The sequence below is a fragment of the Bacillus sp. TH25 genome, assembly GCF_016650935.1.
In the GTDB taxonomy this organism is placed as follows: domain Bacteria; phylum Bacillota; class Bacilli; order Bacillales; family Bacillaceae_G; genus Bacillus_A; species Bacillus_A mycoides.
Genome location: NZ_JAEKEU010000039.1, coordinates 979,420 through 1,094,762, shown reverse-complemented (window position 1 = coordinate 1,094,762; position 115,343 = coordinate 979,420). Strand labels below are relative to the sequence as shown.

Genomic DNA, 115,343 nt, shown 5'->3' with positions numbered 1-115,343 from the left:
AAATATGGCTCTCTACCAACGATTTGGATGGACAATTGGTACTTGGAGTGTCATATGTGGATTATGTCTCGTTCTTATCTCTTTACTAGTAGATCGAAAATATATAAACGTGGGCACATTTTTAAATGCACTACTTATCGGTCCTATTATGGACTTTTTCTTACAATCAAAAATCCTTCCAAACGCTAGTGATTATTTATGGATAAACTTACTCATTTTATTTTCTGGTATTGCAATTACAGGAATTGGGGGCGGCATGTACGTTGCGGCTGGCATTGGTGCTGGACCCCGCGATGGATTCATGCTTACCATTTCTGACAAAACTGGGTTATCTATTAGCCGTGCTCGAATCATTGTAGAATGCTTTGTACTAGTCATTGGATACATGCTAGGAGGTCCTGTTTTTATCGTAACTTTTCTATACACTTTTATTCAAAGTCCAATATTCCAGCATTCATTTAAGGTATTTCAAGCACTCTTACATATTTTACATAACAAAAACAAAGAGCAAATTAATGAAAATATATAAAACATAACTTAATACCAATTACTCTTTTCATTAACTTTCTTACAAATAATTCACCCTATTTACGATTCCCACCGCAAATAGGGTGTTTCTTTTTCATCCAATAATATATATTTAATTAAACATCAAAAGCATATACTACTCATTCACAATAAAAGTATATACATCATTATAAATACAACCATTTACTCTAATAACATACTTACCTGGTTTATTGAACTGAACTGTATAATTACTTAATTGTACCGCTTCTTTATCTCCTGAAAGAATATCAATACTTCTACCACTCAATAAATAAGATTCACTTTGATTCATCGCTACATTAATAGCATTGAACTTCTCCTCTTTCGCTTGTGGTGTTTCTGCAGTACTTACACTTGGTTCTAAAAATAGTAGTCCACTTAATCCAATTGAACCCGCTAGAGCTACTCCTGCAAATTTTTTCATTTTTTTCATCACAATGACCCCCTTATAAATTTAGTGTAAAGGCGATTTCTCCCCCCTTACACCACAAAGCCTATATGTAACGAAATGAAAAGTAAACACGTACAACAAGACAAAATTCTACATCTTTTTCTCCTATTGAATATAAATCCAGCGTTTGGAGTTTTGTCACATTTAAAGTTGTTTCCCTAAACCAATTTCTCAATAAACTATTCAAAAACTGAATAATTACTTATTGATTTAACATTCTAAAAATAGTTGATAAAGATGCTTTCTCTTCAAAAAAAAGAGTGTGTTTCACAAAGTAACTTTTAAAACACACTCCATATACTCCATTTCATTCTTCTCTCCATAATCTCTCTACATTTATTAATTGCTCGTCTTTAAATTCTAGCTTATATACGTCTGGTTTTGATGTATTCATTAAAAATTCAAGCCCATATTGGTTATCAAAATAGTTCATCATCAATGTCATTACAAGCCCATGTGTACCAACTACAATTTTATGTCCTTGAAAATCCATTAATATTTCTTTTAATATTTTCACTACTCTTCTCTGACAATCCACATACGATTCTCCTCCAGTTAGTGTGAAATCTGGATTAGAGAACATCTTCTTTACGAGTGGATACACTTCCTTATCTGATATAATCTTATCCTCACTTAAAAACCTACACTCTTTGAGATTTTCATATACTACTATTTCTTTTTCATGGTAATTAGCTGACTTTTCTATCGTTAACATAGCCCTCTTATACGGACTTGAAATGAAAGTATCAATTCCCTCTGTTTCTAATATCTCAGTTACTCTATGAGCATCTAAAATTCCCTTCTCAGTTAATCCACGTGTTCTTTCATTTCCTTCTAATTTTGGCGATTCACCATGCCTAACCATATAGATATATGTATTCATAATTCCTCCTTGAAAATATTTATAAGTTAATTACTTAATTTAATCTTTTCCGTATCAAAACTTGGACACAATCAAAATATTAATTTATTCTTCTTTTATGAACTTTGCTGAGCGGTTCGTCTAACCCACTCCGAAACTAAACTCTCAAATAATTCAGGTTGTTCAATTTGCAAATTATGTCCCGCCATATCTAATACCGCTAATGTTGCTCTTGGATAATCTTCAATGATTCCTACAATATCTTGATAACCTACCGATATATCTTGTCTTCCAGCTAAAAAAAGAACGGGTTTCTCATATTTTTTATGCTGGAAGTCCAAAGTAAGAGAGTAACTCTTTTGTAATCTTTCAATAAACCCATCATTAGCAATATCTAGCCCAGGCTTAATTTCTTCTTTGAAACGCTTATATGTATACTCATTCGCAACCACTGCTAATTCACAAAATTCTTCCCTTTCGGTTGAAGTAAGCGCGTTTAAAAATTCTTCATCTCTTACAATTACCTGTTTATCTGGAAGAAGCCTTTTTTCTCGTTGCGCTACAACAACAGGACATACTAACAATAATCCATTAACTCTATCAAACATCTTTGAAAGTATCCCGCTAGCTAAATATCCACCGTAAGACTCTCCTACTAGTAAAAAATCTTTAGTTGGGATGATTTTCTCAATAAATGCAGTTAACAGTTCTAATATACAATCTGAACTATTTATCCAATCTGGGGCATTCGATTTTCCCATTCCAGGTAAATCAATATAAATTCGTTGATATCCTTTAGACTTCTGAAACAATGTTTCCATACATTTCTTCATTAATCTATGGTCAGGAGAACACCCATGTATGATAAGTACTGGCTTTCCTTCTCCAATGATTTCATAGTATACTTCTGCATCCCTAATCCTGCATATCATAAAAAAACCTCCCTATTTTTATATTCACCTTTAAAAACAACCCTCTCAAACTCAAAAGAATACACGTTCTCATTTTATATCTTTTCAGAAGTTAATTTCAAATCTCAATTTTCAGATTACAAATATAAAAAAGCTTCCCTATGAGTGTATCTCCTCCAAGGAAACTTTTTTATATTTTCTTTTACTCTATCAAAATTCGAAACTTCTCTAGCCTCATTCTTCTATTTGCATCAATACAATTCTCCAACCATCTGGGTCCTCTATAGTAATTCCCTTTTCTTTCCAATATGGATTTTCTGGATCTACTTCATCGTATCCCATTGCGTGCAGCCTTTTACTCACTTTTTCTATTTCATTACATTCTTTAATATAAAATACAAGTAAATTATCTTTTGTTGGAGCAGGACACGGGCTTCCATCTATATGTCTTGTAAATTCTAAATGAAATTCTTCATCTGGTAGACCAAACATGACTCCATCATAGCCGTCATGGTCATTAAACTCTCCTATACGTTTTAAACCTAATCCTTCTTCATAGAATGCTATAACCGCTTCAAACTTGTCTGTTGGACGTGCTATTCTAAACTTCACCCATTTCATCGTGATTTTCCCTCCATATTAAAAATCAATTACTGTATTACATATTATTGTATATAATCAACACGTTTCTTTAATCCCTCATTAGTATGAGAATAGGTACATACAAAGGTCTTACTTAATACACTTTAATAACGAAAAATTCCCCTCATCTAGAGAGAAGTTCCCATCACTTTATATGCAATTTTGCATCTTCACTTGCAAATTACTAAAAAATCTTTTAAATTTACAGGATGACTAAATATACAAATTTTATCCACATTCCTTATAACCTAAAAATTATTAACTACAACATTTTTTCAATTTTAAGAAGTATTATACTCTTCATTTTTTTCTTATAAGCATGCTTTTTATAAGGAAATCTGATACAATCCTTAAGTAATATTATTATGTATAGATATTACGAATATAGTGCATACTTAAAGAAGGTGATTTTATTGAAATTAAATAAAAATTTACAACTATGTATATTAATCACAACATTAATATGCTATTCAATCTATTTTATGTTTTTCTTTCTGTTCCCTACTAATTTTTCAAATTTCAATGTACGCTTCGCTTCACTCATCGTTGAAGTCATTACATTTATATCGCTAATTTACTCTATATACTCTAAAAAAGTTAGTTCAAATCCTTTTTGGATATGTATTACAATTGCAATTGGTAGTTTTTTATTAGGAAAAGTAGTATATACGTATCAAGATACCTTTTTCGAACTTCCAATACATCATTTTACTATTTCTGATGTATTTTACATGTTTTTTCTATTCTTCTGCCTTATCGCTTTTTGCTATAAGATCTTAAAAGAATGCAATAAATGGGAAAAAGCTTTCTTTATTTGTGATATATGTATAGTACTTACTTCCATATTCACATTAGAATGGTATTTATTTAATCAGCCAAATTTAAATATATTCTCACTTTCACTCGGAGATATTTTCCTTTCATTTCTATATCCAATTGCAGATCTATTATTTCTTCTACTAGGTGTTAGTCTCTTTTTCCGCCCGACAATTTTTAAGTCCAAGCGGAAAATTTATATCTTTATTTTTGTATTAATTAGTTCTGCAACTTTTAACTATATTTATTTTTACTTAAATACCCATTTATCAACTGACACTATAACATTTTTACGTCTTTTATATAGAATACCTATATTGCTTATCGCAATAGCTGGGTCTATTTCAGAAGATGATAATAGCCATAAAAATTATTTCATTGTAAACCCTATACTAGGAAAGAAAGTTTTAGTCGTATTTCCCTATCTTGCTGTTGCAATACTAATCGGGTTTACGTTAAAAGAACAAACATCATCTTCAACTCTCATTACAGGGAATTGTATCGCTTTTGTTTTCGTACTTATTCGCCATTCTATTGTGCGTATGCAAAACGACAGCCTAACAAAACGTTTACAAGTATTTAATGCTCAACTAGAAGAAAAAGTTACTTTAAGAACTTCTGATTTAGTCCATAAATCAGAGGCCCTATCTCAGAAACAACAAAAATTCAAATCATTATATGAATATCATCCTGATCCCATTTTTACGATTGATTTAAATGGAATATTCTTAAATGTAAATAAAGCAGGAAGTATACTACTTGGAGCACCAACGAACGAGTTACTTGGTGAGACATGTTTTTCTATCATTTTAGATGCAGATAAACATAAACTGATATCTGCATTAGAAAAAGTTAAACAACAAGAATCAGCATCCTTACAACTTAGTTCTCAATATAAAGATGGCTTTACTTATTTTTTATACGTTACCATCGTTCCTATTATGATAGATGGACAAATTTCAGGAAGCTATATTATGGTAAAGGATATTACCGCACTAAAAAAACAACAAGAAGAAATAAAATATTTAGCATTCCACGATACTGTAACGAAAATTGGGAACCGATCCTTTTTCCATAGGAAGTTAAGAAAATTTATAAAAAATGCTCAAACAACACAAAGTGAGTTTGCATTATTATATTTAGATTTAGATCGCTTTAAAGTAATTAACGATACACTTGGACATTCGTCAGGTGATTACATATTAGAAGAAGTAGCAAAGCGATTCCAATCATGTCTTCCATCACATACTCATCTGTCAAGAATCGGTGGTGATGAGTTTACAATCTTAATTGAAAACTATACTGACGAAGATTCCTTATTCGAGTTATGTAACCAATTATTTGAAAGCATGGAAAAGCCGTTTGTCATACATGAGCATAAATTAACTTTATCACTTAGTATCGGGATCGCTATATATCCATCTGGTGGAATCGATACCGCTACACTCTTAAAAAACGCTAATGTTGCAATGTATGATGCAAAGGCAAAAGAGCTTAACTCTGTCTCTATTTATGACGATGTAATCGCTAAAAAAATCGAAAGACGATTACGATTAGAAAAAGATTTACCAAACGCAATACAAAATGAAGAATTGTTCCTTTTGTATCAACCTCAAGTTGATAGTGAATCTAATAAAATTATCGGTGCAGAAGCTTTAATCAGGTGGAATCATCCTGAATTAGGTGTTATTTCTCCATACGAGTTTATTCCGATTGCAGAAGAAACACTACAAATTATTCCAATAGGAAAATGGACATTACAGCAGGCTTGTGAGCAAATGAAACGTTGGCACGCACTCGGATATTCGCATTTAAAAATAGGGGTAAATTTATCTGCTAAAGAATTTGAACAAGAAGGCTTTGTAAAATCTATTTCTTCTACTTTAGCAACTACAGGCTTACCAGCAAGTTCCCTTGATCTAGAATTAACAGAACGAATTGCAATGATGGATGAGAGAGAAACATTGATAAAACTGCGTACACTAAAAAGTTTAGGGATTCACATTTCAATCGACGACTTTGGTACAGGCTATTCTTCCCTAGCCTACTTACCTTTATATCCCATCGATACGTTAAAAATCCCGAGAGAATTTCTTACAATGTCTGAAACGTGTGAAGATGGAATGGAAATCATTAAAACGATCATCACATTAGCACATACATTAGGAATGTCTGTCATTGCTGAAGGTGTAGAAACGAAAGAACACGTAAATTTCCTTCAAAAAAATAAATGTCAGTTTATTCAAGGTTACTATTACAGTAAACCTATTTATACTAATGCATTTACTAAGCTGTTAGAAAACGGTATTCGTCCATAGTATATAGCCCTATACAGAATATAATCGGCATAAGTAACAATGAATTTGAACAACTATAGTAAAAAGGAAAGAAGATATCTTCTTTCCTTTTATTTTTCCATTCAAATTTCTATTATTTGACGACTTCATTTATTAAATCTATTAATTGTTGAATCCCCTCATCATTTGTTTTCTTAAATCCATTCATATTTTGAATATACCTCTCCTTATTGGCATACAACTTATTTACTGCATGTGTAAATGTACTAGTGCTTACTCTATCTTGAAGTAAAACTTCCGCATATCCTTGCCTAGAAAAATGGTCAGCATTTAAAACTTGATCCCCTCTACTGGAACCATTAGTTAACGGAATAAGCAACATCGGTTTCTTCAAAAATAACAATTCAGAAATAGCAGTAGAACCCGCTCTGGAAACTACAACACTTGCCATATTCAGTATATGCGGTAACTCTTCCCCTATATATTCAAATTGCATATAACCTTCCATTCCAATAGCTGGGTCCACCTTCCCTTTACCACACATATGAACAATATTAAAATTTAATAATAATGTATCTAAACTTTTCCTTACCATATCATTTATCCACTTAGCACCTTGACTCCCACCCATTACTAACAATACCGGTTTATCTTGCTGAAATTTACAATAGCTTCTTCCTCGTAATACGTTACCTCTCTCAATTTCTCCCCTTACAATTGGTCCTACATAAACCTTCTTCTCAGTACTTACATTACCCCCTGTTTGAGGAAATGTTGTGCATAGTTTTTTAGAAAAAGGTAATGCTATTTTATTTGCCAACCCTAACGTACTATCTGGTTCACGTATTATTATAGGTACACCATTTAACCATGCCCCTATAACTACAGGAACTGAAACAAATCCTCCTGCAGAAAAGATAACGTCAGGCTTCATTTTCTTAATTATTTTATAACTTTGTAAACAACCGTGTATAATTTTGAAAGGATCTTTAAAGTTCTCCCAATCCCAATATCTCCTAAGCTTCCCGGTTGAAATACTATTATACTTAACATTTTGGACTAATAATTTTTCAATTCCATTTTGAGATCCAATATACTCAACTCTCCATCCCTTTTCTATAAATTTAGGAATCAATACAATGTTAATCATAACGTGTCCAGCTGTACCGCCCCCAGTAAAAAGAATCGTTTTGCTCATAACTTATATCCACCTTTATCATTAAAAATCTAGCTTTATATTAATCTTTCAAATGTAAATATACTTACTATTATTTATATAAATTTTTAACTCAAGTCCTATATCTTGTAAAAGATCTTTGATGAGTTCATAAAAATCATTTCCATACTCACTACATTCATACTGAGTAAAGACTTGGATTACAGGCCTAGTTCCTGTATCTATTGTTTTGGGTTTTCGATTAACCTTTTCCACATATGCTCGACATGTATTTATCGCCTCATAGATGCGCAAAACATGTTCTTCTTCATCTTTCCAATCCAGCGTATCAACAATCGAAAGCGATAGCATATTTTGATTATTTATAGTCTCATAACAATTCATATATTTCTTACATCCTTTTATATTTTTCATTAAATGCAGATGTCACTGCGCTTCGCATACTCAAGTACATCTTTTAATGATTGATGAAATTGGATTTTCGGGACCCAACCTAACTTTTTTATATCCTCTAACACTAAACTTTTATTTGAGTCACTCTCAAAATTTTCTGTTTCTTTTACAGTAAAGTTCAGCTGTGTTAATCCTTTATATTGTTCTAATACATCTAATAAAGATCGTTTTACTCCTGATCCAATATTATATTCTTTTCCATTTATACCATCACGCAATAATACATGATACGCTTTAACTGCATCACGTACATCTAGAAAGTCCCTACTATCTTTCAAACTGTTTACTTCAATAATTGGTTCACTTTTACCCGACTCTATATCTATCATTTTTTTTGCAAGAATAGAACAAATGCCATTCGATACTCCTGGACCAATTAAGTTCGAGGGCTTTGCGATGATAATATTTGAATCCATTAATCCACCCCAAGCTTCTGCGACAATTACTTGCATAGTTTTACTTAAACTATATGGATTTGAAACTTTTATGTTGTTCATACTATCTGCTTGCAATGCAGACCCTATAACTAATGTTCTACAATGCGAGGCTTCTTGCTTAATTGCTTCTAATAAATATAACGTCCCTATTACATTAATCTCCATGTATTCAAGAGCAGCTGTCCAAGACTCTATGACCGAATTCCTTCCTGCTAAATGCAATACATAGTCTGGCTTTATTTGTTTAATTACCTTCATTACTTCGCTCTTATTAGTTAAATTACAAGTAATGCCATTCCTAAATTTTTCTCTATGTGAACGATTTTGAAACATAGGAATTACATGAAAGCCCTTGTCTAAAAAATATTGGCAAGCATGGCGTCCTGTGAATCCATTTGCACCAGTTATTAAAAGGGTCGCATTTTTTTTCATAGTAAAAACCCTCCTTTTTCTAACATTTGTTTCACCTCATATTTTGCAAGTAAGTCTTGTTGAGAGCTAAAGTTCTTCACATTCACAAGCGGATAACTAGCATAATATTCTTGAAGCCCTTCTATAGGTATAGTCGGTAGTACCACAAAATAATTTTGATCAAAACTTATACTTGTTTTACTCTCCACCTCAGACAAAAGCATTTCACTTAATTTTTCACCTGGTCTTATCCCTACCTCTTTTATCTTCACATTTTCTTTTTTCGAATCTTCAATCAGCACTTCTGCTAAATCCGTTATTTTACATGCTGGCATTTTCATAACAAAAATTTCTCCTCCTCTCCCTTCAGATGCTGCTTTAAATAACAATCCAACAGCATCTTCAATGGTTAAGAAAAATCTAGTCATATTTTCATCAGTAATCCCTACCTGTGAAGACTTTTTAATTTGCTTTTTAAAAAGCGGTACCACACTTCCGCTCGTCCCTAAAACATTTCCACCACGAACACAAATGAATTTTGTTTTCTTCGTTTGTATATTCGCATGAACCATTAACTTTTCACCAATTGCTTTTGTCATCCCATACGTATTTGATGGGTCGGCCGCTTTATCAGTTGAAACATATATAACTTTCTCAACTTGCTTCTGAATTGATGCTTCAATTACATTTTGCGTACCATGTATATTTGTTTTTATAGCTTCATAAGGATAATACTCACATACTGGAACATGTTTTAAAGCTGCGAGATGGAATACATAATGTACACCTTGGCAAGCATAGACTAGTTGGTCTTTATCACGAATATCTCCAATAATAAATTTTAATCTATCGTCATTTATAAACTGTTGCTGCATTTCAAATTGAACCGTTTCATTCCTTGAAAAAATCCTAATTTCTTTCGGCGATTTTTCTAATAGTTGTTTTATAAGTTCATGTCCCCACGAACCTGTGCCACCAGTAATTAAAATTATTTTATTAAGCATTCTTTTTCCTCCTACCATACATTTCAATAAAAATTGTACTTACCAAAGCTATTGAATTATTTTCAATTGATTCAAATCATAATCGTCGTTTGTTACATTAAATTGACAAAATAAAAAAACAGAAACTATTAAACATAGTTTCTGTTTTTCATTCCACCTCTTAACAGTAAGATTTTTTCATACTGTTTGCACGATAACTATATTACTTGTAAAAAAACACCGCTCATTTATTTCATATACTCGTAATAAAATAAATAGAATGATTCATAACCAATATCATGTTTAAATTCATGAAAAGGGAGGTAATGGAATGTACCAAAGTAACTCAAATAATACATATAATGAAGCTTCCAAAGCACTTCCTCTCTCCCTATTTGATGTAAAAAATGAGTTAAAACAAAAATGCAAACTCATTCATTCTGGAACCATGTATAAATTAACGAAAGAAGAGCAACTCATCATCGACAACATAAAAGCACAAACAAAACAACTAAATAAAAATAATGTAACAAGAACACGTGCATACTACCAATTTTACATTCAATATCCAGAAATACATTGGGCGCTACTTGGGCATATGGTATCACGTAACGGTGGTTGGAATATGACCGATTTAAAGGGAGATTTATATACGAGAATTTTATCAGAGAAAGATCAAATTACATTTTTTTCTTTTTTAGAAAGGGGAAATTGGCTTATTTTCCAAGATATATATCCTCAATTTTTGCTATATGAACAAAGTGTAAAAAGATCGCAAAGGCTATTTCACCTCCTCCCTCACCTAAATGTTTCTACATTTATGGAAACGATGTGGAACGATTTTTGGAAAACAGGTAACAAAAAAACGTTAGCAATTGCAACTATTATTAATGAACAAAGCTACTTAGAAAAAAGAGTTATTCAAAATGTACACTTTAAAAAGACTGTATTAAATAGTATTGGATTTAAACTCTTTGATTTTTTTCAGTTTAATCATATCCTTTTCCCATTTTACGAAAATGATAAAAAGCAAAAAGTATTACTATTTGGTGATACAATGAAACATTTCACCTCTTTGCATGAACGAATTTCACTTGGAAAACGGTTGTATTCATTGTTATTTCGGGATACACATATTTTATCTCAAATAATAAACTGGGTCGATCACCATCCACATACAGGCTCAAGAAAAGATTACTGGCCTCATTTATTTTCTAGTGTAAATGAATCTTTTTCGCGTGAGTTTTATAAACGCCGAATAAAGAAATGCCAGTTACGTAGTGACTCGTATCGTATATACAGCCCTGCACTCATCTATGCATGGCGGGATATGAAACATGAAGAAGTTGAAAATGAAGATTGGTTTAACGATTGGCAAGTTGTAAATTATTTAGTTGATAAGGAGGAAAATATAAATGGACAAATTTCAGAAGACTACTGCAAAACACTCGAAAAAATTGAACTTGCAATTCTCGCGAAGAAAAATGTCCTCCTTCGAGAAGAAGAATAATTGTCTAGCATTATTAGTTACAGTCTTACTTTCTTCTATTATTGGAACTTGCTTAGATGCTTTCTTTGTGCATACACAAATATATTCCTTTCCAGTTAGACCTTTCTCATCTATATTTTCAGTTAACATAGGCTTTACGTTGTTCGTGCTACCGATTTTAACAATCATTTTCATACAAATTTCAAAAACATTATCTGCAGTTTCTAGAACTCTATTTATTATTTTAATAGGGATTTGTGCTAGTATTTTTGAACAAGTTGCTGAGAGGTTAGGTTTATTTGTACATAACGGGAATTGGCATCATGCTTATTCTTTATTTGGATATATTATTTTCTTTTCTCTTATTTGGAAATTATATACTTGGATGCAAAAATAAAGAGACCGTTATAATAACGGTCTCTCCTTAAGCATAATCTTCAGTTACTGCTACTGAACGACTTTGAAGGCTTTTTGATCGCAAACGATATGCAACTACTTTCTTCTTATATTGCTTTACTACATCAACGTGTTCCTCGTAGCTATATATAGAAAATCTAATCTCTCTTTTTCCTTTCTTCGTCTCAATGACTATCGGTGTACCATTCCCTTGCGGCGGAAAATAATGTTTATCTAAAAATAAAGCCTCGTTAAATTCATGAATAACTTGAAGTTTCATTTCTCCTTCTATACTTTCCCCATCTACCGTTATAGTAGTACTTTCCTCATCAAGTTTTTGGTGTAACTCAAATCTACTAATAATTGATTCTACAACAGAAGTTGGCATACTAGAAACTAGTACTTTAAGAGCACCAAAAATACATAATGTAACTATAAACCATGTTGTCATTTTCATCATCTCCATTACGCTCTAAAATGAGTAGTGTTATACTCCTTATTACGATTCATTAATTTTCAAAATAAAAATTTCATTCCATAAGGTACTAATATACTAATAAGTATCCCTGTTACAATCATCGTTACCGAACCGATAGTTGCCTCTTTCTCTCCTTCTTTCACTAGACGGCTCACACCAATAATATGTGATGCGCAGCCCATCCCCACTCCTTTTCCAATCGTACTTGTTATACGGAAAAACTTAAGTACTGTCGGTCCTATAATAGCACCTGTTATTCCTGCAACAACTACAAAACTAGAAGTCATAGATGGAATGCCACCAATTTGATCCGCTAATGAAATGGCAATAGGCATTGTCGCTAATTGTGGTAAAGTTGTTAATATAAGTGCCTTATCTATATTTAAAATTCCACCAATCACTACATTCATACTCGTTAAAGCCACTATACCTATCACTACGCCGATTAGTATCGCTAAAAAGTTTTTCATAAGTATCTTTCGCTCTTTAAATAGAGGTATGGCTAACGCTACAATTGCAGGACTCAAAAAACCTGAAAGAATGTCTCCCCCATTTTCCTTATACTCATGATGAGAAATACCAAATATCAAAAATAAGCAAATCATAATTGCCGTAACTGTTAATACCGGTAACGTAAATGGAAACGTAAATTTTTTATATAACTTTGTCGCCAATAAATAAATTACTACAGTAATAATAATTAAGACCATTTGAATCGTGCACCTTGTCTATTTTATTTTTTTGATGTTACTAATAATTGACTTACATACCCTGAAACAATCAATGTTACTACCGTACTTGCAACTACTAAAAGGAATATAACACTCCCCTTACTTAAAAGAAAAGATCCATATTCCATTAATCCTGTTGTCGAAGGAATTAGAAATAACGGTAAAAATACTATTAACTTTTCTGCCCCTACCTCAAACCACTTTAATGGCAAAATACGAGTAGAAAGGAGTAGAAACAATATTAACATCCCTATTAAACTTCCTGGCATCGATAGATGGAATACTCCTTGAATCCACGTACCAGCTAAGCTAAACACATATAGCACGCCTACTTGAAGTAAAAGCGTCACGTACTTCATTTCTTTCCCTCATTTCCATATTACGCTTCACTATTATGAAATCTCATTTAATGTTTCCGCAAACCTTGTAACTCCAAGCTGAATTTGTTCTACATTCGCTCTGCCAAAAGTAAATCGGATATATTCACTTTTTGAACCTAGGACGCTTCCTGGGACAAATGCTACACCATTTTGTATAGATTCACCTAGTAAATGATATTCATCAAACGTTCCTTGCACTTTGCACCATAAATGTATTCCGCCCTCAGGAACAAAAAATTCAATCTGGTCCCCTAATATTTCTTCAAGCTTTCTAATTAACTCATCTCTTCTTTGTTTCAGTTGTCCACGAAGCATCGTAATATGCGTATGAAAATCCTCAGATTCTAAAAATTGGTTCGCTACCCACTGTGTAAATACACTATGACCGAAATCAACTTGCTGCTTCGCATCTGCCAATCGCTCAATTACACGCGTCGGACCAATTACCCAACCAATACGTAATCCTGATGCAACAATTTTTGATAATGAGCTCACATAAAGAACATTCCCATTTTGATCCATCGATTTCAATGTTGGATTCACTTCTCCATTAAAAGAAGTCAAACTATACGGATCATCTTCTACAATCGGTATACCAAATTCAGAAGATAGTTCTAAAACCTTTTTACGTCTTGCCAATGAAAGTACCGTTCCAGTTGGATTTTGATAATCCGGATTTAAAAACACCATACGAATGCGATGCTTTTTGTGCAAATCGATTAAGTCATCTGGATTCATACCATGCTGATCAACTGGTAAACGGAATATTTTTAAGCCTGCTGATTTAAACATCGGAAGTGAATAACAATAGGAGGGATCCTCAATTGCAATCGCATCTCCAGGCTTTAACAAACATTGAACTATGAGATTAAGTGCTTGCTGAGCTCCAGATGTAATAAGAATAGAGCTTGAATCTGCTTCTATTTGTTTATATTGCTCGACATGTGCCGCAATGGTTTTTCGCAACATTTCATTTCCAAGCGGATGGTCATAACCGAGATTTCCCATAAATGTTTTCTCCGACAAAATTGTTCGAAATCTATCACTCGGAATTAAATCTGATGACAATTCACCACTCGCTAAATTGATTAAATCATCTTTTTGTGTTTCCGTTCGAATTTGTTGAACAAGTGGTACATTAGGCAAGAACGATCCATCCTCAACGTACCTACCCCAGTTCGGTATTCGTTTATGTGAAACACCCCATATGTCTGTATTCACGCGGGTGCCGCTTCCTTTTTGCCGGTCTACTACCCCAAGTGATTTTAATTCCTCATAAGCAGCTACTACTGTACTCCGGTTCACTTGTAACTTCTGTGCTAGCATACGCTCGGAAGGTAATTTTCTATCAGAAGGGAATTCACCGGTAGAAATGCCTCTTTCAATGTAATCAGCAATTTGTTTATAAACTGGTATCTTATCTTCACGATTCGGTTGCCATTCCATTTAGTTCCCTCCTCTCCAAGCTGGTGTCCTGAACTCATTAATAACAGTATTCACTGCAAAAATGGTATTAATCAAGCGCATGATTTAAAAATGCCTCTACCGTCACATTAAAGCTAGTAGGCTGTTCTAAATAAGGCAAGTGCCCACTATTTTTCAACTCAACGAAAGTCACGTTTCTCAAGTGTTTTTCAAATTCTCTCACATACTTTTCCGGAACAAAATAATCATTCTCTCCTCGTATTATTAATGCAGGACATGCAATGTTAGAGAGGTATGGTCTTTGATCGTAATCAACTAATTCAGCGAATAGCCTTTGAATATGCGTCGGATGAATCGTTTGTAGGGATTGATGAAATCCTCGGACAATTGCATCATTATCTTCTACTCCCATTGCTCTCAATAACGTATCAGCCCAAGTTTTCCCTTTATCCTGCAACCTAAGTAAATCATATACTTCAAGTCGTTCTTTACGATCTGCTGGTTCTAAATAGGGAAATGCATTTACAACAATTAAGCTAGAAACAAAACGTGGATATTGAATAGCAAAATCGATACCCACTCTAGCTCCTTTTGAAAGACCACAAATTGTTACTGATTTTAGCTTTAAATGATTACATAACTCATATAAAACATTTGAATATTCTTTAAAACTAATTTCCATCCCTTCGGATTTCCCATGCCCAGGTAAATCGAGTGAGATTACGGTCCATTTCTTATTGAAGTACTTTCTTTGATATAACCAATTATTCGAATTTCCTCCAAGACCGTGTAAAAACAATATGACAGGCCCCGATCCTTCTATATTGTAGAAAACCTTTCGATTCTTATATTCAAAATACATATTCATCACCTTCAGATGTAGCATCACATGTTCTTATCTTTAAATGGATATATCCAAAACGGCTCTCTCTCTAACCACTCAACTGTTTCTGGAACACCATCTTCATACTCTCTTTTCAGTTCCGTTACCTTAGTCGCAAATTGTGATGCATGTGCTTGCAATGCCTCGAGCTTTTTTGGAACATATTCTTTTACTTCATTTTTAAAACTTGGAGGTCCTATTTCTGCTTCATGATTATTTGAAAAAGCTACAGCATAAAAGGCCGGTCGTTTACTTTCCGAAATATTAGCTAATGCCTCTACTACCGCTTCCCCTGTTGCATCGTGATCTGGATGAACTGCATACCCAGGATAGAAAGAAATAACTATAGAAGGATTCAATTCTTCAATACAGTTTTGAATCAGACTTCTTAATTTTCCAGGCTCTTCAAATTCAAGAGTTTTATCACGATATCCCATCATACGTAAATCTTCAATCCCTAAAATATTTGTAGCTCGCTTTAGTTCTTTCTCTCTAATAGCATATAAAGACTCACGTGTTGCAAAAGGTGGATTCCCCATTGCTCTCCCCATTTCACCAAGTGTTAAGCAAACATAAGTAAGAGGGACTTTCTGCTCAGTATAAGCCAAAATTGTGCCAGCCACGCAATACGACTCATCATCTGGATGTGGGAAAACAACTAAAACGTGGCGCTCATTTTCCATCAATATATTAACTCCTTTATCATATACACATTCTATAAAATAACGACCGCATACCAAGTAACTCCTACGAGAAGCACTAAAAGAAGAATGATATAAATAGCAGATAAGTTTTTTACATTCCTCTTTGTAGACTTACCGTAATTCTCCTCCACATTTCGTGCAACTAGCACGGTCCCAAGCAGTGATACAACTACAATAATAACAACTAGTGAAATCGCAAAACTCATTGTCTTTTCACCTCTCTAAGGCCAGTCTATTTAAACAAAGAAGATACATATAAAATGTCCTTCTTAAGGTATCAATAAAATACTACCTTTCTTCTCTTATCATAATAGAAGTTTGCGAAAAACGGACCAACCACTTTTAGGTTTTTTTGCTCATCCACTTTAAAATAAAAAACAACTGATTTCCTAGAATCAGTTGCTTTTTTACGAGGCTAATTATATTCATTTTCACTTAAAATTAATCCGATTTAAAAGTTTGGTCTTTTCATAATGAAACATCGATTGAGATAACTCAAAAATGGTTCCATTTACAAGATGAACTGTATTTTCAATAAGAAGTGCCGGATCACCTTCATTTAGTTCTAAAAGCTGTGCATTTTCTTTATTTACTTTTTCACAACTAATAACTTTATCGGCAAAGCCAATATTTAATCGTAAATCTTCAATGAAATAACTGTATACAGAGCTTAATGCTATGTCTTCATTCAAATAAAGAATGATATCCTTTTTGAAATAACTTACTTCAATAGAGAATGGTTTCCCATCTACAATTCTTAAGCGCTTCAAAAAATATAACCTAGTTCCAACTTCACATTGCATCTGCTTTGCTATCTCTTCATCCGCATCTATTACTTCAAGCTCTAACACTTTCGTTTCAATATTTTGTGAAACGAGGTTTTTCGTTAATCCACGCAAACTGCCTAGATTAATGTAATCTGTTACAGAAGTTTCGCGTAAAAACATTCCACTACCTTGCACTTGAAAAATATAGCCTCTATTCACAAGCTGACTAATTACTTTACGTATCGTATTACGGCTTACTTCAAATCGGTTCATCAACGCTTCTTCTGTAGGTAGTTTTTTCGTTTCATTAAAAAGCCCATCTCGAATGTCTTGCTCTAAAACATCAGCAATTTGTTTATACTTTGCACTCATACACTTTCTCCTAAAATACTCTTTTATCTGTTATAACTCTTCTCCTCTCGTTTCGATCACATGCTTATACCAATGAAACGAAAGTTTCTTCTTACGTTTTAAGTTATCATTATGATCGACAAAAATAAAGCCATATTGCTTTTTATATCCATTTAGCCAACTTAATAAATCGATAACAGACCATGCATAATAACCTTTTAAATTAATTCCCTCTTGAATTGCACGCTTCACTACTTTTAAATGATCTTCAATAAATTTAATTCTCGGAACATCTACAATTTCTCCGTCAATGATTGGATCTTCATCACCAAGTCCATTTTCCGTTACATACATTTTTATGTCACCGTAGCGTGCTTTCAACATATGCAATCCATCTAAGAAACTTTCGGGAGATATTTCCCATCCCCATTTTGTATATGTTTTATCATCCATTTTAACTGTTCGATAAAAACCATCAAAAGAAGGACTACCTGGAGCAAGTGTTGAGTTTTCTCGAGAATGTTCCTCATTCTTTATATCCATATCGTATCTTTCCACTCGTATCGGTTGATAATAATTCAAACCAATAAAATCATTTTTTTCGGCATTTTGTTTAATAATTTCTAATTCTTCAACCGTCCAATTAGGAGTCCATCCTTTTTCCTTTAATTGTTGTACAACATAAGATGGATACTCACCTTTTAAAACTGGATCATAGTACCAATACGTTTCATATTCATTCGCATGATTTGCTGCTAGTATATTTTCTTTTTGATCATCCACACTATAAGCAGGTAAGAAAACATGCGTGATACCAATCTCTCCATATTGTTTCAACTGCTTGTACACTGCAACTGTTTTTGCATGTGCATAAAATACATAATGAGTCGCTTGAAAATACTTTGGAACATCATTTTGTATTCCTGGTGGATGTGCACCTTTTAAATAGCCTAATCCACAAAACATTACTGTTTCATTAAAAGTAATCCAATGTTTCACTCTATCACCAAATGCCTTAAAGCAAATTTCTGCATACTTTACAAAAGCCTCTGCTGTTCGTTTATTCGTCCACCCACCATCTTTTTCTAACGGTAATGGTAGATCCCAATGATATAAAGTGGCAAACGGTACAATCCCGTACTTTAAACATTCATCAATTAAGTTGTTATAAAATGCTATTCCTTTTTCATTTACCTCTCCATCTCCAGTCGGCAATATTCTCGCCCACGAAATAGAAAAACGATACGATTCTAATCCCATCTCAGCCATTAAACGAACATCTTCCTTATATCGATGATAATGATCAACAGCTACATCACCATTTGTCCCATTGTATGTTTTGCCAGGAATTTTTGAAAACTCATCCCAATTCGTAACACCTTTTCCATCTTCATTCCATGCACCTTCTACTTGATAAGAAGCTGAAGCAGCCCCGAATAAAAAATCATGTGGAAACTTCATAGTATATACCTCCGTTTCATTAGAATAAATAAAATTCATCATTACATATAAAATTTATAGGTACAAATTTTATATGTGTAATTATAGCTTAAGTTTCAATTTTTTTCTATCATGAACGTATGATATATAAAACTATATTTAATGTTAATTATTAGAAAACAAAAAAGAAGCGACGTATTTCATCGCTTCTTACTCTCATCAGCTTTACTCTTTTACAAGTGACTTATTCGCTCTTATAACTTCTTGATAAAGTAATGGTGACCATTTTTCATTTAAATAATCTTGCATTATCCAGCCCACTCTCGTAGGATTCTTTTGCTTCATATAATTTGCAATTTCAGGATTTATGTAGGACGCATAATAATATGGACTATTCCATGCTGTACCACCAGAAGACAAGCTTGTAAAATTAATATATAGATGATTAACATCTTCACTATTGTTAATCGTTTCATTTATTGTATCTTTAATAGCGTTTACTTTCTCATCATAACTCACTTTATATTGATCTTGTACTGTTACATTTACATTTTGATTTATAGTTGAGGTAAACGTCTCATTGTCTGGCCAATAGAAATTATTATATCCCCCAGATTCATTACTACCACTATATCTTTTTAGTAATACAATTTTCCCACGAGCATCTCCAAGCTTTATATTCCCTTCTGTTTTTAAAAAGATTGGATCACGAAAATAATTTTTCTCAAATGTACTACTAAATGAGTTTTCCGCCCCTTTCATATCCTCATACTCTTTTTTTAAAGACATAATAATCGTTTCACTTGGATTATCTTTTAAAAATTGTTTCGCTTCGTTTATAAATTCATGCAGTGTTACATAAAGATATAATGGCCCATGATGAAGAACTATCGTATTATCATCTGTTAAACGCCCTCTTATATCAAAAATTCTAGCTCCGTGATCCATTTGATAACGAAAATCATATTCTTGTGTCATTCCCCATACTTGCTTTATCGGATTTTGCAACTTGAACGTTCCACTGTCATGTGTTCCTGGAATTGAAATTCGTGCTAACGGTATGTCATCACGTATAGGCTGCATCCACCTAGACCAATTTTCAAGCTCATTAATAGAACTAGCTGCAACGGTTTTCTTATCATTGAAAGCAAATACAAAGGTGCTAAGTACCATACTACATATGAATAACTTCAAAATAAACTTCTTATTGTTCATTATTATTCCTCCTTTTTCTGTTTTACATCTAACTTATTGAATATAATGTAAGCTACTTAATAAATAATGTTTCATAAATATGGAATATTGCATAGAAGTAAAATTTAAAAACATCCACATATTCTCAATGCATTAGAAAAATTTAATATCCCTTTTCACTAGATAAATTATAGTAATCAACAATACGAACTTCAATGGGCTTTCATATGCAATATTTCATATTTGGGTCCTACATGATATAAATAAAAAAACTTATGATGATTATTTATTCCATACGTGCTAATATACTTATATTAAAATGTAAATACATACCTTATATACTCTGAACTACATTACTCAACAGGTAAAACTTAATTTTTTATTGGGAGGATTTACAATGAAATTATTAAAAATAAAGCATATAATTCCTTTATCTGCAGCAGCAATTACATTCGTATGTAATCAAGGTGCAGCTGAAGCTTCCACCATACATACAGTAAAAAAGAATGATACACTTTGGGGCATCAGTAAGCAATATGGAGTTTCCATACAAGCCATTAAACAAGCGAATAATAAAGGAAACGATCAAGCTTTTATTGGAGAACAGTTACATATTCCAGGATCTATGAAATCAAATGAGGTTACAGTTCATCAAAACGAAAAAACTTCGAACACTTCTGGACAAATTATTTACCAAGTACAGCCGGGAGATTCATTAGAAACGATAGCAAAGCGTTACAATGTTACCGTTCAATCTATAAAACAAATTAACAATACAGTTGGAAACAAGCTTTATACAGGACAACATGTGAAAATTAATTCAAGTATTTCAGAAAAAGAAAAAGACTTAATGGCACGCTTAGTTACTGCTGAAGCGGGTGGCGAATCATATAAAGGAAAAGTGGCAGTGGCGAAAGTTATTTTAAATCGTGTAAATGCAAAAGGTTTTCCTAATACAATAACAGGCGTTATTTATGAACCTATTAAACACGGATATGCATTTACTCCTGTTACAGATGGAAGAATTAATCAGCCTGCAAGTGCAGAAGCAAAAATGGCAGTAGAAGAGGCTATCTCCACAAATGGAATACATTCTGATTGGCTTTATTTCTACAACCCAAAAACATCAACAGACAAATGGATTACGACACGTCAAACAGTAGCAGTAATCGGTAACCATGCCTTCGCTAAATAAAACTATAATTCCCTTCTAATTTATGTACTTAACAACTTTTTCAAATGATGAACAGACCTTTTTACTGAAAAGGTCTGTTCTTTTTATATGCTTTTATGAATCATATGACAAAGTGATTATTTAAAACTATATCTCCTTTCAAATAAAAACATTTGTATTTCATCCACCACTCAGAGAAATTGAAAAAGTATAAAGTTCAAAAACTTTCTCTTTATTCATGAAAGCTATTTCTTAACTTCATAAAAGTGTTATACACTAGGAAAATGGCAAACAAACTATTCGTTAGCAGGTGAAAGAATATGTATGATGTTACAATTATCGGTGCTGGAGTGAGTAGCATTTTTATGGCTTATACATTAGCCAAAAGCAACAAAAAGGTTTTAATTCTTGATAAAGGCAAATCGTTAGAACATCGAAATTGCTCTTTAGAACAAGGGGAAATATGTAACTGTACTGTATGTGATAAATATTTCGGGTTTGGTGGTTTAGGAAAGTCTGAAGGGAAATTTAATTATACAAACGGCTTTGGAGGCGAACTTGAGCAAAAAGTAGGTAAAGAAGGTTTTATGCACCTGATGGCTGAAGTAGATGAAATTCTATGCCAGTTTGGCGGAAGTTCAGTTTCAAAATATTCTACAGAAAATCTAAATCTTACTAAGAGAGCTGAAGCGTGTGGTTTACAAATGTTAACAACGGAAGTAAGGCATCTGGGTACTAAACTTTCCAACAGCATTTTTCAGCAGCTCTATGAATTTTTACTTACGAAAATAAATATTCAATTTCATATAGATGTACAACATATTATGAAACAGAAAGATCATTTCAAAATAGAAACAAACCAAGGAATAGTTCATTCTAAACAACTAGTATTTGCAACTGGGCGCTCTGGGGCTGATTGGTTAAAAGAAATGTGTACTTCTCTAAATATTTCTCAGGAGCAAACACGTGTAGATTTAGGTATTAGAGTAGAAATGAAAGAACATCAATTACGTTCTATATTAAAAGATACTTTCGAAACGAAACTTTCTTATCAAAGCGAAAATTTCACAGCAACTACTTACTGTATGAATCCAAAAGGACGCATTATTCGGAAGTACGAAGAAGGTTTAGTTATGCCTGACGGTCAAAATTTTCGAGAACGAGGAACTGGCACTCCTAACTTAAATTTCACTTTGTTTATCCCGCGCTATTTTCCAACTCTCAAAGAAGCAAATGTATACGCAAGTTCAATTATTAAAAACATTAACCAAGGACGAGATCGGATTGTTATACAGCGCTTAGAGGACTTAATAAAGAAACAACCTACTATGGAAAAAGATATGAAACATAATCGTATACACCCTACACTACACGGAGATTATGGAGATTTGCATAAAGAAATCCCTCCATTATATATTGAAGGGCTCAAAGCATTTTTATTACGTTTAGAACAATTTACCCGAGAACCTATCGATCAAGATACTTTATTATATGGAATTGATGGAAAGTTCTATGCTCCTACGATAAAAATCAATAACCATTTTGAAACAAGTATGAATGGGCTATTTTTAATTGGAGATTGTTCAGGCGTCACTCATTCATTATCTCAAGCAGCCGCAAGCGGTCTGTATGTTGGAAAATATTTATCAGATATTTAAACTCTTTAATTAAGATGCCAGTCAAATGTTTTAAGTCTCACCACCACTTTACTTATCTAGTAATAACGTTAATGAAATCCTTATCCCTCCCCCGCTAATGATTAACCCACAAAGAATCAGGATTTTACGGGATATATGAAAAACTACATTCTATGTAGAATGTAGTTTTCTACTAATTAATATAACCGTTTACTTTAAAATAACTTTTTTAAATTCTAACTAATTTAATGTCAATAATTTAAAAAGGGTCTATTCATTTTCACTTTCATTTGTTCGATATTTTGTAACATCATCATAGTGTTTATTATGTTAGGATGTCTATAAGTCACTTTCGCTACAAATATGACTTTTTCTGCTCCGTTTCTAAAAAAATTAGATTTATGTTACTTCGCTTTAAAATTCCCTATCATATGTATATGAATACTTCAAATTATTACCTTTAGAAAAACATAATCTAAATGGTTCATTACACTCTAATAGTTATAAAAATATAATATATAACATTGGTTAAATAATCCATATAAAGAAGGTGTAAAAATGAAGAATAAAATAAATTTACAAATGCAAAATATAAGCTTTGTTATACTAATTGCTTTAGCAGTATGGTTAAAAACATACCTTATTACACGATTCAGTTTTGATTTAAAAATTGAGTCTTCTACACAAGAGCTTATTTTATTAATTAGCCCCCTAGCTGCATCATTAGCATTTGTTGGATTAGCATTATTTGCAACTGGTGAAAAGCGAAATTATATAGCGCTATGTATTAATTTCTTATTAACTATAGTTCTCGTTGGAAATGTAATGTTCTATGATTTTTATAGTGATTTCGTTACGTTACCAGTACTTGGACAAACATCAAACTTTACACAATTAGGCGGCAGTATTAAAGAAATATTAAACTACAAAATTATACTCGCATTCGTAGACATTATTTTCTTCTTTATTTTGTTAAAGAAGAAATCAATAGTCTTTAAAACAGGACGTGTAACTCATTCTGCACGCTTGTTATATTTTCTCTTAACGATTGCTGTATTTTTTGCGAATCTACATCTTGCAGAAAAAGAGCGACCTGAATTATTAACGAGATCCTTCGACCGAGTAATGCTTGTTAAAAATTTAGGACTATATACTCATCAAATATATGATTTAACACTGCAAGTAAAAGCAGGATCACAAAAAGCACTTGCTGATAGTAGTAAACTACAAGAAACAGAAAACTACGTAAAGGCAAACCAAAGTGAACCGAATCCTAATATGTTTGGTGCAGCGAAAGGAAAAAACGTAATTGTCGTTACTCTTGAATCCTTGCAAACCTTTTTAATAGGTGCATCCGTCAATGGTCAAGAAGTTACACCGTTCTTGAATGAATTCATAAATGAAAGCTATTACTTTGATAACTTTTTCCACCAAACTGGTCAAGGAAAAACATCCGATTCTGAATTTCTAATAGATACATCGTTGTATCCATTAAATCGAGGAGCTGTATTCTTCACGCACGGTAACAACGATTATACTGCGACTCCAGAAATTTTACGTCAGCAAGGCTATTTCACTACTGTATTCCATGCGAATAACGCAACATTTTGGAATCGTAATATCATGTACTCTGCTCTTGGTTATGATCGTTACTACAATGAACTTGATTACAAGGTTACGCCAGAAACAAATTTAAATTGGGGATTAAAAGATATCGAATACTTTGATCAATCAGTAGATATATTAAAAACTGTTAATCAACCATTTTACGCTCGTTTCCTTACTTTAACAAACCATTATCCATTTACGTATGATGAAGATACAAAATTCATTGAACCATACAACTCTGGTAATGGCGTATTTGATCGTTACATCGTAACAGCACGTTACTTAGACGAGTCAATTAAAAAATTTATTGAGCGTTTAAAAGCCGAGGGAATGTATGATGATTCTATTATTGTGTTATATGGTGATCATTATGGCATTTCTGAAAAACATAATCGCGCAATGGCACAGTTTTTAGAAAAAGATCAAATAACAGAATTTGATACTTTAAATTTACAACGTACACCTTTATATATTCATGTCCCTGGACAAAAAGAAGGTCAAACCATTTCAAAGCCCACAGGACAAATCGATATGAAACCTACGATTCTAAATTTATTAGGGGTTGATACTACTAACGATATCCGTTTTGGCCATGATATGTTTTCAGATGAATATACCGGATTTGTTGTTTTCCGTGATGGTAGCTTCGTTACAGACAAGTACGCCTATACAAATCATACTTTTTATAATCGAGAAACAGGTGAGGTTGTAGATCTACCAAAAAAAGAAGCTCAAGAAATGATTAACCGTGCACAAAATGAATTACGAATGTCTGACAAAATTATTGAAGGCGATTTATTACGTTTCTCAGAAAGTAATAAAATTAAAACTGGAGAAGTAAAAACTAAAATTAAAGAAACTGAAAAATAATCTATATATGCGAAGGGAGCAACTAACTACAGTTGCTCCCTTTTTACTCTCTTATAACACATGATGCAATTTAATATAAAAAAAGTCCTGACATATTATATGGACGTAAGCAAAAAACAACTCCAAAATCTACTTTCAGTGTATATTTTGGAGTTGTTTTACGTTTATTCTATGATTGTTTCTAAAGTTAAATCTGTATAGGCATTATACTCACCTATATTTAAGATTACTTCACATTGACGTAATCTCAATTCAAAGAGCGTTATAGAATCATGATAAACTTCAGGATTTGATTTCATTTTATGTAATATCTCTTGTTTTTCTTGTATTTCTAAATGAGTATTTTCTACAGCTTGTTTCAAGGAGTTAAATGGATTCCTAAAGAACATATTAATATCCCGCTCTTGTGTGTTTTCAAACAGCTCAAATTGCAAGAAAAATTTCTTCATAATAGAAGCCGTTACCTCGGTATAATCTTCATTTTCTAAATACTGTTTGTATTTGTTATATAGCATCGCTCTATTCTTTGGAAGAACCCCAAATAATTTGCCGGCACTTTTCAGTAAAAATTTTGCTGGCGTAAATCGGCGTAAAATATTTACTTCTTCCATTTGTATTCTAGTCGTCATTCTATCAGTATCTCTGCGCCAGTCATCAAGTACTTTAAAGTCACATTCTAACTGTATTCGATTTTCTCCAAATAAAGAATTAAGTCCTTCACTGAGTTCTTCTAAGTACGATTGACTTTGAAGGAACTCATTATTAGAAGTTGCAATCCAATTTTGCATAGAACGAGCAAGATTAGGTAATACAGTTTGTTCTAAATATTTGTGTACTCTTCCGTTCATCGCTGTATTTAGTGCAATATCAATGTGCCCGAAATCGCTGTCTTCACTAATTAAATCAGAACAACTCTGTAATAGCTTCGGAATACGCTCAGTAAGATCATTAGTAATCTCAGTTTTCATTGCACGATATGATTCTGTAATTAAATGAATTTTTTCCTTTTCAAAAGCAGTAAGGTTATTAATACAACCATTTAGTTTAACTAACATATCTTCATTCCAATTAATAACATCTAATAGATTGTTTTCCTTCTCAACGCGTTTATCCAGAAGATATGTAATTGTTTTTCGAATGAAAAACAATAGCTTTTCAGTACGTTCTGCATCGATATTTTTATGGTTAAAGTTAAAACGAATAAACTCGGTTAAATCATTTAGTTGTTGACTACTTGTATATAACGAAGAGTAAGGGAAAAGTCTCGCATGCGGGAAATATGCGTTTATTCTCGCTTGCGTATCATGTAAAACTCTTTTTACTTCTGCTTCACTATAAATGTTATCGATTTTATTTAATAAGAAATGTATTTGTAGATTTGGTGTATGTTCTTGAATGCTTAATAGAATGTCACGTTCTTTGTCAGTAAAAGGTGAATCCGCATTCAATACGAACAATAATTCGTCTACAGAATTTAAATATTCGAATATTTCATCTCTAGTGTCGTTATTCCTATTAAAGCCAGGTGTAACTACAAATGTAAGTTTATTTTTACTTAAAAATCTGCATGGTAATTTAAATTCAACACATGCTCTCTCTCTATATGTTTGATGATGCACTGCCATCATATTATGGTAATCAGAGAAATTCTCAGTTGTTGTAATTGCTGAATCTGTTATAGCATTAATTTCTGTATGAGCATCATTTTTTAAAACCACTACATTTGAGATTGAGCTTTCTAATATATTTTCTCCTAATATAGAGTTAATAAATGCAGTTTTTCCGTTTCCTGAAGTTCCCGTTACTAAAATACGATTTGTTCTTAAATCTGCAAGCTCGCCAACTAACCATCTAAATCTGTGACCCATTTCTATATCATGCTTTTGTGCCCACTGTGTAATAGATTCAAAAAGATGTAAACTATACTCTAAGCCATTCACATGATTAATAGAATATGACAGTAGGTTTTCCGCATGTTTTATGTTTGCTGAATCTATTTTGGAAGGAAAAATCTCATCCCATGCCAATACAGCTGCAGATGGAAATACAGCGTGAGATGGATTGACTACCTTTAGCCAGTTTGTTAACAGATTTGGAATGATATCGTGTAATTGTCTAAGCATATATTGACCTTGAATTAATTCAAAGTACGTTTCCTCGTAAAGAGAAGAAATTTTATCCCATATATCGGACGAATGTATTTCGATATGTAAGAAAAATTCATTTATTGTGTTAAGCCATAATAAGTAATTTTGTTCATTTTTATAACTGTTCCAAAGTGATGAAACAATTTGCGTAAATTGCACTTGATCTACATTATTTAATGTAACTAATATTTCATAAAAATAATCTGGTGAAATATTTTTAGTAAATCCTTTATCGATATATCCTTTTAGAACCTCAAACCACGGATAAGATTCTGTTCGAATTAACTCATTCACAGCAAGCTCTACTGCACTATCAAAATCTTGCTGTTCCTCATAAAAGGAACGGGCAATTATTGTGACGTTTGGATAATCGGGATTTAAATTAACTGCTTCTTTAATAACATTGAAAGCTGAATCAAAATTATTTTGCTCGATGTAAAGAGAAAGTAATTGCAGTCCAATTTCGGTCATCAATATTTTGTTATCAGTAGTAATGGAAGTATAAACATCTTCAGCAACTGATAATCGGTTAAGTTCGAAGTAAGCATCAGCAATGTTTTTTTGTGCCCATGGTGCTAGTTCATTACTAACTTTCTCCCATTTAAAAATAGCTGCTTCAAAATCTTGATGGTGGTAATAAAATTCTCCCTGTGCAAAACGAATATAAGACCCATCGGAAATCTCATCTTTTTCTTCGTTTAAATAAGATTCTCCAAGTACTTGAAGAGGTGGTTGTGTTTCATTCTCTATTAGGAATGTTTCATAATACATCTTTTTTATTAATTGTTTTTCTAATCTCATCTTTTCCCCCACTATATCTTGAAAATACATTTTTCTCCAAATGTCAATATTTTTTTGTATGTATGCTTTTTATCTTAACAAAGAATTTCTTTTGGAAAATTTCATTTTCCTTTCATTTTTCAAGTAAGATTGAATTTTTATGAGAAAAGTTTCAGTTCTTTTTCAATTCCCTTTCAGTTGTGAGACAACATTAAATGTTCCTAATAACCTAATAACACTATAATATTCCACATTATTTTATTAGGAAAATTCAATGTGGATTGAATTATAAAAACAATTTATAACGAATATATATGCAACATTTGATTCGCTGACAAACAAAAAAACCTCATATAATAGTTGTTAGATGAACCTATATGGCACGTCTCTTCAGAATTTCAGATACATCACAATAACTTAAAAAACAACAATATTAGTCAACGGCTTTTCATACAATATCTTTCTCGAATTGTTTTCCTATAAAATATTTCAATAGTTATGTAATTAAATTCCATTAACCTATATAAATAACTAGTCCAAAAAAATATATATGCATATCATGTTATAGTAAAGAATTTAGGAAATCCTAAAAAGGAGGCATTTTCATGTTTGAAGATAAATCTAAAATAAATTACCCATATGAATTTACAGAAACTACAACAGTTCCTCTAAAGAACCCCATTGATAAAAAATTCAAGAACGGCACAGGTACACATAACTTCCCAATTAAAAGGCATTATAAGGAGCAAGTTTTATATACTGAAAAAATTAATAATAATAAAAATAAATAATCGTATCGATCCTTGTAACAATGTGCCAAATAAGAATCTATATTAGACCTTGCATAGTTATGTTTTTAGTAATGTATAAATCTCTCTTATACAACTCATGTACTTTTAAAAAGTGCTGATATACAGCGCTTTTTTTATACATAGATAATGGAAGAACTTGAATTATAAATATAAGGTATGGATTTTTTCCATACCTTTTTTGTTCTTTGCTATTTATAAATGGAGTACGCTCATGTTTACTTTGCATAATAGCACTTTAATGGCCCTTCTAGAAGAAATAAAAACTAGTTTAATTAAAAAATAAGTTCTTTAGCGTTTTCAGAGATAATCAGGATAATAATATTCGAATACATTAGGCGATAGAGTTCACCATCACTTCTCCTTAGCAAATGCTCCTACTAGCAGAATTTTACTGGTAGGAGTCATTGGAGAAAGGAGTAGATTTATGATGAATCACAAAGTTAAAGAAGTACCCAAGAATTATATAGGCAATTTATTTACACTGGGAGGTTCAACATTTTTTATCGATGCAGGAGTGGACTATAAACAATTAAGTAACAAAGAGCATATGGAATGAGGTACATTGATACCCTTCCTTTTTTATCATTTCTAGAAGTCGTTGTATTGAATTTATATAATACCTTGAATATTTTGCATCTATTTTTTCTTAAGGGATATTTATTCGGGTTACTTATTAGATTATCAATTATATTCCTTCCGATTCCTACTTTTTATAGGTCATTATTGCTCTATTATATATATTTTAAAATTTACTAAGCGTTGTTTCAAAGCTACTTAGTTTTCATAAAATATTTTTTGTTTTCGTTGGAACGAATAGGCTTTAATCTCATCTGTATCTAAATTTTCATGAAATAAATGAATGGCTATAATTTGTCTACAATCGTAGGTATGGTAATAATATGTTCCGGACTCCATACACATTACGCTTGTATATATGGTATTATCTAATGTACCTTCTTCTGTTATTACTCCACCTTTAGGAACCTCGCAATTTGATAAGATATGAAAAAGGGCCGATACTCCCTCTTCTTCGCTATCTATATCTTGAATATTTTGTTTGCCATATGCTGCCCGCACAAACCTTGATGGCGGGGTGAAATCCCCTGGAAGTCCCATTGAGCCTGAGCCCTGACCAAAAGCACTTAATGGTACATTACTCCACTCTGTTGGCGCGAATGGCTGCGATTTAAGGCCAATATATTGTCTTAAATTTTGTAAATGCCAACTAAACTCTGGACTATTAGTCATCACTCCTAGTGGGTTGTCATACATCTTTAATCCTTCATTTGTCGGCTCCAGTACAATGCAATCTCCCCATTTATCCGCTAAAATCCAATGGAGTGGCGGCGTAAGTCCTAAATCCGGTAATGGTATATCCAAAAAGGTTATGCTATCTACCGATTTCTTTAACTCTTTGACAGAATTGAATTGTGTGAGACTCCAAGTCACAAAATCAAATGGAGCCAGATTCGTTTTGTTATCATCTATACTTTTACTATAAGTAGCGAATCCTGGAAAATAGAGTGTTGCACATGTCATACCAGCTTCATTTACTCCGTCCGCCATAATGACCCTTCCTTGATGATTAATCCCCATTCCGACCGTAGCATGTTTCGTATTAATGATTTCACCAGTTATATTATTCCACTGGTAATGTCGAGGAATGACTATTACTTCTTGATTCAAATCTAATGTGAAGTCCATCGTTCTTGCAAAAAGATGCTGACCGTTTTTTGTCTGTAATGTCAAACTAGTACACATAAAGAACACCCCATTTTATGGTTTTATATACACTTTACATAATTCTGATAAATCTGTAAATTAAAAACCCTTTCCTTACAAAAAATGGGAAAGCACATATAAATTACAAATAGGTTATTTCTAGTTTATAAATGAATTTTAAAAAAGGAGCGACTTGTTACTATCGCTCCTTTTTATTTCTCTCTATATTTTATTAAAATAACCAGGAACCATTTTTTCTCTATGGACAGTATCCCTACATAACCCTCTTAAACATCTTCTCCAACTCATAAGTAGAATGATGCACCAGAATCGGTCTTCCATGCGGACATGTATATGGGTTTGTTGTTGTACGAAGTTCTTCGAGTAAAGCAAATATTTGATCGTTCGTTAAATATTGATTTGCTTTAATTGAAGCTTTACAGCTCATCATAATCGCTGCTTCTTCGCGTAGTTTTTTTATGTCTACTTTTTTCAGTTTGACAACTTGCTCCATCATTTCATCAATAATTTCTGTTTCTTGCCCTTTTGGGAACCACGTTGGGTGCGAACGAACGATAAAGGATTGATGGCCGAATTGCTCTAAAAATAGACCGACTTTCTTTAGTTCTTCTAACTGCTCTTCGACACGTAAAAATTCAGTAAGAGATAAATCAATGCGGTACGGTACAAGTAGTTCTTGTACTTCTTGCGTAACTCGTCCCACTTTATCACGGAAATATTCATAATTGATACGTTCCTGCGCTGCGTGCTGATCAATCATATATAACCCGTTATCATTTTGAGCGAAAATATATGTTCCATGCATTTGCCCAATTGGATAAAGCGGTGGTAAATCATTACCGTTCATTTCAATCTCTTTTATTTCCCCGACTTCTTCTTCTAATTCCTCTAATTCAAAGTCTTCTTCGTTACTGTTCCATGATTTCTCTTCCCGAATTGGTTCTTCGATTATCGTTTTAGTAGATGGCTGCCAATTTTGTTCTTCTCTTACTAGCGACTGTGGTGGTTGCCATTCTTGCTTCGGCGGTTGCCACAGTTGTGCTGGCTGTTTTACAGTCGCTGTTTCTTCTTGTTTTTCATCCATGCCAGTCGGTAAAATGATGTTTGGCACCTGTGATGCTTTCGGCTTTGTATGCTCAAACTGGAACTGTCCTTGCACACTTTCATCTTTTTCTTTTTTCTTCGTTGTTACACCTGCATCTGGAATGAGCTGTATTTTTTTGAATGCAGCTTGCAATGTTTCTTCGATAAGTTTTAGCAATTCTTGTTCTTTACTAAAACGAACTTCTAATTTCGCTGGATGTACGTTTACATCAACAAGCATTGGATCCATTTCAATTGATAAGAAGCCGATTGGGTATCGTCCGATTGGCAGTAACGTATGATATCCTTGCTGAATTGCTTTCATTAATACGAAATTTCGAACGTAACGGCCATTTACAATCGTTGACATATAGTTACGAGACGCTCTCGTTACTTCTGGCAATGTTACATAACCCTTAATGGTAAAGTCTAGAGACTCAGCTTCAATCGGAATCAGCTTCTTCGCAACTTGAATGCTGTAAATCGATGCAAGTACTTGTCTTACATCACCGTTTCCTGATGTATGAAGCAATTTCTTTTCATTATGAAACAGTTTTAACGATACTTCAGGATGTGACATTGCAATACGATACACGATATCTGTAATGTTCCCAAGCTCTGTATGAATAGTTTTCATATATTTAAGGCGCGCTGGTGTATTAAAGAATAAGTTTTGTACTGTAATATCTGTTCCTTTTCGGCTCGCCGTTTTCTCTTGTCTTATAATGTCTCCACCTTTAATAATAAGGTGTGTACCAGGCGCATCACCGGTGCTTGTGATTAATTCTAATTCACTTACAGAAGCAATACTCGGCAGGGCCTCTCCGCGGAAACCGAGCGTTCTTATACGAAATAAATCATTTTCATCTTTAATTTTGCTCGTTGCGTGGCGTTCAAATGCAACGATACAATCTTCTTCTGCAATGCCATCTCCATTATCAATGATGCGAATTTTCGATAACCCAGCTTCTTCTAAGTGGATTTCAATAGATGTACTATTCGCATCGATGGAATTTTCCACGAGTTCTTTTACAACTGAGGCAGGGCGCTCTACTACTTCCCCTGCCGCAATTAAATTAGAGAGTTGATCATCGAGTTTGCGAATTTTCCCCATCTACTTACTCATCCTTTCTTTAACTTTTTCTGTAAACGATACAGTTCGTTCATCGCTTCTAAAGGCGTCATATCGAGTAAATCAATCTTTTTAATTTGTGCAAGTACTGCCGTTTCTTTTGGATTTAGCACAGGCTTGTCTTGATTTTTCGAAGACTGTTCTCCTCCAAAGAAAGATAGTTGTGAATCTTCTTCAGTCTCTTCTTTCTTTTCTTGTATTTCTGCCGGTTCTTCTTTTACAACAACTGGTTCTGGAGCGACTTCTGGCACTTTCACTTCTACTCGTTTCGGAATAACAATTTCTTCCTGTCCTTCTAGTTGTGCTAACACTTCTTTCGCGCGAGCGATTAAGCTCTCTGGAAGCTCGGCAAGTTGAGCAACGTGAATTCCGTAGCTTTTATCAGCCGCTCCATCTTGAATTTTATGAAGGAAAACTACTTTTCCATTCTCTTCAATTGCTGAAACATGTACATTCTTTAGTTGGTCTAAACTTTCTTCTAACACTGTTAATTCATGATAATGTGTAGAGAATAATGTTTTCGCACCAATTTGGTCATGAATATGTTCAATGATTGCTTGTGCAAGTGCCATACCATCATACGTGGATGTACCGCGTCCAATTTCATCGAATAAAATTAAACTTCTCTCTGATGCATTTGCAATTGCATTTTTCGCTTCTAACATTTCAACCATAAATGTACTTTGACCTGAGATTAAATCATCCGCTGCACCAATTCTCGTAAAGATTTGATCGAAGACAGGTAATACTGCTTCTGTCGCTGGTACAAAACAACCAATTTGTGACATAACAGTAACAAGTGCTAATTGCCTCATATACGTACTTTTACCAGACATGTTCGGTCCTGTAATTAAAAAGACATCCATCTTCTCCGGCATAATACAATCATTCGGTACATACAATTTCCCGTTCAATACTTTTTCAACGACAGGATGACGACCATCTTTAATAAAGATTTCGCGCTTATTTGTTAAAACAGGTTTTACAAACTGCTCTTCTTCACTAACTGTCGCAAAGCTTTGCAGTACGTCTAGTTCACTAATTACTTTCGCTAAATGCTGTAATTTCGGAATGAATACTTTTACTTCTTCGCGAAGTGCTGTAAATAAATCGTATTCTAATTGTACAATTTTCTCTTCTGCTTCTAAGATTAATGTTTCTTTTTCTTTTAGCTCATCTGTTATGAAACGCTCTGCATTTGCAAGTGTTTGTTTACGCTCATAGCGCCCTTCTGGAAGTGCTGCAAGATTAGCCTTCGTCACTTCAATATAGTAGCCGAAAATACGGTTGTACCCAATTTTTAATGATTTAACCCCTGTAATATCACGCTCTCGTTTTTCAAGCTCAGCAATCCACGTTTTTCCGTTTTTACTAACGTAACGATATTGATCAAGCTTATCATTATAGCCATCTTTAATAATATCTCCATCTTTAATAGAAAGCGGTGGGTTTTCTTGAATACTTCTTCCTAGTAATTCAGTTAAGCTCTCACATGGATCTGCACCTTGAATTAACCTTGCTGCATAAGCATTATCTAAAAGACTAATCGCTTCTAAAATAGCTGGTACTTGCAGTAAAGAACGTCTTAATTGTAATAAGTCCCGTGCATTTACATTACCAAATGCAACTTTCCCTGCTAAACGCTCTAAATCATATACTTCTTTTAACTTTTCTTTTAAATCTTCACGTAAGAAGTAATCATTTACAAACGTTTCAACCATTTCTAAACGCTCTTCAACTTTTTCTTTCTGGATAAGCGGACGTTCCATCCACTGTTTTAACATACGCCCACCCATAGCCGTTTTTGTTTTGTCTAATAGCCATAATAATGAGCCTGTCTTTTCCTTCGTACGAAGAGTCTCTGTTAACTCTAAATTACGTTTTGAATGCACATCAATTTTCATAAATTGATTCGTGTAATAAATTTCTACTGGTTGCAAGTGATCTAACGAACGTTTTTGTGTTCTTATCACATAGTTAAATAAGCGTCCAATTGCTTTAATTAATTTTGCTTGGGAAACACTTTTCACAAGATGTTCTAATCCTTCTGGAATAGTTGTTGCATCTTCATACGAAATCGTCATTTTTAATGTTTCAGTTAACTTATTTAATTCATCTTTTGAAAATGTAGAATCTACAACAATTTCTTTTGAACCAGTCGCATACACTTCTAATAAAATATCTTCTACTGAACCAGTTAATAACGTCACTGTATTTTGTCCAGTCGTTAAGTCATTACAAGCTAGCGCATAAGATCCATCTTCGAAATGTGTTAATGCTGCTAAGAAGTTATTCTCCTTCTCGTCTATTGTACGCCCTTCCATCATCGTTCCTGGCGTAATTAGTTGTACTACTTCACGACGTACTACACCTTTAGCTGTTTTTGGGTCTTCCACTTGCTCACAAACAGCTACTTTATATCCTTTTTCAACAAGTTGTTCAATATAATTTTTAGCTGCATGATGCGGTACACCACACATCGGTATACGTTCACTACTACCACCATCTCGGCTCGTTAATGTAATTTCAAGTTCATGAGCTGCTTTAACCGCATCTTCAAAGAACATTTCATAAAAATCACCTAATCGGAAAAATAAAAAGGCATCTTGATAGTCTGCCTTAACCTTTAAGTATTGCTGTATCATAGGCGTATATTGCGTCATGTCTTTCCTCCATAATTCTTACATAATAATCTATATTCATATATGTCACACTTCACGGACATCCATATCTCCTATTCCAGGAGTCTTTCCTCATTATAGCACATTTCATAAGGAATCATGTTCATGCAGAACCACTTATGTACTGTAAAAAGCTAGGAAGAACTTCTCCCTAGCTTTCTCTTACTCTTCTTCTGCATCGACGATAAAGTTCGGATCTAATTCTTCAAACTCATCATCATCGACTTGGAAATCCTCGTCTGATTCTACGCAACCTTCAGGATTTACACTTACACAAATTTTCGTTTCCCCAACTACTTCTGTTACAAATTCACGTTCTACCGTCACAACAATTTTATTACCATTTGGCGATACAAGAGCTTCTAAACAATTTGGCGGCTGAATTACACGAGCGATAATTTCTAAATCGTCACCAGAGAAGTTTTTATCACGATACCCAATACTTACTTCATCATTGTAGTTAACACGTTCTGTTACAACTTCAGTCTTTGTGTTTCCATCAAATGAATACCAAGTGTTTACATCATAGAAACCTTCAATTTCCACATGTTTTCCATTCTTTCTCGCTTCGTACGAATGGTTAATTACCCAGCACCCTAAAATACTTGTTGGCTCATTATTCGATTCACATGTATGCGTTGACTTTGTATACTTACGTCCTTTTCCAACCACTGCTTTTGTAATAATCTCTCTAAATTCGGACATTCGTAACCCTCCTCAATCACTATTCACTTAATCATATGCGTGACAATAGCGGAATGTGTCATTCTTTTTTTTGAGAAGAATTTCCGATATAACCCACTAAAAAAAAGAGATGTCAATAAGACATCTCTTTAACAACCACAATTTCCTTTTTTACTTTCTACTGCTGCACCAGTTTCACCCTTCAACACATCGCCGCCAGTTGAAACTAATATTTCATCTGTTACATTGTTAGAAATGGTACTAGCAACTAGCTGTAGTAAGTCATTTACATACGTTTGTGAAGATTTAAACTCCTGTACAACTGGGATATTATCTAACTTATCTTGAAGTGCATCAATTTCAGCTTCTACTTTTTTCAAAGCTTCCCATTTCCCATAATGTTGCAAGTTTACTGCTTGTTTTTGCAAAGCTTTTATTTCATCAATTGCTCGCTTTACATTTTCATTTTTATGAATTTGTGCTTCTGCTCGCTTAAAGAAATCGACTTCTTCTGTTTCAGAGATCATTTTCGCTAATTCTTTCGCTTGCTCAACAATTTCATCTTTCGTATATACTTTCATCTATTATTTCACCTCAATCGGCTCCTTAACCAATTCCCCGTTAAGAGACCAAGTTTTTGCTTCCGTTATTTTTACTTTCACAAGCTGACCAATTAAAGATTTTGAAGCAACAAAGTTTACAAGTTTATTCGTACGTGTATATCCCGCAAGTACTTCAGGATTATTCTTACTTTCTCCCTCAACTAATACTTCTACAATTTGACCTATATAACGCTTATTCTTATTAACTGCATATTCATTCACTAGTGTATTTAAGCGTTGTAATCGCTCTTTCTTCACTTCCATCGGAACATTATCTTGCATTTTTGCAGCTGGTGTACCTTCACGCGGAGAATAAATAAATGTAAATGCCGTATCAAATCCTACTTCACGATATAACGACATCGTCTCTTCAAACTGCTCATCCGTTTCATTTGGGAAACCAACGATAATATCAGTCGTTAGCACTGCATTCGGAATTGTTTCTTTAATTTTTCGTACAAGCTCTAAATAGTGTTCTCGCGAATATTTACGCGCCATAATTTTAAGCATATCTGTACTACCAGATTGAACCGGTAAGTGGATATGTTCTACTAGGTTACCACCTTTTCCAAGAACATCAATTAAATGATTGTCAAAATCACGTGGATGGCTTGTTGTAAAACGAATACGCGCGATATCGATTTTACGAAGTTCATCCATTAAATCGCCAAGACCATATTGTATATCTTCAAAGTCTTTACCGTATGCGTTTACGTTTTGTCCAAGTAACGTAATTTCTTTATAACCGTTCGCAGCTAAATGGCGAATTTCTTTAATAATATCTTCTGGACGTCTGCTGCGCTCTTTTCCGCGTGTATACGGTACAATACAATATGTACAAAACTTATCACAGCCATACATAATATTTACCCAAGCTTTAATATCACCACGACGTACTTTCGGAAGGTTTTCAATTACATCCCCTTCTTTTGACCAAACTTCAACTACCGTCTCTTTTGAGAACATTGCGTCCTTTAGGATATACGGTAATCTATGAATATTGTGTGTACCAAACACCATATCTACATGCTGATTTTTTTGCATAATTTTATTTACAACAGATTCCTCTTGAGACATACAACCACATACACCAATTATAAGATCCGGATTTCTTCGCTTTAATGATTTTAAATGACCAAGTTCACCGAACACTTTATTTTCAGCATTTTCACGAATTGCACAAGTATTTAATAAAATCACATCTGCCTCTTCAGTTGAAAAGGTTGGCTCATATCCAAGTGTTGTAAAAATCCCAGCCATTACTTCTGTATCATGCTCATTCATTTGACAGCCATATGTACGAATGTAAAACTTTCTTCCTGCGCCAAAATTGCGAAACTCTTCAGGTAGGCCAAAATCTCTTTCAATTTTAACTTCTTCTTTCCCACGCTTTTTCGCCAATTTCAAGGAAGGTGGTTGGTATACACTTTCAAAGTATTTACTATAATCTTTCTCTTCTTTTTTCGTAGAGGAATTTGCTTGTCGACTTGCTAATCGTTGTTGCTCGTTCATCGGTAATCTCCTTTCACCCTTAACTATACACACACTCTGTAGTCCATTTTAATGCGCTTAGACCCATCTCAATGATGTTAGATAGCATGAGAGATAACTTGCCCTTTGAAACTTGAGTAATCGATCTAATCATCCGTAAGAATGAAGTCTTCCCCACACAAATAGACATTCCCTTTTTATTATTTCATCTTGTCCTACCCAAAAGCATATTGCTTTATCCCTATACACATTATCATAGTATAGAGCCTTTAGCCAACTTTAACGAAGAAGGCTGCTTATCCTATATTTCATTTCACAGTTAATGAACATGCTATTTTTATACAACGATTTATATATTATTTTATCATTCTGAATTTTCTAAGTAAACAAATCTATTAATTATTTTTATTCACTCAAAAAGAAGGTTACCAAGTGGCAACCTTCTCTCCGATCATTACATAAATTCAGCAACAAGCTCATCAAACATTTTCTGATCCATATTCAAATCAGCTTGCACTAAAGGTTTTTCACTATAGTCTTTTACAAGCTCTTGGTAAGAGGGCTGCTTTGTATTTTGATAAATTAAACCTGTTACTAACCCGTTCTTTTCCATTAATGTTTGCATAGCCATCATGCGGTTAGATGGATCATATCCTTCTACTGTACTTAGTTTCGTTAAATTCTCTTTAAACCAATCATAAGTATTTACTTTATTGTAAGTAACACATGGACTAAATACATTAATTAATGAAAAGCCTTTATGGTTAATACCAGCTTCAATAATTTGCGTTAATTCTTTTAAATCACTTGAAAAGCTTTGCGCCACAAATGTCGCACCAGCTGTTAAAGCCATTTCCATAACATTTAGTGATGGTTCAATTGAACCTTGTGGTGTACTTTTCGTTTTAAATCCAGCTTCACTACGTGGTGAAGTTTGACCTTTTGTTAATCCGTAAATTTGGTTATCCATTACGATGTACGTAATATCAATGTTACGACGAATAGAATGGATTGTATGTCCCATACCAATCGCAAAACCATCACCGTCACCACCGGATGCAATAACTGTTAAATCACGGTTTGCCATTTTCACACCTTGTGCAATTGGAAGAGCACGTCCGTGAATACTATGCAAACCATATGAATTAATATACCCTGAAATACGACCGGAACAGCCGATACCAGAAATAACAGCTAGCTCATCTGGATTTAAACCAACGTTAGCTGCCGCACGCTGAATTGCAGCCTGCACCGAGAAGTCTCCGCAACCTGGGCACCAGTTTGGTTTTACACTGTTACGAAAGTCCTTAAATGTTGCCATTTAATACAACCCCTTTTTTACATTCGTTGTAAATCTCTTTCGGCAAGAATGGATTTCCATCGTATTTTAAAAGACTAGAAATTTTCTCACCATTGCCAAGATTCATTTTCATAATGTTAGCAAGCTGACCAGTTGCATTGTTTTCTACTACTACAACACGCTTCGCTTTTTTCACAAGTGGATCGATTTCAGCTGTTGGGAACGGATGAATTAAACGTACATGGGCATGGTTTACTTTCATTCCTTCTTGTTCTAAACGCTGCATTGCCTCTTCGATCGCACCACGAGTTGAGTTAAAGCCTACTAACAATACGTCTGCGTCATCATGCTTAGCATTTTTGTAAATAGGGGTATTAAACTGTAAATTCGCCATTTTACGGAAACGTTTGTCCATTTGATCTTTACGATTTAATGCTGATTCAGATGGTTTACCCGTTTCATCATGTTCTACACCTGTAACATGGTGAATACCATTTTTCATACCAGGTAAAACACGTGGTGAAATTCCATCTTCTGTTACTTCATAACGCTTGAAGTATGCTTTATTTTCACGTTCTGGTAATTCTACTTCTAAATCAAGCTTACCACGACGAATTTCCACTTTATCTAACTTAAGTGGTTCTACTGTTTGCTTTCCTAAAGAAAGCTGTAAATCTGTTAAGAAAATAACAGGCACTTGATATTCTTCTGCTAAGTTAAACGCTTCTACAATATCATAGAAAGCTTCTTCAACTGTACTTGGCGCCATTACGATTTTTGGAATTTCACCATGTGTTCCGTAAATCATAGCCATTAAGTCAGACTGCTCTTGTTTTGTTGGTAAGCCCGTACTTGGACCACCGCGTTGTGTATCAATGATAACTAGCGGTGTTTCAGTAATACCTGCTAAACCAATTGCTTCCATCATTAAAGAAAGACCAGGACCAGCAGATGCTGTTAATGTACGAACACCAGCGTAGTTTGCACCGATCGCCATTGTACAAGCTGCGATTTCATCCTCAGTTTGGATTACTGTTCCGCCGACTTTCGGTAACTTTTTAATTAAATATTCCATAATTTCAGATGCAGGTGTGATTGGATATGCAGACATAAAGCGAGCGCCACCAGTTACCGCACCAAATGCGATTGCGTCGTTTCCAATCATAAACATGCGTTTCTTACCGTCAGCTTTTTCAAGCTGCATCATGTTTACTTTCTCACCAAGCAATTCTTTCATGTATTGAGAGCCGCGTTTAATTGCTTCCATATTCTTTTGAACGACTTGCTCTCCTTTACGACCAAAGATTTCTTCAACAACCTCTAAATAAGCTGTTTCGTCTAATCCTAATACCGCACTAGATGCCCCAACAGCAACCATATTTTTCATTAAAGATGTGCCTAATTCTGAAGCGATATCTGTAAACGGTATCACATATAGATTTACATCTGTATTATCAGGTATTGTCGGATTAAATTTCGCATCCGCAACTACAATTCCGCCCGGACGTAGTTCGTGGAAGTTAAAATCAATTGTTTCTTGATCAAAAGCAATTAAAATATCTAAATCATCTGAGATCGCGCGTACTTCTGTTGTACTTACACGAATTTTATTATTTGTATGGCCGCCTTTAATACGTGATGAGAAGTGGCGGTAACCGTATAGGTAATATCCTAATCGGTTTAATGCAATACAGAAGATTTCCCCTGTACTTTCAATTCCTTCACCTTGTTGGCCTCCAACTTTCCATGAAAGTTGACTAATCATCTCCTACACCCCTTTTGGCTGCATTCATTGTAGTGTATTTTTTTACAGTATTAGTTTAGCATTTTTTATGCAAATAAACTACAATGGACGCAAATTATGCCTCTTCTGTTTTCCCTGAATCTTTAGTATAATGCTATTTCGTTTACCATTCTAGTATTAGGTCTTAAAAAAATCAATAAATTCAAATGAATTTATTTTAATTATTCCGAATTATTAAAATATAATTTTCAGAACGTTATACAGTCAACAAAATTTTTATACAAAAATCGCTCTACAGTTGATTCATTATACTTTTTACACAGTTGATTAATTATATTTTCATAATCCATATATACTTCTACACCTACAACAGTTTCTAAAATCCCATCAAAATCAGAACCGAATCCTATATTTTTTTCTCCACCTAATGAACAAATATATTCCACATGCCTTAATATATCTGCTATATTCGCTTGTCTTTCATTCGTTAAAAACTGCGGTACGAAAGTAATACCAATAATGCTATTTTTCTTTATAAGGGCTCTTATTTGTTCATCGGTTAAATTGCGTGGATGCCCACAAAGTTGATAACAGTTTGAATGAGATGCAATTGGGTTTTTAGCAATTTCAATAACATCCCAAAAGCTTCTTTCATTTAAGTGAGACACATCGGTCCATAAATGTAACGTATTAAGTTCTTGTACAACTTGTCTACCAAATGTAGTTAAACCTGCTCCACGTGCCTCTAGCGCTCCATCAGCTAACAGATTGGCATAGTTCCATGTCAATCCAAAGGAACGTACACCTAAGCGATAAAACAAACGTAATTTCATCGCTTCTTTTCCAATTGCTTCGCATCCTTCTAATGTTAATAATGCTCCAATCTCGTCCTGTTTTAACATGTTAATATCGTTTTTTGTCTGAATAAACTTCATTCCTGGTAGCGATAGAATTTCATTATGAAAAATATCTATCATTTGCAGCGCAACTTCAAAACGCTTTTCATACGCTACTGTTTCTGGTATATATATAGCAAAGCATTGTATACTTCCTTTTCTTTTCATTAATTGTTCAAATGTAATATGTAATTGTGAATCGTTTTGAAAGTCTTTTTTTCCCTTTGCACTCCATAACTGAAAGAGTACATCGCAATGTGCATCAAAAATTTTCATTTTCATTCCTCCATTACAAAAACAACCTGTTTGCATACATGCAAACAGGTTGTTTCAACTTAACGAGGTTCTACAATTAATTTTATCGCTGTACGCTCTTCACCATCAATCATAATATCTGTAAACGCTGGGATACAAATCAAGTCCAAACCGCTAGGCGCTACAAATCCTCTTGCAATTGCTACTGCCTTTACCGCTTGGTTTAATGCACCTGCACCAATAGCTTGAATTTCTGCTGTTCCGCGTTCGCGAATAACACCTGCAAGTGCACCAGCTACAGAATTAGGGACCGACGTTGCTTTAACTTTTAATATTTCCATTCCGCGTTTCCTCCTCGTTTCTATAAAAAGTAATAGCAATTATTTCACTTTAACTTATATTCACGAGAAATGGCACGTATTCCTGCTAAATTTCTGTAATTTTTCTAAAAAATTAAAATATAACGAATTCTCTAACTTTTCGTTAAAAATCAGTCAAAAAATGGCTGGTCATCATTAATTAAAATGCGCTCAATTTTCTTTGCTTTCCCTGTATTAGGATCCACATCAATTAACACTGCACTTAATTGTGTTCTACCATTCGTCACTTCAAAACGCACTGGTAAGTTCGTTAAAAATTTCTTCAATACCGCTTCGCGATCCATACCTAAAATCCCATCATATGGGCCTGTCATACCAACATCTGTAATATAAGCTGTTCCGCTTGGTAAAATACGATTATCAGCTGTAGGAACGTGTGTATGTGTACCTACTACCGCTGTAGCACGACCGTCTACATACCAACCTAACGCCTGCTTCTCACTTGTTGTTTCAGCATGAAAATCAACAAAGATAATGTTTGTACGTTTTTTTGCAATACTGATTAACTCATCCACTTTACGGAATGGACAATCAATTGGAGGAAGGAAAGTACGTCCTTGTAAGTTAATAACTGCAACTTCTGTTCCATTACAATTTACAAAGATAAGCCCTTTTCCCGGCGTTCCTTCTGGGAAGTTAGCTGGTCTTGCAAGATATTTTGCATCATCGATAAATTCAAATACTTCACGGTTATCCCAAGCGTGGTTTCCAAGCGTAACCGCTTGTGCCCCGCACTCTAAAAAGTTTCGATATATTTTTTCCGTAATTCCACGTCCACCCGCAGCATTTTCTCCATTAATAATTGTTACTGTCGGTGTATATTTCTTCTTTAATGCCGGTACGTACTGTTGAATCATGTCTCTACCAGGAGATCCTACTACATCCCCAACAAATAATATTCTCATATGTCTTACCCTTTCTATGTACTACATTTTTTATTACCATACTATAACCTTAAAGCTATTTCCTTACAACAGTTACAATTTATCTATTATAAGTTTCTTTCACTTGCATACTGCTCATAAATAATTTTCTTTATTTTACCCAATTCCAACACAAAAAAATAAAGTGGTGTTTCACCACTTTATTTTGCGTATTCCACTGCACGTGTTTCACGAATAACAGTTACTTTAATATGTCCTGGATAATCCAGTTCATTTTCAATACGTTTTCGAATATCACGAGCTAAACGATGAGCTTCTAAATCATCAATTGTATCTGGTTTTACCAGAATACGAACTTCACGTCCTGCTTGAATTGCGAAAGATTTTTCTACGCCTTCATAAGACTCTGAAATTTCTTCTAACTTTTCAAGACGACGAATGTAATTCTCAAGCGTTTCACTACGAGCTCCCGGCCTTGCAGCTGATAATGCATCTGCTGCAGCAACTAGAACTGCAATGATAGAAGTTGGTTCTGTGTCACCATGGTGAGATGCGATACTGTTTATTACAACAGGATGCTCTTTATATTTCGTTGCGAGTTCAACACCAATTTCAACGTGGCTACCTTCTACTTCATGATCGATTGCTTTTCCGATATCATGTAATAGACCAGCACGTCTTGCTAGTTTTTCATCCTCACCAAGCTCCGCTGCCATAAGTCCAGTTAAGTATGCAACTTCCATAGAGTGTTTTAAGACGTTTTGTCCGTAACTTGTACGGTATTTTAAACGACCTAAAATTTTAATTAAATCTGGATGTAAGCCATGAACACCCACTTCAAACGTTGTTTGCTCTCCGACTTCACGAATATACTCGTCCACTTCACGTCTTGATTTTTCGACCATCTCTTCAATACGCGCTGGGTGAATACGTCCGTCCTGTACTAGTTTATCAAGAGCGATACGAGCTGTTTCACGACGAATCGGGTCAAATCCAGATAGAATTACAGCTTCTGGTGTATCATCGATAATAAGGTCAATACCTGTTAACGTTTCTAACGTACGAATGTTACGACCTTCACGTCCGATAATACGTCCCTTCATTTCGTCATTTGGAAGATTTACAACCGAAACGGTTGTTTCAGCAACATGATCAGCTGCACATCTTTGCATTGCAAGAGATAAAATCTCTTTTGCCTTCTTATCCGCTTCTTCTTTCGCGCGAACTTCACTTTCTTTTACCATAACGGCAATTTCATGAGAAACTTCACTTTCCACTTTACCAAGAATAATTGCTTTCGCTTGTTCGCGGGTCAGATTGGAAATGCGCTCTAATTCTGTTTGTTGCTTTTGAACTAACTCTCCCACTTTGCTTTCCAACTCTTCAATCTGTTGTTGTTTCGCTACAAGAGATTCCTCTTTCTTTTCTAACTGTCGCTCGCGGTTATCGAGCGTTTCGTCTTTACGATCAAGGTTCTCTTCTTTTTGCATTAAACGATTTTCTTGTTTTTGTAATTCGCTTCTACGGTCACGAATTTCTAATTCAGCTTCTGTACGAAGTGTATGAATTTCATCCTTTGCTTCTAAAAGCGCTTCTTTCTTAAGTGCTTCAGCATCACGATTCGCTTCGTCTAGAATACGTTTTGCTTCATTAGCTGCACCATTAATCTTCGCTTCAGCAATAGACTTTCGAACAAAAAAGCCAACAACTGCACCGACTGTTGCAAGCAAAATGGAGATGAGTATCCAAACTGTACTACTACTCATGATTTCACCTCCCCTTGCTATGAATGAAAAAAGACTGTCGGCATGTACATTGAATTACAACGTACAGCAAAGACCGTCGTCCCGCTTTTTTAAGGGACTTTCTTCATTTCACAATTAAAATGTCATATTATTATTTCGGCAAGATTTAAGTCTTACTCCGAATATTACTTCTCTTCTTGAGAAGAGTATATCGTATATAAGAAAAAATATACATTCTCATTGTATCTATCGCAATTTTCATTGTCAAGCGTTGTCTACTTTTACTTTCTTTACCTTCAGCCCTGAATCTTATATGGATTAAAAAAACAGACGGCATATTATCCTGGAAAACCTTAGAAAATCCCAATTCATTCACTTAAAATATATGAATATTCCCCTTTACACATAGCCTTTTGGATAGAATAAATATTTTATCTCCAGCTATATACAACGCTTTCATAGTGGATTAAAAAATAAAAGACACGGGACCGTGTCTTTTATTTTTTAATCTTGACGAGTTGAATCTTCCGTGTCTTCAACACCAGAGTTTTCACCAATTCCGTGATGTTCACGAACAAAGAAGGCAATTTCCTCTCTTAAATCCGTATTCTCTTTTAAGAATTGCTTCGAATTTTCACGACCTTGTCCTAAGCGTTCTTCATTATAAGAGTACCAAGCACCGCTCTTTTGAACGATATCAAGTTCAGAAGCCATATCTAAGATTTCACCTTCTCTTGAAATACCTTCTCCGTACATAATATCAACTTCAGCAACACGGAATGGCGGTGCTACTTTATTTTTAACTACTTTTATTTTCGTTTTATTACCAACAATATCGTTACCTTGCTTTAACTGCTCAGCACGACGTACTTCAAGACGGACAGTTGAATAGAATTTCAACGCACGACCACCTGGAGTTGTTTCTGGGTTCCCGAACATAACCCCAACTTTTTCACGAATTTGGTTGATAAAGATTGCGATTGTTTTTGATTTGTTGATTGCACCTGAAAGTTTACGAAGTGCTTGTGACATTAAACGTGCTTGTAAACCAACGTGAGAGTCACCCATGTCCCCTTCAATCTCAGCTTTCGGTACAAGAGCTGCTACAGAGTCAATTACGATAATATCAACCGCGCCACTTCGTACAAGTGCTTCTGCGATTTCTAGTCCTTGCTCCCCTGTATCAGGCTGTGATAATAGTAATTCATCGATGTTAACACCTAATTTTTGTGCATATACAGGATCCATCGCATGCTCCGCATCGATGAACGCCGCTTGTCCACCTTGACGCTGCACTTCCGCGATTGCGTGTAATGAAACTGTTGTTTTACCTGAACTTTCAGGTCCATAAATTTCAATAACACGGCCACGTGGGTATCCGCCTACCCCTAGTGCCACATCAAGTGCTAAAGAACCACTTGAAATTGTAGAAATTCTACGCTCCGCTTGTTCTCCTAATTTCATAATTGAACCTTTACCGAATTGCTTCTCTATTTGTTTTAACGCCATATCTAATGCCGCTTGACGATCGCTCATTCAAAATTCCTCCTTAACTAAATTGCTAATCTCATTATACCTATTTTCAATTCAATTTGCCAACAAAAATCGAACATTTATTCGATTTTTTTATTTTATATCGAATAAAACTAGATTTCCCCACAAAAAAAGCTAGAAGAAATTTATATCTCTTCTAGCTTTTTAAATAAATGATAAAATCCATATTTTGTAGAGCGTTCTCTAATTTGTTGACGACTTCCACTTAAATTAAGCGAGAAGACTACAGCTGGTTCATCTTTAATCGCCAATCCAACAAATACTGTTCCTGGCTCTTTATGCTCTGAAGCATCCGGTCCTGCCACCCCAGTGAAACTAATCCCGATATCTGCTTTTAACAGTTTCTTTACATTTTCAGCAAGATAACGAGCACACTGTTTACTAACCGCGCCGTCAGTGCGTAACACTTCTTCAGGTACATGTAAAATTTGTTGCTTCACATCATTTTGATAACAAATGACACCGCCTTTAAATACAGACGAAACACCAGCATTTTCTGTTACTTGATTTCCAAAAAGACCACCTGTTAAACTTTCTGCACATGCTAAAGTTAACCCTTTTTCCTTCAATAGCCTTATTGCCTTGTAATGAAGGAAATCTTGGTCATATCCGTAGAAAAATTCTCCTACTCTTTCTAAAATCAAATCTTCCACATGCTGAATCAGTTTCTCCGCCTCATCAGCATCATGATGTTTGGCAGTTAAACGTAATGTCACTTCTCCATCATTTGCGAGTGGTGCAATGGTTGGATTCGTTTGATCATCAATTAAATCTTGAACTTTCACCTCTAATTGAGATTCCCCAATACCAAAAAAACGAAGAACACGAGAATAAATATTTTCCCCCGTTGTAAACTTACATAAAAAAGGCTCTACGTAACTTATATACATCGGCTTCATTTCTTTTGGTGGTCCTGGTAATAAAATATAAACTTTTCCGTTCTTATTTAACCCCATACCAGGCGCCATACCGTGATCATTCGCAAATACAGTCGATCCATTTAAAACGAGCGCCTGCTTTTTATTATTCTCTGTAAATTCACGGCCTGTACGCTTAAAATAATCGCTTATCGATGTTAATGCCTTTTCATCATACACAAGCTCTTCATCTAAACTAGACGCTATTGTTTCTTTCGTTAAATCATCTTTTGTCGGTCCTAATCCACCTGTAAAAATGAGCATATCAGCTCGTTCTTCAGCCAATTCAATTGCCTTCTGTAATCGCTTGTTATTATCCCCAACAACAGTATGGTAGTACACGTTAATTCCGATTGAAGCTAACTTTTCAGATAAAAACTGGGCATTTGTATTTGCAATTTGTCCAAGTAATAATTCCGTTCCAACCGCAATAATTTCAGCATTCATCCCAATTCCCCCATAAACTTCTATTTTGAGTTTACAAAAGCATCTTTATTTTTCCAGAAATAATCCCATCCTGAAATAACGGTAAAGAATAATGCAATCCATATGAAAATATCTGCAACTGGAATATGAAGTAGATTTAACGGTACATCATGTAATAAGTATGCTGCAATCGCAATAATTTGTGTCCATGTCTTAATTTTCCCTAGCTGATTTGCTGCAACTACTTCCCCTGTCCCAGCAAGTACAAGGCGTAAACCTGTTACTGCAAACTCACGGCTTATAATTACAATAACGATCCAAGCAGGTACATATTGCATTTCTACCAATGTGATAAGTGCTGCCGAAACAAGTAATTTATCTGCTAACGGGTCAAGGAATTTCCCTAAATTCGTTACAAGATTATACTTTCTTGCATAATGCCCATCAATCCAATCTGTAGCCGAAGCAATAATAAAGATAAGTGCCCCTACTAAATGTTGAATTGGTAACTCTACATCACCAATTATAAATGAGCCCCACTCAAAGGGCGCTAACATAATTACCATAAAAATTGGAATTAAGAAGATTCTAGATATTGTAATTTTATTTGGTAAATTCACAGCTATTCCTCCATCATGTCAAAAACATTTGTTCATTGAAAAAAGTCATCGAAGCGATGACTGTTATTGCGCAGCTTGCCCTATCCCTTGGTTTTTTATCACCAATCTTTGGTGAAGTTCTTTTGCTGGATCCAATGGGAAAGCAACCACTTGACCATTCAGTTTAACTTCAACATTCGTTGCATTCCCAATATTAAGTCGCACTTCTTTTACTGTTGATAAATCACGTTTTTCTATTTGGCCACCTTGTACTGTAGTGTTTAGAATTTCGTTCCCAGCATCATCTTTAACATCTACATAACTCGCACCTTTACCCGATATTTCCAGTTCTAATGTTTTATTATTATGAATTTCCAAAGTAGATACCTTACCAGTTGTTCCAACTACTTTTATCTCTTGCTGTCCAGTTGGTTGTGCTGGTTGTTCCTCTTTCTTTGGCTCTTCTTTTTTTGGTTCTTCCGCTTTCGCTTCATCTTTCTTCGTATCTAGCGGAGAATCTTTTGCTTTTTGAACTTCAATTTTCTCACCTTGAGCATTCGGAACTTGCCTATCATCTTTTCCAGTTAACGCTTGAATAACAAACCAGACTACCACTCCAAATGCGATTACTAACAACGCAATCAAAATTTTGGGCATATGATCCGCAATTGGCCATGATGAAGATTTTTGCATTGTTTCTTGTGTTTTTTGTCCAGTTGATACTTGTGGAACTTCACGTTTTTCAGACTGTGGTATCGTACTCTGATATTCTACAAGCAGTTCCTCTCCATTTAATCCAACAGCATCTGCATATTGTTTAATGAATGCACGCGCATAAAAAGCTCCTGGCAACACATCATAATTGCCTTCTTCAATCGCTACTAAATGGCGTTTTTGAATTTTTGTAATCTCATGCAGCTGATCAATAGATAAGCCTTTCGCTTCTCTTGCTTCTGTCAGCTTTTGTCCTAATTCCGTCACTACTAACACCTCAATATTTCTTTAAAAGTCGAACATAGAGAAATTGTTTTTCGTACCTTGCTCAATTTCATCTACTAAATTATATTGAATTTCTTCATCATAATCGTTACGCAATTCGATAATATAATCAAAATCATCCAATGTGTATTCTGACTGACTCACAAACACATCCGGATGTTCCACAACTTTCGTTGCAGGCAATCTCATGATTTCACGAACGAGCTGCCAGTGTCTTTCATTTGCACGCTTTGTCGACACAATTCCATCTAGTATGAAAATATTATCGTCGCTATACTCATCTTCAATCAATTGGCTACGAACAGTTTGCTTAATGAGAGTAGATGATACGAATAACCATCTCTTATTTGCACAAACACTTGCGGCAACAATAGATTCTGTTTTTCCGACACGAGGCATTCCTCGTATCCCAATTAATTTATGACCTTCTTTTTTCATTATCTCCGCCATAAAGTCTACAAGTAATCCTAGTTCATCACGCACAAATCGAAATGTTTTCTTATCATCTGCATCTCGTTGTATGTACCTACCATGTCTAACTGCTAGCTTATCTCTAAGCTTTGGCGGACGATATTTCGTTACCGTTATATTATCCATCGTATTTAAAATTGATTCAAGTCTAGAGATTTGTTCTTGATTATCACACATAAGCAAAAGTCCACGTCGTGCATTATCTACACCATTAATTGTGACAATATTGATGCCAAGCATACCGATTAACGAAGAAACGTCACCAAGTAAGCCAGGTCGGTTTTTATGTATTTCATATTCAAAATACCATTCAATCATCCAAGATCACTCCCCTACGCTTACTTTACACCTACGTACTATATTATATGATTTCACCTTAATAGGGAAGCTAAATGTATAATCTATTCCTCCTAATTACTATACAAAAAAAGTAGAGAGGAGCTTCTCCTCTCTACTTTTACTTATGTTGTACAAACTTCACCATTAAATTTGCAATTGTATGTTGCTCTTGTTCATCAGCAACTTTCCAAAGCTCAGACAATAATTTTTCTTGATCGTTGCGCGCTTCTACTTCATTTGCTAAATAATCACCAACACGAAATGCCATATCTGATACGGCACCACCATCAAGCCCTTTTCCCCCCGCTTGTTCTAAACGTTCTCCTAAAAAGCTCTTCCACTGATCAAAATTATCTAACACTGACATGTTTAAGCACCTCACTATTTTAGTAATAGAATCATGCTTAATTTGTACAATTTCTTGTTTTTTATGTAAGAATTTTTTAGCAATGCCAACCGCCATTCACTCCGATAATTTGCCCCGTAATATAAGAAGCTCCTGGCGAAACGAGGAAGGAGACTGTTTTTGCTACTTCTTCGGGTAGTCCTATTCTACCTAATGGAATATCTTCAGCAATTTCATTTTTATCATCTTCTGAAAATACATTTAACATTTCTGTTTCGATCGCACCTGGCGCTACCGCATTAACGCGCAATCCACTTAGAGAAACTTCTTTCGCTAAAGCCTTCACATATGAATTTTGTGCACCTTTCACCATTGAGTACAGCACCTCACAAGACGCTCCTATTTGCCCCCAAATGGATGAAATAACAACAACATTACCACTTCTCCGCCCGATCATCGGTGGAAGCGCCATCGATAAAAGTCTATATACACTCTTCACTTGAAGCTCCACCATATAATCTAATTCTTCATTCGTAACATCTGTTACTAATCCAAATATACTCTTTCCAGCTGCGTATACAATAACATCAATAGGATGTTCGATTTGTCCCCACAATTTCTCTGCTCCATCAATAGAAGCTAAATTTGCTTGCACAGGAATCACTGCATCAAACTCCTTTTGTAACCCCCTTATCTTCTCTTCGCTTTTATTGTAATGAATATAGACTGTATAACCATCCTCGATTAACTGCTTCGAAATAGCAGAGCCAATCCCTCCGCTTCCTCCAGTTACTAATGCATACTTTTTCATAAATTCCCTCTCTTATCTTTTTATGTATAAATAAATAATACCCTCATCTTACCATTTGGCAATAACCAAACGTTAGATGAGGGATATAGATACTGCGTTTTTTATTCAAATATTACTTCATTTTTTTGGTAACACTTGGCAGACACTCATTTTCTCTTCAATTAATAATGTTTTTGCTGCTTGTTGTAGGTCTTGAACAGTTAATCCTTCTAACACTGTAAGAGCATCAAATAAACTAGATTCATTAAACGCATATCGTGTAAACTGATTTGCAATATATTCAGGTGAATTCAACGATCGTAAAAATCCACCAATTTTCTTTTTCTTCACCCGTTCCAGCGCAGTCTCATCTAACTGATCATAATTCGTTTGTAGTAAAATACCTTTTAATCGCTCTGCCAATTCATCAGGGTGCTTCGTATCTCCACCAACCATTGCAAAACCGAAGTTATTTTCTTCTGTATAGTCATACGAGAACGAATCATCAATAAGACCTTCATTATATAAAGATTCGTAATGAACTGACCCTTTTCCAAATAAATAATCTAAAAGTAATGTAAGCGCAATTTCTTGTTTTAACAGAGCTTGCCCTTTTTCTTTTAAATTCGTCGCCTTAATACCAACTAAGCATTTTGGAGTTTGAACAGGCATTGAAATAATCTTTTTCTTTTCATTTACTTCTTCTGGTTCCTCTTCAAAAGAGCGAACGATTTCTGGTTGATTTTCGTAATCTTTTTTCGCTTGATTTTCACGAACTAAATCCATTGTTTTTTCAGGATCAATCGCTCCAACAACAAATAATAACATGTTGCTCGGATGGTAAAAAGTCTCATAACATTCATACAGTAGGTCTTTTGTAATTTTACTAATAGACTCAATCGTCCCTGCAATATCAATTTTAATTGGATGTTTCACAAACAAACTATCGATTAACCCAAAGTATAAACGCCAGTCTGGGTTATCTTGGTACATTTGAATTTCTTGACCGATAATACCTTTTTCTTTTTCAACCGTTTTTTCAGAGAAATACGGTTCTTGTACAAAGTCTAACAACGTATTTAAATTTCTCTCTACATTTGATGTACAGGAAAAGAGATAAGCGGTTCTTGTAAAAGATGTAAAAGCGTTCGCTGAAGCACCTTGTTTACTAAACAATTGAAACGCGTCATGGTCCTCTTTTTCAAACAATTTATGCTCAAGGAAATGAGCAATTCCATCTGGTACACGAGTCATGTCTTCTTTTCCAAGCGGTACAAATGTATTATCAACAGAACCGTACTTCGTCGTAAATGTTGCAAATGTTTTGTTGAAGCCTTGTTTTGGTAAGATATATACGTCTAATCCATTCGGAAGTTTTTCATAATATAGCGTCTCTTTTAATTGCTCATACACAATTTTCTCCATTTATTCTCCCTCCGTTCCATGTAAAAAGTAAATTGTATCTAGTTCAATATTATTAGCAACTTTCACAATCTCTTCTTTCGTCACGCTTTCTATGCCCGTTAGCCATTCTTCAACTGGACGCGTACGCTCTGAAATCACCCCGTGATAAAGCATTTCAACAAAACCACGTGGTGTATCAATTGCCTCTAAGATTTGATTTTGAATTACACTTTTCGTTTGCTTAATCTCTTCCTCTGAAAAATCACCGTTTTGCATTGCTTTCATTTGTTCTTTAATAATTTCAACAGCTTTTTCAAAGTTCTTCGCTTCAATTCCAGACATAACGAAGAGCAAACCTTTATGACTTTCAAATCTCGATGCTGCATAGTACGCTAAACTATTTTTTTCACGGACATTTACAAATAACTTCGAATGAGAAAACCCTCCAAATAATCCGTTAAACAATTGTAATGCAAAATAATCTTCATCTTTATACGTAATGAATGTGCGATAGCCGATATTTAATTTACTTTGCTTTAGTTCTTGTTTTTCAACAATTTCTTTTTCTTCATTATTTCGTTTATGAAGAAGTACATTTCTCTCTTTCATAGCGCGAGGTGAAATCGAAAAATACTTATTTACAAGCTCCACAGCATCTTCTGAAATGTCACCAATGATATATAAATCCATTTCATCTTCAGCTAACACTTTTTGATAATATTGATACAAACTTTCATTTGTAATAGAAGCAACACTTTCTTTTTTTCCATTTGCACTTAAGCGATATGGTTCTACTTTGCACATTTCTGCAATTAAACGCTCGTTTGCATAACGCATTTTATCATCATAAGTAGCTTCAATTCGTTGCAAGAGTGCTCGTTTCTCACTTTCTACAATAGAAGATAGAAAACCGTCCCCTTCTGTTGCTGGATGTAAAACAATATCAGATAACATAGAAAGCGCTTTTTCAAATAACGGTGGTGCATCGCGTAAATATGTTTCATTTGCAATGTCTACATAAATAGAGATGATATGGTCTTCCCCTTTTTTACTTACATCTACCGCTAAAGAAGATCCATATAATTCTTCTAAATATTGACGAAGACGAATTACAGAAGGCAGTTTTTCTGTCGCACTTTGCAATACGTACGGCAATAGGGCACGCTCTGTCACCGTCTCCTCATTTAAAGGTGCTTTAAAACGAAATACAAAGGTATTTGTTTTAAATTTATCAGTCGGAATAATATGTACTCGCAAGCCACCTAATTCATGCAGTTGCTGTTCCATTAGTTTCATTAATAGCCCTCCTTTACGTATGTAGGAATATTCCTCTTCAATATACAGTTTTTAGAAATAAAAAATCAACTTTTCTTCCTTATTATGCTTACATTTGAGTCTTTCTAAAAACTTTAATATGTAAGGAACATAGTAAAATTCCGTATTAAATATATTCTATGTAAAAAAGCCCGCACTAATGTGCGAGCTTTTTTTATACTTTCTAAATACTCATCGTTTTCCTTTTTCATAAGGCGTTCCTAATGCTTTCGGAGCTTCAGATCGGCCTACAAAACCAACGAGTGCTAATATTGTAAATACATACGGTAATATCGTTAAGAATACACTTGGAATTTCTTTTAATATAGGAATTGTACCACCTGTTATCCCAAGTGATTGAGCAAATCCGAAGAACAGCGCTGCTCCAAGAGCACCAAGTGGATTCCATTTACCAAAGATCATAGCTGCTAATGCTAAGAAACCTTGTCCAGTAATTGTAGCACCTGAGAAGTTACCAGAAATCGACATTGCGAAGACCGCACCACCCACTCCTGCAAACATTCCAGATATACAAACTGCAATATAACGCATTTTATATACATTAATCCCCATCGTATCTGCTGCCATTGGATGTTCACCAACAGCACGAAGACGAAGACCGAACGGTGTTTTATAAATAATGTACCAAACAACAAATGCTAAAATAATGGCAATATACGATGTTAACGGTACATTTGAGAAAAAGATTTTCCCGATTACCGGAATATCCGAAAGTCCTGGAACATCGATTTTTTCAATTCGGTATTGAATAAAATCAGTCTGTCCTTTACCAAAGATTTTCTTAATCGCAAATACTGTTAAACCGAGAGCCAAAAAGTTAATCGCTACCCCGCTTACTACTTGATCCGCGCGGAATGTAATGGACGCTACTGCGTGAAGAAGTGCAAATAACCCACTACCAATAGCTGCAAATAATAGTGCAATCCAAGGAGTCATTGCTCCCCACGTATCACCCATTAATAACGTTGTAACGATACCAGTAAATGCACCAAATAACATTAAACCTTCTAATGCTATATTTACAACCCCAGAACGTTCACTGAACACTCCACCTAACGCCGTAAAAATAAGTGGCGCTGCCGTATATAACGTACCAGTCACAAGAATGGCTAAAATATCTATAAAGCTCATTTATTTCCCCTCCTTGCTCATGCGTGTAAGTGCCCAGCGTAAAACATAACTGCAAGCAACAAAGAAAATAATACATGCGATAATAACATTAATTAACTCAGAAGGTACATCTGCTTCAAAATTCATTTGCGGGGCTGCACTTTTCAAACCACCGAACAGTAAAGCCGATAATAATATACCAAACGGATTATTTCCTCCAAGAAGAGCTACCGCAATCCCATCGAATCCAATACCAGTAAACGATGTCATTGCCGTCATACTTTGGAATGTTCCTAGACCTTCCATTGCCCCACCAATTCCAGCAAAAGCGCCAGCAATTGTCATTGATAATACAACATTACGAGAGACTTTCATCCCTGCATATTGCGATGCATTTTGGTTAAAACCAACCGATTTTAACTCATATCCTAACGTAGTTCTATCTAATACGAACCACATTACAATAGCAATTAAAATAGCTACAACAATTCCCCAGTGCAAACGAGATCCATCTGTCAATGAAGATAGCCAATCAGAAGCTAATGAAGCACTCACTTGTACATCATAAGATTTCTCATTACCTTCATGTATAAAACGTTTAATAAGATCATACGTAACATAAAGTGCAATGTAGTTCATCATAATTGTGACAATTACTTCATTTACTTTAAGCTTTCCTTTTAAATATCCAGGTATAAATCCCCATAAACCACCGGCAATCGCGGCTACTAAAATAGATAACGGAATATGCAAAAATGCTGGTAACGATACTGCATATCCAAACCAGACAGCGGCAAGCCATCCAACTAATAATTGTCCTTCTACCCCAATGTTAAAGAGACCTGTACGAAACGCAAATGCAACAGACAGACCAGCTAACACGAGTGGAATCATCGTACGTAGCGTCTCACCGATAGCCTGCGGATTTCCAACCATTCCTTCCCAAAGCGCTGCATACCCAACAATTGGATCATATCCACTAACTAACATTACAATGGCACCAACAAGTAAACCAAAAATAACGGATAATACAGGAACTAAAATGTTAATTGTTCGCTCCGTTAAAAATTTTTTAGCCATTTGTATTCACCTTCTCTTTCTCCGTTCCGCCAGCCATCAACAAACCAAGCTGTTGTTCATTTGTTTCTTTCGCATCGACAATTGCTACAATTTTCCCTTCATATATAACAGCAACTCGATCACTTACATTTAAAATTTCATCCAGTTCTAACGATAGAAGTAATACCGCTTTCCCGTTATCTCTCTGCTCGATTAACTTCTTATGAATAAATTCAATCGCACCTACATCTAAACCACGTGTTGGCTGTGCTGCAATTAATAAATCTGGATTACGATCTACTTCACGTGCAATGATAGCTTTCTGCTGATTTCCACCTGATAGAGCACGCGCTAATGTTTGTTCACTAGGTGTACGTACATCAAACTGTTCAATAAGCGCCTTTGCTTTCTCTGTGATTTTGCTAAAGTTTAAAATCCCCTTCTTTGAAAATGGATTTTTATAGTATGTTTGCAAAACTATATTGTCTTTAACAGAAAAATCAAGAACTAGCCCGTGTTTATGACGGTCTTCTGGAATATGACCAATTCCTTCCTCTGTAATTCTTCGAACAGGCCAATTCGTTATTTCTTTTCCTTTAATTGCAATAGAACCTGACTCAACTTTTCGTAAACCAGTAATCGCCTCTATTAATTCACTTTGACCATTTCCATCAATCCCTGCAATACCAACGATTTCTCCTGCACGAACAGTTAAGTCAAGGCCTTTTACAGCAGGTAATTGGCGTGCATCATGAACGACAAGATTCGCAACAGACAGAACCTCATCTTTCGGTTTGGCCCCTATTTTTTCTGTTTTAAAATTCACTTGACGTCCGACCATTAATTCTGCAAGTTTATGTTCATCCATTTCCGCAACGTCAACTGTACCAATTCCTTTACCTTTACGAATAATTGTGCAACGATCGCAAACTTCCATAATTTCTTTTAATTTATGTGTAATAAGAATGATAGATTTCCCTTCTTGCACAAGCTTTTTCATAATTTGAATCAACTCATGAATTTCTTGAGGAGTTAACACTGCAGTCGGTTCATCGAATATTAAAATCTCCGCACCACGATAAAGCGTCTTTAATATTTCAACCCTTTGCTGCATCCCAACCGAAATATCTTCAATCTTTGCATTTGGATCAACAGCTAAACCGTACTGTTCAGATAATTGTTTAATTTCTTTTGCAGCCTCTTCAACAGCTATTTTCCCTTTTCTCTTCGGCTCATTTCCAAGAATGATATTCTCTGTAACTGTAAAATTATGAACAAGCATAAAGTGCTGATGGACCATCCCAATTCCAAGGTCATTTGCTATATTCGGATTTGTAATTTTCACAGGGTTTCCTTTAATTTTAATTTCGCCCTGTTCTGGTTGATACAAACCGAACAGTACATTCATCAGCGTTGATTTCCCTGCACCATTTTCTCCAAGTAAAGCATGTATTTCTCCCTGTTTTACTTGCAGCGTAATATCATCATTCGCCACAATGCCTGGGAATACTTTTGTAATATTGTTCATCTCAATTACGTATTCCATTTTGTTCCTCCTTCTAGCAGGGAACACTCCCCAATTACACTCTATTAAAAGTATTTTTATATATACAAAGGTTAGTTCCAAGAACTAACCTTTGCTATTGCTCTATCATTATTTCTTTAGAGCAGCTTCGTATGCTTTATATTCATCATCAGTCGCAGGTACTTTAATTTCACCAGCAGTGATTTTCTTCTCAAACTCTTCTACTTTTGTTAAAATTTCTGGGTTTACTTTTTTCACATTGTCAGTTGTTTTCGCAATGCCGACACCTTCATCCTTTAAGCCAAACTCTTCTACTTTACCGCCTTTTAACTTACCATCTTTCGCTTCTTGTGCCACTTTTGCAACTGCAATATCAACACGTTTTACCATTGAAGTTAAAGTTACGTTTTCAGGCATACCTTCTTGGTTTTGATCACGGTCAACACCGATTACCCAAACGTTTTCACCTTTTTTCTTGCGGTTTTTCGCTTCTGTGAATACACCGTTACCAGTTGCACCTGAAGCGTGATAAATTACGTCAACACCTTGACCGTACATTGCCGAAGCTAATACAGATCCTTTTTCTGGCTTATCAAACGCATCAGCATATTGTGATACAATTTCGATATTTGGATTTACTGCTTTTGCACCAGCTTTAAAACCTGATTCGAATTTTGTAATTAATGGACTCTTCACACCACCAACGAAACCAACTTTATTTGATTTTGTTGTCATTGCTGCTACAGCCCCAACTAGGAATGAACCTTCATGGTCTTTAAATGTAATACTTGTTACATTCGGCTTCTTTACAACTGTATCTACAATCGCAAATTGTTCTTTCGGGTACTGTTCAGAGACCTTTTCGATTGATTTTTCCATTAAGTATCCAATACCAAATGTTGTGTTATAATTATCTTTCGCAAATTTCGTTAAATTTGGAATGTAATCAGCATCTTTACTTGATTGAAGGTAACGATATCCTTCATTTTTCTTTAAATCGTTGTCTTTACCAAATTTCGTTAAACCTTCCCAAGCTGATTGGTTAAATGATTTGTCATCAACGCCCCCAACATCAGTAACCATACCAACTTTGAACTCTTTTTTGTCGCTACTCTCTTTATCCGAGTTACCACATGCACCTAACACCGCACTTGCTGCTAACGTTAACGATAATAAAAGACCTGTTTTTTTCTTCATACTAGAAACCCCTCCTGAAATGATTTGTCTATTGATTCATACGCTGCTGTCCCTACTTCTTGCTGTCACCTCCCTAAAAAGGAACTTACCTACATACGTTTTCTTAATACGTGGAAGCTAAACTTGTCAGCTCTAAAGTAATTAATAGAATATAAGATTGGCTCATCATTTTGGTCATAGTGCATTTGTTTTAAAACTAGCAATGCTGTCTCAGGTTCACATTCTAAAATCGGTGAAATTTTCGGATGATAACCTATTGGCTCAATGTGAGCAACTGCGTATGTGATTCGCTTGTGCGTATTATTATGTATTACTGTAAGCAGCGATTCCTCATTGTATCCCGATAAATCTGGTAATATCTCTTTTGCCAGTTTATCAATGCAATATACAACTGGTTCCCCATCCGCTGTACGAACACGCTCGATCATTACTGCACTAAAGCCATCTTCACAATTGAATTTCTCTTTTTCTTCTTCTGTTAAAGTTGTTGTAGATGATGATAAAAAGATTGTTTCCGGTGTTTTCCCCACACTAGAAATCATATCTGTAATACTGGAAAGCTGCTCTATTCCAGAAGAAAATAACGGTTTCGCATTTACAAATGTCCCTACACCATGTCTACGAATGACAACATTTTCTTCTTCTAAAATGCGTAGTGCTTCCCTTAAAGTTGCCCTACTTACACCAAGTTCTTTCGCTAGATCAAACTCTGAAGGTAACTTTTGTTTTTCTTTGTAAGCCCCATCTTTAATTTTTCCTTTGATGTGATCAATCACCCGCAAATATAGGTGACGACTATCGGATTTTACTGACATAAGACTCCCCCGCATTTCAATTATTCGACCTCTGATGTAAGACTTCTTTTCTCTTTTTTCAACTTACAACATAGTATAAATTACTAAATACTAAAAATAAGCGTAATTATCGAATAAATATTAATAATTTTTCAAGATGAAATTTTCACACTTTATTCCATAAAAAAAACTTTGTACCATAAACATTTCTCATATAGAGAAAAAGTTCGGCACAAAGATTCCTTACATCCTTTGTTACACACTTTTCCCCTCATAGTCTAGCAATTCATGGTTGCCAGGTAGAAACTTATGGACCTTATCTCCAAGATTATATGAGGCAGTGATTCTTTTCGAAGTAATCTTACCACTTGCTCCCATATGTGTCAACAGAATTCAACATTTTTCTACATTAAATATCGAACGTTTTGAAAATCAAAACGATAAGCATTCGTATTCTAAAGGACCCTTAAAGATGTAAGCCCTTTCTTCGTTGATGACTATAGTATATAACAAAAACAGCATATAAAAAAGCCTAATTGTAAAAACAATTAGGCTTTTTTTAAGAACTTTTTTCTTGCACATCTTTAATGAGTACTCCCCTTGGTTTACTACCTTCATAAGGACCTACTACACCATTCATTTCCATGGCATCAATTAAACGAGCTGCTCGCGTATATCCTACTCTAAATCTACGTTGTAACATAGAAACAGATGCTGTTTGCATTTCTACTACAAGCTGAACCGCTTCATCGTATAGTTCATCTTCTACTTCCTGCTTTGTTTCAGGAACATCTTGTGGAATCATATCCTCTTGATATTGCGCTTTTTGCTGTGCAATAACAGATTCTACGACTCTCTCAACTTCATCATCTGATAAAAACGCCCCTTGTACACGAACAGGTTTCGATGCACCAATTGGTATGAATAACATATCTCCACGACCTAGCAACTTTTCTGCACCACCACCGTCAAGAATCGTTCGAGAATCTATTTGGGAAGATACAGCAAATGCAATACGCGATGGAATATTCGCTTTAATAACACCTGTGATAACATCAACTGACGGGCGCTGAGTCGCAATAATTAAATGAATACCAGCAGCACGTGCCATTTGCGCTAAACGCATAATCGCATCTTCTACATCCGAAGAAGCAACCATCATTAAATCAGCTAACTCGTCCACAATTACTACAATATATGGTAATTCAGGTTGTTTCGCTTCCGATTGGCTATTATGTTCTTTAATATAATCATTATATCCTTCAATGTTACGCGTACCGCTATGCGCGAATAATTCATAACGACGCTCCATTTCACTCACAACTTTCTTCAAAGCCTGTGATGCTTTTTTCGGATCAGTTACGACTGGTGTTAATAAGTGCGGAACACCGTTATATACATTTAACTCTACCATTTTCGGATCAATCATCATTAATTTTACTTCATGCGGTTTTGCACGCATTAAAATACTTACAATAATTCCATTAATACATACACTCTTTCCACTACCAGTCGCACCAGCTACTAATAAATGGGGCATTTTATTTAAACGTGCCAATACAGCCTCTCCTGTAACATCACGTCCAAGACCGATTAATAACTTCTCTTCTGGGTGGTTATTCGCCTTTGAATCAAGAACTTCTCTCAGCGTTACCATAGAAACTTCTGAATTCGGAACCTCAATCCCTACAGCTGATTTCCCGGGAATAGGTGCTTCAATACGAATGTCTTTCGCTGCTAAAGCAAGCGCTAAATCATCACTTAAACTAACAATTTTACTTACCTTTACTCCCATATCAGGATACACTTCATATTTCGTAACTGCAGGACCTCTATGTACTTTTGTTACTTTCGCTTTCACACCAAAACTTTGGAATGTACGTTCCAATTTACGAGCATTTTCATAAATTTCCGCATTTTCATTTGTAACTTGCTTATTTTGGGGAAACTTTAATATATCAAGCGAAGGAAGCTTATAATCTTTATTTTCCACATTAGAAAATTGCATAGGAGGTGCTTTCGTTTCACCTTCTAGCGATTCAACGATTTTTTCTCCTCGTTTCTTGTGAGGTTGTTCTTCTGGCGCAGGTGGAACTGCCTCTTCAATAAACGGAGGAGTGATTAAATCATTTTCTTCTATCTGCTTTTCCGTCTCTTCACGTACTGGATAATTCTCAGTAAAATTCGAAATAATTGGTGGACCAATTTCTATTTCTTCTACTGGCTCAATAGCTTCTTCTTGTTCAGCAACACGTTCACGCCTCTTGCTTCTTGTTGTTTTTTTCTTTTCAGTTTGCTCGGCGACCCTTTGAGATTTCCAATCTTTATAATCCCCTTGCATTACTTGAAACTGACTTTTAAGAATTCTCCCTATCGGAGCAAGTACTTCTCCAATATGTTTATTTGTTATACAAAGTATTCCAAGAATAACTAAAATAATTCCAATGATATATGCCCCTACTTCGTCAAATAAGAAGTAGCACGTTGCGAACATCAGTGCACCGAACATACCACCACCTAAATGAACACTATCCGGGCCCTTTTTCATTTCAAGGAAGAAGTAATCTTTTGTACTAACAATTACAGAAGTATTTTGTACAGCTCCATCTTTCGTAAGCAGGTTAAATAATGTAATATGACTAAACATTAATATTGCTAGTACAATTAAATAAACACCTATTAGCCGTTTATTTAAAAGGTTGGGCCATCCCCGCTTTATTACAAACGCAACAGATAAAGCTATTACACCTAACACACCAATTATGTACCACTCACCAAAGAAGAAGCGAAAAAATAACACAAACGATTTTCCTACAACACCTAGCTGTAAAATCGTAATAATCGAAAGTGCAAAAAGAGTCAACCCGACGATTTCATAATACAAAGTTGGCTTTATCGTACGTCTTGCCTTAGCCTTCGTCCCTCTTTGCTTTTGTTTTGCCATTTCTTCACCTCGTGTTCTAAAAATTAAGTACAACTTTCTTATAAAAAAGCTCTACTTACATGTCTTTCTCTCTATTTTTCAGGTCTTTATATCTTCTATTTTTACACTTCTTGTAAAATGTTAAATAAACAGAAGAAAGCAGCCTACTCATGGCTGCTCAACCGTCTTGTTTTTTATATTATACCATAGCTCCTAAACAAAATCCTTCTTTTTGCTAAAAGGTAATTTTCTGTCCAGGCTCAAACTCTAGGTAGTGAGACGGATTCGTACTTAATACACGTACAATAGAGTAACATTGATTATCCTCCTCAGAAACCACTAATTCCACGCCATTTATATTCACAACTTTTTGGCTTTCGCATTGTGAATAATCGGCCGGATACACAAGTTGCTCTGGCATAATTGTATATAAAATCATTGTAGCATTGTCCCTTCTGTACTATTATCCTTGCGTTCATCAATTAATTCGTTTAATTTTCGAAGTGCGCTACCAATACCACCGACACCATCTATAAGACCATATTTCACTGCATCTCCACCTATTACATTCGTCCCAATATCTCGCGTCAAATTCCCTTTTGCAAACATAAGCTCTTTAAAACGATCTTCCGTTACTTTCGAATGCTTTGTCACAAATCGAATGACTCTTTCTTGCATTTTATCCAAATACTCAAATGTTTGTGGCACACCTATAACAAGACCTGTTAAACGAATCGGATGAATTGTCATCGTCGCTGTTTCGGCAATAAATGAATAATCAGTTGAGACCGCAATCGGTACACCGATTGAATGCCCTCCTCCTAAAACAAGAGATACAGTTGGTTTTGAAAGCGAAGCCACCATTTCAGAAATCGCTAATCCAGCTTCAACGTCACCCCCAACTGTATTTAATATTAACAGTAAGCCTTCAATTTTTGGATTTTGTTCAATCGCGACAATTTGCGGAATGATGTGTTCATATTTTGTTGTTTTATTTTGTGGTGGCAACTGAATATGACCTTCCACCTGCCCAACAATTGTTAAGCAATGAATACGCGATTCATTCATTTGTGGTACATTTGTCTGTCCAAGTTGCTGAATTTTCTCCACTATAGAAGCCTCTTTTGGAACTTCTTTCGGCTCAGCTTCTTTTTCTTCATTTGTATAACGATCACGTTCTGTCATATCGCATCCCCTTTCACTCGTATATAACTATTATTTCTTAAGTTATGAATTTCATTCGATAGGGTTAAAAAAGAAAAAGATCACCTGTAAAGGTGACCTTCTTTATACTTCCATAATAATCGGTAAAATCATTGGCTTTCTCTTCGTTTCTTCGTACAAGAACTGCCCTAATAATTCACGAATATTTTGTTTCAACATAGACCATTCAATTGTGTATTCTTTAATTGATTGTTCAACAATCATACGTACAATATCTGTGGATCGTTCGATTAATGCTTCTGATTCACGAACATATACAAAGCCGCGTGAAATAATTTCTGGACCAGAGATTATTTTCTTTTCATCCTTACCAAGTGTTACAACAACAACTAAAATTCCATCTTGAGATAACATCTTTCTATCTCGAAGAACGATGTTACCGACGTCACCTACACCTAATCCATCAATTAAAACATTACCAGCTTGCACTTTACCAGCTAATTTTGCTTCATCGTCACCAAAAGCAATTACATCGCCTTTTTCTACGATAAAGATATTTTCTCTCTTAATACCTACATCTTCCGCTAAATACGCATGTGCTTTTTGCATACGGAACTCACCATGTACGGGTACAAAATACTTCGGCTTCATTAAATTTATCATCAGCTTTAATTCTTCTTGGCTACCATGACCTGAAACGTGAACTTTTCTTTCACCGTAATAAATAACCTCAGCACCAGATCTAAATAACAAGTCAATAATTTTTGATACAGATATTTCATTCCCTGGAATTGGAGAAGCTGCAATAATAACAGTATCACCTTTACGAATTGAAATTTGTTTATGAGCTTGCTTCGCCATTCTAGAAAGGGCTGCCATCGGTTCCCCTTGACTACCAGTCGTTAAGATAGCTACCTTTTTTTCCGGGAAATTGTCTATTTCTTGTAATGAAATAACCATACCTTCTGGAACATCTAAATAACCAAGACGTCTTGCAATATCTACCACTTTCACCATGCTACGTCCTACTACCGCTACTTTCCTTCCAGTTTCAGCAGCTGCATCAAACACTTGTTGAATACGATGTACATTGGAGGCAAATGAAGCAACAATAATACGCCCTTCTGAACTATAGAATACTTTAGAAATCTCTATACCAACTTCTTTTTCCGAACCTGTATAACCAGGACGTTCAGCGTTTGTACTATCAGATAACAAGCAAAGTACGCCTTCATTTCCAATTTGCGCCATTTTCCCAAGATCTGCTCCACTATTTCCGATTGGAGTTTGATCAAATTTAAAGTCTCCTGTATATACTACAGCACCTTTTGATGTATGGAAACAAACACCCACAGAATCCGGAATACTATGTGTCGTTCCGAAGAATGACACATTTGTTGAATTAAACTCTACTGTTGAATTCGAGTCAATTGTTTTTAAGTCTACACGGCCTAACATTCCTGCTTCGCCAAGCTTTTCTTGTATAAGTCCTACCGTTAATTTCGTCGCATATACTGGAATAGATAATTTACGAAGCACATAAACAATTCCACCAATATGATCTTCATGACCATGGGTAATAAATAGTCCTTTTACTCGCTCTTGATTTTCTACTAAATATGTAATGTCAGGAATAACAATATCAATCCCAAACATTTCATCTCCCGGGAACATCAATCCGGCATCTACAATAAAGATTTCAGAATCAATTTCAACACAGTACATGTTTTTTCCGATTTCACCTACTCCGCCAAGAGCAAATACTTTAACAGACTCATTCTCTTTTCTCTTCATGTTGTTGCCTGGTTTAAAAATCTTGCAAACACTGATTTCACTAAAATTGCAGAGACACCAGGGGAAACTCTACAACCACCATATATTCACCGTCCAAGACGAATGTCCTTACCGTTATGCGATATCATGTCCTTGTTAATTTTTTAAACCAGGTTTCACCTCTCTTTCATTATATAAATCAAATATCTTATTCGATATGATATGAAAATTTCATTAAATCGTAATTTTTACCAATTTTGCTAAGCATACCCGTACTAAGCTACTTAGCCATATTATAACTGATACAAGAAATAGAACACAAGTTAAATTATGCGAAAGACAAGAGAAGACACTAAAATGAGATTATAATTTAAGAGGGCAAAATTCATATCAGTTTTACTATTTTCCCTACGTAATAAGAGTTTGATGGAAAAATATTCATGTAAATTCTTTACATAAACATGAAACGATATTCACTAAAAAAATCTTATCTCTGTAATCAGTTTCTTACTAATTCTCCCCCCCTGCCATCCCCTTCTTATTACAGCCTATTAACTATAGCTAATTTTCATCACTTACATATAGTTAGTCAAAATAAAAATGACCTAGTTTCACACTAGGTCATTTTTATTAACGAGGAATAGATTGCATTACGGATTGTAACGTTATTCTTTCTTCTTCCGTTAATGGAAGAAGTGGCAAACGTACAGAACCTACATCTAATCCCACCATTTGTAATGCTGTTTTTACTGGTGTTGGGCTCGGCGCCATAAATAGTGCATCCGTTACTTTTACTAGTAATTGATGTAATTTCTGCGCTTTTTTGAACTCTCCAGCTTGGAATGCAGCAATCATTTCTTGCATTTCATTCCCGATAACATGAGATGCTACAGAAACAATACCTTTTGCTCCAATTGCCATAGCTGGTAATGTTAAACCATCATCACCGCTGTATACTGCAAAGTCGTCCGCTGTTTTTTCAATGATTTCTGTCATTGTTAATACATCGCCGCCTGCATCTTTAATCGCAACAATGTTTTCTATTTCTGATAAACGAACAACTGTATCAACGGAGATTTGTACAATAGATCGTCCTGGAACATTATATAGCATTACCGGAAGCGGAGTGCTTTCAGCGATTGTTTTAAAGTGCTGGTACATCCCTTCTTGACTCGGTTTATTATAATACGGTGCCACTAGCATAACTGCATCAACACCAACTTCAGTTGCCTTTTTTGTTAAATCAACAGAAGCATGCGTATTATTGCTACCTGTTCCAGCGATGACGGGCACCCTTTTATCGACAACAGATACGACATGGCGATATAACGCTACTTTTTCTTCTGATGTTAATGTAGGAGATTCTCCAGTCGTCCCTCCTACCACGATTGCTGTTGTACCGTTATCAATTAAATAATTTACCAATTTCGTTGTCTTTGCAAAATCGATATTACCATTTTTATCAAAAGGTGTTACCATCGCGGTTGCAATTGTCCCAAAATCTATCATGATCTCACTCCTTATTGTTCCAGTTGCTTTTCTTTTGAAAGCTCAAATGCACTATGTAATGCATTCACAGCCTCCACTAAATCGGCTTCTTTTACAAGAACCCAAATTGTCGTATGACTATCTGCTGATTGCAGAATTTGAATACCTTTTTCCGCTAAAGCTGTGACGATTTTTGCTGTAACCCCTGGAATACCTGCCATTCCAGCACCAACGATAGAAACCTTCGCACAATGCTCTGTCACAACTGGATCATATCCAAGTTGCTTTAAAACCTCAACTGCACGCGCTGATACACTATCCTTTACTGTGTAAGCTACACCGGTAGGAGAAATGTTAATTAAGTCCACACTAATCCCTTCATTAGCCATTTCTTTAAACACGTGTTGTTGTAAATCATATGCAGTTTCTTTTGCAAGCACTTTAATTTGCGTTACGTTTGACACATGGGCAATCCCTGTAACAGGACGTTCTTCTACATCCTGCCCTTTTGTAGCACCATCATATGCCGCAATAAGCGTACCTTCACTATCAGAATACGTAGAACGTACACGAAGTGGTACTTTTGCATGCATTGCAATTTCAACCGCACGCGGATGAACAACTTTCGCACCCTGATAAGCCATGTTACAAATCTCGTTATATGTTACAGTTTGAAGATGACGTGCATCTTTTACGATACGAGGATCCGCAGTCATAACACCTTCAACATCTGTGAAGATATCGATATATTCAGCATGAAGCGCAACACCTAATGCTGAAGCTGAGGTATCACTACCTCCGCGTCCAAGTGTTGTCGTATCTCCATTTTTCGTTTGACCTTGGAATCCAGTCACGACGATAACATCTACATTTTGTAACTCTTCATGTATACGATCGCAATTCATTTCAATAATCTTAGCATTCGTAAAGTCATTATTCGTTACAAAACCAGCTTGTGCACCATTTAATGCTGCTGCTTTTATACCATTCTCATTCAACATGTTAGAGAAAACAATTGCTGAGATTAATTCTCCGCATGATAATAATAAATCTTGCTCACGTTTAGAAATATTAGATTCCTCTTGATTTACAAGACTTAATAACGTATCAGTTGCATACGGTTCACCTTTACGGCCCATTGCTGATACAACAGTAACTACTTTATAACCAGCAGCTAACGATTTTTTTATATGGTGAAGCGCATGCTTGCGCCCATTGTCATCACGTACTGATGTACCACCAAATTTTTGAACAATAATTTTCATATTTTGCACCTTCTCTTAGCCGTTTACACTAATTGTAATTTTACTAAGCGCTCTGCAATTTGAACAGAATTCCATGCAGCGCCTTTTAATAAGTTATCAGATACGACCCAAAGATGGAATCCTTTATCATTATTTAAATCTTTACGGATTCTTCCAACGAATACTTCATTTTTACCTACTGCAGTAGCTGGCATTGGATATAACTGCTCTGCTGGATTATCTTGCAGTACAATACCTTCTGCATTTGCAAGTAAGTTTTTCATTTCTTCTACTGTTACGCCTTCTTTATCTACTTCAATGTACACAGACTCGGAATGACCCGATACAACTGGTAAACGTACACATGTCGCAGCTACTTCTAATTCAGGCATATGCATAATTTTTTTCGTTTCATTAATCATTTTCATTTCTTCGAATGTAAATCCATTATCTTGGAATTTATCAATCTGTGGAATAGCATTAAAAGCGATTTGGAAATGCTTTTCGTCACCTGATACAGGTAAAACATTCGCCTTTACTTCTTCGCCATTTAAGATTGCTTGTGATTGTTCATGAAGTTCTTCAATAGCTGCCGCACCAGCACCTGATACAGCTTGATATGTGGAAACGATTACTCGTTTTAAACCATATTGCTGGCGAACTGGCTCAAGAGCTACTACCATTTGAATTGTAGAACAGTTTGGATTTGCAATAATACCATTATGTTCTTTTAAATCATTTTCATTTACTTCAGGTACAACAAGTGGCACGTTTTCTGTCATACGGAATGCACTTGTATTATCAACAACAATTGCACCGCGCTTTGCTGCTTCTGGCGCTAATTGTTTCGATACAGATCCACCTGCACTAAATAGCGCAATATCTACTCCTTCAAAACTTTCAGGAGTTGCCTCTTGAACTGTAAATTCTTCGCCTTTAAATACAAGTTTCTTACCTGCAGATCGTTTAGATGAAAGTAACGTTAACTTCCCAATTGGAAATTCTCGTTTCTCTAAAGTATTTAACATTTGTTCACCAACTGCGCCGGTTGCTCCAACTACAGCGACATGAAAAGTTTTTTGCTTTTCCATCACTATGCCCCTTTCTAGATACCAATCCTTCTATAACTTAGAATTAGAAGGAGCTTACAATGCCCCCTCTAATCTTAATAACGTTAATTTTATCATATTCTACAGTAAGAATGATGGTTTCAACAAAAATTGTACGTTTTTTTCGTTTTTTAATTCATATATCTGAATTTTTCTACAACAACAGGTTGTAATTGTTTTCCTTGTAGCGCTTCTAATACTGTATCTTCAAGTAACTCCATACGAGCTACCATTGAGTTCGGTTTTTTCTCTGGTGCATCTTGGCCGAATGGTACGAAGTAGATGTCTTTTGTAGCCATTAGGCGCATGAGATTTACTCCATTAAGCCCTAAAGCATCATTCGTCGAAACAGCCAATACGACAGGCTTCCCATTTCTAAGCGTCGCTTTTGCTGCCATTAATACTGGAGAGTCTGTCATTGCATTTGCAAATTTACTCATCGAATTCCCTGTTAGTGGTGCAATCACCATGCAATCTAGTGGAATTTTCGGTCCTAGTGGCTCTGCGCCAACGATTGAATTAATTGCCTTAAAACCGGTTATTTCTTCGATCTTTTTAATCCATTCTTCCCCTTCGCCAAATCTAGTATTTGTTGATTGGACAGTATAAGAAACAACGGGACGTACTTCTGCACCTTCTGCAATTAACTTCTCTAAATGTGGCATAACTTCTTCATACGTACAATGTGACCCTGTAAATCCGAAACCAATTCGTTTTCCCTTCAAACTCATTTCTCATCATCCTCCTTTGCGATTGCATCTGCTATTAATAACTGAGAAAGAACATTCGCTAATATTTGTCCTGCTGTTTTCGGTGCAACAATCCCAGGAAGACCAGGTGCTAATAGTGCCTTCACTCCACGCTTCTCCGCATAGCGAAAGTCCGTGCCACCTGGCTTAGAAGCTAAATCAATAACTAGCGTATGAGCTGGCATTTTTGAAATAACATTCGCTGTCACAACGAGATGCGGAATTGTATTAATAACAATATCGATATTACCTACTTCTTTCTCTATATCTTGCATATGAAAAGGAGAAAACATCATTTCTGTAATACGAGCAATATGTTCCGAACGTCTCGCTCCAACTTTGACATGTGCTCCTAATGATTGAAAGGCTCTTGCAACACTCATACCAGTTCTACCAAATCCTAAAACCATTACATTCGATCCATGAATTGTGTAATCAGTATGTTGAATAACCATCATTAGTGTACCTTCTACGGTCGGAATAGAGTTATAGATTGCAACATCATCACGATCAAATAATTTTACAAGTTTGCGATTTGTAGTAGCTACGAGATTTTCCAAGTAAGGTGTACCAATACCTGAATATATAGTGAAGTTTTCTGGCGTCTTTTCAATTTGTTCTTTCGTTATGGAAACTTTTTCATTTGAAAAAATAGTATCTACTTCTCCTCTGGCATTCGTCCCTGCAACCGGCAAAATAATTGCATCTAAAGAAGTGAAATTTAAATCTTGTATACTTTCCTTTGCTGCCCCTGTGAAGCCATGATCTAACTGTTCAAACCCTATTAATGAAAGTTTCGCGTCCAGTTCGACTAGCTTGCGAATTACTTCTAGCTGCCGTGCATCTCCTCCTATGACAGCAATATGCATCTCAGTCAACATTCCCTAATTCACCTTCTTTTTCTTTCATTTATAAGAAAAATGCCTACTTTTTCTTTTTCCTCCACATCATATGTAATGTACGAGTTTGAGGTGATTGAAAAACAAAAAGCACACGTGATTTATCTTCTTTATATAAAGATAAAAAAAGACAACCAAAATGGTCATCTTTCACTATGATCTTGAATGGTTCGTAAGATCGCAAAGTATCATATCATTTCCAACCTTCTTTATTTTGCTCCATTCTACTCTCACTTCTTGCTGTTCTCTTTTAAAACCTCCCCATTTCCCAGCAGGTATAATAAGCGCTTGTATTTTTCCATCTCTCTCATCAATTTCTAAATCTGCATGACCTAAAACTCCCATTTTTTCTGCTCTTTCTAAATCCACAATCTCTTTGCCACTTAATTCACTTAAACGCATTAAATCTCCCCCTATCCTACTTTTTATGAAGGTTATCCTATAATAAGTACCTATTCTGCATATATAAAAAAAATAACCGTATCTCATATAAAAGAGATACGGTTATTTCCGAAAGCGAATGAATTACAAGATCGATTAAAGTTTCATTCCTTTTGGCAGTTTTCCATCTGGACTAATAAGTGCCGCAGAGAATTCATCGGTAAACATATTGCGAATTAACTCGTCTACATTTTGCTTTGTTACAGTGTTTACACTTTCAATAATCTCATCAAGAGAACGATGTTTACGAAGAAGCAATTCGTTTTTACCATTACGGCTCATACGACTATTCGTACTTTCTAAACTTAACATTAAGTTTCCTTTTAATTGTTCTTTACTGTTAACAAGCTCTTTTTCTGTAATACCTGTATTTTTCAACGTATTTAACGTTTCTTGCATTGTTTCATACAGTGTATCTAATTGTTTACTACCTGTTCCACCGTAAAGTGTTAACATTCCTGTATCTTCATAAGAAGAGTGATAAGAGAATACTGAGTACGCCAATCCACGTTGCTCACGTACTTCTTGGAATAAACGGCTACTCATACTACCGCCTAAAACATTATTTAATACAATTAAGTTATAAATATCTTCGTGTCCCATTTGCAAGCCTTTATATCCTAAACATAAATGAGCTTGTTCTGTTTCCTTCTTACGTGCTACTTTATTGAAATGGAAAATTGGGCTATGTACTTGTTCACGATTTGTTGTCCCTTCGTAACTACCGAAATATTGCTCTACAGTTTGTAAAAATGCTTCATCAATATTCCCTGCAATTGATACAACAACATTTTCAGGTGTGTAATGATCTTTCATATATTGACGTAACGTATCACCTGTAAATGTTTCAAGCGTTTCTTCTGTTCCTAAAATAGGATATCCAAGCGGATGCGTTTCATATGTTGCTTTCGTTAACATATCATGCACAATATCATCTGGCGCATCTTCGTACATTTTTATTTCTTCACATACAACATTCTTCTCTTTTTTCAGTTCTTCCTCATCAAATGTTGAATTAAAGAACATATCTGCTAAAACATCTAATGCATATTTAGCATGCTCATCTAGCACTTTCGCATAGTAACATGTATATTCTTTTGAAGTAAAAGCATTTACTTGTCCACCAATGCTATCAAATGATTCTGCAATCTCTCTTGCACTTCGCGTTTCTGTCCCTTTAAAGAACATATGTTCCAAAAAGTGCGAAACCCCATTATTTTTTTCATTTTCATTTCTTGAACCTGCGTGGATCCATATACCAATCGCAACCGAGCGTACAGTTGGTATATTCTCCATAACAATTCTTACACCATTTTTACACGTATATTTTTTAATCAAAAACTTTCCTCCTAATGCCAGTTTCTCTAAATAATTGCTATTATTTAATGATAACAAGTTTAGAGATGAATGTCATGCAAATGTATTTAATCCACACGTTTTTCATCTAGTAATTCTGTAATATTCCCCACTTTATATCCTTGTTCCTTTAAATTTTTAATCATAGTATCTAGCGCTTCTGTTGTAGATGAAGTAGGATGCATTAACACAATAGCACCTGGATGTATTTTTCGCATTACTCTCTGCAATAGCACACCCGGTTCTGGCCGCTTCCAATCAATTGTATCTACAGTCCACATAATCGTCCCCATTTGGAAATCATCCGCTATTTTTACTACCTCATCCCGAAAGCTTCCACTTGGCGGAGCAAACCATCTCACTTTCTGATTTGTAGCTGCTTCTATCATTCGATTCGTTTTTTGTAATTGATCTCGTATTTCATCTGTAGACAGCGTTTTCATATTAGGGTGTGTGTAAGAATGATTTCCTACTTCTTGATTTGCATCGACAATCATTTTGGCAAATCGTAAGTTTTCTTTCACCCAGCGTCCTTCTAAAAAGAAAGTCGCCTTCACATCATGTTTTTTCAATATCTCTAATATACGTGGCAAATACTCATTACCCCAGGCCACATTAATTGTTAATCCCACCATCTTTTTATTTGGATGTCCTCGATAAATGGGAGCTGGTGGTAAATCTTCTAAGTGAACACTCGGTGATACTTCCTTAAATTCAAGTTGTCTTTGATCAAACTTCTTGATTTTCTTCATATTATTATAGGACGCTTCTATATCCACTTGTTTTCCATTATACCCAGGCGTCGCCTTCCAAATCTTATCAATCATCGCATTTTGCGGCATAATCTCGTACTGTTTTACATGCTTTTGAATCTCTTCATGCAAGTTATCCTGCGCAAAAACGGAATAAGAGCCACAACCCATATATAAAGAAAATATAAATATGTACGCTAATATACGAGCTTTCATATAAACCCTCCCATTAACTATAAAAAAGAAACCATTTTCTTCTTATCTTTGTTAATTTGAGCGTTATGATGAAAACTATACCTATACTCACATAAAAATCTAAATGAATCACATTTTTTACATAACAAAAAAAGCCAGCTAAACTGGCTTTCACTTATTGTTGCTCTTGTGCGTTTTCTTCTTTAGCTGCTTCTTCTTTAGCTGCTTCTTTTTCTTGCTCTTCTTTTAGCAATACTTTTCTAGATAAGTTTACACGACCTTGTTTGTCAATCTCGATAACTTTAACTGAAATCTCATCACCGATTTTCACAACGTCTTCTACCTTACCTACACGCTCAAGTGCAAGTTCAGAAATGTGAACAAGTCCATCTTTACCGCTAAATAATTCAACGAACGCACCGAATTTTTCAACGCGTTTAACTTTTCCTAAGTAGATTTCGCCTACTTGTACTTCGCGGACGATATCTTCGATAATTTTCTTCGCTTTTTCATTCATCTCTTGATTAATTGATGAAATGAATACTGTACCATCTTGCTCGATGTCAATTTTAACGCCAGTTTCTTCAATGATTTTATTGATCTGTTTACCACTTGGTCCAATAACATCACGAATTTTATCTGGGTTAATTGCCATTGTAATAATCTTCGGAGCATACGCAGATAACTCAATGCGAGGTTCAGCGATAACAGATAACATGTGATTTAGAATGTGCATACGACCAACTTTCGCTTGTTGTAATGCTTCTTCTAAAATCTCACGAGATAAACCATCGATTTTAATGTCCATTTGTAGTGCAGTTACACCTTTTGCAGTACCTGCTACTTTAAAGTCCATATCACCTAAATGGTCTTCCATTCCTTGAATATCTGTTAAAATTGTATAATGCTCACCAGATTTCACTAGACCCATTGCAATACCAGCAACTGGTGCTTTAAGTGGTACACCCGCATCCATCATCGCTAATGTACTACCGCAAATACTCGCTTGTGAAGTAGAACCATTTGACTCTAATACTTCAGATACAAGACGAACTGTATATGGGAAATCCTTTTCAGATGGAAGTACAGGTTCAAGAGCACGTTCTCCTAGTGCTCCGTGACCAATTTCACGACGACCTGGTCCACGCATTGGTCTTGTTTCACCAACACTAAATGAAGGGAAATTATAATGGTGCATAAAGCGTTTTGACTCTTCTACACCTAGACCATCTAAAATTTGCACATCGCCTAATGCACCTAATGTACAAATACTTAATGCTTGCGTTTGTCCACGTGTGAATAGACCAGAACCATGTGTACGAGATAAAATGCCCACCTCTGATGCTAAAGGACGAATTTCGTCACCTTTACGACCATCTGGGCGGATTTTTTCAACTGTAATAAGACGACGTACTTCTTCTTTTACAATTTTATATAAAATCTCACTTACTTGTCCTAATGTATCAGCATCAGCTTCCTCAGCTTCGTAATGCTCAATTACACGCTTTTTCACTACGCTAATTGCATCTTCACGTGCATGTTTTTCGTGCACTTGAATTGCAGAATGCATATCTGTCTCAGCCATTTCACGTACAGCTTGGTTCAAATCAGCATCCACTTCATAAAGTTTCACTGCTGTTTTCTCTTTACCGACAGCTTGTACAATCTCTTCTTGGAATGCAATTAGACGTTTAATTTCATCGTGTCCAAACATAATTGCTTCTAACATTGTTTCTTCAGGTACTTGATCCGCTCCTGCTTCAACCATGTTAATTGCATCTTTCGTACCAGCTACAACAAGGTGCATATCACTTTGTTCTTGCTGTTCTACTGTTGGATTAATAACGAACTCGCCATTAATACGACCAACTGTCGCACCTGCGATTGGACCTTCAAATGGAATATCTGAAATAGATAATGCTAATGAAGAACCAAGCATAGCTGCCATTTCAGAAGAACAGTCTTGATCAACACTCATTACGATGCTGACAACTTGTACTTCATTACGGAAACCATCTGCGAAAAGTGGACGGATTGGACGGTCAATTAAACGACTTGCTAAAATTGCTTTTTCACTTGGACGGCCTTCGCGCTTAATAAAACCGCCTGGAATTTTTCCAACTGCATATAAACGCTCTTCATAGTTTACTGTAAGCGGGAAGAAATCTACATTTTTTGGCTCTTTTGATGCAGTTGCTGTAGATAGAACTGCTGTGTCGCCGTATCTTACTAATACTGCTCCGTTTGCTTGTTTTGCAAGCTGACTTGTTTCAATTGTTAGCTGACGACCAGCTAAATCTATCGAGAAGACTTGCTTTTCCTGACTCATTTAAGTACCCCTCTCAATTTAAAATATTCAATTCTTCTATGTAAATGGATAGTATATCACAATATTCTTTCCTCTAGTATTGCCGAAAATTAAGTAAGCTATAAAGAGTAGAAGATATATTTTTACCTAACAAAAAAGCGGGAATATTCCCGCTTCTTTGACTATCGACGTAAGCCAAGCTTTGTGATTAATTCACGGTAACGTGTGATATCGCTATTACGAAGGTAAGTAAGTAAGTTACGACGTTTACCAACCATCTTTAATAGACCACGACGTGAATGATGATCCTTCTTGTGAGTACGTAAGTGCTCGTTTAGAGTGTTAATTTGCTCCGTTAGGACAGCAATTTGAACCTCTGGAGAACCAGTATCAGTCTCATGAGTTCTAAATTGTGCAATGATTTCATTTTTACGCTCTTGTGTTAAAGCCATCCTATTTCACCTCCTAATAATTAAACCCCCAGTTACCTAGCAAGCATCGGTGAGTCGCAATGCCAAGTAATGGTTGTCATAAAGTACATAACATAGAATACTACTTTTCATTTGAAAAAGCAAGTATATTCTTTACGCTCGCAAAATATTCTTGGGCAACCTTTTTATCTTGAGCGATTTGAGCAACTAACTCATCAATTCCATTAAACTTTTTTTCTTCTCTTATACGCATGTGCCATTCCACTGTAACACTTTGATCGTATATGTCTTTATTAAATTCAAATAGATGCACTTCAATAGATAATTGACGCTCATTCTCTTTGAAAGTTGGTTTATATCCGATATTACATACACCATCATGCCATTCATCATGAACCTTCAATCTTACCGCATATACACCTACAGGTGGCAACAAATATTCATCACTTAAACCTACATTTGCAGTTGGGAAACCAATTTGACGTCCACGCTTATCACCGTGTACAACTGTTCCTTCTACCGTGTAAGCTCTCCCTAAAATAGATGGAATTTGTTCCATTTCACCGTTTCGAATTAACTTTCGTAATGAAGTAGAACTTACTTTTTCTTCTTGATATTCAACTTTTTCGATCACGGTCTGTGTAAACTCCCCTCTTGCATGAAATGGTAAAGTCTCCATCTTCCCTTTTCCTAAACGTCCATATGAATAATCAAAGCCTGCTACTACATGCTTTACATTTAAACCAATAATATACTCATCGACAAACTGCTGTGGTAATAATCCAGCAAATGGCTCATCGAATTTCACCACATATAAGATATCAATTCCTAAACTTGCGATGATTTCTTCTTTAAGGCGCATCGGTGTAATATACTCCACATGCGCTTCTTTTTTTCCTAATACAACAGATGGGTGTGGATGGAACGTCATGACAGCACTTTTACATCCTCTTTCATCCGCTATTTTTTTCGCTGTTCGAATCACACGTTGATGTCCTAAATGAATGCCATCAAAATATCCTAATGCCATTACAGTAGGTGGTAATTCTATTTTATTTTGTTCATGTGGATGAGTTAAATGAATAAGTTTCACGCTTGAATTCACCTTTTTCTGTAATAATCCTTCCAATAATTCATTATAGCTTTAGTTCTTGATTATTCACAAGTACTTTCATTGGCTTTAGCATTCCAGGGTGTTTTGGGTGATGCTCATAAATTGCTAAGCAACGATCATTTTTATCAAATACTGTAATAAATGGTGCTGTTGTTTCTAATTCATTGTTTAAGAACATACCGTTCTTTATTTTTTCAGCTTGCTTTTCATCTACAACCATTTTTGGAAACTTACTTAGCGCCTCATCAATTGAGATGAAAATAGACTCTACTGTTCCATTTTGCACGTTTTCTTCAATTTCTTCAAATGATATGCAATCTTCTAGTAAAAATTCACCAGATGCTGTTCTTACAAGGTGAGACATATGTGATGGAAATCCAAGTTTTTCACCTATCATTACTGCTAGTGTTCTTACATATGTTCCTTTACTACACGTTACACGGAAACGAAATGAAATATTTTCCCCTTCAAAAACTTCACGTTCATCAAGTAATACAAATTCATGAATTGTAATTGTACGAACTGGACGTTCAACTTCTTGTCCTGCCCTTGCATATTCGTATAGTTTTTTTCCGTTAACTTTTACAGCTGAGAACATCGGCGGCATTTGTTCAATTGTCCCTGTTAATTCCGCTAGTACCTCTTCTACTTCTTTACGTGTAATGACACGATTTACATCTTGTTTCTCCACAACTTCACCAGAAGCATCTTCTGTTGTTGTTGAAAATCCTAATGTCACTTCACCTTCGTATGTTTTTGTTTCACTTGTTAAAAATTGCGCAATTTTTGTTGCACGCCCAACGCAAATAGGTAATACTCCTGTTACATCTGGATCCAGTGTCCCTGTATGACCAATTCGTTTCTCACGCAATATCTTTCTTAATTTGAACACACAATCATGTGATGTCATTCCCTTTGGCTTATGTAATAATACTACACCTTCCATATACTCACCTCATCATTATTCTTTTGTAGTAATTGCAATTATGCAAAACTTATTTTACATTGAAAAAATGGATAGACAAATGTCTATCCATTATTCTTCACGTTTACCGTCTTTATTAATTTCATGTAAAAGTGTATCAATTCGATGACCATATCCGATAGACTCATCAAACTCAAAGGTAATTTCTGGTGTTTTACGAAGACGAATACGTTGGCCAATTTCTGAACGAATAAAGCCTTTTGCCTTCGCTAAACCTTTTAATGTATTTTCTTTCTGTTCTTCGTCACCTAAAACAGAAATGTATACTTTAGCAATTTGTAAATCTCCACTCACTTGTACATCTGTTACTGTAACAAATCCAATACGTGGGTCTTTAATTTTACGACTGATAATGTCGCCTAATTCTTTTTTCATTTGCTCGCCCACACGGTTCGCACGTAATTTCATAACTCTTCACCTCATTCAATACCATTCCAAATGTGTTATCGTACGTTCAATTTCAGGAAATGAATCGATATACTCAAGTACACGATTCATTTCTTTTTCACAGACAACACGATTTGAGGATACGGAAACAATTGCAATTTCTGTACGTTGCCATACATCTTGATGCCCAACTTCAGAAACAGCTACATTATAGCGCTGTTTCACACGAGTTAACACACGTTGCAAAATTGCTCGTTTCTCTTTTAAAGAATGCACATCGTAAATCATACACTCGAATGAGAGTGAAGCGATAATCATCGCTTCACTTCTTCCATAACGTATGCTTCAATGATGTCCCCTTCTTTAAGATCATTATATCTCTCAATTGTAATACCACACTCATAGTTTTGTGCAACTTCTTTTACGTCGTCTTTGAAACGTTTTAACGTATCAAGTTTTCCTTCGAAGACTACTACGCCATCACGGATAATACGAACGCCACTATCACGTGTAATTTTACCGTCTATTACGTAACAACCTGCGATTGTTCCAACTTTTGTTACTTTGAATGTTTGACGAACTTCCGCTTGACCGATTACTTTTTCTTCGAATTCTGGATCCAGCATACCTTGCATTGCTGATTCAATTTCTTCGATTACTTTATAGATAATACGGTGTAAACGAACATCAACTTTCTCTAATTCAGCTGTACGCTTCGCATTCACATCAGGGCGTACGTTAAATCCAATTACAATTGCATTAGATGCAGAAGCTAAAATAATATCAGATTCTGTAATCGCACCTACGCCTGTATGGATAATTTTCACTTTTACGCCTTCAACATCAATTTTACGAAGTGATGCTGCCATTGCTTCTACAGAACCTTGTACGTCTGCTTTCACAATTAAGTTAATTTCTTTTACATCGCCCTCTTGGATTTGTTGGAATAAATCTTCCAGGCTGAATTTAGATTTCTCACCACGTTGTGCAACTAACGCTTCTTGTGCACGTGATTCACCGATTTGACGAGCTTTCTTCTCATCAGCGAATGCCATGAAACGATCTCCCGCTTGTGGCACTTCATTTAAACCTGTAATTTCAACAGGAGTTGATGGACCAGCAACTTTTACACGACGACCAATATCACTTACCATTGCACGAACACGACCGAATGATGTTCCAACAACAATTGGATCTCCAACTCGAAGTGTACCATTTTGAACAAGTAATGTCGCGATAGTTCCTTTACCTTTATCAAGCTGTGCTTCAATTACAGTACCAGCTGCATAGCGATTTGGATTTGCTTTATATTCTTCTACTTCACTCACAAGAAGGATCATTTCTAGTAAGTTGTCAATTCCCTCGCCTTGAATTGCAGAAATTGGTACGAAAATCGTGTCTCCGCCCCAAGCTTCTGGAACTAATTCATATTCTGTTAATTCTTGCATTACACGATCAGGATTTGCCGCTGGTTTATCCATTTTATTCACTGCAACAATAATTGGTACTCCAGCTGCTTTCGCATGGCTAATCGCTTCAACTGTTTGCGGCATAACACCGTCATCAGCTGCAACAACAAGAATTGTAATATCTGTTACTTGTGCACCACGAGCACGCATTGTTGTAAATGCCGCGTGACCAGGTGTATCTAAGAACGTAATTTTCTTATCATTTACATCAACTTGGTATGCACCGATATGCTGAGTAATTCCACCAGCTTCGCCAGCAGTTACTTTTGAATTACGGATAGAGTCAAGCAATGTTGTTTTACCATGGTCAACGTGTCCCATAATTGTAACAACAGCTGGACGTTCTTTTAAGTTTTCTTCATCATCTTGCTCATCGATGAATGTTTCAAATTCAGTTTCACTTACAACTACTTCTTCTTCTACTTCAATACCGTAATCAGTAGCAATTAACTCAATTGTATCTTTATCTAAGTCTTGGTTAATTGTCGCCATAATTCCTAGCATGAAGAGCTTTTTAATAATTTCAGATGGCTCTTTGCTTAACTTTTTAGCAAGGTCACCTACTGTAAGGCTTCCAGAGAAAGTGATTTTATCTGGTGTTTCTACTATTGGTGTTTGTTGTCTTCCAGCAAAGTTATCTTGACGTTTATCTTCATTTGCTTTGCCTTTTTTCTTATTCTTATTGCTGTTCTTTTTACTGCGAACAACTTTCTCTTCTACTTCAAACTCATCTGCAACAGAAGGTTTTTCCGCTCCAGCGCTATATTGATTATCTAATTTGTTTACTACTTCATCTTCTAACATTGTCATATGATTCGAAACCTCGATATTCATCTCTTTTAGTTTTGTCATAAGATCTTTACTTGAGATATTATTTTTTTTTGCATATTCATGTACTCGAATTTTACTCATACCTTCACCCCCGGTAATTTGTATCGAGCATGCTACGTAGCTTTTTCGCAAAGCCTTCATCTAAAACAGCTACAACGACTCGCTCGTCTCTCCCAATCGCATGCCCTAATTGTTGTCGATTTTCGACTTTTCTCATTGGTATGTTGTAGTACGTGGTTTTATCAATGATACGTTTTGTAGTGTTCGCTGACGCATCTTCAGAAAGCAATACTAGCTTTGCTTTGCCACTTCGTACTTCTTTTAAAACGAGTTCTTCACCCGAAATAATTTTTCGAGCGCGGTTTGCTAGTCCTAAAAATGATTTCCAATCAGACACTTATTTCGACTCCTTCTCAACAAGCTCAAGAAGCTCTTCGTACAGAGAACTGTCGATTTTCGCTTTTAGATGATGTTCCAAAATGTTTTTCTTTTGGGCTTGAATAATGCTTTCTTTATCTTTTGATAAATATGCACCTCGTCCTGATTTTTTTCCTGATAAATCAATAGACACTTCGCCCTCTTTGGAACGAACAATGCGAACTAGCTCTCGTTTTGATTTCATCTCTTGCGTCGCAATACATTTTCGTAACGGAACTTTTCGATTGCTCATACTCATCACCTCTATTCGATTTCGTCTTCAGCTGAATCGAATCCGAATGCGATTACGCTATCTTCTTCTGTCACAATACCAAGTTGTTTCGCATCAGACTCACTTTTAATATCAATTTTCCAGCCTGTTAATTTAGCTGCAAGACGCGCATTTTGTCCACGCTTACCAATCGCTAATGAAAGCTGGTGGTCTGGAACAACAACAGTTGTTGCTTTCTCTGCTTCATCTACAAGTACTTTAACAACCTGTGATGGACTTAAAGCATTTGCAACATATTCAACTGGGTCATTCGACCAGCGAACGATGTCAATCTTTTCACCTTTTAGTTCATCTACAACGCGTTGTACACGTTGTCCTTTCGGTCCTACACAAGAACCTACTGGATCAACATCGATATTCTCTGCATATACAGAAATTTTAGAACGGTCGCCTGCTTCACGTGCTACAGAGCGAATTTCTACAGTTCCATCATAAATTTCTGGAACTTCCATTTCGAATAAACGTTTTAAAAGACCAGGATGTGTACGTGATACGTAAATTTGTGGTCCTTTTGTTGTCTTTTCTACTTTTGTAATAAATACGCGAATACGATCATGTGGTTTATATTGCTCATTTGGCATTTGCTCACTTACAGGTAATAAAGCTTCTACTTTACCTAAGCTTACATAGATGAAACGAGCATCTTGGCGCTGTACAATACCAACCATAATGTCTTCTTCACGATCACTAAATTCTGAATAAATTACACCACGTTCCGCCTCACGAACTCGTTGTGTTACAACTTGTTTTGCAGTTTGCGCTGCAATACGACCAAAATCTTTTGGCGTTACTTCAATTTCTAGTACGTCACCATCTTGGTAGTTTGGATTAATTTGTCTTGCCTCTTCTACAGAGATTTCAAGACGTGGATCAAACACATTATCTACAACGTCCTTACGTGCTAAAACTTGAATTGTTCCCACTTCTGGGTTAAAGCTCACACGAACGTTTTGTGCTTGGTTAAAATTGCGTTTATAAGCAGAGATTAATGCTGCTTCAATCGCATCAATAATAATATCTTTGCTAATACCTTTTTCTGACTCTAATACGAGCAAAGCATCTAACAACTCAGTGCTCATGAAGATCCCCCTTCTTACTAAAACGTAACAGCAAGTCGCGCATTTGCAACTTTATCCATTGGAATTTGGATTTCTTTTTTACGTGTTTTAATTGTTAATAGTAGTGTAATTGTATTACCGTCGTAGGAAAGTAGCTTTCCTTCAAACATCTTCTCACCATCAATCGGCTTATATGTTTTAATTGCCACTTGTTTTCCTACCGCTTGCTGGAAGTCTTTCTCTTTCTTTAATGGACGTTCCGCTCCAGGAGATGATACATCCAAAAAGTAAAGATGAGGAATTGGATCCTCTTTATCTAAAGCTTCGCTTAAACGTTCACTTACCGCACCGCATTCTTCAATTTCGACTCCCTTTTCAGAATCGATGAATACGCGTAAGAACCAGTCTTGTCCTTCTTGCACATACTCTACATCTACAAGTTCAAGATTTAACTCTTCAACGATTGGCTGCGCAAATGCTTCTACAATTTCTGTGACTTTCTTATCCATAAACAGCCTCCTTCCTGCCGCCATGTACCATTTACAAGAAAAGATTCCGTTCATAAAGACGGTCTATCTTATTCTTTCTCGTTAGCTAACAAAAGCCCCTGCCGTTAAGCAGGGAATATCTGTCTTAGTATTACCAAATTTAAGAAGTAAAACTTGTAACAAAATATGTATATACGACAGAAATATCTTTACTATCTACATAAGCAAAATGTAGATAGTAACACGAAAGAGTGGGTTTCCCCACTCTCTTTTTCACAAAATATACATGACATGGTTATCTCGGTTTATAGTATACCATAGCAAATGTTGATTTGCAAAGATTTTTCCTACCTATTAGAACAGTGACAATTGGTTTTGATCCGGTAAATCTCCTAGACAACCTTGACCATCTAAATACTCAATAATCGTTTTAGAAACCTTACTGCGCTGCTGTAAGTCTTCTTTTGATAAGAAATCACCATTTTTACGAGCTTCAACAATACTGAAAGCTGCGTTTGTACCAAGACCAGGAACTGCATTAAATGGAGGAATTAAAGTATCCCCATCAATTATAAATTCGGTAGCATGCGAGCGGTATAAATCAACCTTTTGGAATGAATAACCACGCTCACACATTTCAAGTGTCATTTCTAGTACCGTTAATAAACTCTTCTCTTTCGGTGCTGCATCCAATCCTTTTTGTGCAATTTCATCAATTTTTACACGTATGGATGCTGAACCTTTCGCCATCGCCTCTACATCAAAGTCATCTGCACGAACTGTAAAATATGCCGCATAGAATAAAAGTGCGAAATGTACTTTAAAGTATGCAATACGTACAGCCATAAGTACGTAAGCAGCCGCATGGGCTTTAGGGAACATGTACTTAATCTTCTTACATGAATCAATATACCAACCTGGTACATTGTTATTTCTCATTTCCTCTTCCCATTCTTCTGGTACACCTTTACCTTTACGCACCGACTCCATGATTTTGAAGGCTAATGATGGATCCAAGCCTTGATAAATTAAATATACCATGATGTCATCACGACAACCGATAACTTCACTCAGTGTACACGTACCGTTATAAATTAATTCATTCGCATTACCTAACCATACATCTGTACCATGGGACAGTCCAGAAATTTGGACAAGCTCTGAAAACGTCGTTGGTTTCGTTTCTTCTAACATTTGTCTTACGAATTTCGTACCAAACTCTGGTATACCAAGTGTACCTGTTTTACAGTTAATTTGTTCTTCCGTTACCCCTAAAGATTCTGGACCAGAGAAAATTTTCATTACTTCTGGATCATCCGTTGGGATTGTTTTCGGGTCAATACCACTTAAATCTTGAAGCATACGAATAACAGTCGGATCATCGTGTCCTAATATATCAAGTTTCAATAAATTATCATGAATTGAGTGGAAGTCAAAGTGCGTTGTTCTCCACTCAGCACCTATTGAATCAGCCGGAAACTGAATTGGTGAAAAGTCAAAGATATCCATGTAATCTGGTACAACGATAATACCACCTGGATGCTGTCCGGTCGTACGCTTTACACCTGTACATCCCGCAACTAAGCGATCAATCTCTGCATTTCGAATTGTTAGGTTATGATCATTAGCATAACCTTTCACATACCCATAAGCGGTTTTTTCCGCAACCGTACCAATTGTTCCTGCGCGGTATACATAATCTTCACCGAACAGTAATTTCGTATAGTTATGGGCGCGTGGCTGGTATTCTCCGGAGAAATTCAAATCGATATCCGGTACCTTATCCCCTTTAAATCCAAGGAACGTTTCGAAAGGAATGTCATGCCCATCTTTCACATATGGAACATTACATGTTGGGCATTCTTTATCTGGTAAATCAAAACCAGAACCTACAGAACCGTCATTAAAGAACTCTGATTGTTTACACTTTGGACATACATAGTGCGGTGGTAATGGGTTTACTTCTGTAATTTCCATCATCGTTGCAACAAATGATGAACCTACCGATCCACGCGAACCTACTAGATAACCGTCCACTAACGATTTTTTCACAAGCTTATGTGAAATTAAATAAATAACGGCGAATCCATGTCCAATAATACTTTTCAATTCTTTTTCCAAACGAGCTTCTACAATTTCCGGTAGTTCATCTCCATAGATACTTCTTGCCATTATATAGCTCATATCACGTGTTTCATCATCAGCACCTTCAATTTTCGGTGTGTATAAATCATCTTTCACTGGACGAACATCACCAATTAATGATGCGATTTTGTGTGTATTTGTCACAACAATTTCTTTTGCTTTGTCTTCACCTAAGAATGAAAAACAATCTAGCATTTCATTTGTTGTACGGAAATGTACAGGCGGTAATGAATGACGATTTAACGGATTAGCTCCTCCCTGCGAACTGACTAAAATTTTCCGATATATCGCGTCCTCTGGATCTAAATAATGCACATTCCCAGTAGCAACAACTGGCTTATCTAACGTCTCACCTAGTTTTACTAAGTTAGAAATTATTGTTTTTAACTGTCCTTCATCTCGAACGAGTTCACGTTCCACTAAATGACGTAACACTTCTGGAGGCATAACCTCAATGTAATCGTAAAACTGTGCAATTTCTTCTACTTCTTCAGGCGCTTTTTGCATCATAGCTTCAAACACTTCACCTTTGTCACAAGCTGTTCCTACTAAAATGCCTTCACGATATTTTTTTAATAGTGATCGCGGTACACGTGGTACACGATAAAAGTAATTCAAGTGAGAATATGAAACAAGTTTATATAAGTTTTTCAACCCAACATCTGATGTGGCAAGTAACGTCATATGACTTGGACGCCCACGTTTATATGCATCCCCTTGTCCCATACTATCGTTTAGTTGATCGTGATATTCAAATCCCTTTTCAATCACATCTTTTAACATCTTCACAAGTAAATATCCCGTTGCTTCTGTATCATAAATCGCACGGTGATGTTGCGTTAATTCAATATCAAGCTTTTTACACATCGTATTTAATCGATGATTTTTCATTTCTGGGAATAAGAACCGTGCAAGTTCTAACGTATCAATAACTGGATTTTTCGTTTTTTCTATCCCAACCTTTTTAAAACCTACGTTAATAAAGCCCATATCGAAGCTTGCGTTATGAGCAACAAGTGTATGGTCACCCATCCATTCCTCAAACTTTTTAAACACTTCGTCCACTTCTGGTGCATCAGTTAACATATCATCTGTAATACCTGTTAATTCAATAATCGTCGCCGATAATGGTTGATGCGGATTTGCGAAAGATTCAAAGCGATCAATAATTTCTCCACCTTTTACCTTTACAGCAGCTAACTCAATGACTGTATCATATACAGCAGATAACCCTGTTGTCTCAACGTCAAAGACAACATATGTTTCTTCTGCAAGTAAACGATGTGCTTCGTTATATGCTATCGGCACACCATCATTAACTAAATTTGCTTCTACACCATATAGAACTTTAACTCCAGCCTTTTTACCAGCAGAATATGCTTCTGGGAACGACTGTGCAACAGCATGGTCTGTAACTGCAATAGCCTCATGCCCCCATTTTCCGGCTTGGGCAACGAGCTTAGAAACAGAAGTAACAGCATCCATTTGACTCATTGGAGTATGAAGATGAAGTTCTACTCTTTTTTCCCCTTCTTTTGCTTTATCTTTACGAGAAGGTCCCGTTATTTCATTTATATCATTTGCGATCATAACTAAATCACGCACGAATGTATCATTTTGAACTGAACCACGCGCTTTTACCCAAGTTCCTTTTTTCAAGGATTGTAACATCGGAACATCTTCTTTATCTCGTGAGAACATCTTAATCATAATAGAGTCCGTATAGTCAGTTATCTTTAAAGTTAATAATGTACGTCCACTACGAAGTTCTTTCGTCTCTACATGGAAAACATACCCTTGAACGGTTTTTCTTCTTTCTTCATCTTGAATTTCACGCAGCGGCGTAATCTCTTCATCTGGCTTAATAAGATAACCAAGCACAACTGGTCCTTCATGAACAACATCACTTTCTTCAGCTTGCCTTTTAGCCATCTCTTCCATAGCCTGTATAACTCGTTGACGATCTTCTTCCTGTGTTTGCTCACGAAACTTTTGCATTTCTTCTGCATTTTGCTTTATATGTGTGTCTAACTGAAAACGCGGGAATCCAAAAGCTTCGTATTGATCACCTACTGGTTTCGCAACGTTTTTCTTTAAAGTAGTAGATTCCAGCTCATTATTCACATTTAATAGCAACTTCACGCCATTGACCTGCGGAAGTTGCTTCTTTAAGTACGCGAACATAGGTGAAAATGTAATTCGTTCTGTACAAAGCGGCCAATATGCCTTCACTTCTTCTTCTGTAAATTGTTTATTCTCTGCTTCTAATGCAAATGTTGTTCTTGCAATATGAGAAAATGATTGCTTAAGCTTTGTTTCTAGCAACTCATATAATTCTGTCGGCAAAATACGTGGCACTTGTAAGTCAAAATGCCAACTTTTATTCGCTTTATCAATAACTAGCTTTTCAATACCACCGCCATGTAAATATTGATTTATAAGGTCTTCTGGTATTTGCAACTGTTGGAGCAAAATTTGAAATCGCTCTTGTTGTTCATTTGTTAATGACATAAGCACTCTCCTTCCATTTGCTATTATAAATTGAAACGTACTACAAAGAAAGATTTCTTCCTTCTTCTTTTACAAAATACGTTTACAAAGAAAGAGAAGGTACCTCATTACGAGGTACCTCTTCTTATTTTAAAATATTAGCAATATATGTTTGAAGTTCTTCTACTTTCACTTCTTCAGACTCGCCTGTAGCACGTACTTTCACTTCTACAATACCTTCATCTGCTTTTTTACCAACTGTAACACGAACTGGAAGGCCGAATAAATCTGCATCTGCAAATTTAACACCTGCACGTTCTGCACGATCATCTAGTAATACTTCGTATCCTTGCTCTTGTAATGAGTTATAGATATTTCCACCCATTTCACGTTGTGCATCAGATTTCATATTTACTGGAATTACATGCACATGGAACGGTGCAACAGATTTTGGCCAAACTAAACCATTCTCATCATTAAACTGCTCTGCAATTGCTGCCACTGTACGAGATACACCGATACCGTAACAACCCATAATAAGTGGTTTTGTTTTTCCGTTTTCATCTAGGAACGTTGCGTTCATTGCTTCACTATAACGAGTTCCTAATTTGAATACATGACCAACTTCAATTCCACGTGCGAAAAGAATTGTTCCATTTCCATCTGGAGATTGGTCTCCTTCTTGGATGAAGCGTAAATCTGTATATTGACTTACTTTAAAGTCACGTTCTGGATTTACATTTACATAATGGAATCCTTCTTCGTTCGCTCCTGAACATCCGTTGACAATTGATGCTACAGCATGGTCAGCGATAATTTCGATATCCCCTGTAACACCAATCGGTCCTAAAGAACCCACTTCACAGTTTAATAACTCTTTTATTTCTTCATGTGAAGCAAGCTCAACGACTGAAGCTCCGTATACATTCTTCACTTTTACATCATTGACTTCATGATCGCCACGAACAAGTACTACTACTAATTTCGCATCTACTTTAAACACCATAGATTTAATGCATTTTTCCGCTGCGATATTTAAGAATGCAGATACTTCTTCAATAGCTTTTTGATCTGGAGTTGCTACTTTTTCAAGTGCTTTTTCGGCTTCATCACTCTTCGTATACGTAGCAACAACAGGAGCCATTTCAATATTTGCCGCATAATCAGATGTATCAGAATACGCAATTGTATCTTCACCTACATCAGATAACACCATAAATTCGTGTGTATCTTTTCCACCCATTGCTCCAGAATCAGCTATAACTGCACGGAAATTCAAACTACAACGAGCAAAGATATTAGAATACGCTTTGTATAAACCGCTATATACTTCATCCAAACTTTCTTGTGTTGCATGGAAAGAATACGCATCTTTCATTAAAAATTCTCTTCCGCGTAATAAACCGAAACGTGGTCTTTGCTCATCACGGAATTTTGTTTGAATTTGATATAATGTTAATGGTAATTTTTTGTATGATTTAATTTCATCACGTACAAGATCTGTAATTACTTCCTCATGAGTTGCCCCTAGCGCAAACTCGCGAGCATTACGATCTTTCATACGCATTAATTCTGATCCGTAAGAATACCAACGGCCTGATTCTTGCCATAATTCAGAAGCTTGCATAGCTGGCATTAATAGTTCTACTGCCCCTGCGCGCTCCATTTCTTCACGAACAATACGTTCTACTTTGTGTAACACTTTTAAACCAAATGGTAGAAAACTATAAATACCAGAAGCATTTTGACGCATAAACCCTGCGCGAAGTAATAATTGATGACTCTTAATTTCAGCATCTGCTGGAACTTCACGTAATGTAGGACTGAATACCATACTTTGTTTCATTTATTCGCACCTCTTCATTTTACTCTTACACGCAATAAAACCCCTCACCTCGAGTTAGGTGAGGGATTTTATTCTATGAGCTCTATTTCATTATAAACTTCTTCTTATTTTACAAGAAAAACTTACGGATGTCATTCCATGTTACAACTAACATAAGCAACATTAATAATGCAAACCCAATAAAGTGAACCATTCCTTCTTTTTGACGATCAATTGGTTTTCCTCGTAATGCTTCAATTAAGAAGAAGAACAAACGTCCACCGTCTAAAGCTGGGACTGGTAATAAATTAAATAAACCAAGGTTAATACTTAAAACTGCCGCTAAACTTAGTACACGCGTAAATCCATAATCTACAACTTGATCTGTTAGATTATAAATTCCTACTGGACCTGACAACTCATTAATAGAAAATTGACCCGTTACTAATTTCACAAGAGAATCAAAAATTAGTTTCGTCCATTCGTATGTTTGTTCAAACCCTGATTTAATAGAACCCATCACTGTTTTCTCTACAGGAGAATAAACACCAATTCTACCAACTTCGTCTTTTCCTTCTTTATCAAGCGTTGGTGTTACTTTCACATTAAATTGCTCACTATCACGCTTTACATGTAACGTAATTTCTTTATTTGGGTTTTCACGTACAATCGTTACAACATCTTTCCATGTACTAGTGTTTTTCCCATTGATTGCTTGAATTGTATCGTTTTCTTTTAATCCAGCTTGTTCTGCAGCACTATTCTCCATTACTTTTCCGACCATTGGTTTGTCAACAGGAACTCCTTGTACAAATCCAAGAATCACAAAAATAACAAATGCTAGAATAAAGTTCATTGCAGGACCTGCAAAGATTGTTAGAGCACGTTGGCCCAATTTTTTAGAGCCAAATTGTCTATGGTACGGAGCGATTTGAATTTCTTCTCCCGCAGAAATGATACGAGCTTTTTCATTCACTCGGAATGTTTGCAGCTCTTCCTCGTACTCTTCATAACCCAAAATTGTAAGATTATGCTCTAAATCAGATTGTTCGACTTCAATGACACGAACATTTGGATATTTTTCATGTCCGTCAAAAACTAATTTCACAACTTCGTCTTTTTCATTTAATACAAGTCCAACCTTTTTTCCAGGTTTTAACTCAACTGTGTCCGCATCCTCGCCAGCCATTCTTACATAGCCACCAAGGGGCAGTAATCGAATCGTATACACCGTTTCATTCTTTTCAAATGAGAATATTTTCGGACCAAAACCAATCGCAAACTCGCGGCACAAAATACCTGCTCTTTTTGCGAAATATAGATGCCCTAGCTCATGGAAAAATACGAGTGCACCGAAAATTAATATAAAGGCAATCGCTGTATTCAATTCCATAACCACCTTTGCTAAATTTGTTCCATCACAAACCGTCTTGTGGCTGCGTCAATTTCCTGAATTTCCTCTAAGCTCGGACGTGCAATGACAGTGTGATGGTGCATTGCTTTTTCAATGAGGTCTTCCACTGTTAAGAAACCAATTCTCTTTTGTAAAAAAGCTTCAACAGCTACTTCATTTGCCGCGTTCATTACAGCCGGCATACTTCCACCTGTCTTTCCAGCTTCATACGCAAAACGTAGACAACGGAAACGCTCTTGATTCATTTTCTCAAAATGCAATGTTCCCATTTCCCATAAATTTAACTGTTTCGTGTCTGAAAGAGGTAATCTATCAGGATATGTAAGCGCGTATTGAATCGGTACTCGCATATCAGGTGAGCCAAGCTGTGCCATTACACTACGATCTTCAAATTCAACCATAGAATGAATAATACTTTCTTTATGTAGAACAACATCGATTTGCTCATAAGGGATACCAAAAAGCCAGTGTGCTTCAATTACTTCTAACCCCTTATTCATCATTGTAGCAGAATCAATTGTAATTTTCGAACCCATTGACCAGTTTGGATGACGAAGTGCATCTTCTACGGTCACTTGATGCAATTCATCTCTCGTTTTATCACGAAAACTTCCGCCTGAAGCAGTTATAATTAAGCGAGAGATTCTTTTTTCATTTTCACCATTCAAGCATTGAAAAATAGCTGAATGTTCACTGTCTACTGGAAGTAACGATACATTATGTTTTCGTGCTGCTTCCATTACAAGATGCCCTGCAGTTACTAACGTTTCTTTATTTGCAATTCCAATTGTTTTTTTCGCCTCAATTGCGCGGAGTGTCGGTAACAACCCTACGCTACCTACAACAGCATTCACTACAATTTCTGTATCTGGGTGCAGCGCTACTTCTAATAAGCCTTCGCTACCATATACTACTTTTGTATTACCAGAAACAGCTTGTAATTTTAAAACATCTTCCTCTCTTTGCACAGAGACAATTTGCGGGGAAAATTCTTGAATTACCTTTACTGCATAATCAACATTTTTCCCTACAGAAAAAGCAACGAGACGGAATTGGTCTGGGTGCGAGCGTAACACATCTAATGTTTGTGTACCGATTGATCCGCTTGCACCTAGTAAACTAATGTTTTTCATGACTCCAACCCCTCGTTCATTTATTAATTGTATTGTAATAAGAAGTATAGAATTGGTAACACAAATAACCAACTATCTGTTCGATCTAAAATACCACCATGTCCAGGTAAAATTGTACCTGAATCCTTTACACCATAATGGCGTTTAAATGCAGATTGCACTAAATCACCAATTTGTCCAAAAATAGAAATGATAATCGTCAGAACGATTAAAACTCCTACATTCGCTTCAACTGGGAAGAACATATTGTAAACAAGTGCAACAACAATTCCACAAACAATACCGCCTAATGAACCTTCAATCGTTTTATTCGGACTAATTTCTGGCCATAATTTTCTTTTTCCAAATGCTTTTCCTATGAAATATGCACCTGAATCAGTTGCCCATATGACAAATAGTGCACAGAACACATATTTGATTCCTAATATTCTCGTTTCATTTAAATATAAGAATCCCATTCCAACATATGTCGTTGCCATAAGTAAAAATGAAGCATTGTCAAAAGTAAATGTATTCTTAGAAAGGACTGTATATGATAAAAGTAATAAAACAATCACAAATGTGATTTCTAATTTACCTAACCCAATCCACGTAAACAGTTCTGATGCACTACTCGGAATTAAAATAATCCACAATAATACTGCAGCTAAAACTGTTGGTACCGAAATAAGCGTAAGCTTGTTCATACGAATTAATTCATATAAACCTATAGAAGCAAGTGCATACACTAAAACTGTAAAAGGCACGCCACCGTAAATTACGATGGGAATGAATAGCGCGGCAGCAATCACTCCAGTAATAATTCTCTGTTTCACTACCAAACCCTCTCTTTCTACACGCCTCCGAATCTGCGCCCTCTATGTTGAAAGTCTGTAATCGCATTTAGCAAATGTTCCTCGGTAAAATCTGGCCAATACACATCTGTAAACCAAAATTCCGAATAAGCAATTTGCCATAACATGAAATTACTAATACGTAGCTCTCCGCTTGTACGGATTAACAACTCTGGATCAGGTAAAGAACTCGTCATTAAGTAAGAAGAAATCTTTTCTTCACTTATTTCTTCCGAACGAATTTTTCCTTCCTCACTATCTTTCATCATATGTTGCACAGCAGAAACGATTTCATCTCGACTTCCATAGTTTAACGCGAAATTAAGAATTAATCCCGTATTCTCTTTCGTATCTTCCATGGCTTTTTCCATCGCTCTGCGCGTATGCGTAGGAAGACGATCTTTTTGCCCTATTACTCGGACTTGTACGTTTTCTTCAATCAACTCTGGTAAAAATGCACCTAAAAATTCTTCTGGAAGCTTCATCAAATAATCAACTTCTTTTTTCGGTCTTTTCCAGTTCTCAGTCGAAAAAGCATAAAGAGTTAATACTTTCACATCAAGCTTACTTGCAAATTTTGTGATTTTCTTCACAACTTGCATACCTTCATGATGACCAGCAATGCGAGGCATGGCTCTTCTCTTTGCCCATCTTCCATTACCATCCATAATAATAGCAATATGTTCTGGGATATATCCTTTTTTCACTTTTTCAATGAGATGATCAAACGATGTGACCTTTTTACTTTTAAAAAAAGGAAACTTTTTAAACATCATTCATACCCTCCAACAAGCAGACGTATGCCTAAAAGTGTAAAAAGACCCCCTTAAGAAGAGGGTCATATTTGCGAAATTATCGCTATTACACTTCCATAATTTCTTTTTCTTTGTTTTTTGCGATTTCGTCAACTTTTGCAATATATTTATCTGTTTCTTTTTGGATATCTTCAGTATATCCTCTTAAATCATCTTCTGTAATGTCGCCAGCTTTTTCAAGCTTCTTAAGGTCATCATTACTGTCACGACGCACGTTACGAACAGCAACTTTTGCTTCCTCAGCATATTTTTTCACAACTTTTACAAGATCGCGACGACGCTCTTCTGTTAATGCAGGGAATGCAATACGAATTACAGTTCCATCATTAGAAGGGTTTAAGCCTAAATCTGCTTTTAAAATTGCTTTTTCAATATCACCGATAGAAGTTTTATCATAAGGTTGAATTACAAGCAAACGTGCTTCTGGAACTGTAATGTTCGCTAATTGCACAACTGGTGTTGGTGCACCATAGTAATCAACTTGTACCTTATCTAATACAGACGAGCTTGCACGACCAGCGCGAACTGTTGCTAATTCACGAGAATAAGCAGCAACTGCTTTTTCCATTTTTTCATTTGAAGACTTCAATACTTGTTGTCCCATAATTTATTTCCCCCTTACAACTGTTCCAATATTTTCGCCTAAAACGGCACGTTTAATGTTACCTTTTTCCATAACCGAGAATACAATTAATGAAATATCATTATCCATACATAAAGAAGAAGCTGTAGAATCCATTACACCTAAACCTGCTTTTAATACATCTAAGTAAGTAAGTGTTTCGTATTTCGTAGCTGTTGGGTCAATAGATGGATCTGCACTATATACGCCATCCACATTATTTTTCGCCATTAAAATAACGTCCGCTTCGATTTCAGCTGCACGTAATGCTGCTGTTGTATCTGTAGAGAAGTATGGGTTACCTGTACCGGCAGCAAAGATAACAACACGTTTTTTCTCTAAGTGACGAATTGCTTTACGACGAATGTAAGGCTCTGCCACTTGACGCATCTCAATTGAAGTTTGTACGCGAGTTTGAATTCCAATATTCTCTAAGCTATCTTGAAGAGCTAATGAATTCATAACTGTTGCTAACATGCCCATGTAATCTGCTCCTGCACGATCCATGCCCATTTCGCTTCCAATTTTCCCACGCCAAATGTTACCGCCACCAACAACAACAGCAACCTCTACATCAAGTTCTGCAATTTCTTTCACTTGTTCCGCAACTGACTTAATAACAGCTGGGTTAATTCCAAATCCTTGCTCGCCAGCTAAAGCTTCTCCGCTCAGCTTTAAAACGACACGATTATATTTCGGTTTACTCATAATGAACCTCCAATTGCTTACATCTTTATTTTAAAAAAGGGAACACAATGTGTTCCCTAATCTGTATTAGTTGTTACCTTTTACTTGGTTCATTACTTCTTCAGCAAAGTTGTCTTCGCGTTTTTCGATACCTTCACCAACAGCGTAGCGAACGAATCCTTTTAATGTTCCGCCTTTAGACTCAACGAATTGACGAACTTTCATGTCAGGATTCTTAACGAATGTTTGGTCAAGTAAGCAAATCTCTTCAAAGAATTTGCCAAGACGGCCTTCTACCATTTTCGCAACGATTTTTTCAGGCTTGCCTTCGTTTAAAGCTTGTTGTGTTAATACTTGACGCTCATGCTCAACTTCTTCAGCTGTTACAGCATCGCGGTCGATGTATTTAGGGTTAACTGCTGCGATGTGCATTGCTACATCTTTAGCAGCTGCTTCATCAGTAGAACCTTCAAGAACTGTTAATACACCAATACGTCCACCCATGTGTAGGTAAGCGCCGAATGCATCAGCATCAGTTTTTGATACGATTTCGAAACGACGAAGTGTAAGTTTTTCACCAATTTTAGCGATTGCTTCGTTGATGTGCTCTTCTACTGTTTTGCCGCCTTCGATTGTTTGAGCCATAGCTTCTTCAACGTTAGCAGGTTTGTTAGCTAATAAGTGAGCAGCTAATTCTTTAATTAACGCTTGGAAACCTTCGTTTTTCGCAACGAAATCAGTCTCAGAGTTTAATTCTAAGATTAAACCTTCGTTACCGTTTGTTTCGATGAAAGTTAAACCTTCAGCAGCGATGCGGTCTGCTTTTTTAGCAGCTTTCGCAATACCTTTTTCACGTAAGAAGTCAATTGCTTTCTCCATGTCGCCATTAGTTTCAGTTAAAGCTTTTTTGCAGTCCATCATACCTGCGCCAGTTTTTTCGCGAAGTTCTTTTACCATTTGTGCAGTGATTGCCATATTTTTCATCCTCCTAAAATATGTATTTATACCTTTTGTAAAGGTGTTTATACCTTAAAAAAGGTGATAAAAGGCCGAACCCCTTATCACCTTTCCAAATTTGTTACGCAGTAACAGTTTCTTCACCTTGTTTTGTTTCAAGGATCGCGTCTGCCATTTTAGATGTAAGAAGTTTTACAGCACGAATTGCATCATCGTTTGCTGGAATAACGTGATCGATTTCGTCCGGATCACAGTTTGTATCAACGATACCGATGATTGGAATGTGTAATTTGCGTGCTTCAGCAACTGCAATACGCTCTTTACGAGGGTCTACTATGAATAATGCACTTGGAAGACCTTTCATATCTTTAATACCGCCTAAGAATTTCTCAAGACGCTCTAACTCTTTTTTAAGTTGAACAACTTCTTTCTTAGGAAGTACTTCGAAAGTACCATCTTCTTGCATTCTTTCGATATCTTTAAGACGCTTGATACGCTTTTGGATTGTTTGGAAGTTTGTTAAAGTTCCACCTAACCAACGTTGGTTAACGAAGTACATACCAGCACGAGTTGCTTCTTCTTTAATAGCTTCTTGTGCTTGTTTTTTAGTACCTACGAATAAAATGTCTCCACCTTCAGCAGCGATGTCACGCATCGTTCTGTAAGCTTCCTCAACTTTTTTCACAGTTTTTTGTAAGTCGATGATGTAGATACCGTTACGCTCTGTGAAGATGTAACGCTTCATTTTTGGGTTCCAACGACGAGTTTGATGTCCGAAATGAACACCAGCTTCAAGCAATTGTTTCATAGAAATTACTGACATAATTTAGTTCCTCCTAAATGGTTTTTTGATATCCTCCGTTTACTTCATCTCTAAGCGAAACTACGAACGTAGCACCAACACTTAAATCAGTAAACGTGTGTACTTTGTACTGACACCACTGCTTACTATATCATACTGAAATATTACAATCAAGTCGAAAATGCGAACAATGTAAAACTTTCTTTTTTTCACGCTCAAATTCTAGTATTACCAACCTTTAATTCCTTTAAGCAAGGAATTAAAGGTTAATTACTAGTTTTCTAATGAATGTTGTCATGACGCCTTACGTAAGCAAAATCATTCACTTAAAAAAACAAAAAACTCTCCTCAAGCGAGGAGAGTTTTTTTATAAATTAGTTTGTTTTTAATTTAGCAAGTTCCTGTAGAAACTTGTCGTTTAGCACTTTAATGTATGTTCCTTTCATACCTAAAGAGCGAGACTCAATAACACCAGCACTTTCTAATTTACGAAGTGCATTTACGATTACCGAACGAGTAATTCCTACGCGATCAGCAATTTTACTTGCAACAAGTAAACCTTCTGTTCCATTTAATTCTTCGAAGATATGCTCGATTGCTTCTAACTCACTGTAAGATAATGAGCTAATCGCCATTTGAACAACAGCTTTACTACGTGCTTCCTCTTCGATTTCTTCTGCTTTTTCACGTAAGATTTCCATACCTACAACAGTTGAGCTGTATTCAGCAAGAATTAAATCATCGTCTAAGAACTCTTGACCAAGACGAGCTAATACTAGTGTACCTAGACGCTCACCGCCACCAACGATTGGTACGATTGTAGTTAAACCTTGACCGAATAATTCTCTATTTTCTACTGGGAATGCTGTGTAGTCACTATCCACACCTAAATTTGAAGATGTTTCTGTAACATTGAATAAACTTTGCGTATACTCTTCTGGGAATTGACGCTCTGCAAGCATGTGCTTCATACGTTCGTTTTCGATTTGTTGGTGAATCGCATATCCTAATAATTTACCGCGACGACTTACAACGAACACGTTCGCTTCAATTACTTCACACATTGTGTCAGACATCTCTCTAAAGTTTACAGGCTTTCCTGCTGCGCTCTGTAATAACGCATTTAATTTTCTCGTTTTTGCTAATAATTCCATTTCAAAATTTCCTCCTACATGTTACTTACATATTTTTTCATCACTTGGAAACTAGGGCGAGTCACCTGATGACACTATTACAAAATAAACTGGCTCACATCTTTATTTTTAGCTATTGTCGCTAATTTTTCCTCAACATATTGAGGTGTTATCGTTATTTTCTCTAACGTAATTTCAGATGCCTCAAACGATAAATCTTCAAGGAGCTTCTCCATAACAGTATGAAGTCTTCTCGCTCCAATATTATCTGTATCCTGATTAACTTGATAAGCAATCTCAGCAATCTTACGAATAGCTTCGTCTGAAAATTCAATTTCTATACCTTCAGTCGCTAATAACGCCGTGTACTGTTTAATTAGCGCATTGTCAGGCTCGATTAATATTTTAACAAAATCATCCGCCGATAATTTTGTTAATTCTACTCGAATCGGAAATCTCCCTTGCAATTCCGGAATTAAATCCGACGGTTTAGACATATGGAACGCTCCAGCTGCAACAAATAAAATATAATCCGTTTTTACTGATCCATATTTCGTTGCTACATTCGACCCTTCTACAATCGGTAAAATGTCACGTTGCACACCTTCACGCGATACATCCACGCTATTCGACTGCTTACCAGCAATTTTGTCAATTTCATCGATAAAAATAATCCCGAGCTGTTCAGCACGATAAACAGCCTCTTGTGTAACTTCATCCATATCAATTAAGCGCTGTGCCTCTTCATTTGTCAAGAGTTTTCTTGCTTCTTTTACAGAAAGTTTACGTTTTTTCGTTTTTTTCGGCATGATACTTCCTAGTGCATCTTGGAAATTCATTCCCATTTGCTCCATGCCAGTTCCTTGCAACATATCAAACATAGAAGACTGTTGTTCCGTCACTTCGATCGATATCACTTCATCTTCAAGAAGGCCTGCCGCAAGCTTTCTTTCCACATCTTGACGTTTCTTTTCGATTTCATCATCTTCCTGTGCATCAGATGTTTGGTTTGAATTTTGATTGCCACCAAAAAGCATTTCTAATGGATTTTTAAATCCAGATTGTTTCTCCGGACTCGGCACTAAAATTTCAACAAGACGTTGATTCGCTTGCTCTTCTGCTTTATCTTGAACTTTAACTACCATTTCCTCTTTCACAATGCGAACGGACGTTTCAACAAGGTCGCGGACCATCGACTCTACATCTCGACCCACATATCCAACTTCTGTAAATTTTGTCGCTTCAACCTTAATAAAAGGTGCTCCAACGAGTTTCGCCATTCGCCGTGCTACCTCTGTTTTACCAACACCTGTCGGTCCAATCATTAAAATGTTTTTAGGTGCAATTTCATCACGTAAATTTTCAACTAATTTACTGCGACGGTATCGATTTCGCAGAGCTACAGCAACCGCTTTCTTTGCATCTTTTTGACCGATGATGTATTGATCTAATTTTTCCACAATTTGACGCGGAGTAAAATGTAAATGCATATAAAATGCCTCCCTTACGATTCTACAATTCTTCAACAATTATGTTGTGGTTCGTATAAACACAAATATCGCCTGCAATTTCTAAACTGGCCTTCGCAATTTGTTTCGCTGTTAAATGTTCACTTGCATGTTGCTTTAAAGCACGACCAGCAGCAAGTGCATAATGTCCGCCTGAACCAATTGCTAAAATGCCATCATCTGGTTCAATCACTTCTCCTGTACCTGAAACAAGGAGCATCGTTGTTTTATCCATGACAATGAGCATTGCTTCTAGCTGACGTAGCATTTTATCACCACGCCATTGTTTCGCCATCTCAACTGCAGCGCGCTGCAAGTTGCCATTATACTCTTCTAATTTTCCTTCAAACATTTCAAAAAGAGTAAATGCATCAGCAACTGATCCTGCAAAACCAGCTAAAACTTTTCCTTGGAAAAGTTTGCGAACTTTGCGAGCTGTATGTTTCATTACAACAGCATTCCCCATCGTTACCTGACCATCTCCAGCCATTGCACATTCTCCATTATGATGAACTGCAAATATCGTTGTAGCGTGGAAATTTCCCATAGAAAAAAACTCCTTTATATGTTTTTATAGCCTTAAAAGCAATTTATGCCCGCGGGTGATGCTTCATGTACACAGAACGCAATCTTTCTTTAGAGACATGCGTATAAATTTGTGTGGTTGACAAATTCTCATGACCTAATAGCTCCTGCACAGTACGTAAATCCGCTCCTTCATCCAGCATATGTGTAGCAAATGTATGCCTTAACATATGGGGACTTATCCGCATTGTAAGTGAAGCTTTCTTAATGAGTTCGTTCAAAACATAACGTACACCCTGATCTGTTAACGGCTTACCTTTCGCATTTAAAAATACCATATGAGATTGTTCTTCAGTCTTTTGAGCTAACTGTTTTCTCCCGTTCTCTATATAAGTAATTAAAGCATCTTGTGCATAGCTTCCGAACGGAATATATCTTTGTTTTTTCCCTTTTCCCATCACTAAAATTGTTCCCACTGCAAAGTCAATGTCGGTAAGTTGCAAATTAACGCATTCGCTTACACGAATCCCAGTTGCATACATCAACTCTAATAAAGCTTGATTCCTTTGACCTAATGGTGCCCCTGTATCAGAAACTTCAAACAATTCCTCTAACTCTTCAGCATATAAAAACTTCGGGATTGACAATTCTTTCTTGGGAAGTGATGCAAGTGCAAACGGATTATCTTTTTGATAACCTTCACGCATCAAAAAACGATATAAACTTCGTAAGCTTGATACTTTCCTTGCGACAGATTTACGGGCTAACTTCTGATCGTGCAACGTCGTCAAGTATAAACGAACATCCGCGTATGTAACATCTAAAAAAGAGGATATGCCTTCTCGCTCCATAAATTGCACAAAATGTTCTAAATCATTTTGATAACTTGCAATTGTATATTTTGAATAATTTCTTTCAATTTGTAAATATCCAACGAATAATTGTAACAAATTCTTCACATTCACATCCATATAATTCACCTCAATAAAGGCTACTAAATCGTATCACAACTTAGTAGCCTTTGCAAGAAATTTAATTAAATATTTACAAAATTTTGAATTGTTTCCAAAGCGCGTGTAGCATATGCTTCATTTCGCTCTTGTTTCTTTTTAATTTTCTTCTCTAACGGTGTAAATAAACCGAAGTTTGCATTCATTGGCTGGAAGTTTTTCGCATTTGTCGCAGTAATATAATTTGCCATACTTCCCATTGCAGTTACAGGTGGTAATACAACTGGCTCTTCACCTTGTACAAGTCGAGCAGCGTTAATACCCGCTAATAATCCTGATGCTGCTGATTCAACATAACCCTCTACCCCAGTCATTTGACCAGCGAAGAATAAATCATCACGTTGTTTATATTGATATGTTGGACGAAGCAAATTAGGCGAATTAATAAACGTATTACGATGCATTACGCCATAACGTACAATCTCTGCGTTTTCTAGTCCTGGAATTAGCTGTAACACTTCTTTTTGTGGCCCCCACTTTAAATGTGTTTGGAAGCCTACAATATTGTATAATGTTCCTGCTGCATCATCTTGACGTAACTGAACAACCGCATACGGTGTTTTCCCTGTTTTCGGATCTTCTAACCCAACAGGCTTCATCGGTCCAAATACTAACGTCTGTCTTCCTCTACTTGCCATAACTTCTACTGGCATACAACCTTCAAAGAAAATTTCTTTTTCAAATTCTTTTAAAGGCACTGTCTCAGCAGCAATTAAAGCCTCATAAAAACGATCAAACTCTTCTTCTGTCATTGGACAGTTTAAATATGCCGCTTCACCTTTATCATAACGAGATTTTAAATATACTTTATTCATGTCAATGCTGTCTTTCTCAACGATTGGCGCTGCAGCATCATAGAAATAAAAATAATCTTCACCTGTTAGTTTTTTTAGTTGTGCAGAAAGATCCGGAGACGTAAGTGGACCTGTCGCAATAACAGTTGGCCCCTCTGGAATTTCAGTGATTTCCTCATTCATTACAGTTACGTTCGGATGATTTTTCACATATTCAGTCACTTTCGCCGCGAATTCATGACGATCTACAGCTAAAGCACCTCCTGCTGGTACAGAGCACTCATCAGCTGCACGAATAATGACAGAATCCATTAGACGCATTTCTTCTTTAATAACACCGACAGCATTTGTTAATGTGTTTGCGCGAAGTGAGTTACTACATACTAATTCAGCAAATTTATCTGTATGATGAGCTGGTGTTTGCCTTACTGGTCTCATTTCATATAATTTTACTTGGACACCACGCTTTGCAATTTGGTAAGCTGCTTCGCTTCCTGCAAGACCTGCGCCAATGACGTTTACTACTTGTGTTGTCATATATATCACCTTTCCTTTTCTTCCCGAAAAAAATGTGAGCAGTTACGCTCACATTTGTTGTTCTTCTTCATAATCACACGAAACACATTGTACTTGCACGCCTTTTTTCAACTTTTTCTCTACGAGCATACTTTCACACTTCGGACATTTACGACCAATCGGCTTGTCCCAAGATACAAAGTCACATTCTGGATACGTACCGCATCCATAGAAAAGGCGTTTCTTTTTATTACTACGGCGTTCAATAATTTGCCCTTTATCACACTTCGGACAAGTAACACCGATTTCTTTTACAATCGGTTTTGTATTACGACATTCCGGGAAATTCGAACAAGCCATAAACTTCCCATATTTACCCATTTTAAAGACCATCGGGTGACTACATAATTCACAGTCTTCCCCAGCTGGTTCATCTTTAATTTCCACTTCACGCATTTCTTTTTCCGCTTTTTCTAAGCGCGGTTCAAATCCTACGTAGAAATCATCAACAATTTTCACCCAATTTGCATTTCCTTCTTCTACTTCATCAAGGCTTTGCTCCATATTGGCAGTAAATTCAATGTTAATAATTTCTGGGAAAAACTCTAAAATAAGTTCGATTACTATTCCACCAAGCTCAGTCGGAACGAAGCGTTTATTATCTAAAGCAACGTATCCTCGTTTTTGGATTGTTTCCAGTGTCGGTACATAAGTAGACGGTCTCCCAATTCCAAGCTCTTCAAGTGTTCTTACTAGACGAGCCTCTGTATAACGCGGCGGAGGCTGTGTGTAATGTTGCTTCGGTTCTATATCTTTTGAAAATACAGTTTCACCTACTTCTAAAGGTGGCAACATCTTATCCTTTTCTTCCGCACCATCATCTTTCGACTCTACGTACACTTTCATAAATCCTGGGAACTTTACAACTGACCCACTTGCACGGAACTGAACATTGTTATTAATGAGTTTCGCTGTAACAGTATCCATTATAGCAGATGCCATTTGACTTGCAACAAATCGCTCCCAAATCAGTTTATACAAACGGAGTTGATCACGACTTAAGAAACTTTTTAGTTCCTCTGGCTTTCTCATTACCGAAGTAGGACGAATCGCCTCATGCGCATCTTGTGCTTTCGACTTTTTCGTTTCTTTCTTCTTCTCTGTTCCTATGTATTCCGCACCAAACGCCTCAGTAATGTAATCACGAGCCTCTGTTTGAGCTGTTTCTGAGATACGTGTTGAATCAGTTCTCATATACGTAATAAGACCTACAGTCCCTTGTTTTCCAAGATCCATCCCTTCATACAGCTGCTGTGCAAGCATCATTGTTTTCTTTGCTCGCATATTTAACTTACGCGCTGCCTCTTGTTGCAAGGAAGATGTTGTAAACGGTAATGCAGGGTTACGCTTTCGCTCTTTTCGCGTTACATTTTCAACCGAAAACGCATTGGCTTTCATCTTTTCGATTATTTCGTTCACTTGTGCTTCGTTCGTTAATTGAACTTTTTCACCATCTACGCCGTAAAAGCTTGCTTCAAATGTGTCTTTCCCTTTCACAAATTCTGTTTTAATTGTCCAGAATTCTTCAGGTTCAAAACTTTGAATTTCTTTTTCACGTTCGATGATTAAACGAACTGCTACAGATTGTACGCGTCCTGCACTTAATCCTTTTTTTACTTTCTTCCATAATAAAGGACTAATATTGTAGCCAACAAGACGATCGAGTATACGCCTTGCCTGTTGTGCATCTACTAAATCCATATTAATTGCACGAGGATATTTAAATGATTCTTTTATTGCATCTTTTGTAATCTCATTAAATACAACTCGGCAATCTGATTCAACGTCCACATTTAACGTATTTGCTAAATGCCAAGCAATTGCTTCTCCTTCACGATCCGGATCGGCCGCGAGATAGACTTTCTTTGCTTTTTTTGCCGCTGATTTTAAATCTTTTAAAACGGGACCCTTACCACGAATGGTAATATACTTCGGGGTGAAGTTATTCTTTACTTCTATCCCCATTTGGCTTTTAGGTAAATCGCGGACATGTCCCATGGACGCGACGACTTTGTATTTTTTCCCTAAATATTTTTCAATGGTCTTCGCCTTAGAAGGCGACTCCACGATTACGAGGTAATCTGACATGCTAGTGCCTCCTTAAGAGGTGGATTCAAGTCTTCATCAATCTTATTGATTTCTCTTGTTTTTGTCAATCAAGAATGAATATACCATACAGCGACAATCTACCATTTGTCAATAATTGTTTAATAAAAACATGAAAATATATGGTTAATTTAAAATTTCTTCAAGGATATCCTCCGCATTTCTTACTAGCTTTGCGCCTTGTTGAATTAGATGATTCGTTCCCGCTACACTCTCTATAAATATAGGTCCAGGAAGTGCAAACACCTCTCTATTTTGTTCTAACGCAAGGTCTGCAGTAATAAGGGATCCACTTCTCGTTTTTGCTTCTACAACTAAAACACCTTTACTTATACCGCTAATAATTCGATTTCTTTTTGGGAAATACCATTTTTTCGGCACATAATGCGGTGGATACTCTGTCAATAACAATATATAATCTTTCCACGTGTCATATAAACCTCTATTCTCCTTTGGATACATATAAGATAATCCGTGTCCTAATATTGCAATAGTCGGGCAATGCTGCCTTACTGTAACTTCATGAGCAATTGTATCTATCCCTCTTGCAAACCCACTAACAATAAGCCATTCTTTTTCAAGTAAAGGTTGTAAAATAAACTTCATACTCTCCTTTCCATATAAAGACGGTTCTCTCGTTCCAACAATCGCTAATTTATTTACTTTATTTAGAAAATCTCTTTCTCCTTTTCCGTATAAAACAAAAGGGGGATCTTGTATTTCTCGCAGTAATTGTGGATAGTCCTTATCCCATATTGTTATATAAAATATTCTCTTTTTTTCTAACTGGGATACATATTGTTGGAGATTTGAAATTTGAAGAAAATTTACTAGTTCTAAAGATTTTTTCGAGGATATTCCAGCGTGATATTCAAATTGTTTCGGACTAAAAGTGTATATTTCCTTCAGTTCTGGATCAACATATAGTAGTCTCTCCATCGCCTTCCAATGATCCGCCAACATGTAATGAAGGTGCAATAAACGTTCTCTTTTCATCCCAATTCTCCTTACCCATAATTTTTATTATGTAAACAAAAAATGTGTAAAAAGACACCCTCTAATAAGAAGGTGCCTTTCAAAAAGATTAGTAGTTTTTACAAGTCTCAAATAATCCCTTTTCTTTTAAAACAGAGATTAATGTTTCACCCATAACAGCTGGTGTTTCCGCTACTTTAATACCACAAGCTTCCATTGTTTTAATCTTTTCAGCAGCAGTTCCTTTGCCGCCAGAAATGATCGCCCCAGCATGACCCATACGTTTGCCTTCAGGCGCTGTTTGACCACCAATGAAGCCAACAACTGGTTTTGTCATATTAGCTTGTACCCATTCTGCTGCTTCTTCTTCTGCCGTACCGCCGATTTCACCAATCATAATTACAGCATGCGTTTCTTCATCTTCATTAAATGCTTTTAACGCATCAATAAAGTCCGTACCGTTAACAGGGTCTCCCCCGATACCTACAGCAGTAGATTGGCCAATACCTTCTTGCGTTAACTGATGTACAGCTTCATACGTTAATGTACCAGAGCGAGATACGATACCAACATGACCTTTTTTGTGAATATATCCTGGCATAATACCAATTTTACATTCGTCAGGTGTAATGACACCAGGGCAGTTTGGTCCAAGTAAACGTGTATGTTTACCCGCCATATATCTCTTTACGTTTACCATATCTAATACAGGGATTCCTTCAGTAATACATACTACTAAATCAATCTTTGCATCAACAGCTTCCATAATTGCATCAGCCGCAAAAGCGGGTGGAACGTATACAACTGAAGCGTTTGCGCCTGTTGCTTTCACAGCATCTTCTACTGTATCAAATACTGGTACACCTTCAATATCAGTGCCACCTTTACCTGGTGTTACACCACCTACAATTTTCGTACCGTATTCAATCATTTGCTTTGTATGGAATAACCCTTGAGAACCTGTAATACCTTGAACAATAACTTTTGTATCTTTATTAACTAATACGCTCATTTTTCTCCCCCGCTTTCTATTAGCCCACTAGTGAAACAATTTTTTGTGCACCGTCTGCCATAGATTCTGCTGCAACAATATTTAAACCAGACTCATTTAAAATTTTCTTTCCTAACTCTACGTTTGTACCTTCAAGACGTACAACTAAAGGCAACTCAAGACCTACCTGCTTCGTTGCTTCAATAACACCTTCTGCGATAACATCACACTTCATAATGCCACCAAAAATGTTAACGAAGATACCTTTTACATTTTTGTCAGAAAGGATAATTTTGAATGCTTCTGTAACTTTTTCAGCTGTTGCGCCGCCACCAACATCTAAGAAGTTAGCCGGGTCACCATGGTAATGTTTAATGATATCCATTGTAGCCATTGCTAAACCTGCACCATTAACCATACAACCGATATTTCCATCTAAAGGAATGTAGTTTAAGTCATATTTAGAAGCTTCAATTTCTTTTGAATCTTCTTCTTCAAGATCACGAAGTTCTAAAATGTCTTTATTGCGATATAACGCATTAGAATCAAAGTTTAATTTTGCATCTAACGCCATAACTTTACCGTCACCTGTTGTAACAAGCGGATTAATCTCAGCGATAGAGCAATCTTTTTCGATAAACGCACTGTATAAGCCCATCATAAACTTCACAGCTTGTCCTACAAGTTCTTTTGGAATATTGATATTAAACGCGATTCTACGCGCTTGGAAACCTTGTAAACCTACTGCTGGATCAATATATTCTTTAAAGATTTTTTCAGGCGTTTTTTCTGCTACTTCTTCAATTTCTGTTCCACCTTCTTCAGATGCCATTAAAACAACTTGAGAAGTTGCACGATCTAATACAAGACCTACATAATATTCTTTTTTAATATCGCAACCTTCTTCGATAAGTAAGCGTTTTACTTCCTTACCTTCAGGACCTGTTTGATGCGTCACAAGTGTAGTTCCTAAAATGCTTTCTGCATATGTACGAACTTCTTCTAAATTTTTCGCAACTTTTACACCGCCAGCTTTGCCGCGTCCACCAGCGTGAATTTGCGCTTTAACTACACATACTTCCGTTCCTAATTCTTTCGCTGCTTCTACAGCTTCTTCTACTGTAAATGCAACCTTCCCGTTCGGAACGCTAACCCCATAGCTTCTAAGGACTGCCTTACCTTGGTACTCATGGATATTCATGGTCCCATCCTCCCCTGTTTTCCTGTTTTACTCGAAAAGTTTTTTAATGTTTAAAAAACATTACATTGCCATTGTATAAGATGATTGGCACGCTGTCTACAATAAAGTGTCAGAAAACTGAAATCGCTTTATTCTTTTTCGAAAATAATAATGTTTATATACCAAAATAAAAAATAAGCTGTGAATATACAGCTTATTTTTGAATCATATCTTTAATTGGCGCAAATGATTTTCGATGTTCCTCTAATACTCCATGTACTTCAATCGCTTCTAAATGCTGTTTCGTCCCATATCCCATATGTTGTTCAAATCCATATGCAGGATACTTTCCTCCTAACTCTTTCATCATGCGATCTCTCGTCACTTTCGCAATAATAGATGCAGCTGAAATAGAGACACTTTTCGCATCACCTTTAATGATTGATGTTTGCGGAATTGATGTAGGAAGCTTCATCGCATCGATTAATAAATATTCTGGTGTACATGATAAATTAGCAACGGCATCTAACATCGCTTGCTTCGTCGCTTGATAAATATTTATTTCATCAATAACTTGTGGTGATACAATTCCCACTCCAATCGCAATTGCATGCTCTTTAATTTCATCATAAAAACGCTCACGTTTCGCTTCACTTAATTTTTTCGAGTCATTTAATCCTGGAATATAAAAATCTTCTGGAAGGACGACAGCCGCCGTCACAACAGGTCCTGCTAACGGCCCACGGCCCACTTCATCAATGCCAGCAATGTACGTGAGCCCTTTTTCACGTAACTCATTTTCGTACTTTGACATTTCTAGAAATTTTCCTCTTTCTTTTTGCGCTAACTCTTTTTGTTTATACCACTTCAAAATTAGTTTTTGAACACCTTTTCTCTCATCTTTCACTAACATTTGAAAACGCTCGTCTTCTTCACTCATAATTTCTTGCAGCAAACATCCCGCTTCTTGAATAGTCATTTTTTGCATTCATTTACACTCCTTTTAAACGTAACCAAAAAGAAAAGACGTACAAACGCACGTCTTATACTTCTTCTACTTTTTCTACATCTTCCACCTGCTCCGCAAACTCTTCTGGTGTTTCAAATGTCATTTTCCCAAATCTTCCACCACGAAGCTCACGAAGTATAAGCTCAGATGTTTTATCATAATCAATCATTCCGCCGCCCATTAAGCAACCTCTATTTTTTCCAATTGCATCAAATAACTCCACAATTTCTTCTGGAATGTCATTTAACTTATATCGCTCTTTTAAACGTTCTGGATAATGTTTTTCCATAAAACGTAGTGCATAAATAGCTACATCCTGTAGATTTAATATAGAATCTTTAATTGCACCAGTCGTCGCTAAACGAAGACCAACTAATTCATCTTCAAATTTAGGCCACAAAATACCTGGTGTATCTAATAATTCCATTTCTTTCCCAACTTTAATCCACTGCTGGGCCGTTGTCACACCAGGACGATCTCCTGTTTTTGCTATATTTTTCTTCGCTAATTTATTAATCAGTGTAGATTTACCAACGTTTGGAATACCTACAATTAAAGCACGAATTGCTCTTGGTCTAATGCCTTTAGCAACCATTTTATCGAATTTTTCTTTGACAAGCACTTTACAAGCTGCTGCAATTTCTTTCATACCTTGTCCAGCTTGTGCATTAATTGAAATTGCTTTTTGACCTCTTTCATCAAAATATGCAATCCACTGCTTTGTAAGACGATCATCCGCCATATCCGCTTTATTTAAAACAACAAGCCTTGGTTTATGCGTAATAATTTCATCAATCATTGGATTACGAGAAGATAAAGGTAATCGAGCATCTACAAGCTCAATTACAACATCAATTAACTTTAATTTTTCTGTTACTTGGCGTCTAGCCTTTGCCATATGTCCCGGGAACCATTGGATTACCATGTTGCCACCTTCTTTTTCTTTTATTTCACAATACGTGCATCTTTTAACGGCCAATATAGCATATTTGCTTTACCAATCACTTGGTCCATTGAAATTGTACCAATCGAACGGCTATCTTTACTAAAACGACGATTATCGCCTAAAACAAATAATTGACCTTCTGGAACAGTTTTCTTTCCTGTCATTTCTTCAAGAGTAAAATCATATGTAAGCGGTCCGTCAGCAAGTTGTTTTTTCTGCTTATCTAAATACGGCTCCTCATAAGGTTTCCCGTTAACATATAGTTTATCATTACGGTATTCGATTTCGTCGCCCGGCAGGCCAATAATACGCTTAATGTAATCTTTTTCTTCAGTCGCTCGGAATACAATAATATCAAAGCGTTTCGGATCACCTATGTGATAGCCAATTTTATTAACAATCATTCGATCACGGTCATGTAAAGTCGGCGACATCGATACACCATCTACGAGAATTGGGGCAAAGAAAAACTGTCTAATTACGCCCGCTAATACAACAGCAATCAAAATTGCTTTGATCCATTCCCAAAGTGAGCTCTTCTCTTTCTTCATGCTTTCCCCTCCACAGTTATGTAAGCTGCTCGTATTATACCAAAATTTCATATAGATTGGAAAAAGGGAGCTTGTGTATTTACAAGCTCCCATACATGTCTTATCGAATTTCTTTAATACGTGCTTTTTTACCGCGAAGGTTACGTAAGTAGTATAACTTAGCACGACGTACTTTACCACGGCGAAGTACTTCGATGTTCGCGATTCTTGGCGTGTGAACTGGGAATGTACGCTCAACACCTACACCGTAAGAAATCTTACGAACTGTGAATGTTTCACTGATTCCGCCACCACGACGTTTAATTACAACACCTTCGAAAAGCTGAATTCTTTCACGAGTTCCCTCAACTACTTTTACGTGTACACGTAAAGTGTCTCCAGGACGGAATGAAGGAAGGTCAGTTTTCAATTGGCCTTTTGTGATTTCTGTGATTAATTGTTGCATATTAAATTCTCTCCTTTAAACAGATGCTCTTATAAAGTCTTATTAAATTACAGCGGAACATCGTTAATACGGCTACTGATTTCAGTAGCACAAATGTTATAATAGCATATTGCTAGGACTGTTGCAATAGAAAATATATCAAGCCCTTATCGGTCTTCTTTAATCTGTTCCAGCCATTTCTCTTCTTGCTTAGATAATTCTCGTTCTTCCAGTAAATCCGGTCTACGTGTGTACGTACGACGTAGTGACTCTTTATGGCGCCATTCATCAATGTTTTTATGATTTCCTGACATTAGTACATCCGGTACCTTCATACCACGAAAATCAGCAGGACGTGTATAATGTGGGTGCTCTAACAAACCTGTGCTAAAAGAGTCTTCCACTTGTGACGTTTGATTCCCAAGTACTCCTGGCAAAAGACGTACAACACTGTCAGTGACTACCATAGAAGCCAATTCTCCACCCGTTAATACGTAATCCCCAATAGAAATCTCATCTGTTACAAGATGCTCACGAATTCGTTCATCGTATCCTTCATAATGGCCACATACAAAAATAACATGCTCTTCTCCAGCAAGCTCTTCTGCCTTCTTCTGCGTGAAACGCTCTCCTTGTGGACACATTAAGACGACTCTCGGCTTACGGTCTGTTTCCTTCGTTAACTCTTCTACTGCGTCAAAGATAGGCTGTGGGGTTAATACCATACCAGCGCCCCCACCATACGGATAATCATCTACACTATTATGCTTACTAGTTGTATACTCACGAAAATTGACAACTCGAAGCTCTACCGCTTCTTTTTCTTGTGCTTTCTTTAAAATTGAAGACCCAAATACACCCGTAAACATATCTGGAAACAATGTTAAAATGTCAATTTTCATTATAGTAGCCCTTCCATTACATGAATGGTTACTAATTTATTTTCAATGTTAACTTGAAGTACAACGTCATCAATATAAGGAATTAACAAATCTTGACCCTTTGGACGTTTAATCACCCAAACGTCATTCGCACCAGGAGATAAAATCTCTTTGATTGTCCCTAACGCTTCTCCTTCTTCCGTTACAACGTTGCAACCAATAATTTCATGGTAGTAGTATTCACCTTCAGCTAGTTCGCCTAACTGCTCTTCTGGTACTTTTATTAAAGAACCTTTTAACTTCTCTACTTCATCTACATTGTTGTATCCTTCAAGTGTTAATAAATCAAATGTCTTATGTTGACGATGAGAAGTTACCTTCACTGTAAGATAGTCTGTACCTTTCTCATCCCATATGTATAACGTGTTCCCTACTTTATATCGCTCTTCTGGAAAATCAGTACGAGAAATAACACGAATTTCTCCTTTTACGCCATGAGTATTTACAATTTTCCCTACATTAAACCATTTTGTCATAAATAGTATGTCACCCCTGGTTTCTATATAAATTAAGCATTTCCATTTTATATATGGAACATGCAATTTCTCTTTAAATGTTAAAAAAGGGAGAGGAAATAACTCCTCGCCCTTTTTACGTTTATTGAATTTCCAGTGTGACGTTCTCATCATTATGATGTCCCACTGAATACAAGAGCATTCTAATCGCTTTCGCAACTTTCCCTTGCTTTCCAATGACTTTTCCAACATCCTCAGGATGTACAGTTAATCGATACTTTATTTCTCCGTTGCAAAGTTCCTGTGTAACTTTTACATCTCCAGGATGATCCACAAGAGGTTTAACAATTGTCTCGACTAACATTTTCATTGTCATTGCCTCAATTACTTACCTTGTTTAGATAAGTGGAATTTCTCCATGATACCTTGGTTAGAGAAAAGGTTACGAACTGTATCAGATGGTTTAGCACCATTTCCTAACCATTTTAATGCTGCTTCTTCGTTGATCTTAACTTCCGCTGGTTGAGCAACCGGATTGTAAGTACCGATTTCCTCAATGAAACGTCCGTCACGAGGAGAACGAGAATCTGCAACAACTACACGATAGAAAGGAGTTTTTTTAGCTCCCATACGTTTTAAACGAATTTTAACTGCCATTTATAAAGCACCTCCGAATTTATTTCACACAGATAATTATATTAGCAAAAAGACTATTGCTTTGTAAAGTATTTTTTCTTAACAGAGCCATCTTTTTTCCTTACATGAATGGAAACTTCAATCCACCTAGTCCTTTTTTCTTACCTTTTTGCATTCCCGTCATCGTCTTCATCATTTTTTTCATATCATCAAATTGCTTGATTAGACGATTGATTTCTTGTACCGTTGTACCGCTACCTTTGGCAATGCGCTTTTTACGACTAGCATTGATTATTTCCGGTTGTTCTCGTTCTACTTTAGTCATAGAACGAATAATTGCCTCAATATGCCCAATTTGTTTTTCATCAACTTGTGCATTTTTCAGCCCTTTAATTTTATTTGCACCAGGAAGCATTCCTAACAATTCGTCAAGCGGTCCAAGTTGACGCACTTGTCCAAGTTGTTCTAGGAAATCGTCAAGCGTAAACGAAAGCGTACGCATTTTTTGCTCAAGTTCTTTTGCTTTCTCTTCATCAACTGTAGCTTGCGCTTTTTCAATTAATGTTAAGACGTCGCCCATCCCTAAAATACGGGATGCCATACGTTCTGGATGGAACGCTTCAATTGCATCTAGTTTTTCACCCATACCAGCAAATTTAATTGGTGTATTTGTTACAGCCTTAATAGATAATGCCGCACCACCGCGCGTATCACCATCTAATTTCGTTAATACAACACCTGTTAATCCTAACTGTTCATGGAAACTTTGTGCTACATTTACCGCGTCTTGTCCTGTCATCGCATCGACAACAAGGAAAATTTCATCCGGTTTCGCAACTTCTTTGACTTTCGCTAATTCACCCATTAGTTCTTCATCAATATGCAGGCGACCCGCTGTATCGATTAAAACGTAATCGTGATGATCTTCTTTTGCTTTCGCAATCGCTTGTTTCGCAATTTCAACCGGACTTACTTGATCTCCTAAGGAGAAAACAGGCATGTCCAATTGCTTCCCTAATGTTTCAAGCTGTTTAATCGCTGCTGGACGGTAAATATCCGCTGCAACAAGCATCGGTTTACGATTATGCTTTTTACGAAGCAAATTTGCAAGCTTACCTGTCGTCGTTGTTTTACCCGCACCTTGCAGACCAACCATCATTATAACAGTAGGTGGCTTATTAGCAACAGCAATTTTGCTTTGCTCTCCGCCCATAAGTTCTGTAAGTTCTTCCTGTACGATTTTAATT

General features: G+C 35.9%; 104 protein-coding genes and 1 riboswitch (2 of these 105 only partly in view). Of the genes, 8 read left to right on the top strand and 96 right to left on the bottom strand.

Annotated elements, in window-relative coordinates; genetic code table 11:
* Positions 1–529, top strand: the 3' portion of a protein-coding gene (locus JFT89_RS29560) for a YczE/YyaS/YitT family protein (protein WP_002137875.1). Its footprint begins 116 nt before the window's first position; 529 of the gene's 645 nt are visible here — the last part of the coding sequence; its start codon lies off the left edge, out of view; the stop codon is at positions 527–529.
* Between the two features lie 135 nt (positions 530–664).
* Here the strand turns inward: JFT89_RS29560 and JFT89_RS29555 are convergent, their stop codons facing one another.
* From JFT89_RS29555 to JFT89_RS29540, 4 genes are all read right to left on the bottom strand, one after another.
* Entirely contained in the window at positions 665–982 is a 318-nt protein-coding gene (locus tag JFT89_RS29555) for a hypothetical protein (RefSeq protein WP_016096279.1), read from the bottom strand.
* Positions 983–1,307: 325 nt separating this feature from the next.
* Complete coding sequence (locus JFT89_RS29550; protein WP_033707106.1) at positions 1,308–1,883, bottom strand: histidine phosphatase family protein; 576 nt, start codon at positions 1,881–1,883, stop codon at positions 1,308–1,310.
* A gap of 95 nt (positions 1,884–1,978) precedes the next feature.
* Positions 1,979–2,794, bottom strand: coding sequence for an alpha/beta fold hydrolase (locus JFT89_RS29545; protein WP_002066724.1), 816 nt, complete (start codon positions 2,792–2,794; stop codon positions 1,979–1,981).
* Between the two features lie 213 nt (positions 2,795–3,007).
* On the bottom strand, positions 3,008–3,394 hold the full coding sequence (locus JFT89_RS29540; protein WP_002066723.1) for a VOC family protein: 387 nt from the start codon (positions 3,392–3,394) through the stop codon (positions 3,008–3,010).
* A gap of 434 nt (positions 3,395–3,828) precedes the next feature.
* On the opposite strand from JFT89_RS29540, the gene JFT89_RS29535 reads away from it, so the two are divergent.
* A complete protein-coding gene (locus JFT89_RS29535; protein ID WP_016096277.1) occupies positions 3,829–6,549 on the top strand; it encodes a putative bifunctional diguanylate cyclase/phosphodiesterase in 2,721 nt (906 codons plus the stop codon).
* A gap of 112 nt (positions 6,550–6,661) precedes the next feature.
* Here the strand turns inward: JFT89_RS29535 and JFT89_RS29530 are convergent, their stop codons facing one another.
* The 4 genes from JFT89_RS29530 to JFT89_RS29515 are packed head-to-tail and all read right to left on the bottom strand — an operon-like array spanning position 6,662 to position 10,010.
* Positions 6,662–7,726 (bottom strand): undecaprenyldiphospho-muramoylpentapeptide beta-N-acetylglucosaminyltransferase, encoded by a 1,065-nt coding sequence (locus JFT89_RS29530; protein WP_002066720.1) that lies wholly within the window; start codon positions 7,724–7,726, stop codon positions 6,662–6,664.
* A gap of 48 nt (positions 7,727–7,774) precedes the next feature.
* The gene (locus JFT89_RS29525; RefSeq protein ID WP_195743235.1) at positions 7,775–8,119 is read right to left on the bottom strand and encodes a DUF6572 domain-containing protein; all 345 of its coding nucleotides are present in this window, start codon (positions 8,117–8,119) and stop codon (positions 7,775–7,777) included.
* Positions 8,119–9,027, bottom strand: a complete 909-nt coding sequence (locus tag JFT89_RS29520; protein ID WP_033707105.1) for an SDR family oxidoreductase — start codon at positions 9,025–9,027, stop codon at positions 8,119–8,121. The genes JFT89_RS29525 and JFT89_RS29520 overlap by 1 nt, the downstream gene beginning before the upstream one ends.
* Entirely contained in the window at positions 9,024–10,010 is a 987-nt protein-coding gene (locus JFT89_RS29515) for a UDP-N-acetylglucosamine 4,6-dehydratase family protein (RefSeq protein WP_016096274.1), read from the bottom strand. The genes JFT89_RS29520 and JFT89_RS29515 overlap by 4 nt, the downstream gene beginning before the upstream one ends.
* Before the next feature lie 310 nt (positions 10,011–10,320).
* Between JFT89_RS29515 and JFT89_RS29510 the strand changes: the two genes are divergently transcribed.
* Together JFT89_RS29510 and JFT89_RS29505 are read left to right on the top strand one after the other, a co-directional pair.
* A complete protein-coding gene (locus tag JFT89_RS29510; RefSeq protein WP_002066717.1) occupies positions 10,321–11,499 on the top strand; it encodes a DUF2515 domain-containing protein in 1,179 nt (392 codons plus the stop codon).
* Complete coding sequence (locus JFT89_RS29505; RefSeq protein ID WP_033707103.1) at positions 11,474–11,875, top strand: CBO0543 family protein; 402 nt, start codon at positions 11,474–11,476, stop codon at positions 11,873–11,875. Before JFT89_RS29510 ends, JFT89_RS29505 begins: the two co-directional genes overlap by 26 nt.
* A 27-nt stretch (positions 11,876–11,902) precedes the next feature.
* Here the strand turns inward: JFT89_RS29505 and JFT89_RS29500 are convergent, their stop codons facing one another.
* The 10 genes from JFT89_RS29500 to JFT89_RS29455 form a co-directional block, all read right to left on the bottom strand.
* Positions 11,903–12,325: a YfmQ family protein gene (locus JFT89_RS29500; RefSeq protein WP_002137892.1), complete on the bottom strand. Its 423-nt coding sequence runs from the start codon at positions 12,323–12,325 to the stop codon at positions 11,903–11,905.
* Between the two features lie 65 nt (positions 12,326–12,390).
* The gene (locus JFT89_RS29495; protein WP_002066713.1) at positions 12,391–13,062 is read right to left on the bottom strand and encodes an LrgB family protein; all 672 of its coding nucleotides are present in this window, start codon (positions 13,060–13,062) and stop codon (positions 12,391–12,393) included.
* A 23-nt stretch (positions 13,063–13,085) separates the two neighbouring features.
* A complete protein-coding gene (locus JFT89_RS29490) occupies positions 13,086–13,442 on the bottom strand; it encodes a CidA/LrgA family holin-like protein (RefSeq protein ID WP_002137894.1) in 357 nt (118 codons plus the stop codon).
* A gap of 33 nt (positions 13,443–13,475) precedes the next feature.
* Entirely contained in the window at positions 13,476–14,909 is a 1,434-nt protein-coding gene (pdxR, locus tag JFT89_RS29485; RefSeq protein WP_002066710.1) for a MocR-like pyridoxine biosynthesis transcription factor PdxR, read from the bottom strand.
* Between the two features lie 67 nt (positions 14,910–14,976).
* The gene (locus JFT89_RS29480; protein ID WP_002137896.1) at positions 14,977–15,774 is read right to left on the bottom strand and encodes an alpha/beta fold hydrolase; all 798 of its coding nucleotides are present in this window, start codon (positions 15,772–15,774) and stop codon (positions 14,977–14,979) included.
* Positions 15,774–16,454: a bacillithiol biosynthesis deacetylase BshB2 gene (bshB2, locus tag JFT89_RS29475; RefSeq protein WP_002066707.1), complete on the bottom strand. Its 681-nt coding sequence runs from the start codon at positions 16,452–16,454 to the stop codon at positions 15,774–15,776. The genes JFT89_RS29480 and bshB2 overlap by 1 nt, the downstream gene beginning before the upstream one ends.
* Before the next feature lie 32 nt (positions 16,455–16,486).
* Positions 16,487–16,681, bottom strand: coding sequence for a hypothetical protein (locus JFT89_RS29470; protein ID WP_201040962.1), 195 nt, complete (start codon positions 16,679–16,681; stop codon positions 16,487–16,489).
* 225 nt (positions 16,682–16,906) lie between these two features.
* A complete protein-coding gene (locus JFT89_RS29465) occupies positions 16,907–17,614 on the bottom strand; it encodes a GntR family transcriptional regulator (RefSeq protein WP_002066704.1) in 708 nt (235 codons plus the stop codon).
* Positions 17,615–17,644: 30 nt separating this feature from the next.
* Positions 17,645–19,054, bottom strand: coding sequence for a glycoside hydrolase family 1 protein (locus tag JFT89_RS29460; protein ID WP_201040961.1), 1,410 nt, complete (start codon positions 19,052–19,054; stop codon positions 17,645–17,647).
* A 204-nt stretch (positions 19,055–19,258) separates the two neighbouring features.
* Positions 19,259–20,248 carry a phosphatidylinositol-specific phospholipase C gene (locus tag JFT89_RS29455; protein ID WP_016096269.1) on the bottom strand — a complete coding sequence of 330 codons (990 nt, stop codon included), beginning with the start codon at positions 20,246–20,248 and terminating at the stop codon, positions 19,259–19,261.
* 376 nt (positions 20,249–20,624) lie between these two features.
* Between JFT89_RS29455 and JFT89_RS29450 the strand changes: the two genes are divergently transcribed.
* The 3 genes from JFT89_RS29450 (at position 20,625) to JFT89_RS29440 (ending at position 25,516) form a co-directional block, all read left to right on the top strand.
* Positions 20,625–21,422: a cell wall hydrolase gene (locus JFT89_RS29450; RefSeq protein ID WP_002146141.1), complete on the top strand. Its 798-nt coding sequence runs from the start codon at positions 20,625–20,627 to the stop codon at positions 21,420–21,422.
* A gap of 299 nt (positions 21,423–21,721) precedes the next feature.
* On the top strand, positions 21,722–23,059 hold the full coding sequence (locus tag JFT89_RS29445) for an NAD(P)-binding protein (protein ID WP_002066700.1): 1,338 nt from the start codon (positions 21,722–21,724) through the stop codon (positions 23,057–23,059).
* 537 nt (positions 23,060–23,596) lie between these two features.
* The gene (locus JFT89_RS29440; RefSeq protein WP_002066699.1) at positions 23,597–25,516 is read left to right on the top strand and encodes an LTA synthase family protein; all 1,920 of its coding nucleotides are present in this window, start codon (positions 23,597–23,599) and stop codon (positions 25,514–25,516) included.
* 164 nt (positions 25,517–25,680) lie between these two features.
* On the opposite strand, the gene JFT89_RS29435 is transcribed toward JFT89_RS29440, so the two are convergent.
* Positions 25,681–28,464 carry a dynamin family protein gene (locus tag JFT89_RS29435; protein WP_033707101.1) on the bottom strand — a complete coding sequence of 928 codons (2,784 nt, stop codon included), beginning with the start codon at positions 28,462–28,464 and terminating at the stop codon, positions 25,681–25,683.
* 584 nt (positions 28,465–29,048) lie between these two features.
* Here JFT89_RS29435 and JFT89_RS29430 point away from each other — a divergent pair.
* Positions 29,049–29,234, top strand: a complete 186-nt coding sequence (locus JFT89_RS29430; protein ID WP_002066770.1) for a hypothetical protein — start codon at positions 29,049–29,051, stop codon at positions 29,232–29,234.
* A gap of 795 nt (positions 29,235–30,029) precedes the next feature.
* Here JFT89_RS29430 and JFT89_RS29425 read toward each other — a convergent pair.
* The 77 genes from JFT89_RS29425 to ffh all read right to left on the bottom strand — a co-directional run.
* Complete coding sequence (locus JFT89_RS29425; protein ID WP_201040960.1) at positions 30,030–31,016, bottom strand: choloylglycine hydrolase family protein; 987 nt, start codon at positions 31,014–31,016, stop codon at positions 30,030–30,032.
* A 235-nt stretch (positions 31,017–31,251) separates the two neighbouring features.
* The gene (gene mutL / locus JFT89_RS29420) at positions 31,252–33,195 is read right to left on the bottom strand and encodes a DNA mismatch repair endonuclease MutL (RefSeq protein WP_201040958.1); all 1,944 of its coding nucleotides are present in this window, start codon (positions 33,193–33,195) and stop codon (positions 31,252–31,254) included.
* 8 nt (positions 33,196–33,203) lie between these two features.
* Positions 33,204–35,876 (bottom strand): DNA mismatch repair protein MutS, encoded by a 2,673-nt coding sequence (mutS, locus tag JFT89_RS29415; protein WP_002128699.1) that lies wholly within the window; start codon positions 35,874–35,876, stop codon positions 33,204–33,206.
* A gap of 180 nt (positions 35,877–36,056) precedes the next feature.
* Positions 36,057–36,599: an outer spore coat protein CotE gene (cotE, locus tag JFT89_RS29410; protein ID WP_002014610.1), complete on the bottom strand. Its 543-nt coding sequence runs from the start codon at positions 36,597–36,599 to the stop codon at positions 36,057–36,059.
* A 128-nt stretch (positions 36,600–36,727) separates the two neighbouring features.
* Positions 36,728–37,159, bottom strand: coding sequence for a YlbF/YmcA family competence regulator (locus JFT89_RS29405; protein ID WP_002033698.1), 432 nt, complete (start codon positions 37,157–37,159; stop codon positions 36,728–36,730).
* 3 nt (positions 37,160–37,162) lie between these two features.
* A complete protein-coding gene (miaB, locus tag JFT89_RS29400) occupies positions 37,163–38,692 on the bottom strand; it encodes a tRNA (N6-isopentenyl adenosine(37)-C2)-methylthiotransferase MiaB (RefSeq protein ID WP_002137905.1) in 1,530 nt (509 codons plus the stop codon).
* A 433-nt stretch (positions 38,693–39,125) separates the two neighbouring features.
* Positions 39,126–39,992 (bottom strand): 2-oxoacid:ferredoxin oxidoreductase subunit beta, encoded by an 867-nt coding sequence (locus tag JFT89_RS29395; RefSeq protein WP_002088040.1) that lies wholly within the window; start codon positions 39,990–39,992, stop codon positions 39,126–39,128.
* Positions 39,979–41,736 carry a 2-oxoacid:acceptor oxidoreductase subunit alpha gene (locus JFT89_RS29390; protein ID WP_002014603.1) on the bottom strand — a complete coding sequence of 586 codons (1,758 nt, stop codon included), beginning with the start codon at positions 41,734–41,736 and terminating at the stop codon, positions 39,979–39,981. Before JFT89_RS29390 ends, JFT89_RS29395 begins: the two co-directional genes overlap by 14 nt.
* A 227-nt stretch (positions 41,737–41,963) precedes the next feature.
* A complete protein-coding gene (locus JFT89_RS29385) occupies positions 41,964–42,887 on the bottom strand; it encodes a dipeptidase (RefSeq protein WP_201040956.1) in 924 nt (307 codons plus the stop codon).
* A gap of 59 nt (positions 42,888–42,946) precedes the next feature.
* Positions 42,947–43,207: a stage V sporulation protein SpoVS gene (spoVS, locus tag JFT89_RS29380; protein WP_000404341.1), complete on the bottom strand. Its 261-nt coding sequence runs from the start codon at positions 43,205–43,207 to the stop codon at positions 42,947–42,949.
* A 149-nt stretch (positions 43,208–43,356) separates the two neighbouring features.
* Entirely contained in the window at positions 43,357–44,151 is a 795-nt protein-coding gene (locus JFT89_RS29375) for a TIGR00282 family metallophosphoesterase (RefSeq protein ID WP_002014601.1), read from the bottom strand.
* Positions 44,152–44,330: 179 nt separating this feature from the next.
* Positions 44,331–45,896 carry a ribonuclease Y gene (rny, locus tag JFT89_RS29370; RefSeq protein ID WP_002014600.1) on the bottom strand — a complete coding sequence of 522 codons (1,566 nt, stop codon included), beginning with the start codon at positions 45,894–45,896 and terminating at the stop codon, positions 44,331–44,333.
* Between the two features lie 483 nt (positions 45,897–46,379).
* A complete protein-coding gene (recA, locus tag JFT89_RS29365; RefSeq protein WP_002066764.1) occupies positions 46,380–47,411 on the bottom strand; it encodes a recombinase RecA in 1,032 nt (343 codons plus the stop codon).
* Positions 47,412–47,554: 143 nt separating this feature from the next.
* The gene (locus tag JFT89_RS29360; protein WP_016096235.1) at positions 47,555–48,793 is read right to left on the bottom strand and encodes a competence/damage-inducible protein A; all 1,239 of its coding nucleotides are present in this window, start codon (positions 48,791–48,793) and stop codon (positions 47,555–47,557) included.
* Positions 48,794–48,813: 20 nt separating this feature from the next.
* Positions 48,814–49,392, bottom strand: coding sequence for a CDP-diacylglycerol--glycerol-3-phosphate 3-phosphatidyltransferase (gene pgsA / locus JFT89_RS29355; protein WP_002014596.1), 579 nt, complete (start codon positions 49,390–49,392; stop codon positions 48,814–48,816).
* A gap of 63 nt (positions 49,393–49,455) precedes the next feature.
* Entirely contained in the window at positions 49,456–50,352 is an 897-nt protein-coding gene (locus JFT89_RS29350) for a helix-turn-helix domain-containing protein (RefSeq protein WP_016096234.1), read from the bottom strand.
* Between the two features lie 21 nt (positions 50,353–50,373).
* On the bottom strand, positions 50,374–51,159 hold the full coding sequence (locus JFT89_RS29345) for a DUF3388 domain-containing protein (RefSeq protein ID WP_002066761.1): 786 nt from the start codon (positions 51,157–51,159) through the stop codon (positions 50,374–50,376).
* A 139-nt stretch (positions 51,160–51,298) separates the two neighbouring features.
* Positions 51,299–51,547: a DUF3243 domain-containing protein gene (locus JFT89_RS29340; RefSeq protein ID WP_000114449.1), complete on the bottom strand. Its 249-nt coding sequence runs from the start codon at positions 51,545–51,547 to the stop codon at positions 51,299–51,301.
* A 76-nt stretch (positions 51,548–51,623) separates the two neighbouring features.
* Complete coding sequence (gene ymfI / locus JFT89_RS29335; RefSeq protein WP_002014593.1) at positions 51,624–52,337, bottom strand: elongation factor P 5-aminopentanone reductase; 714 nt, start codon at positions 52,335–52,337, stop codon at positions 51,624–51,626.
* Between the two features lie 117 nt (positions 52,338–52,454).
* Complete coding sequence (gene yfmH / locus JFT89_RS29330; protein ID WP_002014592.1) at positions 52,455–53,741, bottom strand: EF-P 5-aminopentanol modification-associated protein YfmH; 1,287 nt, start codon at positions 53,739–53,741, stop codon at positions 52,455–52,457.
* A complete protein-coding gene (yfmF, locus tag JFT89_RS29325) occupies positions 53,742–55,016 on the bottom strand; it encodes an EF-P 5-aminopentanol modification-associated protein YfmF (protein ID WP_002066759.1) in 1,275 nt (424 codons plus the stop codon).
* A 210-nt stretch (positions 55,017–55,226) separates the two neighbouring features.
* The gene (locus JFT89_RS29320) at positions 55,227–56,186 is read right to left on the bottom strand and encodes an ABC transporter permease (RefSeq protein ID WP_002066758.1); all 960 of its coding nucleotides are present in this window, start codon (positions 56,184–56,186) and stop codon (positions 55,227–55,229) included.
* Positions 56,187–57,245 (bottom strand): ABC transporter permease, encoded by a 1,059-nt coding sequence (locus JFT89_RS29315; RefSeq protein WP_201040954.1) that lies wholly within the window; start codon positions 57,243–57,245, stop codon positions 56,187–56,189.
* Complete coding sequence (locus tag JFT89_RS29310; RefSeq protein WP_016096233.1) at positions 57,238–58,770, bottom strand: ABC transporter ATP-binding protein; 1,533 nt, start codon at positions 58,768–58,770, stop codon at positions 57,238–57,240. Before JFT89_RS29310 ends, JFT89_RS29315 begins: the two co-directional genes overlap by 8 nt.
* A 108-nt stretch (positions 58,771–58,878) precedes the next feature.
* Complete coding sequence (locus JFT89_RS29305; RefSeq protein ID WP_016096232.1) at positions 58,879–59,946, bottom strand: BMP family lipoprotein; 1,068 nt, start codon at positions 59,944–59,946, stop codon at positions 58,879–58,881.
* An 89-nt stretch (positions 59,947–60,035) separates the two neighbouring features.
* Entirely contained in the window at positions 60,036–60,761 is a 726-nt protein-coding gene (locus tag JFT89_RS29300; protein ID WP_002146119.1) for a GntR family transcriptional regulator, read from the bottom strand.
* A 233-nt stretch (positions 60,762–60,994) separates the two neighbouring features.
* Positions 60,995–61,096: riboswitch (purine riboswitch) on the bottom strand.
* Positions 61,097–61,299: 203 nt separating this feature from the next.
* Positions 61,300–63,684 carry a DNA translocase FtsK gene (locus JFT89_RS29290; RefSeq protein ID WP_002066809.1) on the bottom strand — a complete coding sequence of 795 codons (2,385 nt, stop codon included), beginning with the start codon at positions 63,682–63,684 and terminating at the stop codon, positions 61,300–61,302.
* A 214-nt stretch (positions 63,685–63,898) separates the two neighbouring features.
* On the bottom strand, positions 63,899–64,102 hold the full coding sequence (locus JFT89_RS29285; RefSeq protein WP_002088064.1) for a YlzJ-like family protein: 204 nt from the start codon (positions 64,100–64,102) through the stop codon (positions 63,899–63,901).
* Positions 64,099–64,848, bottom strand: a complete 750-nt coding sequence (gene tepA / locus JFT89_RS29280) for a translocation-enhancing protein TepA (protein WP_002014582.1) — start codon at positions 64,846–64,848, stop codon at positions 64,099–64,101. The genes JFT89_RS29285 and tepA overlap by 4 nt, the downstream gene beginning before the upstream one ends.
* 102 nt (positions 64,849–64,950) lie before the next feature.
* Positions 64,951–66,621, bottom strand: coding sequence for a ribonuclease J (locus JFT89_RS29275; protein WP_016092178.1), 1,671 nt, complete (start codon positions 66,619–66,621; stop codon positions 64,951–64,953).
* Between the two features lie 609 nt (positions 66,622–67,230).
* Entirely contained in the window at positions 67,231–68,109 is an 879-nt protein-coding gene (gene dapA / locus JFT89_RS29270) for a 4-hydroxy-tetrahydrodipicolinate synthase (protein WP_002014579.1), read from the bottom strand.
* Between the two features lie 11 nt (positions 68,110–68,120).
* On the bottom strand, positions 68,121–69,353 hold the full coding sequence (dapG, locus tag JFT89_RS29265) for an aspartate kinase (RefSeq protein WP_002137918.1): 1,233 nt from the start codon (positions 69,351–69,353) through the stop codon (positions 68,121–68,123).
* Positions 69,354–69,376: 23 nt separating this feature from the next.
* Complete coding sequence (gene asd, locus JFT89_RS29260) at positions 69,377–70,423, bottom strand: aspartate-semialdehyde dehydrogenase (protein WP_002014577.1); 1,047 nt, start codon at positions 70,421–70,423, stop codon at positions 69,377–69,379.
* A gap of 149 nt (positions 70,424–70,572) precedes the next feature.
* Entirely contained in the window at positions 70,573–71,172 is a 600-nt protein-coding gene (gene dpaB / locus JFT89_RS29255; protein ID WP_002111357.1) for a dipicolinate synthase subunit B, read from the bottom strand.
* A complete protein-coding gene (dpaA, locus tag JFT89_RS29250) occupies positions 71,169–72,071 on the bottom strand; it encodes a dipicolinic acid synthetase subunit A (RefSeq protein ID WP_002128797.1) in 903 nt (300 codons plus the stop codon). The genes dpaB and dpaA overlap by 4 nt, the downstream gene beginning before the upstream one ends.
* A 171-nt stretch (positions 72,072–72,242) precedes the next feature.
* Positions 72,243–72,491, bottom strand: coding sequence for a YlmC/YmxH family sporulation protein (locus JFT89_RS29245; protein ID WP_002014571.1), 249 nt, complete (start codon positions 72,489–72,491; stop codon positions 72,243–72,245).
* Positions 72,492–72,626: 135 nt separating this feature from the next.
* The gene (locus JFT89_RS29240; RefSeq protein ID WP_002088150.1) at positions 72,627–73,868 is read right to left on the bottom strand and encodes a M16 family metallopeptidase; all 1,242 of its coding nucleotides are present in this window, start codon (positions 73,866–73,868) and stop codon (positions 72,627–72,629) included.
* A gap of 86 nt (positions 73,869–73,954) precedes the next feature.
* The gene (locus tag JFT89_RS29235) at positions 73,955–74,854 is read right to left on the bottom strand and encodes a polysaccharide deacetylase family protein (RefSeq protein WP_201040952.1); all 900 of its coding nucleotides are present in this window, start codon (positions 74,852–74,854) and stop codon (positions 73,955–73,957) included.
* A 154-nt stretch (positions 74,855–75,008) separates the two neighbouring features.
* Positions 75,009–77,162: a polyribonucleotide nucleotidyltransferase gene (gene pnp / locus JFT89_RS29230; protein WP_002033682.1), complete on the bottom strand. Its 2,154-nt coding sequence runs from the start codon at positions 77,160–77,162 to the stop codon at positions 75,009–75,011.
* 161 nt (positions 77,163–77,323) lie between these two features.
* Entirely contained in the window at positions 77,324–77,593 is a 270-nt protein-coding gene (gene rpsO, locus JFT89_RS29225) for a 30S ribosomal protein S15 (RefSeq protein ID WP_001229392.1), read from the bottom strand.
* Positions 77,594–77,693: 100 nt separating this feature from the next.
* On the bottom strand, positions 77,694–78,665 hold the full coding sequence (ribF, locus tag JFT89_RS29220; protein ID WP_002128800.1) for a bifunctional riboflavin kinase/FAD synthetase: 972 nt from the start codon (positions 78,663–78,665) through the stop codon (positions 77,694–77,696).
* A 43-nt stretch (positions 78,666–78,708) separates the two neighbouring features.
* Positions 78,709–79,632 (bottom strand): tRNA pseudouridine(55) synthase TruB, encoded by a 924-nt coding sequence (gene truB / locus JFT89_RS29215; protein WP_002014562.1) that lies wholly within the window; start codon positions 79,630–79,632, stop codon positions 78,709–78,711.
* Between the two features lie 90 nt (positions 79,633–79,722).
* On the bottom strand, positions 79,723–80,079 hold the full coding sequence (gene rbfA, locus JFT89_RS29210; RefSeq protein ID WP_000776437.1) for a 30S ribosome-binding factor RbfA: 357 nt from the start codon (positions 80,077–80,079) through the stop codon (positions 79,723–79,725).
* 15 nt (positions 80,080–80,094) lie between these two features.
* Positions 80,095–80,376, bottom strand: coding sequence for a DUF503 domain-containing protein (locus JFT89_RS29205; protein WP_002088157.1), 282 nt, complete (start codon positions 80,374–80,376; stop codon positions 80,095–80,097).
* Positions 80,373–82,439: a translation initiation factor IF-2 gene (infB, locus tag JFT89_RS29200; RefSeq protein ID WP_002014558.1), complete on the bottom strand. Its 2,067-nt coding sequence runs from the start codon at positions 82,437–82,439 to the stop codon at positions 80,373–80,375. Before infB ends, JFT89_RS29205 begins: the two co-directional genes overlap by 4 nt.
* A gap of 4 nt (positions 82,440–82,443) precedes the next feature.
* On the bottom strand, positions 82,444–82,755 hold the full coding sequence (locus tag JFT89_RS29195) for a YlxQ family RNA-binding protein (RefSeq protein WP_001286519.1): 312 nt from the start codon (positions 82,753–82,755) through the stop codon (positions 82,444–82,446).
* On the bottom strand, positions 82,756–83,028 hold the full coding sequence (gene rnpM, locus JFT89_RS29190) for an RNase P modulator RnpM (protein ID WP_002088161.1): 273 nt from the start codon (positions 83,026–83,028) through the stop codon (positions 82,756–82,758).
* A gap of 11 nt (positions 83,029–83,039) precedes the next feature.
* Positions 83,040–84,146, bottom strand: coding sequence for a transcription termination factor NusA (gene nusA / locus JFT89_RS29185; protein WP_002014554.1), 1,107 nt, complete (start codon positions 84,144–84,146; stop codon positions 83,040–83,042).
* Between the two features lie 17 nt (positions 84,147–84,163).
* A complete protein-coding gene (rimP, locus tag JFT89_RS29180) occupies positions 84,164–84,634 on the bottom strand; it encodes a ribosome maturation factor RimP (protein WP_002088165.1) in 471 nt (156 codons plus the stop codon).
* Between the two features lie 333 nt (positions 84,635–84,967).
* Positions 84,968–89,269 carry a PolC-type DNA polymerase III gene (locus JFT89_RS29175; protein ID WP_002066802.1) on the bottom strand — a complete coding sequence of 1,434 codons (4,302 nt, stop codon included), beginning with the start codon at positions 89,267–89,269 and terminating at the stop codon, positions 84,968–84,970.
* Positions 89,270–89,393: 124 nt separating this feature from the next.
* Positions 89,394–91,094, bottom strand: coding sequence for a proline--tRNA ligase (locus JFT89_RS29170; RefSeq protein ID WP_002066801.1), 1,701 nt, complete (start codon positions 91,092–91,094; stop codon positions 89,394–89,396).
* Positions 91,095–91,203: 109 nt separating this feature from the next.
* On the bottom strand, positions 91,204–92,460 hold the full coding sequence (rseP, locus tag JFT89_RS29165; protein ID WP_033707112.1) for an RIP metalloprotease RseP: 1,257 nt from the start codon (positions 92,458–92,460) through the stop codon (positions 91,204–91,206).
* Positions 92,461–92,477: 17 nt separating this feature from the next.
* Positions 92,478–93,620, bottom strand: a complete 1,143-nt coding sequence (dxr, locus tag JFT89_RS29160) for a 1-deoxy-D-xylulose-5-phosphate reductoisomerase (RefSeq protein WP_002014547.1) — start codon at positions 93,618–93,620, stop codon at positions 92,478–92,480.
* 23 nt (positions 93,621–93,643) lie between these two features.
* Positions 93,644–94,435 (bottom strand): phosphatidate cytidylyltransferase, encoded by a 792-nt coding sequence (gene cdsA, locus JFT89_RS29155; protein ID WP_002088171.1) that lies wholly within the window; start codon positions 94,433–94,435, stop codon positions 93,644–93,646.
* Between the two features lie 17 nt (positions 94,436–94,452).
* Complete coding sequence (locus tag JFT89_RS29150; RefSeq protein WP_002014545.1) at positions 94,453–95,229, bottom strand: undecaprenyl pyrophosphate synthase; 777 nt, start codon at positions 95,227–95,229, stop codon at positions 94,453–94,455.
* 85 nt (positions 95,230–95,314) lie between these two features.
* A complete protein-coding gene (frr, locus tag JFT89_RS29145; protein WP_000531506.1) occupies positions 95,315–95,872 on the bottom strand; it encodes a ribosome recycling factor in 558 nt (185 codons plus the stop codon).
* A 3-nt stretch (positions 95,873–95,875) separates the two neighbouring features.
* Entirely contained in the window at positions 95,876–96,598 is a 723-nt protein-coding gene (gene pyrH / locus JFT89_RS29140; RefSeq protein ID WP_002014544.1) for a UMP kinase, read from the bottom strand.
* A gap of 66 nt (positions 96,599–96,664) precedes the next feature.
* Positions 96,665–97,552, bottom strand: a complete 888-nt coding sequence (gene tsf, locus JFT89_RS29135) for a translation elongation factor Ts (RefSeq protein WP_002088177.1) — start codon at positions 97,550–97,552, stop codon at positions 96,665–96,667.
* 103 nt (positions 97,553–97,655) lie between these two features.
* On the bottom strand, positions 97,656–98,357 hold the full coding sequence (gene rpsB, locus JFT89_RS29130; RefSeq protein ID WP_002088178.1) for a 30S ribosomal protein S2: 702 nt from the start codon (positions 98,355–98,357) through the stop codon (positions 97,656–97,658).
* Between the two features lie 353 nt (positions 98,358–98,710).
* Entirely contained in the window at positions 98,711–99,490 is a 780-nt protein-coding gene (gene codY, locus JFT89_RS29125) for a GTP-sensing pleiotropic transcriptional regulator CodY (RefSeq protein ID WP_002014541.1), read from the bottom strand.
* A gap of 77 nt (positions 99,491–99,567) precedes the next feature.
* Positions 99,568–100,959 (bottom strand): ATP-dependent protease ATPase subunit HslU, encoded by a 1,392-nt coding sequence (gene hslU / locus JFT89_RS29120; protein WP_002014539.1) that lies wholly within the window; start codon positions 100,957–100,959, stop codon positions 99,568–99,570.
* A 22-nt stretch (positions 100,960–100,981) separates the two neighbouring features.
* Positions 100,982–101,524, bottom strand: a complete 543-nt coding sequence (gene hslV / locus JFT89_RS29115; RefSeq protein WP_002014538.1) for an ATP-dependent protease proteolytic subunit HslV — start codon at positions 101,522–101,524, stop codon at positions 100,982–100,984.
* 43 nt (positions 101,525–101,567) lie between these two features.
* Positions 101,568–102,467: a tyrosine recombinase XerC gene (xerC, locus tag JFT89_RS29110; protein WP_078172994.1), complete on the bottom strand. Its 900-nt coding sequence runs from the start codon at positions 102,465–102,467 to the stop codon at positions 101,568–101,570.
* A 71-nt stretch (positions 102,468–102,538) separates the two neighbouring features.
* A complete protein-coding gene (trmFO, locus tag JFT89_RS29105; RefSeq protein WP_002066796.1) occupies positions 102,539–103,843 on the bottom strand; it encodes an FADH(2)-oxidizing methylenetetrahydrofolate--tRNA-(uracil(54)-C(5))-methyltransferase TrmFO in 1,305 nt (434 codons plus the stop codon).
* Between the two features lie 48 nt (positions 103,844–103,891).
* The gene (topA, locus tag JFT89_RS29100) at positions 103,892–105,970 is read right to left on the bottom strand and encodes a type I DNA topoisomerase (RefSeq protein WP_201040950.1); all 2,079 of its coding nucleotides are present in this window, start codon (positions 105,968–105,970) and stop codon (positions 103,892–103,894) included.
* 144 nt (positions 105,971–106,114) lie between these two features.
* The gene (gene dprA / locus JFT89_RS29095; RefSeq protein ID WP_033707111.1) at positions 106,115–106,984 is read right to left on the bottom strand and encodes a DNA-processing protein DprA; all 870 of its coding nucleotides are present in this window, start codon (positions 106,982–106,984) and stop codon (positions 106,115–106,117) included.
* An 88-nt stretch (positions 106,985–107,072) separates the two neighbouring features.
* Positions 107,073–107,975 carry a succinate--CoA ligase subunit alpha gene (gene sucD / locus JFT89_RS29090; RefSeq protein ID WP_000115186.1) on the bottom strand — a complete coding sequence of 301 codons (903 nt, stop codon included), beginning with the start codon at positions 107,973–107,975 and terminating at the stop codon, positions 107,073–107,075.
* Positions 107,976–107,994: 19 nt separating this feature from the next.
* Positions 107,995–109,155, bottom strand: a complete 1,161-nt coding sequence (gene sucC / locus JFT89_RS29085; RefSeq protein WP_002014529.1) for an ADP-forming succinate--CoA ligase subunit beta — start codon at positions 109,153–109,155, stop codon at positions 107,995–107,997.
* Between the two features lie 193 nt (positions 109,156–109,348).
* On the bottom strand, positions 109,349–110,122 hold the full coding sequence (locus JFT89_RS29080) for a ribonuclease HII (RefSeq protein WP_002066793.1): 774 nt from the start codon (positions 110,120–110,122) through the stop codon (positions 109,349–109,351).
* Positions 110,123–110,177: 55 nt separating this feature from the next.
* Positions 110,178–111,068: a ribosome biogenesis GTPase YlqF gene (ylqF, locus tag JFT89_RS29075; protein ID WP_002066792.1), complete on the bottom strand. Its 891-nt coding sequence runs from the start codon at positions 111,066–111,068 to the stop codon at positions 110,178–110,180.
* Between the two features lie 20 nt (positions 111,069–111,088).
* Positions 111,089–111,640 (bottom strand): signal peptidase I, encoded by a 552-nt coding sequence (gene lepB, locus JFT89_RS29070; protein ID WP_002066791.1) that lies wholly within the window; start codon positions 111,638–111,640, stop codon positions 111,089–111,091.
* A 100-nt stretch (positions 111,641–111,740) separates the two neighbouring features.
* Positions 111,741–112,085, bottom strand: coding sequence for a 50S ribosomal protein L19 (gene rplS, locus JFT89_RS29065; protein WP_002014524.1), 345 nt, complete (start codon positions 112,083–112,085; stop codon positions 111,741–111,743).
* Between the two features lie 146 nt (positions 112,086–112,231).
* Positions 112,232–112,966: a tRNA (guanosine(37)-N1)-methyltransferase TrmD gene (gene trmD / locus JFT89_RS29060; protein ID WP_002137937.1), complete on the bottom strand. Its 735-nt coding sequence runs from the start codon at positions 112,964–112,966 to the stop codon at positions 112,232–112,234.
* On the bottom strand, positions 112,966–113,481 hold the full coding sequence (rimM, locus tag JFT89_RS29055; RefSeq protein WP_002014521.1) for a ribosome maturation factor RimM: 516 nt from the start codon (positions 113,479–113,481) through the stop codon (positions 112,966–112,968). Before rimM ends, trmD begins: the two co-directional genes overlap by 1 nt.
* 121 nt (positions 113,482–113,602) lie before the next feature.
* Entirely contained in the window at positions 113,603–113,830 is a 228-nt protein-coding gene (locus JFT89_RS29050; protein WP_002088196.1) for a KH domain-containing protein, read from the bottom strand.
* A 14-nt stretch (positions 113,831–113,844) separates the two neighbouring features.
* A complete protein-coding gene (rpsP, locus tag JFT89_RS29045) occupies positions 113,845–114,117 on the bottom strand; it encodes a 30S ribosomal protein S16 (RefSeq protein WP_000268750.1) in 273 nt (90 codons plus the stop codon).
* A 100-nt stretch (positions 114,118–114,217) separates the two neighbouring features.
* On the bottom strand, positions 114,218–115,343 hold the 3' portion of the coding sequence (gene ffh, locus JFT89_RS29040) for a signal recognition particle protein (protein WP_002014519.1). The gene runs 224 nt beyond the window's last position; the window shows 1,126 of its 1,350 coding nt (coding positions 225–1,350); its start codon lies off the right edge, out of view; the stop codon is at positions 114,218–114,220.

Excerpts from the sequence above, each read along its gene's own strand:
- JFT89_RS29555 (WP_016096279.1), bottom strand. The coding sequence starts at position 982 with ATGAAAAAAATGAAAAAATTTGCAGGAGTAGCTCTAGCGGGTTCAATT.
- JFT89_RS29550 (WP_033707106.1), bottom strand. The coding sequence starts at position 1,883 with ATGAATACATATATCTATATGGTTAGGCATGGTGAATCGCCAAAATTA.
- JFT89_RS29545 (WP_002066724.1), bottom strand. The coding sequence starts at position 2,794 with ATGATATGCAGGATTAGGGATGCAGAAGTATACTATGAAATCATTGGA.
- JFT89_RS29540 (WP_002066723.1), bottom strand. The coding sequence starts at position 3,394 with ATGAAATGGGTGAAGTTTAGAATAGCACGTCCAACAGACAAGTTTGAA.
- JFT89_RS29530 (WP_002066720.1), bottom strand. The coding sequence starts at position 7,726 with ATGAGCAAAACGATTCTTTTTACTGGGGGCGGTACAGCTGGACACGTT.
- JFT89_RS29525 (WP_195743235.1), bottom strand. The coding sequence starts at position 8,119 with ATGAAAAATATAAAAGGATGTAAGAAATATATGAATTGTTATGAGACT.
- JFT89_RS29520 (WP_033707105.1), bottom strand. The coding sequence starts at position 9,027 with ATGAAAAAAAATGCGACCCTTTTAATAACTGGTGCAAATGGATTCACA.
- JFT89_RS29515 (WP_016096274.1), bottom strand. The coding sequence starts at position 10,010 with ATGCTTAATAAAATAATTTTAATTACTGGTGGCACAGGTTCGTGGGGA.
- JFT89_RS29510 (WP_002066717.1), top strand. The coding sequence starts at position 10,321 with ATGTACCAAAGTAACTCAAATAATACATATAATGAAGCTTCCAAAGCA.
- JFT89_RS29505 (WP_033707103.1), top strand. The coding sequence starts at position 11,474 with ATGTCCTCCTTCGAGAAGAAGAATAATTGTCTAGCATTATTAGTTACA.
- JFT89_RS29500 (WP_002137892.1), bottom strand. The coding sequence starts at position 12,325 with ATGACAACATGGTTTATAGTTACATTATGTATTTTTGGTGCTCTTAAA.
- JFT89_RS29495 (WP_002066713.1), bottom strand. The coding sequence starts at position 13,062 with ATGGTCTTAATTATTATTACTGTAGTAATTTATTTATTGGCGACAAAG.
- JFT89_RS29490 (WP_002137894.1), bottom strand. The coding sequence starts at position 13,442 with ATGAAGTACGTGACGCTTTTACTTCAAGTAGGCGTGCTATATGTGTTT.
- pdxR (WP_002066710.1), bottom strand. The coding sequence starts at position 14,909 with ATGGAATGGCAACCGAATCGTGAAGATAAGATACCAGTTTATAAACAA.
- JFT89_RS29480 (WP_002137896.1), bottom strand. The coding sequence starts at position 15,774 with ATGCTACATCTGAAGGTGATGAATATGTATTTTGAATATAAGAATCGA.
- bshB2 (WP_002066707.1), bottom strand. The coding sequence starts at position 16,454 with ATGGAAAATGAGCGCCACGTTTTAGTTGTTTTCCCACATCCAGATGAT.
- JFT89_RS29470 (WP_201040962.1), bottom strand. The coding sequence starts at position 16,681 with ATGAGTTTTGCGATTTCACTAGTTGTTATTATTGTAGTTGTATCACTG.
- JFT89_RS29465 (WP_002066704.1), bottom strand. The coding sequence starts at position 17,614 with ATGAGTGCAAAGTATAAACAAATTGCTGATGTTTTAGAGCAAGACATT.
- JFT89_RS29460 (WP_201040961.1), bottom strand. The coding sequence starts at position 19,054 with ATGAAGTTTCCACATGATTTTTTATTCGGGGCTGCTTCAGCTTCTTAT.
- JFT89_RS29455 (WP_016096269.1), bottom strand. The coding sequence starts at position 20,248 with ATGAACAATAAGAAGTTTATTTTGAAGTTATTCATATGTAGTATGGTA.
- JFT89_RS29450 (WP_002146141.1), top strand. The coding sequence starts at position 20,625 with ATGAAATTATTAAAAATAAAGCATATAATTCCTTTATCTGCAGCAGCA.
- JFT89_RS29445 (WP_002066700.1), top strand. The coding sequence starts at position 21,722 with ATGTATGATGTTACAATTATCGGTGCTGGAGTGAGTAGCATTTTTATG.
- JFT89_RS29440 (WP_002066699.1), top strand. The coding sequence starts at position 23,597 with ATGAAGAATAAAATAAATTTACAAATGCAAAATATAAGCTTTGTTATA.
- JFT89_RS29435 (WP_033707101.1), bottom strand. The coding sequence starts at position 28,464 with ATGAGATTAGAAAAACAATTAATAAAAAAGATGTATTATGAAACATTC.
- JFT89_RS29430 (WP_002066770.1), top strand. The coding sequence starts at position 29,049 with ATGTTTGAAGATAAATCTAAAATAAATTACCCATATGAATTTACAGAA.
- JFT89_RS29425 (WP_201040960.1), bottom strand. The coding sequence starts at position 31,016 with ATGTGTACTAGTTTGACATTACAGACAAAAAACGGTCAGCATCTTTTT.
- mutL (WP_201040958.1), bottom strand. The coding sequence starts at position 33,195 with ATGGGGAAAATTCGCAAACTCGATGATCAACTCTCTAATTTAATTGCG.
- mutS (WP_002128699.1), bottom strand. The coding sequence starts at position 35,876 with ATGACGCAATATACGCCTATGATACAGCAATACTTAAAGGTTAAGGCA.
- cotE (WP_002014610.1), bottom strand. The coding sequence starts at position 36,599 with ATGTCCGAATTTAGAGAGATTATTACAAAAGCAGTGGTTGGAAAAGGA.
- JFT89_RS29405 (WP_002033698.1), bottom strand. The coding sequence starts at position 37,159 with ATGAAAGTATATACGAAAGATGAAATTGTTGAGCAAGCGAAAGAATTA.
- miaB (WP_002137905.1), bottom strand. The coding sequence starts at position 38,692 with ATGAACGAGCAACAACGATTAGCAAGTCGACAAGCAAATTCCTCTACG.
- JFT89_RS29395 (WP_002088040.1), bottom strand. The coding sequence starts at position 39,992 with ATGGCAACATTTAAGGACTTTCGTAACAGTGTAAAACCAAACTGGTGC.
- JFT89_RS29390 (WP_002014603.1), bottom strand. The coding sequence starts at position 41,736 with ATGATTAGTCAACTTTCATGGAAAGTTGGAGGCCAACAAGGTGAAGGA.
- JFT89_RS29385 (WP_201040956.1), bottom strand. The coding sequence starts at position 42,887 with ATGAAAATTTTTGATGCACATTGCGATGTACTCTTTCAGTTATGGAGT.
- spoVS (WP_000404341.1), bottom strand. The coding sequence starts at position 43,207 with ATGGAAATATTAAAAGTTAAAGCAACGTCGGTCCCTAATTCTGTAGCT.
- JFT89_RS29375 (WP_002014601.1), bottom strand. The coding sequence starts at position 44,151 with ATGAGAATATTATTTGTTGGGGATGTAGTAGGATCTCCTGGTAGAGAC.
- rny (WP_002014600.1), bottom strand. The coding sequence starts at position 45,896 with ATGAGTAGTAGTACAGTTTGGATACTCATCTCCATTTTGCTTGCAACA.
- recA (WP_002066764.1), bottom strand. The coding sequence starts at position 47,411 with ATGAGCGATCGTCAAGCGGCATTAGATATGGCGTTAAAACAAATAGAG.
- JFT89_RS29360 (WP_016096235.1), bottom strand. The coding sequence starts at position 48,793 with ATGAATGCTGAAATTATTGCGGTTGGAACGGAATTATTACTTGGACAA.
- JFT89_RS29345 (WP_002066761.1), bottom strand. The coding sequence starts at position 51,159 with ATGATTGAATGGTATTTTGAATATGAAATACATAAAAACCGACCTGGC.
- JFT89_RS29340 (WP_000114449.1), bottom strand. The coding sequence starts at position 51,547 with ATGTCAGTGTTAGATAATTTTGATCAGTGGAAGAGCTTTTTAGGAGAA.
- ymfI (WP_002014593.1), bottom strand. The coding sequence starts at position 52,337 with ATGAAAAAGTATGCATTAGTAACTGGAGGAAGCGGAGGGATTGGCTCT.
- yfmH (WP_002014592.1), bottom strand. The coding sequence starts at position 53,741 with ATGGAGAAAATTGTGTATGAGCAATTAAAAGAGACGCTATATTATGAA.
- yfmF (WP_002066759.1), bottom strand. The coding sequence starts at position 55,016 with ATGAAACTAATGGAACAGCAACTGCATGAATTAGGTGGCTTGCGAGTA.
- JFT89_RS29320 (WP_002066758.1), bottom strand. The coding sequence starts at position 56,186 with ATGAGCTTTATAGATATTTTAGCCATTCTTGTGACTGGTACGTTATAT.
- JFT89_RS29315 (WP_201040954.1), bottom strand. The coding sequence starts at position 57,245 with ATGGCTAAAAAATTTTTAACGGAGCGAACAATTAACATTTTAGTTCCT.
- JFT89_RS29310 (WP_016096233.1), bottom strand. The coding sequence starts at position 58,770 with ATGGAATACGTAATTGAGATGAACAATATTACAAAAGTATTCCCAGGC.
- JFT89_RS29305 (WP_016096232.1), bottom strand. The coding sequence starts at position 59,946 with ATGAAGAAAAAAACAGGTCTTTTATTATCGTTAACGTTAGCAGCAAGT.
- JFT89_RS29300 (WP_002146119.1), bottom strand. The coding sequence starts at position 60,761 with ATGTCAGTAAAATCCGATAGTCGTCACCTATATTTGCGGGTGATTGAT.
- JFT89_RS29290 (WP_002066809.1), bottom strand. The coding sequence starts at position 63,684 with ATGGCAAAACAAAAGCAAAGAGGGACGAAGGCTAAGGCAAGACGTACG.
- JFT89_RS29285 (WP_002088064.1), bottom strand. The coding sequence starts at position 64,102 with ATGATTTTATATACAATTATGCCAGAGCAACTTGTGTATCCGGCCGAT.
- tepA (WP_002014582.1), bottom strand. The coding sequence starts at position 64,848 with ATGACAGAACGTGATCGTTATACAAATGAAGAAAAAGAAGCTGAGCCG.
- JFT89_RS29275 (WP_016092178.1), bottom strand. The coding sequence starts at position 66,621 with ATGAAGAGAAAAGAGAATGAGTCTGTTAAAGTATTTGCTCTTGGCGGA.
- dapA (WP_002014579.1), bottom strand. The coding sequence starts at position 68,109 with ATGATAGATTTTGGGACAATTGCAACCGCGATGGTAACACCTTTTGAT.
- dapG (WP_002137918.1), bottom strand. The coding sequence starts at position 69,353 with ATGAAAATTATTGTTCAAAAATTTGGTGGTACATCAGTACGTGATGAC.
- asd (WP_002014577.1), bottom strand. The coding sequence starts at position 70,423 with ATGGAAAAGCAAAAAACTTTTCATGTCGCTGTAGTTGGAGCAACCGGC.
- dpaB (WP_002111357.1), bottom strand. The coding sequence starts at position 71,172 with ATGAGTTTGAAGGGAAAACGAATTGGTTTCGGATTTACAGGGTCACAT.
- dpaA (WP_002128797.1), bottom strand. The coding sequence starts at position 72,071 with ATGTTGACTGAGATGCATATTGCTGTCATAGGAGGAGATGCACGGCAG.
- JFT89_RS29245 (WP_002014571.1), bottom strand. The coding sequence starts at position 72,491 with ATGCGTTTAAGTGAATTAAGTGGCAAAGAGATTGTGGATTTAGAAAGA.
- JFT89_RS29235 (WP_201040952.1), bottom strand. The coding sequence starts at position 74,854 with ATGAAAGCTCGTATATTAGCGTACATATTTATATTTTCTTTATATATG.
- pnp (WP_002033682.1), bottom strand. The coding sequence starts at position 77,162 with ATGAGTCAGGAAAAGCAAGTCTTCTCGATAGATTTAGCTGGTCGTCAG.
- rpsO (WP_001229392.1), bottom strand. The coding sequence starts at position 77,593 with ATGGCTTTAACACAAGAGCGTAAAAATGAAATCATTGCACAATTTAGA.
- truB (WP_002014562.1), bottom strand. The coding sequence starts at position 79,632 with ATGGAAGGTGTAGTATTATTACATAAGCCAAAGGGAATGACATCACAT.
- rbfA (WP_000776437.1), bottom strand. The coding sequence starts at position 80,079 with ATGAAATTACGTGCGAACCGTGTGGGCGAGCAAATGAAAAAAGAATTA.
- JFT89_RS29205 (WP_002088157.1), bottom strand. The coding sequence starts at position 80,376 with ATGATTATCGCTTCACTCTCATTCGAGTGTATGATTTACGATGTGCAT.
- infB (WP_002014558.1), bottom strand. The coding sequence starts at position 82,439 with ATGAGTAAAATTCGAGTACATGAATATGCAAAAAAAAATAATATCTCA.
- rnpM (WP_002088161.1), bottom strand. The coding sequence starts at position 83,028 with ATGAGCAATCGAAAAGTTCCGTTACGAAAATGTATTGCGACGCAAGAG.
- nusA (WP_002014554.1), bottom strand. The coding sequence starts at position 84,146 with ATGAGCACTGAGTTGTTAGATGCTTTGCTCGTATTAGAGTCAGAAAAA.
- rimP (WP_002088165.1), bottom strand. The coding sequence starts at position 84,634 with ATGGATAAGAAAGTCACAGAAATTGTAGAAGCATTTGCGCAGCCAATC.
- JFT89_RS29175 (WP_002066802.1), bottom strand. The coding sequence starts at position 89,269 with ATGTCATTAACAAATGAACAACAAGAGCGATTTCAAATTTTGCTCCAA.
- JFT89_RS29170 (WP_002066801.1), bottom strand. The coding sequence starts at position 91,094 with ATGAAACAAAGTATGGTATTCAGTCCTACATTACGTGAAGTTCCAGCA.
- dxr (WP_002014547.1), bottom strand. The coding sequence starts at position 93,620 with ATGAAAAACATTAGTTTACTAGGTGCAAGCGGATCAATCGGTACACAA.
- JFT89_RS29150 (WP_002014545.1), bottom strand. The coding sequence starts at position 95,229 with ATGATGTTTAAAAAGTTTCCTTTTTTTAAAAGTAAAAAGGTCACATCG.
- frr (WP_000531506.1), bottom strand. The coding sequence starts at position 95,872 with ATGGGACAACAAGTATTGAAGTCTTCAAATGAAAAAATGGAAAAAGCA.
- pyrH (WP_002014544.1), bottom strand. The coding sequence starts at position 96,598 with ATGAGTAAACCGAAATATAATCGTGTCGTTTTAAAGCTGAGCGGAGAA.
- tsf (WP_002088177.1), bottom strand. The coding sequence starts at position 97,552 with ATGGCAATCACTGCACAAATGGTAAAAGAACTTCGCGAAAAAACTGGC.
- rpsB (WP_002088178.1), bottom strand. The coding sequence starts at position 98,357 with ATGTCAGTAATTTCTATGAAACAATTGCTTGAAGCTGGTGTTCATTTC.
- codY (WP_002014541.1), bottom strand. The coding sequence starts at position 99,490 with ATGGAATTATTAGCAAAAACGAGAAAATTAAATGCGTTATTACAGAGC.
- hslU (WP_002014539.1), bottom strand. The coding sequence starts at position 100,959 with ATGCATTTACATTTTACTCCGCGTCAAATTGTGGAAAAATTAGATCAA.
- hslV (WP_002014538.1), bottom strand. The coding sequence starts at position 101,524 with ATGGGAAATTTCCACGCTACAACGATATTTGCAGTTCATCATAATGGA.
- trmFO (WP_002066796.1), bottom strand. The coding sequence starts at position 103,843 with ATGACAACACAAGTAGTAAACGTCATTGGCGCAGGTCTTGCAGGAAGC.
- topA (WP_201040950.1), bottom strand. The coding sequence starts at position 105,970 with ATGTCAGATTACCTCGTAATCGTGGAGTCGCCTTCTAAGGCGAAGACC.
- dprA (WP_033707111.1), bottom strand. The coding sequence starts at position 106,984 with ATGAAAAGAGAACGTTTATTGCACCTTCATTACATGTTGGCGGATCAT.
- sucD (WP_000115186.1), bottom strand. The coding sequence starts at position 107,975 with ATGAGCGTATTAGTTAATAAAGATACAAAAGTTATTGTTCAAGGTATT.
- sucC (WP_002014529.1), bottom strand. The coding sequence starts at position 109,155 with ATGAATATCCATGAGTACCAAGGTAAGGCAGTCCTTAGAAGCTATGGG.
- JFT89_RS29080 (WP_002066793.1), bottom strand. The coding sequence starts at position 110,122 with ATGCAAAAAATGACTATTCAAGAAGCGGGATGTTTGCTGCAAGAAATT.
- ylqF (WP_002066792.1), bottom strand. The coding sequence starts at position 111,068 with ATGGTAATCCAATGGTTCCCGGGACATATGGCAAAGGCTAGACGCCAA.
- lepB (WP_002066791.1), bottom strand. The coding sequence starts at position 111,640 with ATGAAGAAAGAGAAGAGCTCACTTTGGGAATGGATCAAAGCAATTTTG.
- rplS (WP_002014524.1), bottom strand. The coding sequence starts at position 112,085 with ATGCAACAATTAATCACAGAAATCACAAAAGGCCAATTGAAAACTGAC.
- trmD (WP_002137937.1), bottom strand. The coding sequence starts at position 112,966 with ATGAAAATTGACATTTTAACATTGTTTCCAGATATGTTTACGGGTGTA.
- rimM (WP_002014521.1), bottom strand. The coding sequence starts at position 113,481 with ATGACAAAATGGTTTAATGTAGGGAAAATTGTAAATACTCATGGCGTA.
- JFT89_RS29050 (WP_002088196.1), bottom strand. The coding sequence starts at position 113,830 with ATGAAAATGTTAGTCGAGACAATTGTTAAACCTCTTGTGGATCATCCT.
- rpsP (WP_000268750.1), bottom strand. The coding sequence starts at position 114,117 with ATGGCAGTTAAAATTCGTTTAAAACGTATGGGAGCTAAAAAAACTCCT.